This is a genomic window from Pseudomonas sp. V98_8, from assembly GCF_029967975.1.
GTDB lineage: Bacteria > Pseudomonadota > Gammaproteobacteria > Pseudomonadales > Pseudomonadaceae > Aquipseudomonas > Aquipseudomonas umsongensis.
The window spans coordinates 55912-171254 of record NZ_JASCAE010000006.1 but is presented as its reverse complement, the minus strand read 5'-3'; the positions used below and the strand labels follow the sequence as shown (position 1 = coordinate 171254).

Sequence of the window (115343 nt, the reverse complement as noted above, 5' to 3'; positions counted from 1 at the left end):
GCCACGCCCGCGTCTTCAAACCGCAATCGGGGTTGACCCACAACCGTTCGGCCGGGATCCGCTTGACGGCCTTGCTGATCAATTTGACCATTTCGGCGGTGTCCGGCACCCGTGGCGAATGGATGTCGTAGACACCCGGACCGATATCGTTCGGGTAGTCGAACGCTTCAAAGGCTTGCAGCAACTCCATGTCCGAACGCGATGTTTCAATGGTGATCACATCGGCATCCATCGCCGCTATGGCTTCAATCACATCGTTGAATTCGCTGTAGCACATGTGGGTGTGGATCTGGGTTTCGTCGCGCACACCGCTGGCGCTCAAGCGGAATGCCTGCACCGCCCAGTCCAGATATTCCTGCCATTGCGCCCGGCGCAGCGGCAGGCCCTCGCGAAACGCCGCTTCGTCGATCTGCACGATCTTGATGCCGGCGGCCTCCAGATCCAGCACTTCGTCGCGCAGGGCCAGGGCCAGTTGCTGCGCCTGCACTTTGCGGGACACGTCTTCGCGGGGGAACGACCACATCAGCATGGTCACGGGGCCGGTGAGCATGCCTTTCATGACCTTGTCGGTCTGGCTTTGCGCGTAGCTGATCCAGTCAACCGTCATGGCTTTGGGACGGCTCAGGTCGCCATAGATGATTGCCGGTTTCACACAGCGCGAACCGTAGCTCTGCACCCAGCCGAAGCGGGTGAAGGCATACCCGTCAAGCTGCTCGGCAAAGTACTCGACCATGTCATTGCGCTCGGCTTCGCCATGCACCAGCACATCCAGCCCCAAGCGTTCCTGAATCTGCACGGCATGGCGGATTTCGTGGTGCATGGCATCGGTGTAATCGTTGGCCGACAGCTTGCCTTGCTTGAAGGCCTGACGCGCCAGGCGAATCGAGCCGGTTTGTGGAAACGAGCCGATGGTGGTGGTCGGGAACGCTGGCAACTTCAAGCGTGCGCGCTGTTGCTCGATGCGTTTGGCAAACGGTGAATGACGCTGGCTGTCCGTGGCAACGATGGCGTTGATCCGCGCCTGTACCTGGGCCTTGTGAATACGTGGCGACTCGGCGCGGCTGGTCGCAATGGCACGGCTTTGAGCCAGCGCCGCTTGCACTTTGGGTGCTTGCGGATCATTCAAGGCATCGCGCAGTACCGCGATTTCGCCACATTTCTGCACCGCAAACGCCAGCCAGCTTTTCAGTTCCGGATCAAGCTTGTCTTCACGCTCCAGGTCCACCGGGCTGTGCAGCAGCGAACAGGAGGTGCTGACCCACAGGTTGTCGCCAAAACGCTCCTGGGCAAATTGCAGTTGCGCCAGCACCGGTTCCAGCTCGCAGCGCCAGACGTTGCGGCCATTGACCAAGCCCACCGAGAGAATCTTGTAGGTTGGCAGCCGATCGAGCACGTGCAGCAGTTGATCCGGCGCACGCACCGCATCGATGTGCAAGCCTTGCACCGGCAGGCCGACAGCCAGGCCGAGGTTGTCCTGCAGGCCGCTGAAGTAAGTGGCCAGCAGCTTTTTCAGCGGCGAGTACTGCAGGATGTGGTAGGCCCGTTCAAAGGCGTTTTTCCATTCCTGCGGCAAGTCGAGGGTCAGGATCGGTTCATCGATCTGTACCCACTCCACGCCTTGGGCAGCGAGACGCACGAGGATCTCGTTGTAGACCGGCAGCAGGCGTTCCAACAGGTCGAGTTTATCGAAGTCCTGGCCTTTGACTTTGCCCAGCCACAGGTAAGTCAACGGGCCGATGATCACCGGCTTGACGGTGTGCCCCAGGGCCTTGGCTTCATCGACTTCATCGAACAGCTGTTCCCAGCTCAGCGTGAACTGCTGGTCAGCGCTGAATTCCGGGACCAGGTAGTGGTAATTGGTGTCGAACCACTTGGTCAGTTCCTGGGCGTATTGCTCTGAGCCCTGCTCCGAGCCGCAGCAGCTCGCCGTGGCGCCACGGGCCATGGCGAACAGCGTGTCGAGGGTCGGCAGGCCACGCTTATCCCGGGTGTTGTCGAAACGCTCGGGGATCACGCCGAAGGCCAGGGAATGAGTCAGTACCTGGTCGTACCAGGCAAAGTCGCCGACCGGCAGCAGGTCGATACCGGCGTCTTTCTGCAATTGCCAGTGGCGGGCGCGCAATTGGCGACCGACGTTTTTCAGCGCCTTTTGGTCGATGTCGCCCTTCCAGTAGGATTCGAGGGCTTTTTTCAGTTCGCGGTCGGCACCGATGCGGGGAAAACCAAGGGTGTGGGCTACGGCCATGTCGAATTGCTCCTGGGTAAAAGATGGCGCTATTGTCGACAGCGAAGCCATCATGAGACAAACTCAACCTTTTCGTGTTGATCACAAGTTTTCCTCATGGAGCCCCACGGTGCTTGAAATCCGTCACCTGAAGACCCTGCACGCCTTGCGCGAAGCCGATAGCCTGGTGGATGCAGCCGACCGCCTGCACCTGACGCAGTCGGCGCTGTCCCATCAGTTCAAGGAACTTGAAGAACGCATGGGCATGCCGTTGTTCGTGCGCAAGACCAAGCCGGTGCGTTTCACCAGTGCCGGCTTGCGGCTGCTGCAACTGGCCGATGCCACCTTGCCGCTGCTGCGCGCCGCTGAGCGCGACATCGCGCGGCTGGCCGGCGGCACCGCGGGACGCTTGCACATGGCCATCGAGTGCCACAGTTGTTTCCAGTGGCTGATGCCGACCATCGACCAGTTCCGCGACGCCTGGCCGGAAGTCGAGTTGGACCTGGCCTCGGGCTTCTCCTTCGCCCCACTGCCCGCCCTGGCCCGTGGCGACCTGGACCTGGTGGTGACGTCCGACCCGGTGGAACTGGTAGGGATCACCTATGTGCCACTGTTTACCTATGAAGCGATGCTCGCGGTGGCGAATCAGCACCGCTTGGCCAGCAAGGCCTACATCGTCCCGCAAGACTTGCTCAGCGAAACCCTGATCACCTACCCGGTGGAACGTGACCGGCTGGATATCTTCACGCGTTTCCTGGAACCGGCCGACGTCGAACCGGCCCAGGTCCGCACCTCGGAACTGACGGTGATGATGATGCAACTGGTGGCCAGCGGGCGCGGCGTGTGCGGCATGCCCCATTGGGCGCTGCATGAATACAGCTCACGGGGCTATGTGAAGGCAAAGCGCCTGGGCGAGAAAGGCCTGTTTGCGACGCTGTATGCGGCGATCCGGGCCGACATGCTCGATGCGCCGTACATGCGGGACTTCTTGCTGACAGCCAAGGACACGTCGTTTTCGACGCTGGATGGGGTTAGCGCGGTGCGCTAGAACACCTCTGTGGCGAGGGGACTTGTCCCCTCGCCACAAAAGCTGTTCAGGCCATCCGTTTTTGCTCGAGCATCAAGCGCAACGCCAGTGCCGACAACACAAAGCCCATGAAATAACGTTGCAATGCCAGCCAGGTCGGATTGCTGACAAACCATGACGCGATGCCCGACGCGAACAGGGCAATCATCAGGTTCACGCAGAAACTGACGCTGATCTGGGTCAGGCCCAGAACGATACTTTGAGTGAACACCGAACCGTGCTCAGGGGTGATGAATTGCGGAAACACCGACAGGTAGAACACCGCAATCTTCGGATTCAGGGCGCTGGTGAGAAAACCCATGGTGATCAACTTGCGCGACGAATCCGGTGGTAGTTGTTGCGCTTCGAACGGCGAACGCGCTCCCGGCTTGACCGCCTGCCAGGCCAGCCACAACAGGTACAGCGCGCCGGCCCACTTCAACACTTCGTAGGCCATCGGCACCGCCAGGAACACGGCGGTCAACCCGGCCGCGGCGGCGAACAGATGCACAAAGAAACCCGCGACCACGCCGAGCAACGAAGTGACCCCGGCCTTGCGGCCCTGGCAAATCGAACGGGAGATCAGGTAGATCATGTTCGGCCCCGGTGTCAGCACCATCAACAACGCAGCGGCGGCGAAAATCAGCAGGTCTTGAAGCGGGATCATGGGCGAAGTCCTTTGCGTAAATGATCAGGCGGTCGCGGTCAGCGTAGCTCGATAAAACGGCAGGATCAGGTCCCGTGTCAATGGCGCCAGAACGACACCACCGTCGGTACCCGGATCAATCCAGAGCACCTCTTCGATCTCGGCGGCCGGGGACACATCGGTGTCAATGGTCAGCAGAAACAGTTCGGCCTGTACGACAAACCCTGGCTCATTGGCGGCAGGGGCCGAGAACTGTCCGAGGAAAGTGGCTTGCGTCGGATCGATGACCAGCCCCAACTCTTCTTCCAGCTCCCGGGCCAGCGCGCTGGCCGGCTGCTCATGGGCCTCGATCTTGCCGCCCGGTTGCATGAATGCCTGGGTGCCGCGCTTGCGCACCAGCAGCGTACGGCCGTCGGGGCCGATCAACAGGGCGGCGGCAATGTGGATAAGTTGGGCGGGAAACGTCGACATGAAAAGAGGCCTTTGACTCAAAGCGGCAAGGATCACATGTCCGCCATCGATGATCAAAGGCTCCGGGTTTGATCGTTCCCACGCTCCGCGTGGGAATGCAGACCGGGACGCTCCGCGTCCCAAATCAAAAGCCGAACGCAGAGCGTCCGTTGATGCATTCCCACGCAGAACGTGGGAACGATCAGTTAACGCGCAGGAATCATCAGCTCCCGCAGTCCACAAGCATGTTCGACCAATTCCCCCGGCAACTTCAGCCGCTGATCATCCAGGTAGCGATAATCCTGACGTGCCGCCGTCAACCGTTTCAGGTCCAGCTCCAGCGCAAACTGCCCCTCGTCACGCCCGGCCTCGAACAACAGCGTGCCCAAGGGATCGACCAACGCACTGCCGCCTGCAAACAACACACCGCCATCGCCCTCTTCCACCCGGTTGACCATCAGTGCAAACGCCTGGTTTTCCTGGGCTCGGGCCATGATCGCGGTGCGGTGAGTCGGACCGTAGGGGTCCATGTTGCCATTGGTCACCAATAACAATTCGGCACCCAGTTGCGCCAGGGCGCGTGCGGTTTCCGGGAACTCGATGTCGTAGCAGATCAGCAAACCAACACGCACCCCGTTCCACAGGCAGGTGGCGAAGCGATCACCGGCTTCATACACGCCTCGCTCCGACGGCCACAGGTGCGTCTTGCGATACTTGAGTGCGATACCCTCTGGGGTAATCAGCAACGTAGTGTTGTAGAACCGGCCGTTGTCGCGCTCGCTGGTGCCGATGACCACGGCAATGTTGCGTTCACGGGCGGCGGCGACGATCGCGCTGACGGTCGGACCCTCCAGCGATTCGGCAACCTCGGCCACGGACTCCGCGCACGGGAAGCCCATCAGGTGGCTTTCCGGGAACATGATCAGTTGCGTATCGGCAGCGCAGGCGTTGATCGCCGCCAGGGCTCGTTCGAGGTTGTAAGCCGTGTCATTGTCACGGCCTGCCAATTGGGCGAGTTCGACTTTCATGGGGAGTCCTTGTTCTGAACGCCGGAAAGATTGCCCGGTCGTTGTGTGTGCGCCAGTATGCGCAGCAAGCACGCGGTCGAAAATCACGCCGCCGGGGTAACACGATAGGGGTAGAGGCATGACACTCGCGTTGGACGACATCGCCTGGCACCGCTCGGTCGGGCAATTGATCGATGCCTTGGACAAGCCCAATTTCTGGACGCAGTTGGTGCGCTTGCTGGATCAATACGTGCCCTGCGACAGCTGGGTGGCCCTGCTGTTCAGCGCCGATCAGCACCCACAGGTGTTCGCCGAATGCCCAGGCATTGACGCCAGCCCCGACCCGCTGTTCCAGGATTACCTGCGCGGCCTGTACCTGCTCGATCCGTTCTACATCGCGTGCCGCGAGCAGTCGCGCAGCGCTTTGTATCGCCTGTCGGAAGTCGCGCCGGAGCATTTCGAACTCACCGAGTACTATCAACGATACTTTCGTGTGAATGTCGTGGCCGACGAAATACAGTTTAATTGCCAATTGGAGGGCGATCGTACCTTGTGCCTGTCACTGGGCAGCCAGCAACGCTTCAGTGCGCAGCAGATTGCCCTGCTTTCGCTGATCCAGCCATGGGTACTCGGGTTGATGCGCCAGCGTCTGCCCCACGAGACCAACGAAGTGCTGGCGGCCTCGGCCCCCGCGCCGGTACAAGGCGACTGGCGCGTGCAGCTGGAAGCTTCGGTGCAACAACTCATGGGCGCACAATTGACCGCCAGGGAGCTGGATGTCGGACGCTTGATGCTCAGCGGCTGCTCCAGCAAGGAAATCGCCCGCAAACTGGAAATCTCCATCGAGACTGTGAAAGTCCATAGGAAACACATGTACAGCAAGCTGGGGATCAAGTCCCAGTCCGAGCTGTTTTCGATTTTTCTCCAGGCCCAAAACGCCTGACATAGCACTGAAATGCGTTCCTATGGAATAGATTCCCAGTGGCGAGGGGATTTATCCCCGATCAGCTACGAAGCAATCACAAAGCTAATGCAGGCGGTATTTCAGTTAAAACCGCAATGAATGGTTTTGGGGCGGCTTCGCCACCCAACGGGGATAAATCCCCTCGCCACCAAAGCCCATGCCACAGGTTTGCAAACCATTAAGTCCGAACCCAAGGAAACCGTATGAGCCTGTCACTCCTGAGCCGCTACGCCTTCTTTGCCGTCTGCGTAATTTTCACCCTCGCCAGCCTGCCCTTCCTGGAGCACGACTGGCTCTGGCCAATCACTGTCGTCACCGGCATCCTCAGCCTGATCGGCATTTTCGACCTACTGCAAAGCCCCCACGCGGTGCGCCGCAATTACCCGATCCTGGGCAACATCCGTTACCTGGTCGAAGCGATTCGCCCGGAAATCCGACAATACCTGCTCGAATCCGACAGCGACGCCCTGCCCTTTTCCCGCGCCCAGCGCTCGCTGGTCTATTCCCGGGCCAAGAATGAGAGCGCCGACAAACCGTTCGGTACATTGATCGACGTGTACCAGTCCGGCTTTGAATTCATCGGCCACTCGATGCGTCCCGCCCCCTTGAGCGACCCCAGCGGTTTCCGCGTCACCGTCGGCGGCCCGCAGTGCACCCAGCCGTATTCGGCGTCGGTGTTCAACATCTCGGCCATGAGCTTCGGCTCGCTCAGCGCCAACGCCATTCGCGCGCTGAACCAGGGCGCCAAGCTCGGCAACTTCGCCCATGACACCGGCGAAGGCAGCATCAGCCCCTATCACCGCGAACACGGCGGCGATCTGACGTGGGAGCTGGGCAGCGGATATTTCGGTTGCCGCACCGCCGACGGGCGCTTCGACCCGGAACGCTTCGCCGCTCAAGCACGAACACCTCAAGTGCGGATGATCGAAATCAAGATGAGCCAAGGCGCCAAGCCGGGCCATGGCGGGATCCTGCCCAAGCACAAGGTCACCCGGGAGATCGCCGACACCCGCGGCATTCTGATGGGCGAAGACTGCATCTCGCCGTCGCGCCACAGCGCGTTTTCCACGCCGATAGAGCTGATGCATTTCATCCAGCAATTGCGCGAGTTGTCCGGCGGTAAACCGGTGGGCTTCAAATTTTGCCTGGGGCATCCGTGGGAGTTCATGGGCATCGCCAAGGCCATGCTCGAGACCGGCATTCTTCCGGACTTCATCGTCGTCGACGGCAAGGAAGGTGGCACCGGAGCCGCGCCCGTGGAATTCACCGACCACATCGGCGTGCCGATGCGCGAAGGTTTGTTGTTCGTGCACAACACCTTGGTGGGCTTGAACCTGCGGGACAAAATCAAGCTCGGCGCCAGCGGCAAGATCGTCAGCGCGTTCGATATCGCCAGCGTGCTGGCCATCGGCGCCGACTGGGCCAACTCGGCGCGCGGGTTCATGTTCGCCATCGGCTGCATCCAGTCGCAAAGCTGCCACACCAACAAATGCCCGACCGGCGTCGCCACCCAGGATACGTTGCGCCAGCGCGCGCTGGTGGTGCCGGACAAAGCCCAACGTGTCTACAACTTCCATCGCAACACCCTCAAGGGCCTGGCTGAGATGCTTGCCGCCGCGGGCCTTGAACACCCATCGCAGCTGTCAGCCAAGCACTTGGTACGGCGCATGTCGGCAACCGAGATCAAGTTGTTTTCACAGCTGCACGTGTTCCTTAAACCAGGAGAGTTGCTGACCGGTGAAATCAATGGCGAGTTCTACTCGCGGATGTGGCAGATGGCACGGGCGGACAGTTTCGAGCCCAATGAGGTGGCGGCGGCCTGACCTTCTCGGCCTCGACATTGCGCGTCACCAACGCAGCGATTTGATCGGGGCCGGCTCCTTCATGACGATGAAGCCGTAATCGCCAATCAGGTAAATCCGGTAGAACTGGCTTTCCACCACGGGTGTGTAGTCTAGATAACCCACCCGTGTCGCGTTGCGTCGCTCCTTCTCCGCGACCACGTTGGTGATGCCCACTTTCGGCAGGTTTTCAGCCAGCATGTAGAAGTCGACGTTCAGCAGATAATGCAGCACCGGCAGTTGCTTGAACGAACCCGCGGCTCCCAGCAGCCAGTGATCGGAATAGGTCACCGACATGTAGATGCGCTTGGCGTCACGCAAGGGTTGATGGCTGGCGATGTCGCGTTCAAGGCTGTTCAGCGCACTGCTGGCGAAGGCCTTTTGCACCGTCAGGACCCGGCCATAGGCAAACGACAACGACAGCATGGCCAGCAGCGGCACCAGCAACAACAGAGGCAGGCGTTCATGAAGCATTGCCAGCGCCAGATGACTCAAATAGAACAGCAGCACCAGCAACACCGCAAACCCCATCAAGGTCCTCGCGCCTTCGTTGAAGTCGCGAAAGAACAGCGCGACACCGGACACCAGCAACACCACGACCGGTACGGTCAGCAGACACAGCAGGCCGATCAGGAGCTTCTTCGATCCGCTGTCCTTGCGCCTCATAATCTCCAATGCCAGGCAAACAGCACCGGCAACGGCGCACAGCAACAATCCGGCAGACACCCAGGCAAATCCGCCATGGAACAGCAGCACGACTTTCTCCAGCACTCGCGCGATGTTCATGTGGATTTGCAGCAAAGGCTGCGCTGCCCCGTTGAGCAACAACGTGCGGCCCTGTCCCATGAAGGGAAATGCACTGACGCCGTAAATCAGCCAGCCGAGAAGCAGTTGGGCAATCCTCCAGCCGATCAAGCCGCCCCACCGCTCCCAGCCCACTTGGTCGTTGACCGCCCTGAGTACTTCCAGACAGCACAGGCCAAGAAACACATTGATGCTGACTTGATACAGGCCCAGCGCCAGTGCGATCAGGAAGGAAGGCACCAGCCATTGCAAAATGCGTGAAGGGTGATGAAACGTGATGGCGTAGATCACCGCCACCACGCTCAAGGTCATGATCGGACCGTCGTATTGATAGGTCAGGTTTTGCAGGAAGAACGGATTATAAAAAAGCGGTAACAACACCAGGCAGCAACTGATGGTTGGCTGGCGGAAGTGATGAAAGGTCAGGCTGGTCAGTGCCCAGGACATGGCCAGGGTGGCGATCAACAGCGGCAGGGGAAAGATGTTCGGCGCGCCGTTGCTGAAGGTCAGCGCTTTGTAGAACAACTCGGCGAACAATCGCCCTTCCTTTGCCCAGGCCATACCGGCCGAGAGCGAACGCCAGTTGTCATCAATGTAGGGAAAATCCGCGAGGATCAGCGGCAGGACATACACGAAGGTCGCGAACAGAAAAAACAGCCAGGCCTGGCGTCGAGTGAGTTCCTTGATGAAGAAATCGCTGAACCTGCCCATTTAGGGTTTGCGCCTGTCTTTGCCGCCGACGATGTCCTTCACCACATAACGCGGCCGGTGCTTGGCCTCTATGTAGATCCGGCCAACGTATTCGCCGAGGATGCCGATGCCGATCAGTTGCACACCGCCGAGAAACAGGATGGCAGTCATCAACGAGGGGTAACCGGGCACGCTGTTCCCAAAGAAAATCTTGTCCAGCACCATGTACACCGCGTAAAGCACCGCAAAAATCGAAATCCCGCCGCCGACGTAAGTCCACAGGCGCAGCGGCACAGTGCTGAACGACGTCACACCCTCCAGTGCCAGGTTCCACAATTTCCAGACGTTGAACTTGCTGCTGCCTGCCACGCGCTCGGCCCGCTCGTATTCCACCACCACCGTGTTGAACCCGGCCCAGGACAGGACGCCTTTCATGAACAATTGATGCTCGGGCAAGGTGCGGATCACGTCCACCACCTTGCGGTCCATGAGCCGGAAGTCACCGACGTTCTCTTCGATCCGGGTGTAGGAAATTCGATTCAACAGGTGATAGAACAGCGCCGCGCTGTGGCGCTTCAAGTAACTGTCGGAGGTGCGGTCGCGGCGCTTGGCCAGAACCACGTCCGCGCCTTGTTGCCATTGCTCGATCAACAGCGGGATGACGCTGATAGGGTCCTGCAGATCGACGTCCATCGGGATGACCGCATCGCCGCTGGCATATTCCAGCCCGGCAAACAGCGCCGGCTCTTTACCGAAATTGCGCGAGAAATTGATCAGCATCACCTGTTCGTCCCTCTGCGCCAGGGCCGCGGCCTGTGCGGCAGTGCCATCGGTGCTGCCGTCATTGATAAACACGATCTCGACCTCGGCACCGTCGAGTTTCAATTCGCGTCGTACCGCCTCGTAAAACAGATTGATTGCCTGTTCTTCGTTGAACACCGGGACGATAAGCGAAACCTTCATGAATCACGCTCACGAAACACCACGTATTTGGAAAACAGGAAACCCAGCACCAGGCTCAGGCCGGAAAACAACGCCACGGTCAGCAGGCCATGCAAGCGCCAGACATCGCCGGCATGACCGACGCCGAAGCTGAGTGCCCCCATCGCCAGCATGAACGACAGGTAGCCGCCAACCGACGCCTTGGCGTCAAAGGTATAGAGCGCGTTCATATAAAAGGAAAACGAGGCCGCCACGCAAAAGGCTGCCAGGTTACTGGCCGCTTGCGTGAAGCCGGCAGCCACGCTCAAGAGAAAAAAGATCTGCCAGTGAATCAGCGTATTCGCAACGCCAATCACCGTATAGCTGGACAAGCCTTTGCATGAAAGCCTCATGTAACGCTCCTGCGACAGAACGCTGAACACACAGGTATTTGAGCTTGTCTACTGTCAGAAATCGCAGGTCGACCAACCTTTCAGACCAGCGGTCGGGACTAGCAACCAGGGCAGGAGACATTCCGAAATACCCCGCCTTTGCAATTGCCGGCGAATCAGTCCACCCTGCGCGCCGCCAATATGCGGCGCGCAACTTTTTTGCGCCTTCGGCTAATCCTTTGTTCAATACCTGTCTACGAGCCTGACGTCATGACGCTAGCGCGCGATCATCGGATCGATTTTTTTCGCGGCCTGGCACTGATCTTCATTTTCTGGGATCACGTGCCCCACAACCCATTGGGTCAAATCACGCTGCGCAACTTCGGCTTCAGCGATGCCGCCGAAGTCTTCGTGTTCCTCGCCGGTTACGCGGCCGTACTGGCCTACGGCAAAGTCCTGGCGCGCGAGGGCTTTTTGATCGCTTGTGTGAAAATCCTGCGCCGCGCCTGGGTGCTCTATGTGGTGCACATCTTCCTGCTGGCGATGCTGATGGGCATTGTGTTCTTCGCCAACAGCCACGTGGAAACCCGCGACCTTGTGGAAGAAATGGGCATGCATCATTTCATCAGCGACCCTCAGCAGGCCCTGATCGATGAATTGTTGCTGCGTTTCAAGCCGAACCTGATGGACCCGCTGCCGCTGTATATCGTGCTGCTGGCGGGCTTGCCGCTGGTGCTGCCGATATTGGTACGCAAGGTCTGGCCGGTGGTGGCGGTGTCCTTTGCGCTGTACATGACTGTGCCGTTGTTCGGCTGGAACCTGGCGGCGATCAAGGATGGCGTCTGGTACTTCAACCCCGTGGCCTGGCAACTGCTGTTTGTCCTAGGCGGTGCGGCAGCGATGCATGCTCAACGCCCTCGCGTGCCCGACATCCGGCCGCTGGTGCGCCAGCCGTTGTTCATGATGGCGGCGGTGTATTGCGTAATCGCCGCGGTGCTGACCATCGCCTGGCGCTGGCCGCAGATCCACGACGCCCTGATGCCCGCCAGCCTGGGCAATCTGCTGTATCCGATCAGCAAGACCAACCTGTCGCCGGTGCGTCTGCTGCACTTCCTGGCGCTGGCCTACGTCACCGCGAAGCTGTTGCCCAACACCGGCTGGACGCAAAACTGGCTGGCGCAGCAGAGCTGTCGCATGGGGCGTTTTTCATTGGAGATTTTCTGCCTGGGCGTGTTGCTGGCGCCTCTGGCGGACATGCTCAACGCGCTGACCGACGATGCCTTCGCCATGCAAATCTTCACCGCGTTGGTAGGGGCCGGGTTGATGGCGTTGCTGGGGGCGTGGCTTGAGTTCAACAAGCGCTTGAATCGACCGGCTTCAGCGGTCGCCGCCTAGTAGGAGCTGGCTTGCCAGAGAAGGCACCCGAAAGTGCGGCGCAATGCCCAAGGACGCCTTCGCCGGCAAGCCGGCTCCTACAGGATAAAAAAAGCCCCGATCATTCGATCGGGGCTTTTGCATTTCAGGCGTTACGATTTACGAAACCGGACGCACCGCACCCTGCGCGATATTGGTCGGTTGCAGCTTGAACATGTAGAACAACACTGTCAGCAGCACCAGGAACGCAGGCCCCACATACAGCGCCACGCGCGTGTCCGGGAAATACGCCATCAGGCCGACCACCAGCACCAGGAACGCCAGCGCCAGGTACGAGCTGATCGGGAACAACCACATGCGGTATTTGAGGCCGGCACGCTCGCTGGCGCTCAGGCCTTTGCGGAACTTGAGCTGGGCCAGCAGGATCATCACCCAGGTCCAGATTGCGCCGAAGGTGGCAATCGCCGTCACCCAGACAAACACCTTCTCAGGCACCAGGTAGTTGAGCAACACGCCCAGCAGCAGGGCGCCAATCGACAGCAGCAAGGCCCGACGCGGCACGCCATTGCTGGAAGTCTTGGCAAAGCCGGCCGGGGCCTGGCCATTCTGCGCCAGGCTGTAGAGCATGCGCCCGGTGCTGAAGATACCGCCGTTGCAGGACGACAGCGCGGCAGTGATCACCACGAAGTTGATGATGCCCGCGGCAGTCTTGATGCCCAGACGCTCGAAAGTCATCACGAACGGGCTGCCCTGGGTGCCGATTTCGTTCCACGGGTAGATCGACAGGATGACGAACAGCGCGCCGACGTAGAACAGCAGGATCCGCCAGAACACCGAGCCGATGGCGCTGGGGATGGTCTTCTGCGGATTCTTCGCTTCACCGGCGGTCAGGCCGATCATTTCCACGCCGAGGTAGGCGAACATGACCATTTGCAGGGACATCAATACGCCCTGCACACCGTTTGGCATGAAGCCGCCGTGGGTCCAGAGATTGGAAATCCCCAGGGCCACACCCTCGTTGCCGAAACCGAATGCGATGATGCCGATACCACCGAACACCATCGCAATGATGGTGACGATCTTGATCAGGGCGAACCAGAACTCGAATTCACCGAAGGCTTTCACCGCGATCAGGTTGATCGAACCCATGCTGACCAATGCCGCCAGCGCCCATATCCAGCGCGGCACATCAGGGAACCAGACGCCCATGTACACCGCCACGGCAGTGATTTCCGCGACACAGGTCACCAGCCACAGGAACCAGTAGTTCCAACCGGTCAGGAAGCCCGCCAATGGGCCGAGGTAGTCTTGGGCGTAACGGCTGAACGAGCCGGCGACCGGGTTGTGCACGGCCATCTCGCCGAGCGCACGCATGATCACCAGGATGGCCAGGCCGCCGATGATGTAGGACAGCATGATGGCCGGGCCAGCCATTTCAATGGCCTTGGCCGAACCCAGAAACAGACCGACGCCGATACAGGCACCGAGTGCCATCAAGCGAATATGCCGTTCGCCGAGTTCACGTTTGAGCGGGCCGCCCTGAGCGGTCTCGCCGTGGGGCAGGTGATTGCCTACGGGCATGGGGTACAACCTCGTCTTGTTATTGGATATATCCACCGAGTGGCGAAGCGTTGACCGATAAGCCATCGCCTGCCTTGACCGACTCTGCTTCGTGGGCAGGGCCGTCTTGCAGGAAAACCTGCGAGATCAGCGGGGGCAGTAGTATAAAAAGCTGATGGTAGAGATTTTCACTCTATACACAACAAAAATCAGGAATAAATCTCGGCAAAACCCCCATTCACGGAGATGAATTATCTGATCCTTGTAGGATTTTTCGCTTTTGAAACGATGCCGAATATTGCGCGGTATTTGGCACAGCCGTGGCGAGGGGATTTATCCCCGCTGGGTCGCAAAGCGGCCCCTGCGCCCATTCAGATAGATTGAGTTGTCAGAATTTACGACTGCTGCGCAGCCGAGCGGGGTGGTGCGGCATTCCGATGAATCCCCTCGCCACAGGGGCAACCTCACCAATCCTTCATGACAATCAGAATATTCACTCGGAGCCAGTGAGCTCAATTGCCTGGGTTGTCATGCCCGATCACTTTCATTGGCTGATGCAGTTGCACGACGGCAATCTAGGGAGCGTTATCGGCGCCACCAAGGCCAGCAGCACCCAAGCCGTGAACAACATGACTGGTCGGTGTGGCCCACTCTGGCAAACCGGCTATCACGATCGGGCTATCCGCGATGGTGAAGATCTCTTGCCGTTCGCACGCTATATCGTTGCCAACCCATTGCGTGCAGGACTTGTAGAAAAATTCGGCGACTACCCGCTTTGGGATGCCAGTTGGCTGTGATGTATCACTTACGTGACAAACAAATTTTTTATGGTGGAGATGAAAGTGGATCCACGATGATTGGGGCTTCACTATTTTTTCACCAACGCCAACCACCGACTAAGCTTCAGACAAGTCCGATCAATCTGCGTGAATGGATCAATCGACTATGGGCGCTTTACAGCAAACCGATTCGAGTACAACCGTGGTCCAGACTGAACCCGTGGATGAAGCGCCATTACCTGAAAAACCCCCTCGCAGCCGCGTCAAGCACGGCTGGAAAGCGTTTTGGCTTTTGTTGGTCATCATTGCGATTGTCGTGGGTCTGGCAGCGTCCAAGGAGATGCGCACCTCGAGGTTTCAAGCCAGGGAAGTCAGCAAGTTTGCCAAAACCCTGAGCTATGAACTCAAACCCGGCCCCAGCGACGCCATTCACTACCCTGGCGCGGGTCCATTCGACGTGCGCCTGGGTTATAGCTCGCTGGACGAATTTCTCCCGCGGCTGCTCAAGCGTGACTACGTCATTTCTGCCCAGACCCGGTTTTCCAAGGCTTTGATGGACTACACGGACAAGGGCCTGTTCGTGCCCTATGCGGAGAAAATCCAGGCAGGGCTGTCAATCACCGATTGCCGCGCCAACCCCTTGTACCAATACAAGTATCCGCAACAGCTCTATTCCAGCTTCGAGGCGATCCCGCCGGTGGTGGTCAACAGCCTGCTGTTCATCGAAAACCGGTTTTTGCTCGACCCTCGCCAGCCTCTTGCCAACCCGGCCGTGGACTGGCCGCGGTTCGGCATGGCGGCCTATACCCAGGTCGCCAAGATGCTGCACCTGCCCGGTCAATCGGCAGGTGGCAGCACCCTGGCCACGCAACTGGAAAAGTATCGGCATTCACCCGATGGGTTGACCGTCTCGGGTGGGGAAAAAATTCGCCAGATGATTTCCGCCACCGTGCGCGCCTATCAAGATGGTCCGCAAACGCTCAAGGCCCGGCAGAACATAGTGCGCGACTACCTCAATAGTGTGCCGCTGTCGGCGGTACCGGGCCACGGTGAAGTCCATGGCATGGCCGAGGGTTTGCGCGTGTGGTATGGCGCCGATTTCAACAAGGCCAACGAAACCCTGGCGAGCGACGCCACGGATCCGAAAAGCCTGGCGGAAAAAGGCCTGGCCCTGCGCGAGATGCTGTCGTTGATGATTGCCCAGCGCCGCCCGTCCCATTACTTGACCAAAGGCCACGATGAACTGGCCGAGCTCACCGACAGCCACATTCGCCTGCTGGCACAAAACGGCGTGATCGATGCGCCCTTTGCCGCCGCGGCCCTGGCCAGCAAAGTCACGTATCGCGACTGGGCGACCCAACCGACCATTCAACCGATCGAAACCAACAAAGGCATCAGCGTGGCCCGCAGCCGCCTGGCCGGGTTGCTCAATCGTCCGTTGTACGATCTCGATCGGCTCGACCTCTCTGCCACCAGCACCCTGCAAGGCGAGCTGCAAACCCAGGCCACCGCCTACCTCAAACGCCTGGCCGACCCGGCCTATGCCGCTGAAGTCGGCTTGATGGGCGAGCGCTTGCTGACCCCCACCAGCACCGCCCAGGTGCGCTACAGCTTCACGCTGTTCGAGCTGACACCGGATGGCTCACGGGTGCGAGTCCAAACCGACAGCACCGATCAACCGTTCGACATCAATGAAGGCAGCAAGCTGGAACTGGGCTCCACGGCGAAAATGCGCGTGCTGACCACTTACCTGCAGATCATTGCCGAGTTGCATGACAAATACGGCGAGATGTCCGTTCCGGACCTGAAGAAAGTCGAGATACCGGAACAGGATCGCCTGAGCCGCTGGGTGGTCGATTACTTGATCCAGAACAAAGACCACAGCCTGCAACCCATGCTCGGCGCCGCGCTGGATCGTAAGTATTCCGCCAGCCCCGGCGAAGCGTTTTTCACCGGTGGCGGCTTGCACACGTTCAATAACTTCCGCAAGGAAGACAATGGTCGCAACCCGACCCTGCGCGACGCCCTGCGCGAGTCGATCAACCTGCCGTTCATTCGGCTGATGCGCGACCTGGTGCGCTACACCACGTATTCCGGCCCCAACAACCGGGCCGAATTGCTCAAGGACGACCGCGACCCTCGGCGTCAGGAATACCTGGCCTCGTTTGCCGACCGCGAGGGCACGTCGTTCCTGCTCAAGTTCTGGAAGAAATACAAGAACAAGGACACCCAGGCGCGACTCGAGACCTTCCTCGACAGCATGCGCCCGACCCCGATCCGCCTGGCCGCCGTGCACCGCTACCTGCTGCCGCAGGCCAGCCAGCAGAGCTTCAACACCTTTGTGCGCTCGCACCTCACCGGCGAAAAATCCAGCATCGACAAGGAAAAACTCACCGACGAGCGCCTCGAACGCCTGTACCTGGCTTATGGACCCGGCACCTACGACTTGCCCGACCAGGGGTTCATTGCCAAGGTCCACCCGCTGGACCTGTGGCTGATGGGCTACCTGCTGACCCACCCGGACGCCACCTTCAAGGACATCGTCAAAGCCAGCCAGTTCGAGCGCCAGGAAGTCTACAGCTGGTTGTTCAAGAGCCGGCACAAGGGCGCACGCGACAACCGCATCCGCACCATCCTGGAGATCGAAGCCTTCCTCGACATCCACCAGCGCTGGCAGCAAGTCGGCTATCCATTCGATCACCTGGTGCCTTCGCTGGCCACCGCCATCGGCAGCTCCGGTGACCGACCGGCCGCACTGGCCGAGCTGATCGGCACCATCCTCAACGACGGGGTGCGCATGCCGACGTTGCGCATCGACAGCCTGCACTTCGCGGCGAACACGCCCTATGAGACCAAACTGATCAATGACCCGGACGTTGGCAAACGGGTAATGCCGTCCGAGGTTGCCAAGGCCATGCGCGAAGCCTTGTCCCAGGTGGTGGACGCTGGTACGGCCAAGCGCGTCGCCGGCAGTTTCATCACCCCCGATGGCAAGCCGTTGGCCATGGGCGGCAAGACCGGCACCGGCGACAACCGCATTGAAGCGATCGGCTCGGGCGGTCGGATCCTGAGTTCGAAGTCGATCAACCGTACGGCCACCTTTGTGTTCTACATCGGCGACACCCACTTCGGCACCTTGACCGCCTTCGTGCCGGGGCGCACGGCCGAGGCCTTCAAGTTCACCTCGGCGTTGCCAGTGCAAGTGCTCAAGGGCATGGCACCGATCCTGACGCCATACCTGCAACCGGGAAGTCACACCGAGTGCCTTCCTGTTGAAGTCGCCCGACGCTAATCCCGGGTGATAATTCATTGTTGTCGGCAGAACTCGCCCTGAAGGCTTTACGCCTTCAGGGCAGGCGTTTTTCCATCACACTTCGGAATCCCAAATCACGATGATGTTGCCACTGTATTGTTTGGAGGGTTCGCCGGGCTTGATCATGTAGTCCACGTAGTAAGGTGAAATTTCGAAGTGCAGGGTGCCGGGTGCGCGATCCACATAAAAACCGGGGTTGAATGTCTGGGCATTCGCCTGCCCGACATGCAATGGACGCCGCGTGACCGGTTGCCCGAAGGTATCCGTCAAACCGTTGGGCAAGGTGACGCTCAGTTTCACCACGGCAGCTCGCTGTGAAACGGGGTCGCGAATCATGCAATCGGTTAATCCGGTGATTTGACACTGAAGCTGCATCTTGAAACGGCTGGACGAAGAAATGTTGAAGGTTTGATCACGAAACAACCGGGTCGGTTTTCGCCCCTGGGTCAGCCAGGCCTGCCATCCCCCTGGCGGAACAAGCTCCACTTTGTCGCCGCCTGGGGGAATATCCACCTTCAAGGTGTGCTCGACATCCAACGTGAAGTTGAGGGTGATCAGATCGTCGTCAGGCAACATGACATCGCCCATGTCGAAATCCTGATGTGGCCCGACGGTGTAATTCAGTACGCCACGATAGGTGCCTGCCGACATCTTGAGCGGGTTGGGCGTGGCCAGCTCGTAGCTGAACCCGGTGTTTTCATAAGCGAACTGGTAGTCCTGGGTGATGTCTTTTTGTGCCTGCTTGGCGCACACCCCCGCATTGGCCGGCACTCGCCAGAAGAACGCATAGTACAAGGCAGTGCCATACCCCACCCCGCCATATCCACAGGGGGGCGGCGCATTGACCCAGGTACTTTGCCAGATCCCCGTGGGCAGAGGCTTCTTGATCGTGTACGCGGCCCCGATCCCGTTCACGCGTATCCTGAGCGTCTCGGACTCTCCGGTCACGTCGTGCACCACCGTGACGTCTCGCCAGGATGAAGGAACCCGGAACATCGGGCCCCGACGCTGCTCATGCATCGCCGGTATGTCTGCCGCCACCCGGAAGCGAACGGGCAACAAAATGCTGAAAACGCCCGCCTCGCAGTACTCGGGGTGATCTCCGCAATACCCGCCCTGAGGGGTCGTATTGATAAAGGTGTTTTGCATCGGCTTCGCCGGATCGGGACGAAATACCGCGGTCATTTCAACGGTGCTGGCGAGCGCGCTCTGCATGAGCGCACCCGCCAGACCCACCCCGGTCAGCTGGATGATTTTCCTGAGTATTTCCATGATTGCTGCACTCCTTTTCACTGCATTGGCGCAAGACACTAAACTTCTGAATCCCATATAACCGTCACGCGTCCCGAATACCGTCGTTGTTGTCCGGGGCTAATCATTTCTGCCACTTCACTGGCGGGTATTTCGAAATGCATCGTTCCCGGTTTGCGATCCACATAAATCCCTGGCATGAACAACTGCGTGCCACTGCCGTCCAGGCGCAATGGCCGACGATTGACAGGTTGGCCGCCCGCGTCCGTCAAGCCATGGGGCAGACTGACGCCAACGTTCAATGGCACAAAGTCGCCGGACAACGGTTCATTTAGCGAGCAGGTATTGCCCAGGACGTACTGGCACTGCAACTGCATCTTGAAACGTGAACTGGCGGAAATATTGAAGGTCTGGTCGCGGAACAGGCGCGTCGGTTTGCGCCCTTGCGTCAACCAGGATTGCCAGCCACCCTGCGGGACCAGTTCAACACGGCTTCCACCAGGAGGCACCTCGACCTTGAGGGTGTGCTGTACGTCCAGGGCGAAGTTCAACGTCAATGAAGGACTGCTGGGCAGCATGATGTCGCCCAAGTCGAAATCGCCGTGGGGGCCGATCGTGTAGGTCAAGTTACCTAGATATTTTCCCGAGGACATGCCCAAAGGGTTAGGGGTCACCAATTCATACGCAAAATCGACATATTCGTAACGCATCCACGGCACGTCGAATTTCGCCTGTTTCTGGCATGAAACTTCAGAAGGTGTTTTCCAGAAAAAACGATACCTTTGTGGCGCAAAAAAACCCACGCCACTGTATAGGCAGGGTGATGGCGCATTCACCCAACTGCTGCCCCACAATTTATTATGGGCCTCTCGATAATCGTTACCTGCGCCCACCAGCTGAATCACATCGTCAGTGACATAAGCAGAGCCGAACCCGGCGATTCGAACCTTCACTGTTTCCGGTTCGCCAGTCGTTTCATGAATGACCGTCAGCTCTCGCCATTGTGCCGGGACCTTGATCATCGCGCCTTGCCGGGCATCACCATGATTGGCCACGATTGGCCCACTGGAGTCGAACTCGATGGGCACCCGCAGGCTGAACATCCCGTTGTCCCGGCATTCGCTGGGATAGCTGGCGCAGTAACCACTGGGAGGGGTGTCATTCTGGAATTGGTTACGCTGCGGATTCGCCGAGTCCGGCTTGAACGAGGCTTGAATTTGTACCTCTTGCGCCCATACCGATGACAGCGATCCCAGGAGCACGGCCATTGCGCCCGCCCATGGTTGTAACGCTTGAAAACGAATCATCCCTTGCGCCCCACACAATCGGTATCAGGCATCCGGCATCACCGCGTTGAAGATCATGTTGACGCTGCCAAAGTAATTGCCGGGCTTGTAAACCCCATCGGCAGGTGGCGTCGGGAGGATTTCCAGCAACACGCGCTTGCCAGGCGCCGCCTCGGCCAGGGACACCACCTCGCTGCTCTCGAGCTCGTTCAACTGTTTGCCGTTGAACAGCACCCGCAAGGCAATGTCATGAGCGTCGGTGCCGTTGGACAGATACGGTCGTCCTTCCAGCCGCGCCTCGATCGAGCCCGCTTCGTTCTTCACATCGAAGTACTTGCGCAAGCCACCCAGTGTCGACGACGACAAGTTCCAAGGCAGTTGCTGTTCGCGATGGATCCAGCCCGGGTCCGATGGAATGACATAAAACGCCTGGGTCGGAATCGTCACGAACACCTCGAAGGTGTGCTCTTCCCGGGCGGCGAAGAGATTGGCGCTCGTGCACATGGCAACAACCGACAACAAGACCTGGGTCAGCTTTGTGCTCATGGGTTATCCCTTCACGTCCAGTTTTTTACTGCGCTCACCTTCCACCAGGGTGAATTGATACTCACGACCGGCCTGTTTTTCGAACTCAAAGGTACGGCCCGCGAGGATGTGATGCTTGGTCGTGGGCTGGCAGTCCTGTTCGTTTTTAACCGAACAATCCTTGAACTCATCGACCACCACCACGCTGTTGCCGTTGTTGCGGATCCGATAGGTGCCTGCGTTGTTTTCAATCGCACTGTCGAAGCGTGTTTCCTTTGGCCGTACGAAAAACACCGCGCCGTAACCTGCCAGTACGGTGACCCCGGCCGACAGGGACTTTTTGTAGTCTTCCCGTTCTTCGCTGGACACCGCGAACTCATCCTCCTTCTCCGGCACCACGGGTACGAATCGCACCCGGAAATAACGCTCCCTGTCCCGTTCGCCCATGAACAGCAGACGGGTGCCCTGCATGCCATTGGCCGGCACGATCAGTCGCGCGGGGCTTGCCATCAAACCATCGCGACCGCTGCCATCGGCAGTGGTTTTAAGCGGCACTTCCTGTGACTTGCCATCGGCATCGTAGAGAATTTCGAGAATGTTGACCTTGACGAACGCCGTACTGTCGCCGCCATTGAATACTCGCTTCAGATAGGTGCTCTTATCACCGTCCAGATAATCGTAAACGGTGCCGATATTGATACTCGGTCCGGCATGAACCGTTTGGGTGAACAAACAAAAACCCATTAAGGCTAACAAACGCTTCATGTTTCAGTACCTCACTTAATAAAAATGAATATCGAAAACAATCAAACTTCCGAATCCCAGATAACCGTTACATTGCCGGAATAATATCGTGATCGGCCAGGGCGAATCATTTCAGCCACTTCGCTGGATGGGATTTCGAAGTGCAGAGTCCCCGGCCTGCGCTCCACATAAAAACCGGGTTGAAACAGCTTGGTACCGCTACCATTAAGAAGTAGTTGTCGGCGGGTCACGGGCTGCCCACTTGCATCGGTCAAGCCATGAGGAAGACTGACGCTGATATTCAATGGAACAACGTGGCCCGAAATCGGCTCTTGCAAAGAGCAGGTATTGCCATCCTGGGTGTACTGACACTCCAGCTCCATTTTGAAACGCGAACTGGCCGAGATATTGAACGTTTGGTCCTTGAATAAACGCGTCGGCTTTCGGCCTTGTTGCAGCCAGGATTGCCAGCCACCCTGCGGGACCAATTCCACACGATGACCACCGGGTGGAACTTCAACCTTGAGCATATGCTCAACGGTAAGTGTGAAGTTCAGCGTTAGGGAATCCTCACTGGGTAACATGACATCACCCATATCAAAATCCTTACCGGGGCCGACGGAGTACTGAATACTTCCGGTGTAAGTGCCCTGCGACAACTTCAAGGGCTCAGGGGTTTGAAGCTCGTAAGCAAAGTCAAAAGACTTATAATCAAACTCTGGAATAATGTAGTTAGGTGCTTTATGACAAGCGCTACCCGCCGGAGTAAGCCAGAACGTTTCATGCTCCCTCGTATTTGTACTAGCCTTTATCGCCCACTGACAGGGTGACGGAGGACTCAACCATAGCCCTCCTTGCCATAGAAGTCCGTGAGCGGCGTTAGAACCCAAATCTGGACGCCCAACCAAATCGCGTGCATCGTGGCTGAGGCGATAGTTAACCGCGAAACCAGGCATACGTACTTTCACTTCCGCCGTTTCAGTGCTTGCACCCCCCATTTTGGTAACTGTCAATGTTCGCCATTCCGCCGGGATGCTGAACATTGCGGCTTCACGGGGATTGGTCTCATGGACCCGGATGGGTCTGGTTGCAGTGAATGTAATGGGTGTCCTGAAACTGGACAGTCCTCGTCGCTCACACGCCGGTTCGTTACCCTGGCAGAACCCGGTGAACTTCGTTGTATTGATAAATTTATTGACCAGCGGGTTGGATGGATCCGGACTGAATTTCGCTTCTATCTCCATGACAGCCGCTTCGCTCACTGCCCCCAGCAATCCAGACAACATCAAAACGTTGGCCGTCTGTTTGAGTAGGCGTATCACGCTGATTTTATCCTCCACGCCCACTAACCCCGACCTTCAGATAGATAAGTCGCATCCGCCAACGTATCCGGCGTACAGCGCAAATCGCCGATCATCAGTACGTTGTTTTCGGTGTGCCCACTGTTCGTATCCAGGCGGAACTGGCACAGCAACTGGCTGCCGTGGCGCACTTCCAGGGTTGGCGAACCGGCGTTCATTTCCATGGAGAAGAAGCCGTCCACTTCACTCACCCCGCGACTGGCGTGGTTGATGATGTGGTGGCCCTTGAGCGGGTTGCCCTGGGGATCGATCAGGCGCCCGAGGACGGTCAGGGTTCTCATCACCTTGACCTGGCGATATTCCACGCCCCCCTTGTTCAGGTGATAGCTGGAACGAGCCGGCTGGATGGTGGCTGCGGGAACGTGGTTGCCCTCGAAATCGAAACTGACCGAGCTGCTTTTGTAGGCGGTGATCGGCACGAAATTGCGCCCGGGCTTGAGCACCGCGCTGCCGCCGCTCAAATCATCGGCGCGCAAGGCGATGTCCTCGATGTCCGACTCCACGTCGATGATCATCCCGGCACCGTTGCGGTGGTATTGGCTGGTCATGACCATCTTTTGCCCGCCGACGGCCACGGTGCTATCGAGGTTCAGGCCCCCGGTGAGGTCGTTGTTGAAGGATGAACGCTGGATGAAGCCGTCGCCGTTGACCAGGTCGGAGCCCATGGTCGCCATGGCATTCAAGCCGATGCCGTAGGTGTCGGTGATGGCCGTGGCGGAGACGCTTTGCAGCACATGGTCCTGCAGGGTTTTGCGATAGGTGATCGAGGCATTGTTGTCGCGCCCACCTTCCCTCGCCGTGCGGGTGCCAATGCTGCCGGAAAGCTGTTCACCCGGGCCGCCCAACGCGATATTCACACTCAAGTCGATGCCGCGATTGCGGTCGTCTCCCGAGCTCACGCTGCCCGGTCGATCGAACAGCGACAGGCGCCAATTGGCATCGCTGCCAAACAGTTGGGTACGCTGGGTCCAGCCCAGGTCCACGCCCGTGCCGTTGGTGTTGCCTTCGCTGTGGGACACCCGGGCATTGACCGAGCTCTTGCTGTTGAGTCGATGGTTTATCGACAGCGACGAGTTGCTGGTCTGGCCAACGAACACGTTGCGCTGACGCACCCGCGTGCCATCGGGCAAGGTGTCGTACAGCCGGGTGGTGTCCAGCCAGCTACGGTTATGGCTGGCGACGATGCTGCCGCTGCCATAGGAATACAGCCCTTGCACGTCGAGGCCGGTACCGTAATCCTCGGTCTTGTAGACGTTGGCATAAAGGCTGGCGTTGTTGACGATGGCCCAATCGACCGACGTCCCGTATTGCAGGGAGTCGCGCACCTGTCGAGCCGAAAGGCCCAGGATGACTCGCGGGTGCCACAGGAAGTTGAGCGCGGTCCCCGCCGTCATGTCGCCGTCGGCCTGCTCTTCCCAGTTGCTGAGCAGTTTCGATTCACGGCCGGCGAACAGGTTGTAGCGCCAGCGCTCGTCGTGGTTACGCCAGTTGTTGGGTTTGTAGACCAGCTCTTGAGTGCTGGAGGTGATCTGGCCGTCTTCGATCAGACGCACTTCCACTTCATAAATACCGCCGGGCAGCGGACGCGTATCGAGGGTCTGCAACCCGGCAGGCACTGCCTGGGTGTTGATCAGCAAACCATCGCGGTAGATCTCCACCGAGCCCTGTCGATTGGCGGTGACGTAGATCGGATAGACCGCCGGTTTCGGGTTGTTGATGGCCAGGCTGTCGGAGCTGCCGTACATGACCCCCAGCGCGGTGTCAGGGGTGGCGCCAAAAGCCCGTGGCTGGCGGGTCAGGCCTTCGGACGTCGGCGTGAAATAGCCCAGGCGCAGAAAGCTGCCCTGCAGCTCGCGCTGGGTAAAGAGTTCGTATACGGCGTGATAAAGCTTGTTATCCAGACCACCGAGTCGAGACAACTGCGTGTTGACCGTTTGGGTCCAGTTGCCCAGGCTGCTGCTGGCTTCCAGGCCGTAGCGTCCGCCCAGGTCCTGATTCTGCCCGCCGTTGAGGTTCAACTGGTTACGCACGATCAACCCGGTGCTGCCGCCTTCGGGCAAGTTGTAGTAATGCTGTACCTGATCGTCGCGCTCAGCGTTTTCAGTGAGGATCGACACCAGTGAGTTTTCAAGGCTGTAGTGCACGGCCAACAGCTGCTCGGGACATTTACCCTGGCAGCCGCCCAAGGCTACGCCTTGTTTCAGATAATTAGCCCAGATCTCGCGTTCACTGGGCTTGATCGTACTGTCGCTGACATCCGCGAAGTCAATCAGGGTGATTCGATCATCGCGAGACAACACGACCATCGCCTCACCAAGATACCGTTGATCAAGTTCCACGCGCACCGCCAGTGGCACATCAAAGAAATGTTCTTCGAACTCGCTCGGCAAGCCTTTGGCCTGCGCCAGCAAACTTCGAGGTGTGTGGCTGTTATCCATGGGCGCGGCCACGGCAGTTGCGCAAAAACACAGGACAAGCGCCGTCGCGATGGGAGTCATCGGGAACATGAACGAAATACTCTGAGAATAAGTGCGTTAAAACCCGATCGACAGGCAGTCATTGCCCATCGACCGGTAAGTGTTAACGAATAAGGTCGAGCCTTAAGTCAGCGCTTGTCTCAAATGCGCGGGATAGCATCGAAGATCACGACTGGAGTGGCCGTGAACACGCCAGTTTGTGTAGCGGTGGGTTTGGCCGCAGCAATCACCAGATCTGCCCGCATGCCGCCGTTGGATTCGGTATCGCCAACCACTTCCTGAGAAACACCGGTCAAGGTGACACCATTGAAGCTATAGGTCAGAGCGATGTCGCTGCTGCCGTTGAAAAGGGGTTGCGGCCCGCCTTCCACATAAGCACCGACCGAACCGTTGGTGTGTCGAATATCGTAAGTCGCTCGCAGTGGTTCCAAGGTGCCATCTGCCAGGCGGTAGGCCATTTTTTCATCTTTACCGAAGTCAGGATTCACCGGTTGGGCATGAAAAACCTGGGTAGGAACGGTAGCGCTGATGTTGATGGAGGTGCGCGCTTCTTCCGCCGCGAACGCCATCGAAGAGCTGAGGGCCAGGAGGGTCATCGGGACGGCGATTGCAAACTTCTTGAACATTGTTGAGTACCTGTTTTTTTCAAAGGATTGGTCTGTGGAAAGTTTTAGTGATCCGTGCCAGCCACCAAAGTGATGGCGTTTCGGTTCAACTTTCGACACCAACAATGATCGACCAAATTCCTAGGAAAGTAAGTACGAAAACGCCATGAAACATGTAGTTAAAGTGCCCCACGCACCTGTAGAAAAATCAGCGAAAACAACAAAGTAAGATATTTAACTATCAGCCATATCCTACACACAGTTTTAGTTAAAAAAGCACACAGACAAGAACTAAAACAACTTCTGTAAGACCTGTACTACTTATTCATCAACTCACTACCAACAACAGCGGGAGAATGATGATTAGTTTAATTACTCTAAAATTACCAGCACTCCCTTCTCCCGCCAGACCAGCGGGGGGGTTCTGGCTTACCGACCGTCGGTCAGTAATGCTTGCGCACCTCATAAGATATATCTTACGTTGTATCTAGAAATCACAGGAGAAGGAAAAATGAGAGACCCTCATTCCCCGCACCGCGAACACGGCGACGGCCGTGACGGCTTCGAAAAACGTCCCGGGCGCGAACGGGGCGGCCGCGGCCCTCGGGTGTTCGCCCCCGGCGACCTGAAATTGCTGCTGCTGGCGCTGATTGCCGAGCAGCCTTGCCACGGCTATGACTTGATCCGCCAGATCGAAGGCATGTTCGACGGCGCCTATAGCCCCAGCCCAGGGGTGATCTACCCGACCCTGACCTTTCTGGAAGAGAGCGAAATGATTCAGGGCGATGCCGAGGGCGGGAAAAAACGCTACAGCGTGACCGACGCCGGACGCCTGTCTTTAACCGAACAAGCGATTGCCCTGGACGGCGTGCGCACACGCATCGATGTGAGCAAGCGCTCGTTGCGCGGCCACGATCGCCCGCCGCAGATCCACGAGGCGGTGCATAACCTGCGTCATGCCTTGCAACTGCACCATGGACGCTGGAGTGCCGAAGAGATCCAGCGTGTCGCCAACCTGCTCAACAACACCGCCAAAGCCATTGTCGACGGCCCCGCCGTTCAATTTGCCCAGGAGCCAGCCGAATGACCGACGTTATCGTGCCTTCCCAAACCATTCACCGCGTCATGCATGAAATAAAACGGCGGCGCCTGGAGGTGCTGCGGGTGGTCGACCTGACGCCTCGCATGCGTCGCATTACCCTGGGCGGGCCTGAGCTGGCCGGCTTCGTAAGCCTCGGCACCGACGACCACGTCAAGCTGCTGTTCCCGCAGAACGCGGAGCAACAGGCGGCGTTGGAAACCCTGGTGCTCGGCGCTGGCAAGGACAACGGCCCGATGCCTGCCATGCGCGACTACACCCCGCGGCGCTACGACCTGGACACTCTGGAGCTGGATATCGATTTCGTGCTGCACGGCGACGGCCCTGCCTCGACCTGGGCCGAACAGGCCCAACCCGGGCAGTTCCTGCACATCGGCGGGCCCCGGGGCTCGATGATCGTGCCGGATATCTTCGACAGCTACCTGCTGATCGGCGACGAAACCGCCCTGCCCGCCATCGCCCGACGCCTTGAAGGCCTGGCGGCCAATCGCAAGGCGCTGGTGGTCATCGAAGTGGAAAATGGCAAGGAACAGCAAGTGCTGCAGAGCGCTGCCGAGGTCAATGTGATCTGGGTGCTGCGCGAAGGGGGCAAAGACCATTTGTTGAGCACCGTGCGCCAGATCCAGGTGCCAGCCGGCAGCCTGTACGCGTGGGTGGCAACCGAGAGCAAGGTGTCGCGGCAGATACGTCGGGTGTTGCTCGACGAGCACGGTTTGAACGAACAGTTCGTCAAGGCCGTCGGCTACTGGCGGCGGGACGACAGCGACGAGGAATAATGAGGCATGAACTGTAGGAGCGAGCATGCTCCGGGCGGCGTTCCGACGATGGTCGTCAACGATGACGCTGGGCACCAGACACCCCACGGTGCTCTTATCGCGAGCAAGCTCGCTCCCACAGTAGATCGGGTACGGTGGTCACCGCCACCGACGATCCAGCGCCATCAACAACAAAGCCATCACTACAAACCCCATCAGTAATCCGCCGGCATTCAAAAACACCTGTGGATAACCCAGCTTGTCCACATCTATGAACGGATAGGGATAAGCCGCCAACAGGTGCCCGCGAAGCAGTGTGTAAGCGAAGTACAGCAACGGGTAAATCAGCCACAGCGCAATGTGCCGCAGACGCAAGGTGCCTTTCGGCACACAGAACCACCAATACAGCAGAAACAGCAGCGGCATCACGTCGTGCAACAGCTCATCGGCCAGCCATTGCCAGCCTTGCGGATGCCACAAATGCCGCAACAGCAGGTTGTAGGCCAGGCTAACCACCGCGATGCTCACGGCAATGCCGCTACTGACCCCCGGCTGCAGGAACCAGCGACGCGCCGCCGACTCGCGGGACGTGGCCGCACAGGTCAGCACGGTCGCCACCAGGGTGTTGCTCAGCACAGTGAAAAAACTGAAAAAACTGATCAGCCCGCCCAGCAGACTGGCGCCGATACTCCAGCGCGCAAAAAAAATCAGGTACAGCTGAATACTCAGCCCGGCCCAGCCCAGCGCGGCCGCCAACGTCATCAAGCGTCGCTGCACGCCTTCCTTGGGTGGCATGTCAAACCGGGCGCTTGGTGCGCATCAGTTTCACGTACAAGCGCTCCACTTTCTCCCGTGCCCATGGGGTCTTGCGCAAGAACGTCAGGCTCGACTTGATGCTCGGATCGCTCTTGAAGCAACGGATATCGATGCGCTCGGCCAATCCCGACCATTCGTAATGGGTCACCAGCGCATTGAGGATCTGTTCCAGGGTGACGCCGTGCAGCGGATCGGGGGTGTGTTCGTTCATGCCAGGCCTTCGAGCAGGAGTGGGAATTGGAAGCCGCGCACCTTACGTTAAATGTAGGTGAAACGGAAAAGACTGTTACCGAATCCGAAAGGCTGCATGACAGGAAAAGACCTTTCTCTATTTGTAACAGAACATTATCCTTACACCTGCTTTAGCTGAAACGTTTCCTCCTCTGCATTGCGTCTGCCGTTTTACGTTCATTCCCCAGAAAAAAATCAAGAATTTCTTCCTTATGCCTGATTTACAACTCTCCAAAGACAGCGCTGTCTTCAAGACGACTGTTTGCCTGCTCACAAGCCTTGGCGCTTTGAGTCTCGCCACGTGCACCCAGGCGGCGCACGCCTTCGACAGCGACTCCCCGTGGATGCTCGGCGACTGGAACGGCACCCGCAGTGAACTGTCGGCGAAGGGCTACGACTTCAAGATCGACTACACCGGCGAAATGGGCAGCAACCTGCATGGCGGCTACGACCACGATCGCACCGCTCGCTACAGCGATCAGTTCGCGCTTGGCACGCACCTGGACCTGCAGAAAATCCTCGGCTGGGACGATGCCGAGTTCCAGCTGACCATCACCAAGCGCAGCGGCAACAACATCAGCAACGACCGGATCAATGACCCGCGCGTCGGTGGATTCACCTCGGCTCAGGAAGTCTGGGGTCGTGGCCAGACCACGCGCCTGACGCAGATGTGGTACCAGCAGAAGTTCCTCGACCAGACACTCGACATCAAGGTCGGCCGTTTCGGCGAAGGCGAAGATTTCAACAGCTTTCCCTGCGACTTCCAGAACCTGGCGTTCTGCGGCTCCCAGGTCGGCAACTGGGTGGGCGACATCTGGTACAACTGGCCGGTCAGCCAGTGGGCGATGCGGGTCAAGTATCACCTGACGCCCGAGCTGTACGCACAGGTTGGCGCCTATGAGCAAAACCCGTCGAACCTCGATCGCGACAACGGTTTCAAGCTCAGCGGCAGCGGCACCCAAGGGGCCATCCTGCCGGTGGAACTGGTGTGGACGCCCAAGCTCAACGGTCTGCCGGGTGAATACCGTGCCGGCTATTACTACAGCAACGCCGACGCCACCGATGTCTACAAAGACAGCCACGGCCAGCCCGCCGCCCTGAGTGGCGAGGCTTACCGCAGCGCATCGAGCAAGCACGGCGTGTGGCTCGGCCTCCAGCAGCAAGTCACCAGCATCGCCAGCGACCATTCCCGCGGCCTGAGCCTGTTCGCCAACGGCACGATGCACGACAAGAAGACCAACGCCATCGACAACTACGTACAGGCCGGCCTCGTCTACAAAGGCCTGTTCGATGCCCGCGCCAGGGATGACATCGGTTTCGCCATGGCCCGCGTTCACGTCAACCCGGCGTACCGCAAGAATGCCGAGGCGCGTAATCAGGCCAATGCTGTCTTTGACTACGACAACCCGGCCTACCTGCCGCCGCAGGACACCGAATACAGCGCCGAACTCTATTACGGCGTGCACGTCACGAACTGGCTGACAGTGCGCCCGAACCTGCAGTACATCCGCCACCCCGGTGGCGTGAACGAGGTCGATGACGCGCTGATTGGCGGGATCAAGATCCAGTCGTCCTTCTAACCAACACCCCCCACCTCTGTAGGAGCCGGCTTGCTGGCGATGGCGTCCGAGAGATCACTATCGCCAGCAAGCCGGCTCCTACAGGGGGGCTATCAACCAACCGGTTTTATATGAACAACGCCCCCGCGGGATCGTCATCTACAGTGAACCTGCGCGGGACCACTTGAAACGTCACGGAGAACCACACTATGAGCACTGAGGGTGCTTTGAGTCGAAGCCGTCTGTTGCCGACCCTGCTCGGCATACTGCTTCTGCTAATGGGCCTGGCCATGCTGGCCGGCGGGATCAAGCTGAGCATGCTCGGCGGCTCGCTCTACTACCTGCTGGCCGGTATCGGTCTTGCGCTGACCGGCATCCTGCTGATCGCCGCGCGCCGTGCCGCGCTGGGCCTGTACGCGCTGGTACTGTTCGCCAGCACCGTTTGGGCACTGTGGGAAGTCGGCCTCGACTGGTGGCAGCTGGTGCCGCGCCTGGCGATGCTGTTCGCGCTGGGCCTGGTCATGTTGCTGCCGTGGTTTCGCCGTCCGCTACTGCGTGATGGCGCCGCCCCCATGGGCACCGGCGCACTGAGCGTGGCTGTGGTGATCGCAGGCGCGACCGCCCTTGCCAGCCAGTTCACCAACCCGGGTGAAATCAAGGGCCAACTGGACCGCGACAGCGTGCCGGGCATGACCAACACCGCACCGGCCATGCCCGACGGTGACTGGAACTCCTACGGCCGCAGCGCCCATGGCGACCGTTACTCGCCGCTGGCGCAGATCACCCCGCAGAACGTCAACAAACTGGTACCGGCCTGGACCTATCGCACCGGTGACCTGCCAGGGCCGAACGACCCGGGCGAAACCACCGCCGAAAACACCCCGCTGAAAGTCAACGGCATGCTCTATGTGTGCACGCCGCACAGCCAGGTGATCGCCCTGGACCCGGACACCGGCAAGGAAATCTGGCGTTTCGATCCGAAGCTGTCGACGCAGAATGCGGCGAACTTCAAGGGTTGGGCGCACATGACCTGCCGTGGCGTGACCTATCACGATGACGCGGTGTATGCCTCCGAACAGAGCCCGACCGGTTCGGCCAGCCCGGCCCCGGCCAGCGCTTGCCCGCGCAAGATTTTCCTGCCGACCGCCGACACCCGCCTGATCGCGCTGAACGCCGACACCGGCAAAATGTGCGAAGACTTCGGCGACAAGGGCCAGGTCGACCTGCGCGCCAATATCGGCGGTTTCACGGCCGGTGGTTACTACTCCACCTCGCCACCCGCGGTCACCAAAGACCTGGTGGTGATTGGCGGCCACGTCACCGACAACGTCTCCACCGACGAGCCAAGCGGCGTGATCCGCGCGTTCGACGTGCACACCGGTAAACTGGTGTGGAACTGGGACAGCGGCAACCCGGACGACACGACGCCGATTGCCGAGGGCAAGACCTACACCCGCAACTCGCCAAACATGTGGTCCGTGTTCGCGGTCGATGAAAAACTCGGCATGCTGTACCTGCCGATGGGCAACCAGACCCCGGACCAGTTCGGCGGCGCGCGTACCCCTGAATCGGAACTGCACGCGGCCGGCCTGACCGCCCTGGACATCGCCACCGGCAAAGTGCGCTGGCACTTCCAGTTCACTCACCATGACCTGTGGGACATGGACGTCGGCGGCCAGCCGACCCTGATGGACCTGAAGACCGCCGACGGCGTGAAGCAGGCCGTCCTGGCGTCGACCAAGCAAGGCAGCATCTACGTGCTGGACCGCAGCACCGGCCAGGCCATCGTGCCGATCAACGAAGTGCCGGTACCGCAAGGCGCGGTGGAAGGCGACCACACCTCGCCGACGCAACCCAAATCCGACCTGAACCTGATGCCACCGCCGCTGCAAGAGCGCGACATGTGGGGCGTTACGCCGTTCGACCAACTGATCTGCCGTATCGACTTCAAGTCCTTGCGCTACGACGGCCCGTTCACCCCGCCATCGCTGCAGGGCTCGATCGTCTATCCGGGCAATTTCGGTGTGTTCGACTGGGGCGGCATCTCGGTTGACCCGGTGCGTCAGATCGCGTTCGTGAACCCGAGCTACATGGCGTTCAAGTCGAAAATGATCCCGGCCGCCGACATCGCCGCCCAAGGCCCGCGCAAAAGCGAAACCGAAGGCGTGCAACCCAACAAGGGCGCGCCGTACGGCGTGGTGCTCGAAGCCTTGCTGTCGCCAATGGGCCTGCCGTGCCAGGCGCCAGCGTGGGGCTACGTGGCCGCGATCGACCTGACCACCCATGAAAAAATCTGGATGCACAAGAACGGCACCGTGCGCGACAGCTCGCCGGTTCCGATCCCGCTGAGCATGGGCGTACCGAGCCTGGGCGGCACCTTCACCACCGCCGGTGGCGTCGGTTTCCTCAGCGGCACCCTGGACCAGTACCTGCGGGCCTACGATGTGAAAAACGGCAAGCAACTGTGGGAAGGTCGCCTGCCCGCAGGCGCGCAAACCACGCCGATGACCTACACCGGCAAGGACGGCAAGCAATACGTGCTGGTCGTGGCTGGCGGCCACGGTTCGCTGGGCACCAAACAGGGCGACTATGTGATTGCCTACAAGCTGTCGGAATAAGTAACAACCGTAGCTAGCGCCAAGGCGACTCCCGCAAGGGGGTCGCCTTTTTTGTGGGCGAGCTACCAGTCCAAAAGCAGCGCCCGGGGCCTTGCCTCAACGCCACAGCCGTCTAACATCAAACGAAAGGAAATTTTGTCCCAATCCCCTCAAGTTGAAGGACTCGACTACCGACACAGTACTGACCGGGCAATTGCCCCAGACAACAGCAAATCGGCCAAGCTGCTGGCATTATCCCGCAGGATGGATTGTCCCTTTGACTGCCATCACGGGATTGCCAATACTCATGGCAACTTGATGCTACCCGCACGGAACAAGGAATTACCCTTTGAAGCTGGAACTCAAGAACAGCTTGTCGGTGAAGTTGCTCCGGGTCGTGCTCCTGTCGGCATTGATCGTCGGCGTGGTCTTGAGCTGCGCGCAGATTGTTTTCGATGCCTATAAAACACGCCAGGCCGTTGCCAGCGATGCCGAACGCATTCTCGACATGTTCCGCGACCCCTCGACCCAGGCCGTCTACAGCCTGGACCGGGAAATGGGTATGCAGGTGATCGAAGGCCTGTTTCAGGATGACGCGGTGCGTCAGGCTTCCATAGGCCATCCCAACGAAGCCATGCTGGCGCAAAAATCCCGTGAGTTGCAGCAGTCCAGCAGTCGCTGGCTGACCGACCTGATCCTCGGCAAGGAACGCACCTTCACCACCCAATTGGTGGGGCGCGGCCCTTACAGCGAGTATTACGGCGACCTGAGCATTACCCTCGACACCGCCACCTACGGCAAGGGCTTCATTGTCAGTTCGGTGATCATCTTCATTTCCGGAGTATTGCGAGCCCTGGCGATGGGAATGGTGCTGTACCTGGTCTATCACTGGCTGTTGACCAAACCCCTGTCGCGGATCATCGAGCACCTGACCGAAATCAATCCCGACCGCCCCAGCGAGCACAAGATTCCATTGCTCAAGGGCCACGAGAAGAACGAACTGGGGCTGTGGATCAACACCGCCAACCAGTTGCTCGAATCCATCGAGCGCAACACGCACCTGCGCCACGAAGCGGAAAACAGCCTGTTGCGCATGGCCCAGTACGACTTCCTTACCGGCCTGCCGAACCGCCAGCAATTGCAAACGCAGCTGGACAAGATTCTCGTCGATGCCGGCAAGTTGCAGCGCCGGGTGGCGGTACTGTGCGTCGGGCTCGATGACTTCAAGGGCATCAACGAACAGTTCAGCTACCAGACCGGTGACCAACTGCTACTGGCCCTGGCCGATCGCCTGCGCGCGCACAGTGGACGCCTGGGCGCCCTCGCCCGCCTGGGTGGCGACCAGTTCGCCCTGGTGCAGGCCGATATCGAACAACCCTACGAAGCCGCCGAACTGGCCCAAAGCATCCTCGATGACCTGGAAGCGGCGTTTGCCCTCGATCATCAGCAGATCCGCCTGCGCGCCACCATTGGCATCACCCTGTTCCCCGAAGATGGCGACAGTACCGAGAAGCTGCTGCAAAAAGCCGAGCAGACCATGACCCTGGCCAAGACGCGCTCGCGCAACCGCTATCAGTTCTACATCGCCAGCGTCGACACCGAGATGCGCCGCCGTCGCGAGCTGGAAAAAGACCTGCGCGACGCACTGGTCCGCGACCAGTTCCACCTGGTCTACCAACCGCAGATCAGCTACCGCGACCACCGGGTCGTTGGCGTCGAAGCGTTGATTCGCTGGCAGCATCCCGAGCACGGGCTGGTACCACCGGACCTGTTCATTCCGCTGGCCGAGCAGAACGGCACCATCATCGCCATTGGTGAATGGGTGCTGGACCAGGCCTGCAAGCAATTGCGCGACTGGCACGACCAGGGCTTCAGCGACATGCGCATGGCCGTGAACCTTTCCACCGTGCAGTTGCATCACGCCGAGTTGCCTCGGGTGATCAACAACCTGATGCAGATGTATCGCCTGCCGCCACGCAGCCTGGAGCTGGAAGTTACCGAAACCGGCCTGATGGAAGACATCAGCACCGCCGCCCAGCATTTGCTCAGCCTGCGCCGCTCCGGTGCGCTGATCGCGATCGACGATTTCGGCACCGGTTATTCGTCACTGAGTTATCTGAAAAGCCTGCCGCTGGACAAGATCAAGATCGACAAGAGCTTCGTCCAGGACCTGCTCGATGACGATGACGACGCAACCATCGTTCGCGCCATCATTCAGTTGGGCAAGAGCCTGGGCATGCAGGTGATCGCCGAGGGCGTGGAAACCCTGGAGCAGGAGGCCTACATCATCTCCGAAGGCTGCCACGAGGGTCAGGGCTACTTCTACAGCAAGCCCCTGCCGGCCCGGGAGCTGGTGGCTTATCTGAAGCAGGCCCAGCGCAGTAACGCGGCTATCTTGTAAAAGATCAAAAGATCGCAGCCTGCGGCAGCTCCTACAGGAATCAATGCGTCCTTAGGAGCTGTGTAGGAGCTGTCGAGTGAAACGAGGCTGCGATCTTTCCCCCCCAGCCCCCGTTAATAAGAAATATTTCCAACCACAACCCTTTACACAGAATGCGAAAGATTTGCATTATGTGTCACTTTTGCGCGCCGGACGCGTTATTCCACCCCCTCTCGAAGCAGGATGTTCGCCATGATTCGTATGCCTCTGGCTACCGCCAGTCTGTTGGCCATCGCAATTTCCCTCGCCGGTTGCGGTGAAGGCAAAGACAAAGAAAAAGCGGCCGCTCCTGCGCCAGCGGCCAGCACTGCCGCCGCCCCAGTCGCACCCGCTGCTGCACCTGCCGCTGCCAGCAAAGTCGACGAAGCGGCTGCCAAAGCCGTTGTCGCGCACTATGCCGACATGGTTTTCGCCGTTTACAGCGATGCCGAATCTACTGCGAAAACCCTGCAAACCGCTGTCGACGCCTTCCTCGCGAAGCCGAACGCCGACACCTTGAAAGCCGCCAAGGCCGCCTGGATCGCTGCTCGCGTTCCTTACCTGCAGAGCGAAGTGTTCCGCTTTGGCAACACCATCATCGACGACTGGGAAGGCCAAGTGAACGCCTGGCCACTGGACGAAGGCCTGATCGACTACGTCGACAAATCCTACGAGCACGCACTGGGTAACCCTGGCGCCACGGCCAACATCATCGCCAATACGCAAATCCAGGTTGGCGAAGACAAGGTCGACGTGAAGGACATCACCCCGGAAAAACTCGCCAGCCTGAACGAGCTGGGCGGTTCCGAGGCCAACGTCGCCACCGGCTACCACGCCATCGAATTCCTGCTCTGGGGCCAGGACCTGAACGGTACCGGCCCTGGCGCCGGCAACCGTCCAGCTTCCGACTATCTGGAAGGCAAAGGCGCCACTGGCGGCCACAATGATCGACGCCGCGCCTACCTGAAATCCGTGACTCAATTGCTGGTCAGCGACCTGGAAGAAATGGTCGGTAACTGGAAGCCGAACGTGGCCGACAACTACCGCGCCACCCTGGAAGCGGAACCGGCTGAAAGTGGCCTGCGCAAAATGCTGTTCGGCATGGGCAGCCTGTCCCTGGGCGAACTGGCGGGCGAGCGCATGAAGGTTTCCCTGGAAGCCAACTCCCCGGAAGACGAACACGACTGTTTCAGCGACAACACCCACAACTCGCAGTTCTACGATGCCAAAGGCATTCGTAACGTGTACCTGGGCGAATACACCCGCGTCGACGGCAGCAAAATGACCGGCGCCAGCCTGTCGTCCCTGGTGGCCAAGGTCGATCCAGCGGCAGACACCGCATTGAAAGCCGACCTGGCTGCCACCGAAGCCAAGATGCAGGTCATCGTCGACCACGCCAACAAGGGTGAGCACTACGACCAGCTGATCGCTGCCGGCAACACCGCCGGCAACCAGATCGTCCGTGACGCCATCGCATCCCTGGTCAAGCAGACCGGTTCGATCGAAGCCGCCGCTGGCAAACTGGGCATCAGCGACCTGAACCCGGACAACGCTGATCACGAGTTCTGATCAACGCTGGCGCTTCGATTGCCGATCGTTCCCACGCTGATCATTCCCACGCTCTGCGTGGGAATGCAGCCCGGGACACTCCGCGTCCCAAATCAAAAGCCGAACGCGGAGCGTCCGTTGAGGCATTCCCACGCCGAGCGTGGGAACGATCAGTTGCTCAAGCGAACGATAATTCCTCTTATTCAAATTCCCATCCCCTGTTAGACTTTGCGCCCTTGTTTGGCTCGTCTTGCAGGATGTCTGATGCCCTCGCTGCCTCTTCGCTTGTCTGCACTGTTGCTGGCCCTGGGCCTGAGTGCATGCGATGACGCCCCGAAATTCACCCAGGCCGAACCCGGTGAAGCCCGCTCCGGCGGAGGCACGACCGTGCGCAAGACCGATCAGAACGCCTTTTCGCTGCCCTCCGCCAACCTGCCACCATCGCGGCGTGTGGATTTCAGTGTCGGCAATAGCTTTTTTCGTAATCCCTGGGTGATCGCTCCGTCGACCACCACCGCTCGCGACGGCCTCGGTCCGCTGTTCAACACCAATGCCTGCCAGGGCTGCCATATCAAGGACGGCCGCGGTCACCCGCCTGCGCCAGATGCGCGCAATGCCGTGTCGATGCTGATACGCCTGTCGATTCCCGACACCCCGGCCTACGCCAAGGTCATCGAGCAACAGGGTGTCGTACCGGAGCCCGTGTATGGCGGGCAGTTCCAGGACATGGCCGTGCCCGGCGTGACGCCGGAAGGCAAGGTGCGGGTCGACTACTCGCCGGTGAGGGTTCGCTTCAAGGACGGCACCGAAGTGGAACTGCGCAAGCCGAGCCTGAACATCACCCAGCTGAACTACGGCCCGATGCACCCCGACACGCGTTTCTCGGCACGGGTGGCGCCGCCGATGATCGGCCTGGGCTTGCTGGAAGCCATTCCTGAAGAGGCTATCCTGGCGAATGCGCACGCGCAGGCCAAAGCCAAAAACGGCATCGCCGGGCGCCCGAACCGGGTCTGGGATGATGTGCAGCAGAAAACCGTGCTCGGGCGATTTGGCTGGAAAGCCGGGCAGCCGAACCTCAATCAACAAAATGTCCATGCGTTTTCCGGTGACATGGGCCTCACGACCCACCTGAGGCCCTTTGACGACTGCACCGACGCGCAAACGGCCTGTAAGCAGGCACCCAATGGCAATGGCCCCGATGGCGAGCCGGAAGTCAGCGACAACATCCTGCGCCTGGTGCTGTTCTACACCCGGAACCTCGCCGTACCGGCGCGCCGCGATGTCGGCACGCCGCAAGTGCTGGCCGGCAAGACCCTGTTCTACCAGGCCGGTTGCCAGTCCTGTCACACACCCAAGTACACCACCGCCGCCGACGCTGCCGAACCTGAATTGGCCAATCAAGTGATTCGCCCCTACAGCGATCTGCTGCTGCATGACATGGGCGATGGCCTGGCCGACAACCGCACTGAATTCCAGGCCGGAGGGCGCGACTGGCGTACCCCGCCGTTGTGGGGCATTGGTTTGACTCAAGCCGTCAGTGGCCACACCCAGCTCCTGCACGACGGCCGCGCCCGCAACCTGCTCGAAGCCGTGCTCTGGCATGGCGGCGAGGCAAAAGCGGCGCAACAACAGGTTTTGTCTTTCAATGCCGAGCAGCGCGCTGCGTTGCTGGCGTTCTTGAATTCCCTTTAATACCCATCTTCCCGCGGGAGCCCGACATGTTCCGTCCCAAATTGTTGTTCACCAGCCTTGCCGCGCTAGCCTTGGGCGCCTGCTCGCCACAGGACCCGCAGGCCGTCACTTCGGCTGCGATCGCCAAGTCGGTGATTCTGCCGACCTATACCCGCTGGGTTGAAGCCGACCGCCAACTGGCCGTCAGCGCCCTCGCCTACTGCGAAGGCAAGGCAAATCTCGAAACCGCCCGCGCCGACTTCCTGCACGCGCAAAAAGCCTGGGCCGAACTGCAACCGCTGCTGATTGGTCCACTGGCCGAGGGCAACCGTGCCTGGCAGGTGCAGTTCTGGCCGGACAAGAAGAACCTGGTCGGCCGTCAGGTCGAGCAACTGGTCACCGCGCAACCGCAGATCGATGCCGCCGCGCTGGCCAAATCCAGCGTGGTGGTCCAAGGCCTGTCGGCCTACGAATACATCCTGTTCGACAGCAAGCCTGATGTGGCCAACGCCGAACAGAAGGCCAAGTACTGCCCGCTGTTGATCGCCATTGGCGAGCGTCAGAAACAGCTGGCCGAAGAGATCCTCAAAAGCTGGAACAACACCGATGGCATGCTCGCGCAAATGAGCAAATTTCCGAACCAGCGGTACGCCGACTCCCATGAAGCGATCGCCGATCTGTTGCGCGTGCAGGTGACCGCCCTCGATACCTTGAAGAAGAAGCTCGGCACACCGATGGGCCGCCAGAGCAAAGGCGTGCCGCAGCCGTTCCAGGCCGATGCCTGGCGCAGCCAGTCGTCCCTGACCGCCCTGGAGGCCAGCCTCGCTGCGGCCCGAACGGTATGGGAAGGTGTCGACAACAAAGGCCTGCGCGGCCTGTTGCCAAGCGAGCAGAAGCCATTGGCCGACAAGATCGACGCGGCCTACGCCGCCTCGTTGAAACTGTTCGCCAGCAGCCAGCGCTCGTTGACCGAAATGCTCAACGACGACGCCGGTCGCCAGCAACTCAATGATCTCTACGACAGCCTCAACGTGGTCCACCGCCTGCACGAAGGCGAGCTGGCGAAGGCGCTGGGCATCCAACTGGGCTTCAACGCCAACGACGGTGACTGATGAGGGCGAGTTCCATGCTGCGACGCCAGGCTCTGAAATTAGGGAGTTTGCTGCTGGGTGCGGTGTCACTGGGCGGCTGGACGCTGTTCAGGCACAAGGATAAAAGCCCGCTGCTGCTCTCGGCGCGGGACGATACCGACGGCAAGCACTACGCCGTCGGTTACCGGCTGGACGGCACCCGGGTGTTTGCCACCCGGGTCGGCCAGCGCTGCCATGACATCATCAATCACCCGACGCTGCCGATCGCGCTGTTCGTTGCCCGGCGTCCGGGCACCGAGAGCTACCTGATCGACCTGCGTGACGGCACGCTCCTGCAAACCGTGACGTCGCAGCCAAACCGGCACTTCTACGGTCATGCGGTGATTCACCACAGCGGTGACTGGTTGTACGCCACCGAAAACGACACCACCGATCCGGGTCGCGGCCTGCTCGGCGTGTACAAGTTCGAAGGCGAACGCCTGGTGCACAGCGGTGAGATTTCCACCCACGGCATCGGCCCGCATCAAGTGTCGTGGATGCCCGATGGCGAGACCCTGGTGGTGGCCAACGGCGGCATCCGCACCGAAGCCGAAAGCCGGGTCGAGATGAACCTCAATGCCATGGAACCGAGCCTGGTCCTGATGCAGCGCGACGGTACCCTGCTGAGCAAGGAAACCCTCGGCCAGCAGATGAACAGCGTGCGTCACCTGGGCATTGCCAGCGACGGCACCATCGTCGCCGGCCAGCAATTCATGGGGGCAGCCCACGAGCATTCGGAGCTGCTGGCGATCAAGCGTCCGGGCCAGCCATTCGTGGCGTTCCCGGTGCCGGAGCATCAGTTGCAAGCCATGGGGCACTACACCGCCAGCGTTGCGGTACACAGCGACTTGCGCCTGGTCGCGTTGACCGCGCCCCGGGGCAACCGCTTTTTCATCTGGGACCTGGACAGCGGCGAAGTGCGCCTGGACGCGCCACTGCCCGATTGCGCCGGGGTGGGCGCGGTGGCCGACGGATTCGTCGTGACCTCGGGCCAGGGCCGCTGCCGGTACTACGATTGCCGCCAGGCAAATTTGCTCGCCAAACCGCTGGAGCTGCCGGCGGGGCTCTGGGACAACCATCTGCATTTGATGGCTTGAGTCAGGCCCAAAAAGATCGCAGCCTGCGGCAGCTCCTACAGGGTCATGTGTACACCTGTAGGAGCTGCCGCAGGCTGCGATCTTTTCCGGAACCGACAAAAATCAGCCATTGGATTCCCCTTCCCACTCGCGGTAATGTGCCCAACTGTCTCACCTGATTTCTCCAAGGAACTGGAAATATGCTGCGTCGCCGCATGCTGATCATGTTGGGTGTTGTACTGTTGATCGTGCTGGTCCTGGCCGGTTACAAAGCCTTCTCCATCTATACGATGATTCAGGGCTTCTCCGCGCCAAAACCGCCGATCAGCGTCGCCGTGGCCACGGCCATCGAACGGCCCTGGCAAGCCAGGCTACCGACCGTCGGCACCCTCAAGGCGCTGCAAGGCGTAGACCTGAGCCTGGAGACCGATGGCACGGTGGTCGATCTGCAGTTCGAGTCGGGGCAGAAAGTCAAAGCCGGTCAACCGCTCCTGCGCCTGGACAGCGCCGTGGAAAGCGCTCTCCTCGAAACCGCCCTGGCCGACCTCGGGCTGGCCCAACTCGATTACGGTCGCGGAAGCCAGCTGGTGGGCAGCCAGGCCATTTCCAAAGGCGAGTTCGATCGACTATCGGCGGTACTGAAAAAGAGCAAGGCCACGGTCAACCAACTCAAGGCTGCGCTGGGCAAAAAAAGCATCGTCGCCCCCTTCAGCGGGACCATCGGCATTCGTCAGGTGGACGTTGGCGACTACCTGGCGAGTGGCACCATGATTGCCACCCTGCAAGACCTCAGCAGCCTCTACGTCGACTTTTTCGTGCCCGAGCAGTCGGTGCCGAAGATCGCCCTCGGCCAGCCGGTTGAAATCATCGTCGCCGCCTACCCGTCCCAGACCTTCCCCGGCACCATCAGTGCGATCAACCCGAAACTGGAAAACAGCACGCGCAACATGCAGGTCCGCGCGACCCTGGCCAACCCCGATGGCAAGCTGTTGCCAGGCATGTTCGCCAGCCTGCAGGTGATGTTGCCCAACCCGCGGCCGAGCATCGTGGTGCCGGAAAGCGCGATCACCTACACGCTCTACGGCAACTCCCTTTATGTCGTTGCAGAGAAGAAGACCGAAGACGGCAGCCTCGAAAAAGACGACAAGGGCCAGCCGATCCTGATCGCTGAACGGCGGTTCATTGAAACGGGCGAACGCCGCGACGGGCAGGTGGTGATTATCAAAGGTGTGCAGAACGGCGAAAAGGTGGTCACGGCCGGCCAGATCAAACTGGACAACGGTGCGCACATCGCCATCAGCGACGACAAGACCCTGGCCGAAAAGAACAGTCAGCCACGCGCTGACTGATCAAGGAACCCCCAATGGCTTTTACCGACCCGTTCATCCGTCGCCCGGTGCTCGCCACCGTGGTCAGCCTGTTGATTGTGCTGCTGGGCTTCCAGGCCTGGAGCAAGTTGCCGTTGCGCCAATACCCGCAAATGGAAAACGCCCTGATCACGGTCACCACCGCCTACCCCGGGGCCAACGCCGAAACCATCCAGGGCTACATCACCCAACCGTTGCAACAGAGCCTGGCCAGCGCCGAAGGTATCGACTACATGACCTCGGTCAGTCGGCAGAACTTCTCGGTGATATCGATCTACGCGCGCATCGGCTCCAACAGCGACCGATTGTTCACCGAACTGCTGGCCAAGGCTAACGAGGTCAAGAACCAGCTGCCCCAGGATGCCGAAGACCCGGTGCTGAGCAAGGAAGCCGCCGACGCCTCGGCGCTGATGTACATCAGCTTCTTCAGCAAGGAGCTGAGCAACCCGCAGATTACCGACTACCTGTCGCGCGTCATCCAGCCGAAACTGGCGACCCTGCCGGGCATGGCCGAAGCCGAGATTCTCGGCAACCAGGTCTTCGCCATGCGACTGTGGCTGGACCCGGTGAAGCTGGCCGGTTTCGGCCTGAGCGCCAGCGACGTGACCAATGCGGTGCGCCAGTACAACTTCCTTTCCGCCGCAGGCGAAGTGAAAGGCGAGTACGTGGTCACCAGCATTAACGCCAATACCGAGCTTAAATCAGCCGAAGCCTTCGCCGCGATCCCGCTCAAGGTCGAGGGTGACAGCCGTGTGCTGCTACGCGATGTGGCGCGGGTCGAGATGGGGGCGGAAAACTACGACACCATCAGCTCGTTCGGCGGTACGCCCTCGGTGTACATCGGCATCAAGGCCACGCCTGCGGCCAACCCCCTCGACGTGATCAAGGAAGTGCGCAAGATCATGCCGGAGCTTACGGCCCAGCTGCCACCGAACCTGAAGGCGGAAATCGCCTACGACGCGACGCTGTTCATCCAGGCCTCGATCAACGAAGTGATCAAGACCTTGTTTGAAGCAGTACTGATCGTGATCGTGGTGGTGTTCCTGTTCCTCGGTGCGTTGCGCTCGGTGGTGATCCCGGTGGTCACCATCCCGCTATCCATGATCGGCGTGATGTTCTTCATGCAGATGATGGGGTACTCCCTGAACCTGTTGACCCTCCTGGCGATGGTGCTGGCCATCGGCCTGGTGGTGGACGACGCCATCGTGGTGGTGGAAAACATCCACCGCCACATCGAGGAAGGCAAGACACCGCTGGACGCCGCGATCGAGGGCGCCCGGGAGATCGCCATGCCGGTGGTCTCGATGACCATCACCCTGGCGGCAGTGTATGCGCCGATCGGCTTCCTCACGGGCCTTACGGGGGCGTTGTTCAAGGAGTTCGCCCTGACCCTGGCCGGCGCGGTGGTGATTTCCGGCATCGTCGCGCTGACCCTGTCGCCGATGATGTGCGCCCTGCTGCTGCGTCACGATGAAAACCCCACGGGCCTGGCCCACCGCCTGGACATGATTTTCGAAAGCCTCAAGCGACGTTATCAACGCATGTTGCACGGCACTCTCAATACCCGGCCGGTGGTGCTGGTATTTGCTGTCATCGTGCTGTGCCTGATTCCGGTGCTGCTCAAGTTCACCAAGTCAGAGCTCGCGCCGGATGAGGACCAGGGCATCATCTTCATGCTGGCCAGCGCACCGCAACCGACCAACCTCGACTACTTGAACACTTACACCGACGAGTTCATCACGATCTTCAAGGCGTTTCCCGAGTACTACTCGTCGTTCCAGATCAACGGCTTCAACGGAGTGCAATCGGGCATCGGCGGTTTCCTGCTCAAGCCCTGGAACGAGCGCAGCCGCAGCCAAATGGAGATCCTGCCAGAGGTTCAAGCCAAACTGGCGAGCATCTCCGGATTGCAGGTTTTCGGTTTCAACCTGCCCTCCTTGCCGGGCACGGGCGAGGGTCTGCCGTTCCAGTTCGTCGTCAACACGGCCAACGATTACGAGTTGCTGCTGCAAGTGGTCGACCGGGTGAAAAAACGCGCGATGGAGTCTGGCAAATTCGCCTTCGTCGACGTCGACCTGGCCTTCGACAAGCCTGAAGTGGTGGTGGATATCGATCGCGCCAAGGCCGCCCAGATGGGCGTGTCGATGCAGGATCTGGGCGGCACGCTGGCGACGTTGCTGGGTGAGGCGGAAATCAACCGTTTCACCGTGGATGGCCGAAGTTACAAAGTCATTGCCCAGGTCGAGCGCCCCTTCCGGGATAACCCTGACTGGCTGAACAACTACTACGTCAAGAACACCCAGGGCGAACTGCTCGCCCTCTCGACCCTGATCACCGTGTCCGACCGGGCGCGCCCTCGGCAACTGAACCAGTTCCAGCAACTCAACTCGGCGATCCTTTCCGGGGTGCCGCTGGTCAGCATGGGTGAGGCCATCGACGCCGTGCGTCAGATCGCCCGGGAAGAAGCGCCGGCGGGCTTTGCCTTCGACTATGCCGGCGCATCACGGCAATACGTCCAGGAAGGCAGTGCGCTATGGGTGACCTTTGGCCTGGCACTGGCGATCATTTTCCTGGTACTGGCGGCCCAGTTCGAAAGCTTCCGCGATCCGCTGGTGATCCTGGTGACCGTCCCGCTGTCGATCTGCGGCGCCTTGCTGCCGCTGTTCCTCGGCTGGTCGAGCATGAACATCTATACCCAGGTCGGGTTGGTGACGTTGATCGGCCTGATCAGCAAGCACGGCATCCTGATCGTCGAATTCGCCAACCAGCTGCGCAAGGACAAGGGCCTGACGCCGCGAGAGGCGGTGGAGGAAGCCGCGGCCATTCGCCTGCGTCCGGTATTGATGACCACGGCGGCAATGGTATTCGGCATGGTGCCATTGATCATCGCCACGGGGGCCGGCGCGGTGAGCCGGTTTGATATCGGTACGGTCATTGCCACCGGGATGTCGATTGGGACGTTGTTTACGTTGTTTGTGTTGCCGTGCGTGTATACGCTGCTGGCCAAATCCTCTCGCTAAGATCGTTCCCACGCTCTGCGTTCGGCTCTTGATTTGGGACGCGGAGCGTCCCGGGCTGCATTCCCACGCAGAGCGTGGGAACGATCTGCACTGCGCAAAAAAAAGGCCTCGCATCAGCGAGGCCTTTTATTTGGGCTTCATTCTGTTCAACTTTGCGGCCTCAATCCTTGAGAGAGTCCGAACATGAACAGCAACAAATCATGATCGGGTTGAGTGGCCACGGATGCCTTGGCAACCCGTGGCAACGGACAATGCTCGCCACTGTGTACTGAACTTAAGACTTGCGTGCGGGGCTGCTCCCATGCAGCCACCGCGAGTGAAGCAACTGCCAAGGCTCCTACCAGAAACAAACCTCGCGCAACTTCAAGTTTCATGGCTATAAACCTTTGATAGCGCTGCCAAACGCCGTCTCATAAAAGTAGACGAGTTTCTTCCAGTCCGTCGTGCTGAATGACGAGTGGCGGCGCAGCTGCTTCATATCATGGGCAGCCGCCTGGCGAGCGCTCAATCGCTGCCGGCACTTCTCCAGATCGATCAAGGCAACCTCGACTTTGGCGGCTTCGCCCTCACCGGTGACGCGAACGAATACGTGCTTGATATAGATGCAGCTGTGTTGCCAACGCCCCTTGTGCATCCGCGCCAGATTCTCGGCCAGGTCCTTGAGCACGCGATCGTGCACAGCCTCACCATGACGCTCGCGTCCGCCGCCCTCGTACCAACGCTCGATTTCCTCGAAGCCGTCCAAAGACTTGGTCACCAGCAAGGCGCGCCATTTGTGCACGGGATCGCGTTGAGCTTCGCAGAACACGATTTCCGGGACTCGCACATCGAGCAGGCGCAAGCCAGTGAGTGCATCACGCTCGCGCAGTACCGTCGGCCGTCCGAAAGGGTGTAAAAGACCCCGATGGATATGGCCGGTCTGGCGTTTTACGTAGAGCAGTTGTCCATCACTGCCCATGAGACGCTGCACGCCACTCTCGCCACCGCGCCGGACATTGGGCTCTTCCACCCATTCTCCGCGCTGATTCCAGAAGTAATCGAATCGGTCCTGGGAGGCGACGCCTGTTCCTGCTGCACACTGCTCTACCATCTGTTACCTCTTGCGTAATACATAAACTCGCCACATGGCATAGAGCGGCAAAAAGTCGATACGTTCCTGAATACGGAAACCAGCCTGCTCAAATTCCTTTTCTACGGTAGCCGCCGGTAACACAAATCTATTTTGGTAACCTTCCTGCCCACGGGTTCTCTCCGCGCGCTTGCGTTTCCAGGCTTTGAAGTTACCGTCGACCCACAGCGAAAGGATGACACTGTCTCGGCTGACTCGCTCGAATTCGCGCAAGATCGCCAGTCGATGCTGGGCTTCACCGATGTGGTGGAGCAAACGCATGCAGAAAATACTGTCGACAGCGTTATCCGGCAACGCAATGTCGAACGCAGACGTCTGCAAGGGTTGTACCCGTTTCACCACTTCAGCCGGTTGCGACTGTGTAGCGATCTTGATCATGGACTCGGAGTTGTCGGCACCGATGATCACGCGGTTGGGTTTTTCCGCCAGCATTGGCCAGAAACGCCCCGCACCGCAGGGCAGATCGAGGACCAGGCCCGGCTCACCGACCAGCGCCAGCGCCTTGCGCGCCATTTGTACGTCACGCCAGTGGGACAGGCGGCGACCGACGCCATCCTTGTGTTTTTGCAGGTAACGTTTGGCGTGTTGATCGTCGTACTTGTTGGAAAAATCCAGTTTGATCGGGCCATCCACCATCATCAATCTCCTGAGTTTCTGATTCCAACCACCTTAGGCAGTGATGTGTGAGGGTCAGGTCATGCGTTTGTGAAAATTTCGTGATGAAAATGTCGAATCGTTTCGAGGTATTACAAGAGAGCAATCTCAATCAACCGCAGCGGCCATCAACTCACAGTCGGCACATTGAACTGGACGTGAAAACGACAGCCATTGGGTTCCATGGTCGTCAGGGTGACGCTCCAGCCCTGGTTTTCACAGATCCGTTGTACTAACGATAGTCCAAGCCCGAGACCCTCTCCGCGTTTCTCGTTGCCTCGCACAAAAGGTTCGAACATCGCTTCGCGTTTTTCCTCGGGAATGCCCACGCCACTGTCCTCGACCGTGAAACCCATGGGCATCAGGCTCAGGCGGATAAATCCACGGTCGGTGTAATGCAGTGCGTTACGCAGCAGGTTGCCCATGACCGCGTGCAATAGCGTCGCGTTATACCGATTAGTGTGGGGACCGCCCCAGTCGACAATCAGCTTGAGCCCCTTGGCCTCGATCGGTTCGCGCCACAGGTTGATCAAGCCGTCGGCCACTTCGCCCAGCGTCTGCTGCGCAGACATGCTGGCGTCTTCGCGCTGAGCACGGGCCAGCATCAGGAAGGTTTGTACCAACTCGCTCATTTCTTCACTGGCACGGGCAATGCGCTCGACCTGGGCAAGGCCGCGCTGGTCGATCCCGGGGTTTTCCAACAGCAATTCGCAGGAACTGGCCAACACCATCAAGGGCGTACGCAGTTCATGGCTGACGTCACTGGTGAACATGCGCTCACGGGTCAGCGCCTGGCGCAACCGGCCGAGGGTAGCGTCAAAGGCCACGGCCAGTTCACCCACTTCATCGGCCGCATAGTCCGGCGCCAGTGGGGGTGCCAGGCCCAGTAGCTGATCGCGATGACGTACCTGGCGCGCCAGCCTCACTACCGGTGCCATTACCTTGCGCGCCAGCACCCAGCCGAGAAACACCGCCAGCGCCAGGCTCAGCACGAAGCCCACCAGCACCACGGCAAACAGCACTCGCTCGCGCTCTTCGAAGTCACTCTGGTCCTGCAACAGCACATAGCGCCGACCATCGACCACCTCGACCATCGCGTGGTACGACAGCTGTTCGCGAAAAACCTCGTGAAACCCTGGATCCAGGTGCCGCAAATCCTTGGGCAACTCGAAATCGCCCTGCCCGCCGCTGAAATAAAACAACTGGTCCGGTTCCGGGCGATGGCTCCAGTCCGAAACGCTGTCCATCAGCAACAGGCGCTGCAAATCGCCACCCAGGCCCGCCGAGATCAACTTTTCTTCCACCAGGTGCACGGTGGCAACGATGCCCATGGCAAAGGCGCCCGCCACCAGTGCGCTCATCAGCGCAAAGGCAATGATGATCCGTTGAGCGAGGCTCTGTTTAAACTCCATCACGCCCCTCGGCCAGGCGGTAACCCACACCGTGCACGGTTTGCAGCAGCGGTTTGGCGAACGGCTTGTCGATCACCTGGCGCAATTGATGGACATGGCTGCGCAGGCTGTCGCTGTCTGGACAGTCATCGCCCCACAGGGCCTCTTCGAGAATTTCGCGACGCAGTACATGCGGGCTTTTCTGCATCAGGACCGCCAGCAACTTCAGGCCCACCGGGTTGAGCTTGAGCAATCGGCCTTCGCGGGTAACCTCCAGCGTATCGAGGTCATAGCTCAGGTCACCCACTTGCAAGGTCCGGCGGCCTCCGCCTTGGGTGCGACGCATTACGGCTTCGATCCGCGCCGCCAGTTCAGACAAGGCGAAGGGCTTGATCAGGTAGTCATCGGCACCGGACTTGAAGCCCTGCAGCCGGTCGTCCAGTTGATCACGGGCAGTGAGCATGATCACCGGCGTGTCGCGCCGGGCATCTTCGCGCAGGCGTTTGCACAGCGTGTAGCCGTCGATGCCAGGCAACATGATATCGAGTACGATCAAGTCGTAATGCTCGGTAGCCGCCAGATGCAGGCCCGACAAACCGTCCTGTGCGCAATCCACGGTATAGCCCTTGAGTCCCAGGTAATCGGCCAGATTAGCCAGGATATCGCGGTTGTCTTCAACCAATAAAATTCGCATGGGCATCTTCTCCGTACACAATAACGGCCGTCTTGGCCCGCGCAGCTTAAGGCCAAGCGTGATTCAGGGCCAGGGTTGTGTGCAGTCGTCGGTTGGGTGAAATCGTCAGATCAAGGCCAACGTTTTTTTCACTATCGGTTCACGGGTTGACGACAGGGTCGAGCCCAGACTCCGCGCGGCTGCGTATTAAAGAACATTTCACTGACCAAGGATTGACCATGGTTTCGATCTCTGCACGCCCCGCTTCTCGCCCGCTCAACTTCTGGGTGTGCCTGGGTGTTCCCGCCGTTGTGGCAATCATTCTGGTGTTGCTTGAACTGACGACCCTGGACATGGACCTGGCCAGGCTGTTTTACGATCCGGTCGCCGGGGACTTCATCGGCCGGCACAGTTATTTCCTGGAAACCGTCCTGCATGATCGGGCCAAGCAAGTGGTTATCGCCTTCTCGGTGCTGGCTATCCTCGGTTTTGCCGGTTCGTTCTTTCTGCCCCGGCTCAAGCCGTTCAAGCGGGAACTGGGCTGCCTGGTGCTGTCCCTGGGGCTGGCGACGTCCTTTGTCACACCGATGAAAGCAGTGACGGCGGTGCAGTGCCCGTGGAGCCTGGAGCAATTCGGCGGTCACGAGACCTACAGCGAATTGTTGAGCCCGCGTCCAGCTACAGAAAAACCGGGGCGTTGCTGGCCTGGCGGTCACGCCGCGACCGGTTTCACCCTGTTTGCACTGTTCTTCGTGTTGCGTGATCGCCGTCCGCGAATGGCACGTGCGGCCTTTGTTTTCGCCTTCGCCCTGGGCTCGGTTTTTTCCATCGGCCGGATGCTGCAGGGAGCACACTTCTTCTCGCACAACGTGTGGACGGCGGTATTCTGCTGGCTGATTTGCCTGGGGTCGTATTACTACATCCTTTATCGACCCACTTCCAAGGCCGAGAGAGAGCTCGAAGCACAACCGGTCAGCGCCTGAAATACAGATCAAATGTGGGAGCGGGCTTGCTCGCGAAGGCGGTAGATCAGTCAACCTCTCCGGTGATTGACACACCGTCTTCGCGAGCAAGCCCGCTCCCACACTGAATCGCTTGCACTTCAAAATCCGGGCAATAAAAAACCCCGCCTACTTACGCAGGCGGGGTTTTTTTATACAGGGGTAAGGCTGGCTTACATCATGCCGCCCATGCCGCCCATACCGCCCATGTCTGGCATGCCGCCGCCAGCACCGCTGTCTTTCTTCGGTGCGTCAGCTACCGCAGCTTCGGTGGTCAGGATCAGACCGCCGATGGAAGCTGCAGCTTGCAGAGCCGAACGGGTAACCTTGGTTGGGTCCAGGATACCCATTTCGATCATGTCGCCGTATTCGCCAGTCGCAGCGTTGTAGCCGAAGCTGCCTTCGCCGTTCTTGACCTTGTCGACCACTACGCTTGGCTCGTCACCGGAGTTGGCAACGATCTGGCGCAGCGGCGCTTCAACAGCGCGACGCAGAACAGCGATACCCACGTCCTGATCGGCGTTGTCGCCTTTCAGTTGAGTCAGTGCTTCCAGAGCACGAATCAGGGCCACGCCACCGCCAGGCACCACGCCTTCTTCAACGGCTGCACGGGTAGCGTGCAGGGCGTCTTCAACGCGGGCTTTCTTCTCTTTCATTTCAACTTCGGAACCAGCGCCAACCTTGATCACTGCAACGCCGCCGGACAGCTTGGCCAGACGCTCTTGCAGTTTTTCACGGTCGTAGTCCGAGGAAGTCTCGGCAACCTGGGCACGGATCTGGTTGATGCGTGCTTCGATGTCGCCTTGAACGCCAGCACCGTCAACGATGATGGTGTTTTCCTTGGACAGGGTTACGCGCTTGGCGTTACCCAGGTGCTCCAGGGTAGTGCTTTCCAGGCTCAGGCCGATCTCTTCGGAGATCACGGTACCACCGGTCAGAACGGCGATGTCCTGCAGCATGGCCTTGCGACGGTCGCCGAAGCCTGGCGCCTTGACGGCTGCGACTTTGACGATACCGCGCATGTTGTTCACAACCAGAGTCGCCAGGGCTTCGCCTTCAACGTCTTCGGCCACGATCAGCAGTGGACGGCCGGCTTTGGCAACGGCTTCCAGTACTGGCAGCATCTCGCGGATGTTCGAGATCTTCTTGTCGACCAGCAGGATCAGCGGGCCGTCCAGCTCAGCGACCATGGTCTCTGGCTTGTTGACGAAGTACGGGGACAGGTAGCCACGGTCGAACTGCATGCCTTCAACAACCGACAGTTCGTTTTCCAGGCCCGAGCCTTCTTCAACGGTGATCACGCCTTCTTTACCGACTTTTTCCATGGCTTCGGCAATGATGTCGCCGATGGAGTTGTCGGAGTTGGCGGAGATGGTACCTACCTGAGCGATAGCCTTGGTGTCAGCGCATGGCTTGGACAGGGCCTTCAGCTCTTTGACGATAGCGATGGTCGCTTTGTCGATACCGCGCTTCAGATCCATCGGGTTCATGCCGGCAGCGACGGCTTTCAGGCCTTCGTTGACGATCGATTGAGCCAGAACGGTAGCGGTGGTGGTGCCATCGCCTGCGTCATCGTTGGCACGGGAGGCAACGTCTTTGACCAGCTGCGCGCCCATGTTTTCGAAACGGTCTTCCAGTTCGATTTCTTTGGCGACGGAAACGCCGTCCTTGGTGATGGTCGGAGCGCCGAAGCTCTTCTCGATGATCACGTTACGGCCTTTCGGGCCCAGGGTCGCTTTTACTGCGTCAGCCAGGACGTTGACACCGGTGAGCATTTTCTTGCGGGCGGAATCGCCGAATTTAACTTCTTTAGCAGCCATGATCGATATTCCTTAAATACTTTGTAGTAACGGGAAAATGAGCGGGTAATCAGCCTTCGATAACAGCGAGGATTTCGTTCTCGCTCATTACCAGCAGGTCTTCGCCGTCGACTTTCACAGTGTTGCTGCCGGAGTAAGGACCGAACACAACCTTGTCGCCCACTTTCACGGACAGTGCACGCACTTCACCGTTTTCCAGTACGCGGCCGGTGCCGACAGCGAGGATTTCGCCGCTGTTGGCTTTTTCAGCAGCCGAACCTGGCAGGACGATACCGCCAGCGGTTTTCTTTTCTTCTTCGCTGCGACGGATGACGACGCGGTCATGCAGAGGACGAAGCTTCATTGTCGATCTCTCCTAATTGTGGTTTTCATCGGCCGGTGTAGTCCCGGCGGGTTTAACAAAGTCCGGCGGTGCCGGGTGCGGTTCGTCGAGCGAACCGCGGAAGTCTGTCTGGCGTGATCACCAGAAACCTTGCGGTGACCGTTACATAAGGGCGCACAAGCTTATTACAAGGGCGCAGATCGAAAAATTTTTATGGTGATCGCCCGAAAACGAACACGGCACCCGAAGGTGCCGTGTCGATATTGCTGTTACTTGGTATCGCGGTGTTCGAATTCGCCTTCGATCACGTTCGGCTCGCGGCCCAGAGGTTCGCGCGGCGCAGGGCCACCACGGGGCTGGAGGTCGTCGGCGAACGCACGCTGGCGGATCGCTTGCTCTTCGGCACGCTGGCGCATTTTATTGGCCAGAAGGCGACGGCTGACCGGCATCAGCATGACCAGGCCGATCACGTCGCTGATGAAACCCGGAAGAATCAACAAGCCCCCGGCCAACGCCAACATCAGGCCTTCAAGCATGGTCTGGGCCGGCAACTCGCCACGGTTCAGGCTTTCACGGGCACGCAGTGCGGTGGCCAACCCGGCAACGCGCAACACGAACACACCGAACATCGAGCCGAGAATGATCAGCAGCAGGGCCGGGAAAAACCCGATCGCCCCTGCCACCTTGACGAATACGAACAGCTCCAACACCGGAAACAGCAGAAAGAGCAACAAAAAAGGGCGCATCAAATGGTTCCTCAACGCAAGAATGCCTTGCCAGTCTTCCCTAGATGACGTCGCCATTGCGTGAATTCAAGCGTCGGCCACTGCCTTTTTCGGCCAATGTTCGGCGTGAGCCAGGAAAACCAAGGCTTCGCGTACTTGTGTCGGCGTATTACAAGGCGCTGGAAACGGCAACCAGTGCAGCCCCTGACCGATGAGCAGGTGCATGCCTTCGCTGTCGATGCCCACCAGGGTCGCCGGCGAAGTTTTCGGCAAGCCCGCGAGTTCGACGTAATGCGCGATGGCTTTGGCGTGATCGGCGTTCATGTGTTCGATCATGCTCGCCTCGGCCTTGCCGGCAAACGGGTTGGCCAGGGTCAGCTCGTTGACCCAGTGGATCGCGCCAAACCCGCCAATATAGCGATGGCGCACTGGCTTGAGCACCCAGAAGTCGAAATCGTGGGCCTGATGATAATTCTGCGAATCCGGGAAATAGCGATAGTACCGTTCGGCGGCGCCTTCGATGGCGGCAACGTCTTCGATCTGTTGCGCCTCGGCCAGGTAGGTCAGACGACCAACGGCCTGGACGTCTTCGGCCCCACGCTCGCCCACGAAGAGTGAGCATTTCGGATCTTTTTGCAGATTGTGGGTGTGCTGGGCGATGCGGCTGATCAGGATCAGCGGCCGGCCGAGCTCGTCCAGACAGTACGGAACCACGGAACCGAACGGGAAACCAGGCATTGACTTGGAGTGTGTGGAGAGCACTCCACGGTATTCCTTGAGGAGCAATTCTCGTGCATGCTTAGCCGCTTCAACGCTCAATTTATGACTCCTTATTAAGAATCCGTCGTAAAAACGGACAGGCTGCTGATGAAAGTTCCAGCATGCCGTCGGGGTAGTTCTCATGTGCAGCCGTGGCCAGTTCGGGCGCAGATCGAGAGGCACTCAAGAAGCAAACCAACCAGACCTGCCACCGGGGGCATGCGAATGAAACTCACTGACAAAGTAATCATTATCACGGGCGGTTGCCAGGGTTTAGGCCGCTCCATGGCCGAGTATTTGGCGGCCAGAGGCGCAAAACTGGCGCTCGTCGACCTGAACCAGGAAAAGCTCGACGACACCGTCGCTGCCTGCACGGCCTTGGGCGTCGAAGCCCGCGCCTATCTGTGCAACGTCGCCAATGAAGAGCAAGTGAGCCATATGGTCGCCCAGGTCGCCAACGACTTTGGCGCTATCCACGGCCTGATCAACAACGCCGGAATCCTGCGTGACGGTCTGCTGCTCAAGGTCAAGGATGGCGAAATGACCAAGATGACCCTGGCCCAATGGCAGGCGGTCATCGACGTCAACCTGACCGGCGTATTCCTGTGCACCCGTGAAGTCGCGGCGAAAATGGTCGAGCTCAACAACAGCGGCGCGATCATCAATATCTCGTCGATTTCCCGCGCCGGCAATGTTGGCCAGACCAACTACTCCGCCGCCAAGGCCGGTGTCGCGGCGGCTACCGTGACCTGGGCCAAGGAACTGGCGCGCTATGGCATCCGCGTGGCCGGCATTGCACCGGGCTTCATCGAAACCGAAATGACCCTGGGCATGAAACCTGAAGCACTGGAGAAGATGACGTCGGGGATTCCGCTCAAGCGCATGGGCAAGCCTGAGGAAATCGCCCATTCGGCGGCCTACATCTTCGAGAACGACTATTACACCGGTCGGATTCTGGAGTTGGATGGCGGGTTGCGCATCTAGAGCCCCCCTAAACCAATGTGGGAGCGGCTGTGGCGAGGGGATTTATCCCCGTTGGGCTGCGAAGCAGACCCGGTTTTTTGGGGGCGGCTGCGCGACCCAACGGGGATAAATCCCCTCGCCACAGCTCGCTCCCACATTTGGACCGCGTTTCTTCTGCTGATCAATCGTCGCTGATGGTGATATTCGGCATCGCCGGCGTGGCGGCTTCCTGCAACACGATCCGCGCACCGACATGGCGGGCCAGTTCCTGGTAAACCAGTGCAATCGGGCTGTCCGGTTCGGCGATGACCGTTGGCTTGCCGCCATCGGCCTGTTCGCGGATAGCCATCGCCAGCGGCAGCGACGCCAGCAGCTCGACGCCATACTGATTGGCCAGCTTCACACCGCCCCCCTCGCCGAACAAATGTTCGGCATGCCCGCAGTTCGAGCAGATGTGCACGGCCATGTTTTCCACCACGCCCAGCACGGGGATGTTGACCTTGCGGAACATCTCCACACCCTTGCGTGCGTCCAGCAATGCCAGGTCCTGTGGCGTGGTCACGATCACCGCGCCGGCCACCGGGACCTTCTGTGCCAGGGTCAGCTGGATGTCACCAGTGCCTGGCGGCATGTCGATGACCAGGTAATCCAGGTCGCCCCACGCGGTTTGTGTCACCAGTTGCAGCAAGGCGCCGGAGACCATCGGCCCGCGCCAGACCATCGGCGTGTTGTCGTCGGTGAGGAATGCCATGGACATCACTTCGACACCATGGGACTGGATCGGCACGAACCACTTCTGATCCTTGATCTGCGGCCGGGTGCCTTCGGCGATGCCGAACATGATGCCCTGGCTCGGACCGTAGATGTCCGCGTCTAGAATCCCGACCTTGGCGCCTTCGCGGGCCAGGGCCAGCGCGAGGTTGGCGGCGGTGGTGGACTTGCCCACCCCGCCCTTGCCGGATGCCACGGCCACGACGTTCTTGACGTTGGCCAGGCCCGGGATCTGTGCCTGGGCCTTGTGCGCGGCGATCACGCTGGTGATATCGACGCGGGCGGCGCTGACCCCGTCAAGGCCTTCAATGGCCATTTGCAGCATCTGCGCCCAACCGCTCTTGAACAAGCCGGCGGCATAACCCAGTTCCAGCTGCACGCTGACGTGCTCACCCTGGATCTCGATGTTGCGCACGCAGCCGGCGCTGACCGGATCCTGGTTCAGATAGGGGTCGGTGTATTGGCGAAGGACGGCTTCCACCGCTGCGCGATTGACGGCGCTCATGGGCAACTCCGAAAACAAGACTGGGAATAGATGGCGGGTATCCTACCCCTTCTGTCTTCCGGACGGCATGCCTGGCAACGATTTGCAGGGGTGAAATATCTTTGCCGGCGCTTTATAGTGCCCGACCTCCGTTTCATCAAGTAGCCGAGCCCCATGTCCGAGCCACGCAAGATCCTCGTCACCAGTGCCCTGCCCTATGCCAATGGTTCGATCCATCTTGGCCACATGCTGGAATACATCCAGACCGATATGTGGGTGCGCTTCCAGAAGCACCGCGGCAACCAATGCATCTATGTCTGCGCCGACGACGCCCACGGTTCGGCGATCATGCTGCGCGCGGAAAAGGAAGGCATCACCCCGGAACAACTGATCGCCAACGTCCAGGCTGAACACAGCGCCGACTTTGCCGAGTTCCTGGTGGACTTCGACAACTTCCACTCCACTCACGCCGAAGAAAACCGTGAGCTGTCGAGCCAGATCTATCTGAAGCTGCGCGACGCCGGGCACATCGCCACGCGTTCGATCACGCAGTATTTCGACCCGGAAAAGAAAATGTTCCTGGCCGACCGCTTCATCAAGGGCACCTGCCCGAAATGCGGCACCGAAGACCAGTACGGCGACAACTGCGAAAAGTGCGGCGCGACCTACGCACCGACCGACCTGAAAGATCCGAAGTCGGCAATTTCCGGGGCCACTCCGGTGCTCAAGGATTCCCAGCACTTCTTCTTCAAGCTGCCGGACTTCCAGGAAATGCTGCAGACCTGGACCCGCAGCGGCACCCTGCAAGACGCCGTGGCCAACAAGATCGCCGAATGGCTGGATGCGGGCCTGCAACAGTGGGACATCTCCCGCGATGCGCCGTACTTCGGTTTTGAAATCCCTGATGAGCCGGGCAAGTACTTCTACGTGTGGCTGGACGCACCCATCGGCTACATGGCGAGCTTCAAGAACCTGTGCGACCGCACGCCGGAACTGGACTTCGACGCGTTCTGGGGCAAGGACTCCACCGCCGAGCTGTACCACTTCATCGGCAAGGACATCGTCAACTTCCACGCCCTGTTCTGGCCAGCGATGCTCGACGGCGCGGGTTACCGCAAGCCGACCGGCATCAACGTGCACGGCTACCTGACTGTCAACGGCCAGAAAATGTCCAAGTCCCGCGGCACCTTCATCAAGGCCCGGACCTACCTGGATCACCTGTCGCCGGAATACCTGCGTTACTACTACGCAGCCAAGCTGAGCCGTGGCGTCGACGACCTGGACCTGAACCTCGAAGACTTCGTGCAGAAGGTCAACTCCGACCTGGTCGGCAAAGTTGTCAACATCGCCAGCCGTTGCGCCGGGTTCATCAACAAGGGCAATGCCGGGGTGATGGTCGAAACCAACGCCGCGCCAGAGCTGACCGAAGCGTTCCTGGCTGCCGCGCCAAGCATTGCCGACGCCTATGAAGCCCGCGACTTTGCCCGCGCCATGCGCGAGATCATGGGCCTGGCCGACCGCGCCAACGCCTGGATCGCCGACAAGGCGCCATGGTCGCTGAACAAACAGGAAGGCAAGCAGGAAGAAGTCCAGGCCATCTGCGCCACCGGCGTCAACCTGTTCCGTCAACTGGTGATCTTCCTCAAGCCGGTGCTGCCGTTGCTGGCCGCCGATGCCGAGGCGTTCCTCAACGTCGCGCCGCTGACCTGGAACGATCACGCGACCTTGCTCGCCAACCATCAGTTGAACGAGTTCAAGCCGCTGATGACCCGTATCGACCCGGTAAAAGTGCAGGCCATGACCGACGCTTCGAAAGAAGACCTGACCGCCAGCCAGACCGACACAGGCGAGGCTACACCGACGGGCAATGGCGAACTGGCGAAGGATCCGTTGTCGCCGCAGATCGAGTTCGACACCTTTGCCGCGGTTGACCTGCGCGTCGCCCTGATCGTCAAGGCCGAGCACGTGGAAGGCGCGGACAAGCTGTTGCGCCTGACCCTGGACATCGGTGACGAGCAGCGCAACGTATTCTCCGGGATCAAGAGCGCTTATCCGGACCCGTCCAAGCTCGATGGTCGCCTGACGATGATGATTGCCAACCTCAAGCCGCGCAAAATGAAGTTCGGAATTTCCGAAGGCATGGTGATGGCGGCAGGTCCCGGCGGTGAAGAAATCTACCTGCTGAGCCCTGATAGCGGCGCCAAGCCTGGTCAGCGGATCAAGTAAGGCACTGCGGCAAACCGATCCCACAGTCGTGCCTGGCGCGACTGTGGGATTTTCATGTCTGGCCCACCCTCCGACCTTGCCGGATAATGCCTAGACTTTTTAGACCGCTGCGTTGAAAAGCCGCCGTAACGCTGTTCGGCGAGCAAGAAATCCGTGGCGAGGGGATTTATCCCCGTGGGCCGCAAAGCTGCCCTCAGCGTCCGTTCAAGCAGACCGAGTTGTTCGGATTTTCGACTGCTTCGCAGCCGAACGGGGATAAATCCCCTCACCACAAAGCACTATCATGACCGAAACCCTGCTTACGCTCATCAGCACCGCCCTGCTCAACAACCTCGTCTTGCATTGGCCGCTGGCTGTTGATCCACTGTTGGGCAGCGAACGTCGCCAGGTGCATGCCCTGGGCATCGCGACGACTTGCCTGATGCTGGTCACCGGGGTGCTCGGCCATGTGATCTATCAATGGCTGCTGGTACCGTTGGCGTTGACCGCGCTGCACTTGTTCGTGTTCCTGCCATTGAGTGCGCTGCTGATCGGCCCGTTGTTGAAGTTGCTTGCACGGGTGTTTTCGACACTGTCCTTCGAAGGTCTTTGGCCGTTGCTGCTGTGCAATGCCGGGGTGCTCGGCGTGGCATTGCTCAACGCCCGGGAGAACAATGGATTTTTTCATGCCACAGCCTTGAGCATCGGTGCCGGGCTGGGCTTCTGGCTGGTACTGAGTCTGTTCCAGGACCTGCGCCAGCGTACTCTCGACAACGATGTGCCCCTGCCCTTTCGCGGCCTGCCGATCGACCTGATCGGCGCCGGCCTGATTGCAGTGGCCTTTCTCGGATTCAGCGGGCTAATCAAAACATGAGTCTGATTCAACGCATCGACGCCCTCTTGCCGCAGACCCAATGCGGCAAGTGTGGCCACCCCGGATGCAAGCCGTACGCCGCAGGCATCGCCAGCGGTGAGCCGATCAACAAATGCCCGCCTGGCGGCAGTGAAACCATTGTTGCCCTGGCCAAGCTGTTGAACGTGCCGGTGCTGGAACTGGACGCCACTCGCGGCACGGCTGCGGCGCAGATCGCCTATATTCGTGAAGCGGAGTGCATTGGTTGTACGAAATGCATTCAGGCCTGTCCGGTTGACGCCATCGTCGGCGCGGCCAAGTTGATGCACACAGTCATCATCGATGAATGTACCGGTTGCGACCTGTGCGTGGCGCCATGCCCGGTGGACTGCATCGAAATGCATCCGCTGCCCTTGAGCGGCGTGCTGCCGATTGTCGGTGGCCTGGCCTTCAGCCTGGAAGAACAACGGGCGCGAACCGCCAAGCGCAATCATGCACGGCGCCGTTTCGAGCAGCGCAACGCCCGTTTGCAACGTGAAGAGCATCAAAAAATTGCCGAGCGAGAAGCCCGTGCGCAACGGGCCGTCCAACCCAGTGAAGTGCCGCTCGACCCGGTGCAGGCAGCCCTTGAACGCGTGCGCGCGCAGAAGGCCGCGAACGCCGATGCGGCCTTGAAAAAAGCCAAGGTCGACCTGGCGATGAGCCGGGCGCAGCTGAACAAGTCGCTCAAGGCCTTCGGTCATCCGCCGACCTTCGAACAGCAATCGCAGCTGATTGTGTTGCAACAGCAGTTCGAAGCCGCCGAGCACGCCTTGGCCCAACTGGAACGCGTTGCGCCGCCGGCCGTGGCGCCTGTCGCCGCTGCGGCGAAGGACGCCGACCTGAAACGCGCGAAAATCCAGCTGGCCATGCGTCGTGCCGAACTGAAGAAAGCCCAGGCGAGTGCTGCTCCCGTCGAGCAGATCGAAGCCCTGGAGCGAGCCCTGAGCGAAGCCGAACGCCAGGTGGATGCACATGCCGCCCCTTGAATCGGTGGACGAACGCCTGCAGCAGGCGATGAAACTGGTTCTGCTGGCGACGCTGCCAGGGGTGTTGGCGTTGTTCTGGTTCTATGGCTGGGGGGTGTTGATCAACTTGATGCTCGCTGGTGTCAGTGCCTTAGCCTTTGAAGCGGCGGTGCTGCGAGTGCGCAAGCGCGCGCTCAAGCCGACCTTGAGCGATGGCAGCGCCCTGGTCAGTGCCACGCTACTGGCCTTGGCCTTGCCGCCCTATTGTCCCTGGTGGCTGACGGTCAGTGCGGCGGCGTTTGCGATGTTGCTGGGCAAGCACCTGTATGGCGGGGTCGGCAGCAACCCGTTCAACCCGGCAATGTTGGGTTTCGCCCTGGTAATGGTGACCTTTCCACAGCAGATGACCCATTGGCCAGCCTCCCACGGCATGGACTTGTGGGGTGGCGTGCAGCAAGTGTTCGGCGCAGGCCAAAGCCCGGACGCCTGGGTCCGGGCCACGGCACTGGACAGCCTGCGGATCAACAAAAGCCTGACCATGGATGAACTGTTCGCGGCGAATCCGGCCTTTGGTCAGTTCGGTGGCCACGGCGTGGAGTGGGTCAATCTGGCCTTTCTCGCCGGTGGCGCGTTCTTGTTGCAACGCCGCGTGTTCAGCTGGCATGCACCGGTTGGCATGCTCGCCAGCCTGTTTGTCATCAGCCTGTTGTGCTGGAACGGTTCGGGCTCAGACTCCCACGGATCACCGCTGTTTCATCTGCTCACCGGTGCCAGCATGCTCGGCGCTTTCTTCATCGTCACTGAACCGGTGTCCGGCGCAAAAAGCCCGGGTGCGCGACTGCTGTTCGGTGCAGGCGTGGGCTTGCTGACCTACCTTATTCGCACCTGGGGCGGCTACCCGGACGGCGTGGCCTTTGCCGTGCTGTTGATGAACCTCTGTGTACCGGCGCTGGAGCGGCTTGTCGCGGCCAGGCAAGAGCTGCACGCACCATGAGCCGAGCGTCGAGCGCCGCCATCCTTGCATTACTGGCCTCCCTCGGGGCAGGCCTGACGTATCTCGTGCAGCACGCCAGCGCACCGCGGATCGCGACTGAACAGCGCCTGATCGACAGTCGCAACCTGCTGGACCTGCTGCCGCCCGACGGCTATGACAATCAACCGCTGGAACAACCGCTCAGCCTCGAAAACGCTACGTTGGCCAATAGCACACTGCTGGCGGGTTACCGTGCGACCAAGGCCGGCCGAGCCTATGCCGTGCTGCTGCGCAGCCAGACCCTGGGCTACGCGGGCGCCATCGATTTGCTGATCGCCATCGATCGCAACGGTAGATTGCTGGGGGTTAAAACTCTTCGGCAGATGGAAACCCCGGGGCTCGGCGCACGGATCGCCGACTGGCCGAACGCCTGGCTCGAGGGCTTTTCCGGCAGGTCGCGAACCGATCCGGGCGACAACGGATGGGCCTTGAAAAAAGACCAGGGGCAATTCGACCAGATCGCGGGAGCCACGATCACCTCAAGAGCGGTGATCCACGCCATCCATGACGCATTACGCTATTTCGATGAGCACCGAGCCTCACTGCTTGGGAGCCCCTCAGATGAATGAATCGTTGCGGTTGCAGAACACCTTGATGCTCGTGCCACTGATTGGCGCCACCGGCTCACTGGTGAATGCCCTGGGCCTGTGGTTGATGTTCATGGGGGTGAGCAGTGCCTTTGGCCTCTGCATGAACACCTTACGCTCGCGCCTGCTCCCGGCGACCCATTTGCCGGCCAGCGTACTGCTTGCCGCAACGTTGACCAGTTGCGCAGAACTCGGCGCGCAGGCCTGGTCGCTGCCATGGCATCAGCATGCCGGGATTTATGCCGGGTTGATCGCCTTGCAATGCGTCGCGCTGGAGCGCAGTGACTTCTTCCAGTGTCCCTGGCGCGAACGCTGGCGCCTCTGCGGCCTGTTCGGCGCCTTGATGGTGTCCCTGGGCCTGCTGCGCGAACTCATTGGCTACGGGACCCTCGGCAATCATCTGCCGTGGCTGGCGGGTACTACGCACGCGGATTGGCAGGGCTGGTTGCTGACCGCTGACGGTGGCTTGCGACTGGCCACGCTTGCCCCTGGCGGTTTCATCCTGCTCGGGTTGCTCATCGCCGCCTGGCAAGCCTGGCATCGCCCCCCACCCTCACACTGATCGCCTTCGAGGAAACGCACCGCACATGAACGCCGCAAAACGCCTGGAAATATTCCGCCGGCTGCATGAAGACAATCCGGAACCGAAGACCGAACTGGCCTATTCCTCACCCTTTGAGTTGCTGATTGCGGTGATTCTTTCGGCGCAATCAACCGATGTCGGCGTCAACAAGGCCACGGCAAAACTGTTTCCGGTTGCCAATACCCCGGCGGCGATTTATGCCCTGGGCGTGGAAGGATTGTCGGAATACATCAAGACCATCGGCCTGTACAACAGCAAGGCTAAAAACGTGATCGAGACCTGCCGGCTGCTGATTGAGCGTCATGGAGGGGAAGTGCCGCAGACCCGTGAGGAACTCGAAGCCTTGCCTGGCGTCGGCCGCAAGACCGCCAACGTGGTGCTCAATACTGCATTTCGCCAATTGACGATGGCCGTGGACACCCACATTTTTCGGGTCAGCAACCGCACCGGCATCGCACCTGGCAAGAATGTGGTCGAGGTCGAGAAAAAATTGATGAAGTTTGTGCCCAAGGAATACCTGCTCGACTCCCATCACTGGCTGATCCTTCACGGACGTTACGTCTGCCTTGCCCGCAAGCCTCGCTGCGGCAGTTGCCGGATCGAAGACTTGTGCGAATACAAGCACAAGACGTCGGACGATTGAGCTGCTATTGGGTTTTTCGATTTATCGATTGAAAAAATCTTTTTTACCCGTCGCAAGATTGTCGATATAAGGGGCCCCAAAGGCCTTCTTCGCCTGGAGTAACTAAATGAGCACTGGCAAAGAACAATTGGACGTGGATGAGGACTTTACCGCCGCAGAGGCTGATGATGCCGAGCCGGTGGTTGAAGTAGCGAAAACCAATCTGAGCAAGCGTCGGACCATCGACAACCTGCTGGAGGAGCGCCGACTGCAAAAGCAATTGGCCGATTACGATTTTGACTTGTAAAACCTAAAAGCCTCCCGAAACGGAGGCTTTTTACTAAGTGTCGAGTCGCGATCAAAGCTCGCCTGTCGCGCTTCGTCAACGCCGGGCACATCATGCCAGGCCGTTACGCTGGGCGAGCTCGATCAGATCGACCAGCGAGCGCGCATTGAGTTTCAACAACAGTCGGGTCTTGTAGGTACTGACGGTCTTGTTGCTGAGAAACATCCCATCAGCAATCTCTTTATTGGTCTTGCCCCGGGCCAACTGCTGCAACACCATCATTTCCCGCCCTGAAAGACGATCCACCATATCGGCTTCACTGGCGTTGCCAAGACTGGCACGCACAGTATGCAACGCTTGATTAGGGAAGTAACTGTAGCCTGACAAGACCGCCTTTATTGCACTGAGCAACTCCGTGAGATCCTGCTGTTTGCACACATACCCGGCGGCGCCGGACTGCATGCAGCGCATGGAAAAATGTCCAGGTGACTGAGAGGTCAGTATCAGCACTTTCATCGGCATCGCAGCCGATGTCAGTCTCGCAATAACTTCCAGTCCATCCAGTTTCGGTATTCCAATATCCAGTATGACAATGTCCGGCATGTATTCTCGGGCTAGTTGCAATGCATCCACACCATTATCTGTTTCTGCAATGACTTCGTAGCCATGACGCTCCATCAGCATTCGTACCGCAAGACGAATGACGGGGTGATCATCCACAATCAGCACTTTATTCATGGGCAAGTCCAATTTCACTATTCGATTTTTTAGAGCCCGCACAATAGCCTAGTCGTTTCCTCCCTGGCATGTCGCTCCCCCCGGCCACTCGCACCCAGAGACATTCCCTACAGAAATTAGAGATTTTTCCTACAAAAAAACCCAAGAACCCCAAGATCGAAAACTTTAATTGAGGACTTGACTTTCCTATTGAGATTATTTTTTTGTATCGACCTGCAACAAAATAACCTGGGCAGTTTAAATTCCAGACAGCGAATAGACATGTATCGACCGACACCACACACTCAAAGGTAACTAAGGTTATCCGATACCCTCTCCCTCAAAAAAATATCACACATAACTTATACACTCGCACTTACAGCAAAAACAAACACATCGTCGCCCTGACGGAAACAATAAACCGCTAGCGTGCCGGCCTGAAATTAAATTACTTGAAAAATAGAAAACCCGAGATGCCCAAGATCAGTTGAATGCATTAAATTAAAAACAAACACCACGCCAAACAACAGAACGAGGATAAAAATGGATAAGCTCAAAAAAAGTATAAGCAACCCCATGACAGTGATTGCAATATTTGCAACTCTGTCGGAAACATCAGCGGCCGTTACCTTGCCGTTCCTTGATGACGAGGATAGAGACGTCTACATCTGGTTCCTGATCAGTTTTCCCTTTTATCTGCTGTTGCTATTCTTCGCAACGCTCAACTTCAACTATCGATCGCTGTATGCCCCCTCCGACTTTGAGAAGGGAAAACATTTCATAAAATTCATGGACGGTGCCGAGCAACTCGAAAACGGGAAGAGTAGAAAGTCTGCAGGCAGGACATCAGGCAGTGGCGGCCAATCCACTAGCCGTCCTTCCAGGGCAAAAGACCCACCCTCGAAATCGGTCCCTGGCTTTGCCCTGTCGGCGCTACACCGCCTACGCCTACCTGAACGGTTGAGGGACCTGTATGTCGTTGATGCACGCGCGATGACAAGCAACGCCGAGTTCAGCCACTTGCTAGAGAGCATTCACAACGAACCGGGAAAAACTGCACGTGCAGTCGTATTCCTCACCTGTAACGCATCAGATTCAATACTGAAGGAAAGCGCGGAAAGCCCTGCAAAACACGCAAAGAGATCCTGCCGCACAACATTCTGTGCTGCCTACAATTTGAATTCACAGGGTTTGACGGTCATTGATCGACAGTTGCCAAGCGACGCACGACAGCCCGTGGCGTTTGACGATCAATCCGAAGGGAAGGATGAGCGAGGGAAAAGCAAAAAGCCGCAAGTATGTTGATGCCGGCAGGCACCCACTTTTCAAATGTGCGGCCCCGTCGATGACCGGGCCACACATTCCATTACATCAAAGGTCTTAGAACAGCTTGCGACCTTTGTTCGCCGCGATGCGCATGCGCAAGGCGTTGAGCTTGATGAAGCCCGCTGCGTCGGCCTGGTTGTAAGCGCCGCCATCTTCTTCGAAAGTGGCAATGTTGGCGTCGAACAGCGACTCATCGGACTTGCGACCGGTGACAATCACGTTGCCTTTGTACAGCTTCAGGCGAACCACACCATTCACGTGGGCCTGGGAGGCATCGATCATCTGTTGCAGCATCAGACGCTCAGGGCTCCACCAGTAACCGGTGTAGATCAGGCTGGCGTACTTGGGCATCAGCTCGTCTTTGAGGTGAGCCACTTCGCGGTCCAGAGTGATCGATTCGATCGCACGGTGGGCACGCAGCATAATGGTGCCGCCAGGGGTTTCGTAGCAGCCACGGGACTTCATGCCCACGTAACGGTTCTCGACGATGTCCAGGCGGCCGATACCGTGCTCGCCACCGATACGGTTCAGGGTCGCCAACACGGTGGCCGGAGTCATTTCGACGCCGTCCAGTGCCACGATATCGCCGTTGCGGTAGGTCAGTTCCAGGTACTGCGGTTTGTCGGGCGCTTTCTCCGGGGAGACGGTCCAACGCCACATGTCTTCTTCGTGCTCGGTCCAGGTGTCTTCCAGCACGCCGCCTTCATAAGAGATGTGCAGCAGGTTGGCATCCATCGAGTACGGGGATTTTTTCTTGCCGTGACGCTCGATCGGGATAGCGTGCTTTTCGGCGTAGTCCATCAGCTTCTCGCGGGACAGCAGGTCCCACTCGCGCCATGGAGCGATCACTTTCACACCTGGTTTCAGGGCATAGGCGCCCAGTTCGAAACGAACCTGGTCGTTGCCTTTGCCGGTGGCGCCGTGGGAAATGGCGTCAGCACCGGTTTCGTTGGCGATTTCGATCAGGCGTTTGGCGATCAACGGACGAGCGATGGAAGTACCCAGCAGGTACTCGCCTTCGTAAACGGTGTTGGCGCGGAACATCGGGAAAACGAAATCGCGCACGAACTCTTCGCGCAAGTCGTCGATGTAGATCTCTTTCACGCCCATGGCTTGAGCCTTGGCACGTGCAGGTTCGACCTCTTCGCCCTGACCCAGGTCAGCGGTGAAGGTCACCACTTCACAGTTATAAGTATCCTGCAGCCACTTGAGGATCACCGAAGTGTCCAGGCCGCCGGAATACGCCAGAACGACCTTGTTTACGTCCGCCATGCCATCACTCCACGGGGTTCTACGGAAAGCCGTCAAGTCTACCGCCCATACAGAATAATTTACAGTGGCGCGACAGCTTATGACGACGAAGCGACAGATTATGTCGAGAGCGCGACGATGACCGAAGAGTCAGGAAGTTGCCGAAGCAGCGGGCTTTGTCGCTTGGGGAGCCACTTGCTCCACGGGGGCTCCACGCTCCAGGCGTATCGCGACCCGACGGTTTTTCGCGCGGTTAACGTTGCTGGTATTGGGAGCCAGGGGGTAGCGCTCGCCATGGAAACGCAGAGTTATTTGCGATTCCTGAATGCCGTTGGCCTTGAAGAACTCCATGACCGCCAGCGCCCGGCGACGTGACAGGTCACGGTTGGTCAGGCGATTGCCGCTGTTATCGGAGTGGCCATCGAGTTCGATGCGATTAACCGTTGGATCGGCTTTCATGTATTCGAGCATCACTTGCAGCCTGGCCTTGGCGGGCCCGTCCAGATCGATGCCGCCACCGGGGAAACCGATCTGGGATTGCTTCACCTGATCGAAGTTCTGCGGCAGCAACTTGGCCACGCAACCCTGATAATCGACAAATGCCTTGTTGAACCTGACCGGCAACAAACGCACCTCCGATACCCGGCCATCGCCTGAAGAGTGCCGGACCACGGGACTGCGTCCGTCCATCAGGCCGCTGATCAAGCGTCCGGCCTGGGCCTGCGAGCTGTTGAACAGGACATTGCCGCTGCCGATCCGTACCGTGCCCAGATTGATATCACCACGTCCTGGCTGCCAAGGCGCAGCAGCGGCCAACAAAGTGGCAGAACCACCGCCTATCATTGCGTTGTACGCATTCAAACGAAATATCGCCTGCTCGCCAGCGCGGCGCACGAACTGGCCCGAGCCGAAATCAGTGATCGGCTGCGTCAGCCGGCACTCGAACTTGTCGCCTTCGACCGTCCACTCAATGCTCTCCAGGCGAGTCTGGAAAGTGAGTGCCATTGCGGGAAGGCTGGCAAACACACTGAGCAAGGCTAAATAACGCTGGCGCACGGGAGGCTCCACTGGCTTCTACGACAAAAAGACCGACACACAGATGTTTACGGCATACCTGTTGGATATCGGAAGCTTCCCGTAAAACTTGATAGCGGGTGCCTGCAAGAGTCTTTTCCGGTAGCATTCCCTTGAGTTTGACCCGCCTGGAATCCCCTCATGTCCGACCGCCTGACCCTGCTGCGTCCCGACGACTGGCATATTCATCTTCGCGATGGTGCCGTGTTGACCAATACCGTCGCGGATGTCGCGCGCACCTTTGGCCGCGCCATCATCATGCCCAACCTGGTACCACCGGTGCGCAATGCGGCTGAAGCCGACGGCTATCGCCAGCGGATTCTCGCTGCCCGTCCGGCCGGCAGCCCGTTTGAACCGCTGATGGTCCTGTACCTCACCGACCGCACCCAGCCTGAAGAAATTCGCGAGGCCAAGGCCACCGGTTTCGTTCACGCCGCCAAGCTGTACCCGGCCGGCGCGACCACCAACTCGGACTCGGGCGTCACCAGCATCGACAAGATCTTCCCTGCACTCGAGGCCATGGCCGAAGTCGGGATGCCTTTGTTGATCCACGGTGAAGTCACCCGTGGCGATGTCGACGTGTTCGACCGCGAAAAAATCTTCATCGATGAGCACATGCGTCGTGTGGTCGAGCGTTTCCCGACGCTCAAGGTGGTGTTCGAACACATCACCACCGCCGACGCCGTGCAGTTCGTCAACTCGGCGTCAGCCAACGTGGGCGCGACCATCACTGCGCATCATTTGCTGTACAACCGTAACCACATGCTGGTGGGCGGGATTCGGCCGCACTTCTATTGCTTGCCGATCCTCAAGCGCAATACGCATCAGGAAGCCCTGCTCGACGCCGCCACCAGCGGCAGCGAAAAGTTCTTCCTCGGCACCGATTCGGCACCCCACGCCCAGCACGCCAAAGAGGCCGCTTGCGGCTGCGCCGGCTGCTACACCGCCTATGCGGCGATCGAGATGTACGCCGAGGCCTTCGAACAGCGCAACGCGCTGGACAAGCTCGAAGCCTTCGCCAGCCTCAACGGCCCGCGTTTCTATGGTCTGCCGGCCAACACCGATCGCATTACCCTGGTCCGCGAAGAATGGACCGCCCCAACCAGCCTGCCGTTTGGCGAGCTGACCGTTATCCCGCTGCGCGCCGGTGAAAAACTGCGCTGGCGCCTGCTGGAGGAACACGCGTGAGTGAAGACCATTTCGACGACGAACAGGAAGGTCAAGGCGGTGGTGGCGGTTCCCGTCATCCAATGGCCGCCAGGTTCCGTGGCTACCTGCCGGTTGTCGTCGACGTAGAAACCGGTGGCTTCAACTCGGCCACCGACGCCCTGCTGGAAATTGCTGCAACCACGATCGCCATGGATGAAAAGGGTTTTGTGTACCCCGATCACACCTACTTCTTCAGGGTCGAGCCTTTTGAAGGTGCGAACATCGAAGCGGCAGCCCTGGAGTTTACCGGGATCAAGCTCGATCACCCGCTGCGCATGGCCGTGAGTGAAGAAGCGGCGCTGAACGATATCTTCCGCGGCGTGCGCAAGGCACTCAAGGCCAACGGCTGCAAACGGGCGATCCTGGTTGGGCACAACAGCAGCTTCGACCTGGGCTTCCTCAATGCCGCGGTTGCGCGCCTGGACATGAAGCGTAACCCGTTTCATCCATTCTCCAGTTTCGATACCGCGACGCTCGCGGGCCTGGCTTACGGTCAAACCGTGCTGGCCAAGGCCTGTCAGGCCGCCGATATCGACTTCGACGGCCGCGAGGCGCATTCGGCCCGCTATGACACCGAGAAGACTGCCGAGCTGTTCTGCGGCATCGTCAACCGCTGGAAACAAATGGGTGGCTGGGAAGATTTCGACGATTGATTGAAGATTTTCTGCCCTTTGCTCTTTGTAGGAGCCGAGCTTGCTCGCGATGGTCGTGAACGATAACGCGGGCAGTCTGGATTCCTGCGGTGTTCTTGAGTCCATCGTCGGAGCGCCGCCCGGAGCATGCTCGCTCCTACAGGGGGCTTGCGTTTACTCCACCCATAAAAAAACCGGCCTCAAGGGCCGGTTTTTTTGTACCTGGAGCCTGTGCCTTACAGCGCAGCAGCGTGCTCGGTCAGGTAAGCCGCAACGCCTTCTGGCGAAGCGTTCATGCCTTTGTCGCCTTTTTTCCAGTTGGCAGGGCAAACTTCACCGTGCTCTTCGTGGAATTGCAAGGCGTCGACCAGACGCAGCAGCTCTTCCATGTTACGGCCCAGCGGCAGGTCGTTGATGATCTGCGAGCGGACAACGCCTTTATCGTCGATCAGGAATGCGCCACGGAATGCCACGCCGTCAGCGGACTGAACGTCGTAGGCCTTCATGACTTCCTGCTTGATGTCGGCAGCCATGGTGTAACGAACCGCGCCGATACCGCCGTCGTTAACCGGGGTGTTGCGCCATGCGTTGTGGGTGAAGTGCGAGTCGATCGACACAGCGACCACTTCAACGTTGCGCGCCTTGAACTCGGACATGCGGTTGTCCAGAGCGATCAGCTCCGACGGGCAAACGAAGGTGAAGTCCAGCGGGTAGAAGAACACCAGGCCGTATTTGCCTTTGATGGCCGACGACAGGGTGAAGCTGTCTACGATTTCGCCATTGCCGAGTACGGCCGGTACGGTGAAGTCAGGGGCTTGTTTGCCTACGAGTACGCTCATTGGATATCTCCTGGTGTAGAAGCGTTAAGAACAAGGTTTGCATCAGCCTGCCACCCTCAGGCGACAGCCCTGTGACACAAACCCGTTTCGAAAAGACCGGCCATCATACACCGCGTTTTTGGCCTGTCCGTAACGGTTTCTCCCCTGAGCGTAAAAAAGGACGAAGGGTCATCCGGTTGGCAGCCTCCTACGGATCAACCGTTCGTCAGACCTGGCAAAAAGTGTTCTCAAAGCACTTTGACAATCATTCTCGTTAACATTAAGATCCATCGCATTCGAGACATCAACAAGCGACGGTCTTCACTTATGTATGTTTGCCTCTGCACTGGCGTCACCGACGGCCAAATCCGCGACGCGATCTATGAAGGATGCTGCAGCTACAAGGAAGTGCGCCAAGCCACCGGCGTTGCCAGTCAATGCGGCAAATGTGCCTGCCTTGCCAAGGAAGTGGTCCGCGAGACCCTGACCAAGTTGCAAACGGCCCAGGCTGCGATCCCGTTTCCAGTTGAATTTACTGCAGCATAAATCCCGCATTTCAAAGAACCGGACTCATGTCCGGTTTTTTTATGTCTGCAAATCAACTGCTTAGGCTCTAGACGCAGAACACAAACATTCTTATTCCGATTAATTTTTATATATGATTCAATAACTTAGGTTTGACACTCTTAGTTGTGCGGCTCAAACTCTGCCTTATAGACAGCTAATACAGGGCAGGACCCCATTATGAAAGGCGACGTTACAGTCATCCAGCATCTCAACAAGATCCTTGCCAATGAACTGGTCGCGATCAATCAATACTTCCTGCATGCACGCATGTACGAAGATTGGGGCCTGAACAAGCTCGGCAAGCACGAGTACCACGAATCCATTGACGAGATGAAGCACGCGGACAAGCTGATCAAGCGCATCCTGTTCCTTGAAGGCCTGCCGAACGTCCAGGACCTGGGCAAGCTGCAAATCGGCGAGCACACCCAGGAGATGCTCGAGTGTGACCTGCGTATCGAGAAGACTGGCCATGCCGATCTGAAAGCGGCCATCGCCCATTGCGAAACAGCGGGCGATTTCGGCAGCCGTGAATTGCTTGAAGATATCCTTGAATCCGAAGAAGAACATATCGACTGGCTGGAAACCCAACTGGGCCTGATCGACAAGATCGGAATCGAGAACTACCTGCAATCGCAGATGGGCGACGACGAGTAGGTTCTACTCTGCCCGCCTCGATGTAACAGAAGGCCCCGCGCTCTTTTAAAGAGGTGGGGCTTTTTTGTTTCAGTTTGCAAGTGTCTCAACCGGCCCAGGGGATTTTTCCTAAAGCCTGCTCCCCACAAGTCGATAACCTGGCATCGATAGCCGTGGGTGATCCACTGATCGCCTCACCACCTTTTTCCACAGAAGGTTTTTATGTCCTCCACCAAAGCCCGCGCAGATTCACTTTCGCTTCTGCTGTTTACCTTGCGCAGCGGCAAGCTGATGGCGATCAACCTGCTCAAAGTCAGTGAAATCATCCCTTGCCCCCCACTGACCAAACTCCCCGAATCGCATCCCCACGTCAAAGGCATCGCCACCCTGCGCGGCACCTCGTTGTCGGTAATCGACCTCAGCCGCGCCATCGGTGAGCGTCCGCTGGAAGACCCTGACGGTGGGTGCCTGATCGTCACTGACGTCAGCCGCTCCAAGCAAGGCTTGCATGTACAGGCGGTGAGCAAGATCGTTCATTGCCTGACCACCGACATCCGTCCCCCCCCTTTTGGTTCTGGTGGTTCGCGCTCGTACATCACCGGCGTCACTTCGGTCGATGGCACCCTTGTGCAAGTGCTGGACATCGAGAAGGTCATCCATGGCATCGCCCCGGTCCCCATCGACATGGCGCCCACCGAGCTAAGCATGGAAGACGCAGAAATACTGGGCAGCGCTCGTATCCTGGTGGTCGATGACAGCCAGGTGGCGCTGCAGCAATCGGTGCACACCTTGCGCAACCTGGGCCTGCAATGCCATACGGCCCGCAGCGCCAGGGAAGCCATCGACTGCCTGCTGGACCTGCAAGGCACCGCCCAGCAGATCAACCTGATCGTCTCGGACATCGAAATGTCCGAAATGGATGGCTACGCCCTCACCCGTACCCTGCGTGAAACCCCGGACTTTGCGCACCTTTACGTGCTGCTGCATACCTCCCTGGACAGTGCGATGAACAGCGAAAAGGCGCGGCTTGCGGGGGCCAATGCGGTGCTGACCAAATTCTCTTCGCCGGAGCTGACCAAATGCCTGATCGACGCGGCCAAAGCTGTGGCCGAACAAGGTTGTTGAGTCTTGAACGAGCATTTCTGCTATCTCATGCGGCGCAGCCTCACGCGAGCCGTGCCCGCCCCCGCCTGGCCTGAGGGGATCGTCCTGACCGGCTACCGACCTGAACAGGCAGAAGAGGTTCACGACTTGCTGGAATTGGGTTACTCCCAGGGAGGCGGCCGCGTCCCGGCCCTGGACGAATGGCAACAACGATTTGAATCCGATCCTGAATATGATCCGGCCTTGTGCTTCATCGCCCTGGATGCCCAGGGTATCGCGGGTGTATGTCAGTGCTGGACCAGCGCCTACATCAAGGATCTGGTGGTGCATCCGCGGGCGCAAGGCCGCGGCTTGGGGCGAGCGTTGCTGCTCAATGCCTTCAAGGTGTTTCAACGGCGGCGCGAAGGGTATGTCGATTTGAAAGTGCTGGAAGACAACGTTCGCGCACAGCAGTTGTATGAAAGGGCTGGGATGCATGTAGTCCGCCGGGAACCAGTGCCGGTTTGACCGAGACCTTCAGGCATACTCAGGCCTTGGCCCACACCCGCCCAAGGATTCCCGAACCATGAAAGCCGTCACCCTCACCTTCGTTTGCCTCGCGGCCCTCGCCGCCCAGGCCCAGGCCTCCAGCCCCGACGCCTGGGCCGCCTTCGACAAAGCCGTACTCGCCAGCTGCACCAAGGCCAGCGGTCTCGCCAATGCCAAACCCGTCGGCAACGCCGCGCAGTTCGATGATCGGGTCGGCTATACCGCCCTGCTGCTGCAAGGCCAGTACCCGCAAAAGCACATGAAAGGCCGACAAGGCACTGAACTGTGCCTCTACAACAAGAAAAGCAAAACAGCCTACGTGACCGAGTGGGACTCCATACGGCCAAACTGACGCCGCTGTCAGTCAGCAGTCACTTTCCTGACCGGGTCACAGGGATATAACGTAGATAGACAAAGCTGCGCACACTTCCACTTTCCGACCCGGCGCCCCTCTCGCATGCGAACTCAGAAAAAAACCGTTGTTATTGCAGCCTTTCTGATCGTGCTGGCAGCGCTGGGTGCGTGGTACCTGGGCAAACCCTCCGCAGCCCGGGTGGCGGCACCGACCGCCATCCCGGTGCGCGTGGTCAACGTGGTCGAAAAAGACGTCCCCCGCTACGTCAGCGGCATCGGTTCAGTGTTATCGCTGCACAGCGTGGTAGTTCGTCCGCAAATCGATGGCATCCTCACCAGGATCCTGGTCAAGGAAGGCCAATTGGTGAGCAAGGGCGACCTGCTGGCCACGATCGACGACCGATCGATCCGCGCCGGCCTGGACCAGGCCAGGGCGCAACTGGGCGAAAGCCAGGCGCAACTGCAAGTGGCCCAGGTCAACCTCAAGCGCTACAAACTGTTGAGCGTCGACGACGGGGTGTCCAAACAGACCTACGACCAGCAACAAGCGCTGGTCAACCAGCTAAAGGCCACGGCCCAAGGCAACCAGGCTTCGATTGACGCAGCTCAGGTGCAATTGTCGTACACACAGATTCGCTCCCCGGTCAGCGGTCGCGTCGGTATTCGTACGGTGGATGAAGGCAACTTCCTGCGCATGACGGACACCCAGGGACTGTTCACGGTGACCCAGATCGACCCTATCGCCGTGGAATTCTCCCTGCCGCAGCAAATGCTGCCGACCCTGCAAGGCCTGATCAACGATCCACAACATGCCAAGGTCAAGGCCTACATCGGTGCCGACACCGACGGTGAAACCGGCAACCTGCTGGGCGAAGGCCACTTGACCCTGATCGACAACCAGATCAACGCCAACACCGGCACCATCCGCGCCAAGGCCGAATTCGATAATCCCGGGCAAAAACTCTGGCCCGGCCTGCTGGTGACGGTAAAGATCCAGACAGCGCTGGATAAAGATGCGCTGGTCGTACCGCCCACCGTCGTGCAGCGTGGCCTCGATCAGCACTTCGTCTATCGGGTGAATGGCAACAAGGTCGAAACCGTACCGGTGCAGATGGTTCATCAAAGTAGCGGTCAGAGCATCATCAAAGGGGTGAAACCCGGTGACGTGCTGGTCAGTGACGGCCAGTCGCGGCTCAAGCCCGGTGCTACCGTGCAAGTACTCACCGACCCGCCGCAGGTCGTAAAATCGGAGTCGGCGCCATGAAAGGCCACGGTTCGGTATCCGCCTGGTGCATCGATCACCCTGTGGCGACGATTCTGCTGACGTTTTCCCTGGTGCTGCTGGGGGCGATTGCCTTCCCGCGCCTGTCCATCGCGCCGCTTCCGCAAGCAGAATTTCCGACGATACAGGTGGCCGCGCAACTGCCGGGGGCCAGCCCGGAAACCATGGCCTCATCGGTGGCCACCCCCCTTGAAGTGCAGTTCAGCGCCATTCCCGGCGTGACGCAAATGACCTCGAGCAGCGCCCTGGGCTCAACCAACCTGACCCTGCAATTCACCCTCGACAAGAGCATCGATACCGCCGCCCAGGAGGTCCAGGCAGCGATCAACACCGCGGCAGGCAAACTGCCCAAGGACATGCCGAACCTGCCGACCTGGCGCAAGGTCAATCCGGCCGACAGCCCGGTACTGATCCTCAGCGTCAACTCGTCCCTGATGCCCGGCCCGGAGCTCAGCGACCTGGTGGAAACCCTGTTGTCCCGTCAGATCAGTCAGATCGACGGTGTCGGCCAGGTCGTGATTACCGGCCAGCAACGTCCGGCGATTCGTGTCCAGGTCTCGGCAGACAAACTCGCCGCCATTGGCCTGACCCTCGCCGATATTCGCCTGGCGATCCAGCAGACCAGCCTCAACCTGGCCAAAGGTGCGCTGTATGGGGAGTCGAGCATCTCGACCCTGTCCACCAACGACCAGTTGTTCCATCCTGAGGAATACAACCAACTGATCGTTTCCTACAAGGATGGCGCACCGGTCCATCTCAGGGATGTCGCCAAAGTCGTCAACGGCTCGGAAGATGCCTACGTCCAGGCTTGGGCGGGCACCCAACCGGGCGTCAACCTGGTGATATTCCGCCAACCGGGGGCCAACATTGTCGAGACCGTGGACCGCATTCAAGCGGCGCTTCCGGGCCTGGAAGCGATGCTCCCGGCTTCGGTGCAGGTCAAGACACTGATTGACCGCACGCAAACTATCCGCGCTTCGCTGCATGAAGTGGAAATCACCCTGCTGATCGCGATCATGCTGGTGGTGGCGGTGATGGCGCTGTTCCTGCGCCAACTGTCGGCAACCCTGATCGTGTCGGCAGTACTGGGGGTTTCACTGATCGCCAGTTTCGCCTTGATGTACGTGATGGGCTTCAGCCTGAACAACCTGACGCTGGTGGCAATCGTGGTGGCCGTGGGGTTTGTGGTCGACGATGCGATCGTGGTGGTGGAAAACATCCACCGCCACCTGGAGGCTGGCGACGGCATGCGCGAGGCCGCGATCAAGGGCGCCGGAGAAATCGGCTTCACGGTGGTATCGATCAGTTTCTCGCTGGTCGCGGCGTTCATTCCGCTGCTGTTCATGGGGGGCGTGGTCGGACGCCTGTTCAAGGAGTTCGCCCTGACCGCCACCTCCACCATCATGATTTCGGTGGTCGTGTCGCTGACGTTGGCGCCCACCCTGGCAGCGCTGTTCATGCGCGCGCCGGTGCATCACGCCCACGACAAGCCCGGCTTCGGCGAACGCCTGCTGGCGCTGTACGAAAAAGGCCTGCGCCGCGCGCTCGCTCACCAGAAGTTGATGATCGGCGTATTCGGTCTGTCGCTGGCCCTGGCCGTCGCCGGTTACATTTTTATTCCCAAGGGCTTCTTCCCGATCCAGGACACCGGGTTCGTCCTCGGCACAACCGAAGCCGCCGCCGATATTTCCTACGGCGACATGGTGAAAAAACACTTGGCGATGGCTGAAATCGTCGCTGCCGACCCCGCCGTCGAGACCTTCTCGCACTCGGTCGGGGTGTCGGGCAGCAACCAGACCATCGCCAACGGCCGCTTCTGGATCGCCTTGAAAAAACGCGGCGACCGCGATGTTTCAGCCAGCGAGTTCATCGACCGTATTCGCCCGCAATTGATGAAAGTTCCGGGCATCGTCCTGTATCTGCGCGCCGGGCAAGACATCAACCTCAGCTCCGGCCCGAGCCGGGCCCAGTACCAGTACGTGCTCAAGAGCAACGACGGTGCAATCCTGAGCACCTGGACCCAGCGCCTGACGGAAAAACTGCGCGGCAACCCGGCCTTTCGCGACATTTCCAATGACCTGCAACTGGGCGGCAGCATCACTCATATCACTATCGACCGCAGCGCCGCAGCACGCTTTGGCCTGACGGCCAGCGATGTCGACGAAGCGCTGTACGACGCCTTCGGCCAGCGCCAGATCAACGAATTCCAGACCCAGATCAATCAGTACAACGTGATCCTGGAACTGGACACGCGCCAGCGCGGCAAGGCCGAAAGCCTCAACTACTTCTATCTGCGCTCGCCCCTGAGCGGGGAAATGGTGCCGCTGTCGGCCCTGGCGAAATTCGATGCGCCCACGGTGGGGCCGCTGTCCATCGCCCACGACGGCATGTTCCCGGCCGCCAACCTGTCATTCAACCTGGCGCCCGGTGTGGCGCTGGGCGATGCGGTGATCATGCTCAACAAGGCCAAGGTCGACATCGGCATGCCAACGGCCATTAGCGGTAACTTCCAGGGCGCGGCCCAGGCGTTCCAGAGTTCGCTGGCCAGTCAGCCATGGTTGATCCTCGCGGCGCTGGTGGCGGTGTACATCATTCTCGGCGTGCTCTACGAGAGCTTCGTCCACCCGCTGACGATCATCTCGACACTGCCCTCGGCCGGGTTGGGCGCGGTGATCATGCTGTGGATCTGCGGCCAGGACTTTTCGATCATGGCGCTGATCGGGCTGGTGCTACTGATCGGCATCGTCAAGAAAAACGGCATCCTGATGATCGACTTCGCGCTCGACGCGCAGCGCAAGGGTGGCCTGGCGCCGGAGGAAGCGATCTTCCAGGCGTGCCTCACGCGGTTCCGCCCGATCATCATGACCACCCTCGCCGCCCTGCTCGGCGCCCTGCCACTGATGCTCGGCTATGGCACCGGCGCCGAACTGCGCCAACCCCTGGGGATCGCGGTGGTCGGCGGCCTGCTGGTGAGCCAGGCACTGACGCTGTTCACCACGCCGGTCATATACTTGTGGCTGGAGCGGCTATTTCATCGACCTAAACCTACAGCGCTGTCGGCGCTGGCGACCACAGACTGAGGCGGGGTCATGCGCGTCCTGATTATCGAAGACGAAGAAAAAACCGCGGATTATCTGCACCGCGGCCTGACGGAACAGGGTTACACCGTGGACCTGGCCCGCGATGGCGTGGAAGGCCTGCACCTGGCGCTGGAAAGCGACTACGCGGTGATCGTCCTCGACGTGATGCTGCCGGGCCTGGACGGCTTCGGCGTATTGCGCGCCTTGCGTGCGCGCAAACAAACGCCAGTGATCATGCTCACCGCCCGCGAACGGGTCGAAGACCGCATCAAGGGCTTGCGCGATGGTGCCGACGATTACCTGGGCAAGCCATTTTCCTTCCTCGAGTTGGTGGCACGCCTGCAAGCGCTGACCCGGCGCAGCGGTGGCCACGAGCCGGTGCAAGTGAGCATCGCCGACCTGTGGATAGATTTGATCAGTCGCAAGGCCACTCGCGCCGGCACACGCCTGGACCTGACGGCCAAGGAGTTTTCGCTGCTCAGTGTGCTGGCCCGTCGCCAGGGTGAAATCCTGTCGAAGACGGCCATCGCCGAAATGGTCTGGGACATCAATTTCGACAGCGACGCCAACGTCGTCGAAGTCGCGATCAAGCGCTTGCGAGCCAAGCTCGATGGGCCATTCGAAGAGAAATTGCTGCACACGATTCGTGGCATGGGTTATGTGCTGGAGAGCCGTGGTGTCCAGTAATAGCATTGCGCTGCGCCTGAGCGGGATGTTCACCCTGGTGGCGTTGCTGGTGTTCCTGTTGATCGGCTGGGCGCTGTACCAACAGGTCGACAAAGGTTTGGGGTTGTTGCCCGAAGCCGAACTGGACGCGCGCTACAGCGTGCTCGAATCGACCGTCGGCCGTTACGGCACGCCCGAGCACTGGGTGAAGATCAATAACAAGCTCAAGCTGCTCGGCGAAGAAGACAAGCGCATCAGTTTCTGGATCGTCAGCGGCGATCCCCAGTACGAATACGGCAATCCGACCCCGAGCATCCGTGCCTTCGCCGAAGGACCGTTGGGCATGCGCGACATGCAACTGGCGGATCACCCCTACCCGTTGAAAGTGCTGGTCAGCCAGTTCCCGGCCAAGGACCAGCGCCCGCCCCTGCGCTTCATGATCGGTATCGACACCGAAACTTTTTATCATACCCAGCACCAGTTGCTGATCGCCCTGATCAGCTTGGCGGTTATCGGCGTGCTGATGGCCTCGGCGCTGGGCTACTGGGTGGCGCGGATCGGGCTCAAGCCATTGATCAAGCTATCCCAGGAAGCCCAGCGCCTGGCCCCGCCATTGCGTTCAGGTCGCTTGCGTTTGTCGTCGCTACCCCCTGAGTTGAATCAGTTCGTCGACTCGTTCAACTCGACACTGGAACGGGTCGAACAGGCCTACTCGCGCCTGGAATCGTTCAACGCCGATGTCGCCCATGAACTGCGCTCGCCGCTGACCAACCTGATCGGCCAGACCCAGGTCGCGCTTACACGCGGGCGTTCGGCGGAACACTATTTCGAGGTGCTGCAATCGAACCTTGAAGAACTTGAACGGCTGCGCTCGATCATCAATGACATGCTGTTCCTGGCCAGCGCCGACCAAGGCAGCAAGGCCACCAAACTGACCTCCACTTCTCTGGCCGAGGAAGTGGCGACGACTCTGGATTACCTGGATTTCATTCTCGAGGATGCCCAGGTTCAGGTTCAGGTCAGCGGCGATGCCCAGGTGCGAATCGAGATCGCCCACCTGCGCCGGGCCTTGATCAACCTGCTCAACAACGCCGTGCAGCACACCGGCCCCGGACAAGTCATCGAGGTGCGAATCGAAGCAGGCGAGCACCAGGTCAGCATCGGCGTCGCCAACCCCGGTTCACCGATTTCCAGCGAGCACCTGCCACGCCTGTTCGAACGCTTTTACCGGGTCGATGCCTCGCGCAGCAACAGTGGCAACAACCACGGGTTGGGCCTGGCCATCGTCAAGGCGATTGCCCTGATGCATGGCGGCGATGTGTTCGTGCGCAGCGACCATGGCATGAATACCTTTGGCATGCATTTGCCCGTCTGATTCACGCGGCCCCTCGCCACAGGGTTGCTCACTTATCCACTTTTGCTCTTTGCGTAACAGTCCTTTCATGAATCCGCTCTTTTTCCTTTCCTCCAAGCCCCTTATCTTTGCCCGCACCAAACAGCACTTGCCAAGCAAGAAGGTTTAAAAGATGTCCAACAGTATGGGTATTGCCAGCGCTTTCGTTCTGTCTTCTCTGTTCCTGTCTCCGTTCGCCATGGCCGAAGAGTCGCAGGCCTTCGTCGCGCAAAATGCCGCCCGGGCCGCAGCCTACGAAGAGCACCAGATCGAGATGACCGCCAAAGCCCAGGAGGCCACCCAAGCCCCACAAGCGTCGAGCGTCCAGGCCAAGCAAGCTGAGAAAGACAGCTGATCGCCGCGCACCGCTCCAGTTTCCCTCGACACTTTTCAACGGCTCTTCCCATTGAAAAGTTGTCTTCAAAGCCGCTGCTATCAGCGGCTTTTTTTCGTTGTGGTTTTAACACCCGCTGCGTCCTTTTTTCGCCAACAGGACACCTCTGCGACTGCAAGAAAAGTGCTGTTCCCCGCTGACCCAGGAGCTTTACCCCCCGTGCGTTTCCCACTCAGTTCACCTGCGCTGTTCGTTGCAATCGCTGCAACGATGACGGCCAATGCTCACGCCACCGACAATTCAGCTGCCCATGGTTTCGCCGAAGACGCCAGCCTCACCCTCAACGCGCGCAACTACTACATGAACCGCAACCGCCAGCAGCAGGCTGATGACAATATTGAATGGGGCCAGGGTTTCCTGGGTATCTTCGAGTCGGGCTTCACTGAAGGTCGCGTCGGGTTCGGCTTCGACGCCCATGCGATGCTCGGGCTCAAGCTAGACGGTGGTGGCGGCACGGACAATTCGAGCATCCTGCCGGTCAGCGATGGCAACGGCAAAGCACCGGGCTCGTTCTCCACCGCAGGCGGCACCCTGAAAATGCGTGCCTTCGATACCGAATTGAAGGCCGGTGACCTGTTTCTCGCCAATCCGGTGATTGCCGGCGGTGAGACCCGCATGTTGCCGCAGACGTTTCGCGGCGTCAGCCTGACCAACCACAGCTTCGACGGCTGGCTGATAGAGGGTGGGCAAGCGAGCTTCACCAAGCCGTATAACCAAAGCGGCCATACCCGCATCGGTACGTCCTACGGCACCTTGGCCGAAGGTGACGAGAGTCGCCATCTCAACTGGGCAGGCGTGGCCTGGAGCAGTCTGCCCGGCTTGAGCAGCAGCCTGTATGCCGCCGAGCTCAAGGACATTTGGAACCAGTACTACTACGACCTCGATTACACCTATGCGCTCAACGAGGTGGTCAGCCTCAACCCAGGCCTGCACTTCTATCACACGCAAGACACCGGTGACGCGCTGCTCGGCCACATCGATAACAACACCTACAGCCTGCATTTCACCCTCGGCATCGGCAATCACAGCGTCACCACTGCTTACCAGCGAGTCAATGGCAACACCCCATTCGACTACATCAGCCAGGGTGATAGCGTATTCCTCGACAACTCCCAGCAATACTCGGACTTCAACGGCCCCAACGAACGCTCATGGAAACTCAAGTACGCCTATGACTTTGTCGGACTCGGCCTGCCGGGACTGACCTGCGCGCTGTCCTACTCCCGAGGCAAGCTGGACCTGACCAAAGTCGATCCAGACAGCCCAGGGTACAGCGCTTGGTATAGCGCCGATGGCAAAAACGCCAGGCACTGGGAGCGCGACATCGAACTCAAGTACGTGGTCCAGGCTGGCCAGGCGAAAAACCTTGCCCTACGCCTGCAATGGGCAACCAACCGGGGTGGCAAAGGTTATGGCGCACTGGATCAGGACACTGACGAATACCGGGTGATTTTCGACTACCCGCTCAATGTCTTCTAAGCTTCAGTAAACAAAAGGCCGGCACGTTTTGCTGGCCTTTTTTTATCCGGAGTGCGCAGGGAGGCGGTGGATATGACGGGTGTCCGGGACACTGCCCGATTCTTGTAAAAGAATGTTCCCGACGCCTAGACAGCAGAAGCCAGAACCATGAGCGAGCGCAGCGCGACATTTCACCCCACAACCCCATCCACGCGTTCCGAGCGATTGGTGATTGTCGGCAGCGTCTTGATGGTGATTGCCATCCTCGGCATCGTGGCGTTCCTGCTGGTGCGTGAACGCGCCAATGCCGAACTGTCAGCCAGTCGCTCCGCGGCCAACATCGTGCAATTGATCGAAGCCGACGTCCTGCGCAACGTCGAGCTCTATGACGTCTCCTTGCTCGGCTTGATCGCGGCCTCGCGTCGTGAAGACCTCATGCACGTTTCCCCGCAGATCCGTCACCTGGCCTTGTTCGATCGCGCCACCGCGGCGCCGTACAAGGGTGACATCCTGTTGCTCGACCAGCAGGGCAACGTAGTCGCCGACTCGGCTTCGCGAGAACCCAGGGCAGGCAACTTTGCCGACCGCGAGTATTTCCTGTCCCACGTGAACAACAGCGACCCGGGCATGTTCATCAGCCGTCCTTTTCAGTCCCAGTTGCTCAACAACGAATGGCGCATCAGCTTCAGCCGCCGAATCAGTGGCGCCCAGGGCGAGTTCCTTGGGGTCGCCGAAGCGGCCATGCGCCTGAGCTACTTCGAACAGCTGTTCAACAGCTTGAATATCGGTCCTGACAGCTCGATCAGCCTGATCAACAAGGATGGAATTCTCCTCGCCCAAGTCCCACGCATGGGCGAAGACCTGACCGGCTCGGACTTCAGCAGCCGCCCCAACTTCCAGCGCATCGTCAAGGAAGGCAACGGCAGCTTCAGCAGTGTCTCGAGTCGCTACCAGGATCAACGGCTCTACACATTTTCCCAGGTTGGCAATCTGCCGCTGATTGTTATCGTGGCGCTGTCGGGCGCAGAAGTGTTTGCTTCATGGCAACGCACGGCGCTGGTGGTCAGCCTGGCCACAATTGCGCTGTGTGCGTGCCTGCTGTGGCTGACCTGGTTGCTCTGCCGCGAACTGCGCCTGCGCCACCACGCCGAACTGGAACTGGCGCAACTGGCCGCCACCGACGCCTTGACCGGGCTGGCGAACCGCCGCACGCTGGACCAGACGTTGCGTCATGAGTGGTTTCGCGCCCAGCGTTCCGGCAAGCCATTGTCGCTGCTGATGATCGACGCCGATCACTTCAAGGCCTTCAACGATCGTCATGGCCATCAAGCCGGCGATGAGGCCTTGCGCGCAGTATCCAATGTGTTGCGCACCCACGTAAGACGGCCTGCCGACCTGGTCGCGCGCTACGGTGGCGAGGAGTTTTCGGTGGTCCTGCCGGAAACCGATATGGCGGGCGCACAACAGATCGCCGAGCGCATTCGTGAGGCCGTCGAGCAGCTACCGCCGATCGACGGAACCGACTCGCCGATTACCGTGAGCATTGGCATCAGCACCTGGAATGCCTGCTCCGACATCAACCTGGAGGTGCTGATGTTCGCCGCCGACAAAGCGCTGTATCAAGCCAAGGAGACCGGGCGCAATAGGGTGGTAGCCTTGTAGTGGATAGCGATGAACATCCGCACACATAAAAAAAGGCCACCCGAAGGCAGCCTTTAAAAAACTAGAGAGGTTTTTTACTTACACGGCCGCTACAGGGCGCATGTAAGAGATCGGTGCGGTGCTGGCGTCTTCGAACGTCACGACTTCCCAGGCATCTGTCTGCTCAATCAACTTGCGCAGCAGCTGGTTGTTCAGTGCGTGGCCGGACTTGAAGCCCTTGAACTCACCAATCAGGCTATTGCCCAGCAGGTAGAGGTCACCAATTGCATCGAGGATCTTGTGTTTCACGAATTCGTCTTCGTAGCGAAGGCCGTCTTCGTTCAATACACCATCAGCGTCGACCACAATAGCGTTTTCAACGCTGCCGCCGAGTGCGAGGTTGTGCTTGCGCAGGTACTCGATGTCACTCATGAAACCAAAGGTACGGGCGCGGCTGACTTCTTTTACGAACGAAGTGCTGGAAAAATCCACGCTTGCACTTTGTGTGCGGTCACGGAAAACCGGGTGATCGAAATCGATCTCGAAGCTCACCTTGAAACCTTCGAAAGGGACGAAAGTGGCGCGCTTGTCGCCGTCTTCCACAGTCACTTCACGCAGGATGCGGATGAACTTCTTGGCGGCGTCCTGCTCTTCCAGGCCAGCCGACTGAATCAGGAATACGAAAGGTCCAGCGCTGCCATCCATGATCGGGACTTCGGACGCGGAGAGCTCGACGTAGGCGTTATCGATGCCCAGGCCAGCCATGGCCGAGAGCAAGTGCTCCACCGTATCCACTTTGACGTCACCGTTGACCAGCGTGGTCGACATGGTGGTTTCGCCAACGTTTTCTGCGCGTGCAGGGATCTGCACCACGGGATCGAGGTCGGCACGACAAAACACAATGCCGGTGTCGATCGGCGCAGGCTTGAGGGTCAGGTATACCTTCTCCCCGGAGTGCAGACCTACACCTGTGGCACGGATAATATTTTTCAGTGTGCGTTGTTTAATCATGGCTTGGGCCGCTTCAGCGCAAATTGCGAACTGGTATCAACAAAGGCTGGCGATGATAGCAGACCACGCCTTTGCTGAACACCAATCACCTTCATAGCCCTGATACATTTCATCAATCGGCCTGACGACGCAGGAATGCCGGGATGTCCAGGTAGTCCAGATCATCTTGCGGATTCATCTTCGCGGCAGCCGCAGCACCGGCCTGGGCCTGGTTGCGCATGACGGTCGGACGGTCCAGGTCACGGTAGTTCACCGCTGGAGCTTCTTGACGAACAGGGGCCTGTTGTTGCGGCTGGGAAGCCATCGACGTGTGGACGGTATTGTCGATGATCTTCACCGGCTTCTCGATTTTAGCGCCCAAACCGGTAGCAACGACAGTCACGTGCAGCTCGTCGCGCATGTCTGGATCGATAACGGTACCGACCTTGACCATGGCGTGCTCGGAAGCGAAGGCTTCGATGATGCTACCCACGTCGGAGTACTCACCCAGGGACAGGTCAGGACCGGCGGTGATGTTCACCAGGATGCCGCGTGCACCTTGCAGGTTCACGTCTTCGAGCAACGGGTTGCGAATGGCCGCTTCGGTGGCCTCGCGTGCACGGTTCGGACCGCTGGCGCAGCCAGTGCCCATCATCGCCATGCCCATTTCGCTCATCACGGTACGGACGTCGGCAAAGTCGACGTTGATCATGCCCGGGCGCTTGATGATGTCGGAAATACCGCGAACGGCACCGGCCAGTACATCGTCAGCCTTGGCGAAAGCCGACAAGAGGCTGGCGTCCTTACCGAGGATGGTCAGCAGCTTCTCGTTCGGAATGGTGATCAACGAGTCGACGCTTTCCGACAGCAGGCGGATGCCTTCATCGGCGATCTGCATGCGCTTGCGACCTTCGAACGGGAACGGACGGGTCACCACCGCAACGGTGAGAATCCCCATTTCCTTGGCCACTTCGGCAATGATCGGCGCAGCACCGGTACCGGTACCACCGCCCATGCCAGTGGTGATGAACACCATGTTGGTGCCCTGCAGGACTTCGGCAATGCGCTCACGATCTTCGAGAGCGGCCTGACGACCTACTTCAGGGTTGGCACCCGCGCCCAGGCCTTTGGTCACGCCGGTACCCAGTTGCAGGATGGTCCGCGCGCCAATGCTCTTGAGCGCCTGGGCATCAGTGTTGGCGCAGATGAACTCGACGCCTTCAATGTTGCTCTTGACCATGTGATTCACGGCATTGCCGCCGCCACCGCCGACACCGATAACTTTAATAACCGGGCTTGCGGGGATGTTGTCTACGAGTTCGAACATTTTCCCTCTCCTTTACGTTCTCTAGTTTTTTCGCCTACTGCCTGTATCTACAACGGTGTTGCGGTGCTGCGGTAAATCTTAGAAATTGCCCTGGACCCAGCTCTTGATGCGATCGAGCAAGGCACCTTTGGGTTCTTCGTTGCTGAAGCTGTCGCGGCTACCGATACCCGAGAACGAGATGCCGTCGGATTGCTTCTGCAGGCCGTACATCAACAGGCCAACGCCCGTGGAATAGATCGGGTTGCGCACCACGTCATCCAGGCCCTTGACGCCGTGGGGCACACCCAGGCGCACCGGCATGTGGAAGATTTCCTCGGCCAGTTCAGTGGCGCCTTCCATCTTCGCGGTACCGCCAGTCAGCACGATGCCGGCCGGGATCAGGTCTTCGTAGCCACTGCGACGCAGCTCCGCCTGGATCAGCGTGAACAGTTCGTCGTAACGCGGCTCGACCACTTCGGCCAAGGCCTGGCGGGACAGCTCGCGCGGCGGACGGTCGCCGACGCTCGGGACCTTGATGGTTTCACCGGCGCCCGCCAGTTTGGCCAGGGCACAGGCGTAGCGGATCTTGATTTCTTCGGCGTACTGGGTCGGAGTGCGCAACGCCATCGCGATGTCGTTGGTCACCTGGTCGCCCGCAATCGGGATCACCGCGGTGTGACGGATCGCGCCTTCGGTGAAGATCGCGATGTCGGTGGTGCCGCCACCGATGTCCACCAGGCACACGCCCAGCTCTTTCTCGTCGTCGGTCAGCACGGAATAAGCCGAAGCGAGTTGCTCGAGGATGATGTCGTCGATTTCCAGGCCGCAGCGACGCACACATTTTTCAATGTTCTGTGCGGCGTTGACGGCGCAGGTGACCACGTGGACCTTGGCTTCCAGGCGCACACCGGACATGCCCAGTGGCTCGCGGACGCCTTCCTGGTTATCGATCACGTAATCCTGCGGCAAGGTGTGCAGCACCCGCTGGTCCGCCGGGATCGCCACGGCCTGGGCGGCGTCGAGTACGCGCTCAAGGTCGGCGGAGCTGACTTCGCGATCACGAATTGCCACGATGCCGTGGGAGTTCAGGCTGCGGATATGGTTGCCGGCCACGCCGACAAACGCCGAGTGGATACGGCAGCCAGCCATCAGCTGCGCTTCTTCGATGGCGCGCTGGATCGACTGCACGGTGGACTCGATGTTCACCACCACGCCTTTCTTCAGGCCTCGGGACGGATGGGTGCCGATCCCGACGATTTCCAGCGTGCCGTCGTCCGAGACCTCGCCGACCAGCGCCACCACCTTGGAGGTGCCGATATCGAGACCGACGATCATTTTGCCGCTTTGCACGTTTGCCATGGGGTCCTGCCTCTCTTAATTCTTCGCGACAGCGGGTTGGGCTGTCGTCGGCGCTACTGGTTCCCGCCAGCCAACAGCGAGGCCGTTGGCGTAGCGCAGATCGATGCGCGCAATGTTCGTAATCTGCTCTTTGAGCGTCTTGTCATAGATGGCAATGAAACGGCGCATCTTTTCCACCAGGTTGCCGCGTCCCAGCAGCAGTTCGATCCCGGGCCCGGCACTGCCAGGGCCGGTCGTCAGGAACCAGCTGCCTCGTTCACGCAACTCCAGGCGCGCAATCGAGAAGCCCAATGGCCTGAGCAACTGGCTCAGTACCTGATATTGCTGCATCACCTGCTGTTGGGCCCGCTGCGGACCAAACAACTGCGGCAAGTGTTCGTAGTTGGCCAGCTCGCGCGGGGTAAACGCCTGCCCCTGGTTATTCAGCAGCGATTCGTCGCCCCAACGGGCCACCGGCAGTTGTTCTTCCAGGCGAATCACCACTTGATCCGGCCACACCCTGCGCACTTCGGCGTGGGCAATCCATGGCATCGTTTCAAGCTCGGTGCGCATGCTCTCAAGGTCGATGGTAAAGAAGCTCGCCGCCACAAACGGGGCGATTCGCTGCTGCACCGCTTGCTGGCTGATGTAGCTCAGGTCGCCCTGCACCGCGATCTTGGTGATCGGTCGATCGGCGTACGGCAATAAACGCTGCGCGCCCTCATAAGTACCGAACCCCAACGCGACCAGCAGCACTGGCCAGAACAGCGCTTTGACAAAGCCAAAGTTGGCTTTCGGCAGGCGCGCGGACATCGGCTCTTTGGCCACCATTCGGCTGGCACCCCGCGGCACCGGCTTGCGGCCGGGTGCGGGAGGCTGATGTCTCAACTGTGCGCCTTGCATGGTCTTAACCTCGCGGCTCTTGCTTGCCGAAGCTCTCGGCCAGAATGGCCAAAACCAATTGCTGGAAATCCAGGCCGGCAGCACGGGCCGCCATCGGCACCAGGCTGTGATCGGTCATGCCCGGTGCAGTGTTGACTTCCAGGAACCAGAATTGCCCCTCGGCGTCCTGCATTACGTCCGCCCTGCCCCAACCGGCGATACCCAAGGCTTCACAGGCTTTCGCCGTGAGGTCCATGAGTTCCTTTTCCTTGGCGCTGTCCAGGCCGCACGGAATGCGGTACTGGGTATCGTTGGCGATGTACTTGGCGTCGTAGTCGTAGAAACTGTGCGTCGTGCCCAGGGCAATTGGAGGCAACACCTGGTCACGCAGGGTGGCGATGGTGAACTCCGGACCGTGAATCCATTGCTCGACCAACACTTGCGAATCGTAGGTACTGGCCGCTTTCCAGGCGTCGATCAATTCAGACGCGGAACTCACTTTGGCCATCCCGATACTTGAACCTTCATGGGCCGGTTTGACGATCAAAGGGAAGCCCAGTTCCGTCGCCGCCGAAATACAATCGGCTTCGCTACTCAGTACCGCGTGACGTGGCGTCGGAATGCCCAGGCTGTGCCAGACCTGCTTGGTGCGCAGCTTGTCCATGGCCAGCGCCGAGGCGAGGATGCCGCTGCCGGTGTAGGGAATCCCCAGGCACTCGAGCAGGCCCTGCATGCTGCCGTCTTCACCGCCACGGCCGTGGAGGATGATGAAGGCGCGATCGATCTTTTCGTTCAGCAGACGCTGCAACAGGTCATCGCCGACGTCGAGGCCGAACGCATCCACGCCTGCACTGAGCAGCGCATCGAGAACGGCGTTACCCGACTTCAGTGACACTTCGCGTTCGGCACTCTTGCCGCCGAACAGCACGGCGACGCGACCAAAGTCTTTCGGCGCGACGGTGCTGGCGAGGTTGGCGTAGGCAGCAGTCATTTCAACTTCCCCTCCACCGATGCAACGACGGCACCGGCGAACAACTCACTTTTCAACAGTTTCGGTGCGAGACCGCCGATATCACCGGCGCCCTGGCACAGCAGGATGTCACCGGCACGCAACAGCGGCTTGACCAGCGGCGCGAGGTCGACACCGCGCTCGATGTAGATCGGGTCGAGCTGGCCACGCTGGCGGATGCTGTTGCACAGCTTGCGGCTGTCGGCACCAGGTATCGGTTCTTCACCGGCCGGATAGACTTCCATCAGCAGCAGGACGTTGGCGTCGGCCAGTACATTGACGAAGTCGTCGTACAGGTCGCGCGTACGGCTGTAACGGTGCGGCTGGTAGACCATCACCAGGCGACGCTCCGGCCAGCCGCCGCGCACGGCCTTGATCACCGCGGCGACTTCGGTCGGGTGGTGACCGTAATCGTCCACCAGCATCACCTGGCCACCGTCCACCGGCAGTTCGCCGTAGACCTGGAAGCGTCGGCCAACACCCTGGAACCCGGACAGGCCCTGGACGATGGCTTCATCGCTGACGCCTTCGTCGGTGGCGATGCAGATGGTTGCCAGGGCGTTCAATACGTTGTGGTTGCCCGGCATGTTCACCGAGACATCCAGTGGCTCGCGGTCAGGGCGCAGCACGGTGAAGAACGTCTGCATGCCTTGCTGGCGCACATTGATGGCGCGCACGTCGCAGTCTTCGCCGAAGCCGTAGGTGACGGTCGGACGCTTGACCTGCGGGAGGATTTCACGCACCACCGGATCGTCCAGGCACACCACCGCCAGGCCGTAGAAAGGCAGGTTATGCAGGAACTCGACGAAGGTTTTCTTCAATTTGTTGAAGTCACCGTCGTAGGTCGCCATGTGATCGGCGTCGATGTTGGTGACCACGGCCACCAGCGGCTGCAAGTGCAGGAAGCTGGCGTCGCTTTCGTCGGCTTCGGCGATCAGGTAGCGGCTGGTACCGAGCTGGGCATTGGTGCCAGCTGCATTCAGGCGGCCACCGATGACGAACGTCGGGTCCAGGCCGCCGGCGGCGAAGACGGAGGCGATCAGGCTGGTGGTGGTGGTCTTGCCGTGGGTACCGGCAACGGCGATGCCGTGGCGATAACGCATCAGCTCGGCGAGCATTTCCGCCCGAGGCACGACCGGGATACGACGTTCCAGCGCGGTGGCGACTTCCGGGTTGGAGGTGTTCACGGCGCTGGACACCACCAGCACATCGGCAGCGGCAGCGTTCTCGGCGCGGTGACCGATGAAAATCTGCGCGCCGAAAGATTCCAGGCGCTCGGTGACGGGCGAAGCCTTGAGGTCGGAACCGGACACTTCGTAGCCCAGGTTCAGCAACACCTCGGCAATACCGCACATGCCCACGCCGCCGATCCCGACGAAGTGGATGCGACGGATGCGGCGCATTTCCGGTTGCGGCATGGCTTTCTGATTCTCAACCATGGGCCACCTCCAGGCAGGTATCGACCACGTTACGGGTGGCATCGGGTTTGGCCAGGCGGCGGGCCGCAGTGGCCATATCGTTGAGTCGTTGTGGTTGCATCAGGACCTCTGTCAGGCGCGCGGCAAGATCCGCTGCACCGGTCGTTCTTTGCGGCATCAGGAAGGCAGCGCCTTCACGGGCCAAATAATCGGCGTTGCGGGTCTGGTGATCGTCGATCGCATGGGGCAAAGGCACCAGCATCGAGGGCAGACCGGCGGCGGCCAGTTCACTGATGGTCAGCGCACCTGCGCGACATACCACCAGGTCGGCCCAGCCATAGGCTTGGGCCATGTCTTTGATGAACGGCTGCACTTGCGCCTCGACGCCAGCCGCGAGGTAGCGCTGCGCAGTCACTTCATCGTGGTTTTTGCCGGCCTGATGGAATACGTCCGGGCGCAGGTCGACGGGGACTTGCGACAGGGCTTCAGGCAGCAGCTTGTTCAACGGTTCTGCGCCCAGGCTTCCGCCCAGGATCAGCAAACGCGCCTTGCGACCGGCCAGGGCTGGTCGCGGTGTTTCGAGGAACAGCTCGGTGCGCACCGGGTTACCGGTGGTCCGTCGGCTGCTCGACAGGGTAAAGGTGTCGGGGAACGCTTCACAGACCCGGGCGGCCAACGGCACGAGCAACCGATTGGCGGTACCGGCCACGGCGTTCTGTTCGTGAACGATCACCGGCACACCGGCCAGTTTGGCTGCGACACCGCCAGGACCGGTCACATAACCACCAAAGCCCACCACGCAAGCCGGCTGCAAACGACGAATGATCGCCCGCGCCTGCCAGACCGACTTGAGCAACATGAACGGCGCCTTGAGCAGGGACAACTTGCCCTTGCCGCGCAAACCGCTGGCGTTGATCCGATGCAGTTCGATGCCGGCCGCCGGAACCAGTTCGTTCTCGATGCCGCGCGGCGTGCCCAGCCAGTGCACGGTGTAGCCGCGGGACTGGAATTCGCGGGCACAGGCCAAGGCCGGGAACACGTGCCCCCCGGTGCCGCCGGCCATGATCAGTACGTTAGCGCCCATGGTTCGGCTCCTCGGCGAAGTCGCTCTCATGGAACTCCATCTCTTCGCTGCCCAGGTGGGTTCGACTCTCCCACTCGATGCGCAGCAACAAACCCAGGCAGGCACAGCAGATCACCAGCGAACTGCCGCCATAGCTGAGGAACGGCAGCGTCAGCCCCTTGGTCGGCAGAAGGCCGACGTTCACGCCGATGTTGATCAGGAACTGCCCGATCCACAGGAACGACAAACCGTAGGCGACGTAGGCGGCGAAGAACTGCTTGGCCTTTTCGGCCCACAAGCCGATGTACATGCCGCGAATACAAACGAAGACGAACAGCGCCACGGTGCACAGGGAACCCACGGCACCCAGCTCTTCGGCCAGGACCGAGAATACGAAGTCGGTGTGGGCTTCCGGCAGGTAGAACTGTTTCTGCACGCTGTTGCCCAGGCCGACACCCAGCCACTCGCCGCGACCGAAAGCGATCAACGCCTGGGACAGCTGATAGCCGGCACCGAACTGATCGGCCCATGGGTCGGCAAAGTTGGTCAGGCGCGCCATTCGATACGGCTGCATCTGGATCAGCAACACCACCGCCCCGACCGCTAGGACCACCATCAGGGAAAACCGGAACAGCCCGACCCCGCCGAGGAACAGCATCGCCGCAGCAGCGCCCATCATCACGACCGTGGCGCCGAAGTCCGGCTCCATCAGCAAAAGGCCCGCCATCGGCAGCAGCACGATGAATGGCTTGAAGAAACCCATCCAGCTTTCACGCACTTCTTTCTGGCGACGCACCAGATAACCGGCGAGGTAGATCACCACGAACACCTTGGCGATCTCGGAAGGCTGAACGTTGAAGAAGCTGAAGCCGATCCAGCGCATCGAACCGTTCACCTCACGGCCGATCCCCGGGATGATCACCATCACCAGCAAACCGAAGGCACCCAGCAGCATCAACCAACCCAGGCGTTGCCAGGTGGCGATCGGGATCATCATGGTGACGATGCAGGCACCCAGGCCCAGCACCACGTAGATGAGGTGGCGAATCATGTAATACAGGGCACTGCCCGACTGGACGGCCGCCACTTCGGTGGAGGCCGATGCAATCATGACCAGCCCCAGGCCGAGCAGCGTCAGGCAACCGGCAAGCATCGGGAAGTCGAGGTCGATACCGCGCCCGGTGATCAGTGGCGATGGGTACGGCTTGATGATGCCTCGAAGACTCATGCCAGTTCCTCCACGGCTTGGACGAATTGGTGACCACGATCTTCGTAGTTCTTGAACATGTCGAAACTGGCGCACGCCGGCGACAGCAGCACCACGTCGCCCGGTTGCGCAGTGGCGCGGCATTGCTCGACGGCTTCGACCAGGGAGCCCGCACGAATCAGCGGTACGGCATCGCCGAGGGCCTGGCCGATCTTGTCGCTGTCGCGGCCCATGAGGATCACGGCGCGGCAGTTGGCCGCCACGGGATCACGCAGGTCCTTGAATTCGGCACCCTTGCCGTCGCCACCGGCGATCAGCACGACTTTGCCGTCGATGTCCGCGCCCAAGCCTTCGATGGCCGCCAGCGCGGCACCGACATTGGTGGCTTTGGAATCGTTGTAATAGCCCACGCCATCCAGGTCACGGACCCATTGGCAACGATGCTCGAGCCCGGCGAAATTGCGCAGGGCCGACAGCATGGCGTCAAACGGCAAGCCGACGGCGTGACCGAGTGCCAAGGCCGCCAGGGCGTTGGACTGGTTATGGGCACCGCGAACTTTCAATTCGCGCACTGGCATCAGGTTCTGGAATTCAAAGGCCAGGTATTTCTCGCCACCTTCTTCGCGGATCCCGAAAGCCTTGAAGTCAGGCTTGTTCAGGCCGAAAGTCCAGCATGGTTGACCCTCGCCGATCAGTGGCCGGCTCAAGGCGTCCTGGCGGTTGACCACGAACTGCCTGGCACCGCGGAAGATCCGGTGCTTGGCCAGGTGATAGGCCGGCAGGCCGCTGTAGCGGTCCATGTGGTCTTCGCTGATGTTGAGCACGGTCGCCACTTCGGCGTTGAGTTGATCGGTGGTTTCCAGTTGGAAACTCGACAGCTCCATCACGTACAACTCGATGTCGTCGTTGAGCAGATCCAGCGCTGGCGTACCCAGGTTGCCACCGACGGCCACACGCTTGCCCGCCGCAGCGGCCATCTCGCCGACCAGGGTGGTCACGGTGCTCTTCGCGTTGGAACCGGTGATGGCCACGATCGGCGCCTTCGCGTTACGCGCGAACAGTTCGATGTCGCCGGACAATTTCACGCCACGGGCAGCGGCGGCCTGCAGCGCCGGGGTCGCCAGTGCCAGGCCGGGGCTCACGTAGAGCTCGTCGGCACGGCACAGGAACTCGACGTCCAACTCGCCACAACGCACTTCCACCTGCGGGTAGTCACGCTTGAGCGTGGCCAGTTCCGGTGGATTCTCCCGCGTATCGGCCACTGCAAACGCCACGCCCCGGTTCGCCAGGAAGCGAACCAGGGACATGCCGCTCTTGCCGAGGCCGACAACGATGCGGAAGTGGTCAGACGCGATCAGGGACACGAGTTTCTACCTCAGTTTCAGGGTGGCAAGGCCAATCAGCACGAGAATCACGGTGATGATCCAGAAACGGACAATCACGCGTGGCTCGGGCCAGCCCTTGAGTTCAAAGTGGTGGTGAATCGGTGCCATGCGGAACACACGGCGACCGGTCAGCTTAAAGGAAGCAACCTGAATGACGACTGACAGGGTTTCCATCACGAACACGCCGCCCATGATGAACAAGACGATTTCCTGGCGAACGATCACCGCGATGGTGCCCAGCGCCGCGCCCAACGCCAATGCGCCGACATCACCCATGAAGACTTGTGCCGGGTAGGTGTTGAACCACAGGAAGCCCAGGCCAGCGCCGATCAGCGCGCCGCAGAACACGATCAACTCACCCGCGCCCGGTACATAAGGGATCAGCAGGTATTCAGCGAATTTCACGTTACCCGACAGGTAGCAGAAGATCCCCAGGCCACCACCGACCATCACGGTCGGCATGATCGCCAGGCCGTCGAGGCCGTCGGTCAGGTTGACCGCGTTGCTCGAACCCACGATCACGAAATAGGTCAGCACGATGAAGCCTGCGCCCAGCGGGATGCTGTAGTCCTTGAGCATCGGCAGGATCAGTGTAGTTTCCACCGGGGTGGCGGCAGTCATATAAAGGAAGATCGCCGCGCCCAGGCCGAACACCGATTGCCAGAAATACTTCCAGCGGCTCGGCAAGCCACGGGAATTCTTTTCGATTACTTTGCGGTAGTCGTCGACCCAACCGATGGCACCAAACAGCAGGGTCACCAACAGCACAACCCAGACATAACGGTTGGTCAGGTCGGCCCACAACAGGGTGCTGACACCAATCGACGACAGGATCAGCGCGCCACCCATGGTTGGGGTGCCGGACTTGGACAAGTGCGATTGCGGGCCGTCGTTGCGAACGGACTGGCCGATCTGACGGTTCTGCAGGGTGCGGATCATCCACGGGCCATAGCACAGCGACAAGACCAGCGCGGTCAGCACACCGAGAATCCCGCGCAGGGTCAGGTACTGGAAGACCGCGAAGCCTTTGTAGAACTGTTGCAGATACTCCGCTAGCAGCAGCAGCATTAATGTTTCTCCGGACTGGACCCGCACAAAGCGGCAACGATGTTTTCCATCGCAGCGCTGCGCGAGCCCTTGATCAAAATAGTGGTGTTTGTGTCTTGCTCGGCGCCCAGCGCCTTGATCAGTTCAGCCTGTGTGCTGAAGTGAAAGGCTTGGGGGCCGAAGGCGTTGACGGCGTGAACCATCATCGGTCCGACGGCGTACAGCGCAGAAACCTTGCCACGGGCGTACTCGCCCACATCGCGGTGCCCCTGCTCTGCCCAATCGCCCAACTCGCCGATATCCCCGAGCACCAGGACGGTGCGACCGGAAAAGCCGGCCAGTATATCAACGGCAGCGCACATGGAGGTGGGGTTCGCGTTATAAGTGTCATCGATCACGCGCATGCCATTGCTGGCCAGTTGCGCGACGGTACGACCCTTGACCGGTTGCACCGCTCCGAGGCCGGTGGCGATGCCGAACAGCGACACGCCCAGGGCATGGGCGGCAGCCGCAGCAGCCATGGCATTGGCAACGTTATGGGTGCCGAGCAGGTTCAGTTGAACGCGCTCCTCACCTTCAGGACTGTGCAGGTTGAACGCCGGGCAACCACGCGCATCGGTCGCCAGGTCACTGGCGTAGAAATCGGCACTGACATTGCTCAGGGCGAAGGTCAGTACCTTGCGCTCGCCAGCGCGGGCCTTCCAGATGTCGAACGCCTTGTCGTCGAGATTGAGTACGGCGACGCCATTGGCATCGAGCCCATCAATGATCTCGCCCTTGGCTTCGACGATTTTTTCCGGCCCGCCGAACTCGCCGACATGGGCGGTTCCGGCATTGTTGAGGATGGCCACATGGGGCTTGGTCAGGCCCACGGTATAAGCAATTTCACCCAGGCGCGAAGCACCGAGCTCGATCACGGCGGCGCTGTGCTCCGGTGCCAGTTCGAGCAGGGTCAACGGAGCGCCGAGGTCGTTGTTCAGGTTGCCGCGGGTTGCCAACACGGGACCGCGGGTGCGCAGGATGCTCGCGAGCATTTCCTTGACCGTGGTCTTGCCACTGGAACCGGTGATGGCGGCGACTGGCTGGGTGAATGCCGCGCGATTGAGCGCGCCCAGTTGCCCCAATGCCTGGCGGGTATCGCTCACCAGCAATTGCGGCAGCGTGCTGTCGGCGACTTCACGCTCGACCAGGGCTGCCACGGCACCTTTGGCGGCGACTTCATTGAGATAGTCATGGCCATCGAAGCGCGGACCGGCCAAGGCGATGAACAGCTGGCCCGGTTTGATTGCACGACTGTCAATGCTGACCCCGTCGAAGCTCGCATCAGCGGCGATCAACCGCCCATTCAGCGCGCCGGTCAGTTCGCTCAGTTTCAAGGCTTTAAGCATGGGCCACCTCCCACGCGGTCAAGGCGTGATCGGCCTCGACCAGATCGGAAAAGGCATGGCGTTCGCCATTGATTTCCTGATAGTCCTCATGACCTTTACCGGCCAGGACAATCACGTCATCGGCCGATGCACCCGCGATCAACTGCGCAATCGCCTGGCCACGGCCGGCAACGAAGGTCACTTTATCCACAGCGGTGAAGCCTGCACGGATGTCGTCGAAAATCACCGATGGATCTTCAGTACGCGGGTTGTCGTCGGTGACCAACACACCATCGGCCAGACGCTCGACCACTTCAGCCATCAATGGACGCTTGCCACGATCGCGATCGCCGCCACAGCCGAACAGGCACAGCAGCCGACCTTTGACGTGAGGACGCAGGGCCGTCAGGACTTTTTCCAGTGCGTCCGGGGTGTGGGCGTAATCGACCACCACCAACGGCTGGGTACCACCGCCCAGGCGTTGCATGCGTCCGGCCGGGCCTTCAAGTTGCGGCAGCACCTTGAGGATTTCGTCCAGGGCGTAATCCAGACCGAGCAAGGCGCCAATCGCGGCCAACACGTTGCTCAAGTTGAAACGACCCAGCAATGTACTGCGCAGGAGGTGTTCGCCCTGGGGCGTGACCAGCGTGGCACGCACGCCTTCGTCGTCAAACTGCGCCTGACGGCAATAGAGATAAGCGCTGCTGTCGAGCAGACTGTAGGTGATCAGCCGCGATTCGCGTTTGTCGGCGGCCAGTTGCCGGCCGAAGTCATCGTCGAGGTTGATTACCCGGCATTTAAGATCGTTCCAGGCAAACAGCTTGGCCTTGGCTTCGCCATAGGCCTGCATGGTGCCGTGGTAATCCAGGTGGTCGCGGGACAGGTTGGTCATCACGGCCACATCGAATGCCAGTGCGGTGACACGGCCCTGGTCCAGACCGTGGGACGAGACCTCCATGGCAACCGCCTTGGCCCCGGCTTTTTTCAGGTCGCCCAGGGTCGCTTGCACTGCAATCGGGTTGGGCGTGGTGTGCAGGCCGCTTTCCAACGCGCCATGAAAACCACAGCCAAGGGTGCCGACAATGCCGCAGTGCTGGCCCAGCAGGTCCAGCGCCTGGGCCACCAGTTGGGTCACGCTGGTCTTGCCGTTGGTGCCGGTCACGCCCACCAGTTTCAGGTGATGGCTCGGCTCGCCGTAAAAGCGCCCGGCGATGTCCGACAACTGCGTCGCCAGCCCCTTGACCGGAATCAGCGGCACGTCAGTGATTGGCAGCACCGTGGCGCCTTCCACTTCATAAGCTACGGCCGACGCGCCGCGCGCAAGCGCATCGGCAATGTGCGCACGGCCATCGAACTTGCCGCCTGGCACCGCGAGGAACAAGTCACCGGCGCGTACGTTGCGGCTGTCGAGCGCCAACTCACGGATCAACAGATCGTGGCCGGCGTGGGGGAATATCTTGTTCAGGCTCAGAGACATCAGCCGCGCCCTCCATTGGCTTTCAGTGGAACGACCGGTGCTGCGTTCGCTTGTTGGGTAGGTGGCAGGTTGTCCGGGGTGATGTTCATCAGACGCAGGGTGCCGGACATCACGCGGCTGAACACTGGCGCAGAGACCAGGCCACCGAAGTAACCAGCCTTGGTCGGCTCGTCGATCACCACCACGATGGCGTAGCGTGGATCGCTCATCGGGCCGAAACCGGCGAACAGCGAGCGGTAGGAGTTCTCGGCGTAGCCTTTGGTACCGACCGACGTTTTACGCGCGGTACCCGACTTGCCGCCCACGTGATAGGCCGGCACCTGTGCACGGAATACACCGCGCGGCGCTTCGATCACTTGCTGCAGCATGCCTTGCATGGTCTTCGCGACGGCTTCCGGGAGCACCTGGGTGGTCTGCGGCGCCTTGTCGGTCTTGATCAATGTCAGTGGCGCGAGGCGACCGTTGTTGGCCAGCGCCGAGAACGCGTGGACCAGCTGGATCGCCGTCACGGAAACACCGTAGCCGTAGGACAGCGTGGCGGTTTCAGCCTTGCGCCAGTCGCGGTAGTTCGGCAGGTTGCCGACACGCTCGCCCGGGAAGCCGAGGCCGGTATCCTGGCCCAGACCGACCTTCTGAGCGAGGCGGAAAATCGTCTCGCCACCGATATCGAACGCGATCTTGCTCATGCCGACGTTACTGGAATTGATCAGGATGCCAGCCAGGTCGAGCACCGGCCCTTCGGACTTGGATACGTCCTTGATGGTGTACTTGCCGATCTGCAAGGAACCCGGATACACCTCGACGGTATCGCTCGGTTTCCAGCGCCCGGTTTCGATCGCGGCGCTCATGGAGATCGCCTTCATGGTCGAACCCGGTTCGAACACGTCGATCATCGCGCGGTTACGCATCATCGCCGGTTGCAGGTTGCGGCGGTTGTTCGGGTTGTAGGTCGGCTGGTTGACCATGGCGAGGATTTCGCCGGTCTTCACGTCCATGATCACCAGGCTGCCGGCCTTGGCGCCGTTCTCGATGATCGCGTTGCGCAACTCACGGTTGGCCAGGTATTGCAGGCGCAGGTCAATGGACAACGCCAAGGGCTTGCCGGCCTTGGCGTTTTTGGTGACCTGGACATCCTTGATCAACCGGCCGCGCCGGTCCTTGATCACTTGTCGTTTGCCGGGGACCCCGGCCAGCCATTCATCGTAGGCCAGCTCGACACCTTCGCGTCCGTGGTCATCGATGTCGGTAAAGCCGACCATATGGGCCGTGACCTCACCAGCCGGGTAGAAACGGCGGAACTCTTCGATCCCGTAGACACCCGGCACTTTCAGGTCGAGTACGGCCTGGCCTTGCTCAGGCGTCAGCCCGCGCACCAGATAAATGAACTCCTTGTTGGCCTGTGCCTCAAGGCGCTCGGCCAGGGCCTTGGGGTCTTGCCCCAGCGCGGCAGCCAGTGCTGGCCATTTTTCCTTGGCCAGCTGCATTTCCTTGGCATTGGCCCACAGGGTGGTGACCGGCGTACTCACGGCCAAAGGTTCGCCATTTCGGTCGGTGATCAGGCCACGGTGAGCCGGGATCGGAATATGCCGAACGCTGCGCGCATCGCCCTGGCCTTTGAGAAAGGCACGGTCGACCACTTGCAGGTCAATGATGCGCCAGGCGATCGCCGCCACCATGACGCCGAGCAGACCCAGCACCAGGCGGAAGCGCCATGGAAAAAGAGCACCTTCGAGTTTCATCATGGCGCCACCATCTGCACTTCGGCGGCACCGGGAATGCGCATTTTCAGTTGTTCGGTGGCCAGCACTTCGATACGGCTATGGGCGGTCCAGGTACTTTGTTCGAGAATCAAGCGCCCCCATTCGGCCTGCGCCTTATCGCGTACGCTCAACTCGTTGTACAACGCGTTCAGCAACTGACGGTTCCAGTGTGCGCTGTAGGACACGCCTATGGCCGACACGAGCACGCCAACGAACAACAGCAGCATGAAAAAGCTTCCGCCGGGCAGTGGCTTGGCGAAAAGCTTGCTCACCGCAGCTTCTCCGCCACACGCATGACAGCACTGCGCGAACGTGGGTTGGCCTTGAGCTCGGCGTCGGAGGCCGTCTGCGCTTTGCCATGGATCTTGATTTTCGGTTCGAAGGCGACGTGCCGAACCGGCAGGTTGCGCGGCAGGTTGTCGGCTTCGCCTTTGACCAGCTTGCGCATGAACAGCTTGACGATGCGATCTTCCAGCGAATGGAAGCTGATGACCACCAGACGACCGCCCACTTCCAGGCTCTCCAGCGCCGCTTCGAGGCCGGCTTCCAGATCGCCCAGTTCGTTGTTGACGTGAATGCGCAGGCCCTGGAATGCCCGGGTTGCCGGGTTCTTGCCCTTTTCCCAGGCAGGATTCGCCACTTTCAGGACCTCAGCCAGATCGGCAGTGCGCTCGAACGGCTTGATATCGCGACGTTCGGCGACGGCACGGGCCATGCGCCCGGAAAAACGCTCTTCTCCGTATTCCTTGAACACCCGGGCGATTTCTTCCACGGGCGCGGTGTTGACGAATTCCGCCGCGCTGATCCCGCGGGACGGGTCCATGCGCATGTCCAGCGGACCATCATTGAGGAAGCTGAAACCGCGCTCCGGGTCATCCAGCTGTGGCGAAGAGACGCCCAGATCGAGCAATACACCGCTGACCTTGCCGTTCATACCGCGCGCGGCGACTTCCGCACCCAGCTCGGCAAAGCTGCGCTGCACAACGACAAAGCGGCCGTCTTCGGCCGCTAGCGTCTGCCCGGTGGCAATCGCTTGAGGGTCTTTGTCGAACCCTAGCAACCGACCATCGGGACCGAGCCGGCTGAGGATCAACCGGCTGTGTCCGCCACGTCCGAACGTGCCGTCCAGATAGCAGCCATCAGGACGTACGGCGAGAGCCTCGACGGCTTCGTCAAGCAGTACGGTGATGTGGTTAAAGCCGCTATCTATAGTCACAGGATCAATTCACGCAGTTCGTCAGGCATCGCGCCCGGTTCTTGAATAGCAGCCAGGTCAGCGGCAGCAACCGCATCCCAGGCATCCTCGTCCCACAATTGGAACTTGTTCAGTTGGCCTACCAGCATCGCGCGCTTATCCAACTTGGCATATTCACGAAGACGCGGCGGAACCAGAAAACGACCACTGCCATCGAGCTCGAGGTCGACGGCATTACCAATCAGTAAACGTTGCAGACGACGGTTCGCTTCGTGAAGCGAAGGCAGTGCGCGCAGTTTGGTTTCAATAATTTCCCACTCATCGAGGGGGTAAACACACAAACACGGATCAACGGCATCAATTGTGACAATTAACTGCCCGGAACTTCGCGAAACCAGCTCGTCACGGTACCGGCTCGGCATGGCGAGACGGCCCTTTGCATCGAGACTGATAGCGTTGGCTCCGCGAAACACGTCAGCGTTTCTCCAAATTCTAGCGTTTCTAGCTCAAAAAACCCACTTCATGCCACTTTTCGCCACTTGCGCACACTATAGGAATGCGCCCACCGCACCGTCAAGGCGCGCTTTAAAGGAAAACCCTTACAGAACTGAGATTTAGGAGCATATAGAGGGGAGCAACCGGGATCAGGCGAATGAAAACGCCCAATAACTTGAATCAGCACAAGGGGCTGCGTTCAGAAGTTAAAGTGATTTATTAAGAGTAAGATTTTTTTGGTATTACGAAAGTGATAATGCGGACGTTTGAGAAAGGAGGAAAATTGCCATCATCAGGCCCCTGCTCAATGATTTAAGCAGAGGGGAGAAAAAAGGTGGAGAGTCGATCTGTAAGCCGGGTTCTGTCTTGAACAGTCATTCGTCTACGATGGCCATCACTGGACATCTTTAGCAACCTACCCGGTCCCAGCGCGGGCCACGCCTTGGGACCCTATTTGGTCTTGCTCCAAGTGGGGTTTACCTAGCCACGAACTGTTGCCAGACGTGCGGTGCGCTCTTACCGCACCTTTTCACCCTTACCGGCGCCGAAGCGCTTAGGCGGTTATTTTCTGTGGCACTTTCCGTAGGCTCACGCCTCCCAGGCATTACCTGGCACTTCGCCCTATGGAGCCCGGACTTTCCTCCCCCCCCTAATTTTCATAGAGGGCAGCGACTGTCCGATCGACTCTCCGCCGCGAAGGTTAACGGCAGAGCGACGGAAGAACAAGTGATAAACGCCTCCAGCCACGCCAGCGCGTCGGTTTTAATCGCCTTTCTGTTTATCCAGCGCGACCTGATAGAGAACATTCTTGCGCTCGCCCGTAATTTGCGCGGCCAACGCCGCGGCACGCTTGAGCGGCATCTCTTCGAGCAACAGATCGAGGATCCGCATCGCCTCACTGCTGACAGCGCCTTCCTCCTCGGGAGCCGTCCACCCCGCCACCAGCACCACACACTCGCCACGTTGCTGGTTACTGTCCGACTCGACGAACTCGCGCAATTGGGCGAGCGGCAAGCCCTTGAGTGTTTCGAACGTCTTGGTCAGCTCCCGTGCCAGCAAAGCCGGGCGTTCGGCACCGAACACCTGTTCCATGTCCTGCAGGCATTCGAGGATACGGTGCGGCGCCTCATAGAAAATCAGCGTGCGCGGTTCCTCCTTGATGAGCTCCAGGCGCGCACGCCGTCCCACCGCCTTGGCCGGCAGAAAGCCTTCGAAGATGAAACGGTCCGACGGCAAACCCGCCGCCGACAGCGCCGCAATCAACGCACAAGCCCCCGGCACCGGCACCACGTTGATACCCGCCGCACGCGCCTGACGGACCAGGTGATAGCCCGGATCGGAAATCAGCGGCGTGCCGGCATCGGAAATTAATGCGACATCGTCACCCGCGAGCAAGCGGGTAATAAAGCGGCTACCTTCATCACGCTCGTTATGCTCATGACAGGCAGCCAGGGGCGTGGGAATGCCGAAATGCTGCATCAGGCGCTGGGAGTGACGGGTGTCCTCGGCGGCAATCAAGGCGACCTCACGCAGAATCTTCAGCGCCCGGGCACTGATATCGTCCAGGTTGCCGATGGGCGTCGCCACCACATAGAGCGAGCCAGCAGCGGAATTCAAAGCACCTGGAGCAGTCAAAGCGCACACCTCATGATCGGTAAAACGGCCATTGTAACGCGTAGCGACGCTCGCGATACGGGCAAGCAACACCCGCTTTTGCGGCCTTTTGTGGCGCACAGCAACATTTACACCCGCTAAATTGGTCGATTCGCACGACCGACATCGCGCCCCGGCCAGTGCTTGGGTACAATTCCACGCTAATTTGATCGAGTATCAGGAACACTACATGATCGCTTGCCTGCGGCTGTTCTCTGCCCTATGCCTCGCTGCCTTGCTGGCGGCTTGCGCCAGCTCGCCCTCCTCCAGCCTTGGCGAACTTCCACGGACCCCGGATGCCAGCATCGAGCAACTGCTCGAAAAGGCCACCCAAAGCAAATCGCCGGAAGACGCGGCGCTGCTGCGCCTGAGCGCAGCCGACCTGGCCTATCGCCAGGGCAATGCCGGGCAATCCGCGCAGATCCTGCAACAAGTCCCCGTGGAAACACTCAAGCCGGGCCAGCAGATCTTCGCCAACACCCTGGCGGCCGAACTGGCCATGACGCGCAACCAACCGAAAGCCGCGCTGACCGCCTTGAGCCATCCAAGCCTGCAGCGCCTCGGTGAAATGCCGGAAGAGCAACAGGTGCGCACCGGCACCGTTCGCGCCCGCGCCCTTGAAGCCGATGGCCAAACCCTCGCCGCGGCACGGGAACGCATCCTCATCGCCCCACTGCTAAGCGGTGAAGCGGCCAGCAAGAACCACGAGGCGATCTGGGTCTTGATCGCTTCGCTGCCGACGGACCAATTGCAGCCAACCACCACCGACGATCTTGGCGGCTGGATGGCCCTGGCACTGGCAGTGAAATCTGCCGGCACCCTGGAACAGCAGCAGGCGGCGATCGACAACTGGCGCGCCCAGAATCCGAAACACCCGGCCGCCAAACAGCTCCCACTGCCGCTGACCAACCTCAAGGACCTGGCCAGCCAGCCCCTGAGCAAGATCGCCCTGCTCCTGCCGCAGGACGGCCCGCTGGCGTCGGTTGGCAAAGCATTGCGCGAAGGCTTCATGGCCGCCCATTACCAGGCGCAACAAGCCGGGCAGAAACCGCCAGCCATCGAGTTCTATGACAGCTCGCGCCTGACCTCGCTCGACGAGTTCTATCGCAAGGCCCAGGCCGATGGCGTGCAACTGGTGGTCGGCCCGCTGGAAAAACCCCTGGTCAAACAGCTCAGCGCCCGACCACAACTGCCTATCACCACGCTGGCGCTGAACTACAGCGAAGGCGCACAAGGACCCGCCCAGCTGTTCCAGTTTGGCCTGGCCGCCGAAGACGAAGCCCGCGAAGTATCGCGCCGTGCTCGCGCCGATGGCTTGCATCGCGCCGCCATCATGGTCCCCAAGGGCGAATGGGGCGACCGCGTACTCAAGGCGTTCAGCCAGGACTGGCAAGCCAATGGTGGCAGCATCGTCGCCACCGAGCGTGTCGACCAGCCGGTTCAACTCGCCCAGCAGATTGCCGACATGTTCCAGCTGCGCCAGAGTGAAGGTCGCGCCAAGAGCCTGCAATCCACTGTTGGCTCGCAGGTAGCCGCCCAGCCGTCGCGTCGCCAGGATATCGAGTTCATTTTCCTCGCCGCAACGCCACAACAGGCGCAGCAGATCAAGCCGACCTTGAACTTCCAGTACGCGGGTGACGTTCCGGTCTACGCCACGTCCCACGTCTTCAGCGCCAGCGGTGACGTCAACCAGTACAACGACATGAATGGCGTGCGTTTTTGCGAAACCCCATGGCTGCTGGACGCCAATGACCCACTGCGTCGCCAGGTCACCGCGCAATGGCCGCAAGCGGCCGGCAGCCTGGGTCGCCTGTACGCCATGGGCGTGGACGCCTATCGCCTGGCGCCACGCCTGGGCCAGCTCAAGGCCCTGCCTGACAGCCGCATCGAAGGTCAGTCGGGTAGCCTGAGCATGACCCAGAACCAGCGGGTGGTGCGTGAGTTGCCATGGGCGGAGTTCGTCAATGGTCAGGTTCAGCGCTTGCCGAACACCCCGCGCTGATGCCTGAAAGGTCTCGCCAGCAATGCGGTAAAGATGCCGAGCGCCATGCGCTCGAGCATCTTCAGCAACACGGCCTGCAGCTACTGGCGCAGAACTGGTTGTGTAAACGCGGCGAGCTTGATCTGGTCATGCTGGAGGGCGATACAGTAGTATTCGTTGAAGTTCGCTACAGAAAAAACACTCAATGGGGTGGCGCGCTCGATAGCATCGATGAGCGCAAACGGCAAAAACTGATTTTTGCCGCGCAGTATTTTCTCCAGCGAGAGTCGCGCTGGGCTAACTCCCCTTGCCGCTTCGACGTGGTTGCGATCGACAGCAACCTCGATCAGTTGAACTGGTTGCAAAATGCCTTCGACAGCTGATTGCCTACGCCCCGAACCGGACACAACCACTCAACACTTTTGCTCTTTGTTTTGCGGGCTGCACATTCACGTGCCGGACAGCCGCGCTCATTAAGGTCACACAGATGGACATGCAATCCCGAATTCGCCAGCTTTTTCAGGCCAGTATTGACACCAAGCAACAGGCGATGGAAGTACTTGCACCGCACATCGAGCAAGCCAGCCAGGTGATGGTCAACGCCTTGCTCAACGAGGGAAAGATGCTTTCCTGCGGCAATGGCGGTTCTGCTGGCGACGCCCAGCACTTTTCGTCCGAGCTGCTCAACCGCTTCGAGCGCGAACGCCCGAGCCTGCCAGCCATTGCGCTGACGACGGACAGCTCGACGATCACCTCGATCGCCAACGACTACAGCTACAACGAAATTTTCTCCAAACAGATCCGTGCTCTTGGCCAACCAGGCGATGTGCTGCTGGCAATTTCCACCAGCGGCAACTCGGCAAACATAATTCAAGCGATCCAGGCCGCACATGATCGCGAAATGATTGTCGTAGCATTGACCGGTCGTGATGGCGGCGGCATGGCGTCACTGCTTTTGCCTGAGGACGTCGAGATTCGCGTACCGGCCAACGTCACCGCACGTATCCAGGAAGTCCACCTGCTGGCGATCCACTGCCTTTGCGACTTGATCGACAGCCAACTGTTCGGGAGTGAAGAATGACCCCTAATCGCCTCGGCCTACTGGCCCTGACCCTATGCCTCGGCATCAGCGGCTGCACTTCGGTGGTTAATGCCAGCCGTGAAGCGCCGATTGAAGATGATCGCGGCACCCGCACTTTCGGCAGCAAGATCGACGACTCATTGATCGACACCAAGGTCGGCGTCAACATCGCCAAGGCCGATCCGGCCTTGGACAACGACTCGCACATTGTCGTCACCAGCTTCAACGGCGTCGTGCTGCTCGCCGGGCAAACCCCGCGTGCCGACCTCAAGGCCAAGGCCGAACAGGCCGCTGCCGCCGTTCAGCGGGTGAAGACGGTCCACAACGAACTGCAGGTCCTGCCACCCTCCGGCTTCCTTGCCCGCCAGAACGACACCTGGCTGACCTCCAAGATCAAGACCCAGATGCTCACCGACCCGAACATCCCCGGCTCGCGCATCAAGGTGGTCACCGAGAACGGCATCGTTTACCTGTTGGGCTTGCTGACCAAGCAGGAAGCCGCCCAGGCGACGAACCTGGTGCAAGGGGTTTCCGGGGTGCAGAAGATTGTGAAGCTGTTTGAGTACATCGACTGACCCCGCTCCTGTAGGAGCGGCCGCAGGCTGCGATCTTTTGATCTTAAAAGACAACATCAAAAGATCGCAGCCTCGTTTCACTCGACAGCTCCTACGCTTGAAGGTGGTGAAGTAATAAAAAAGGCGATCCTTTCGGATCGCCTTTTTTATTACTTCACCACCTTCAAGCTGGGTCTCCCGCTAGGTCGCGGTGGCTCGCTGTCCGGAGGCGGAATATCATCATCCGGCTCGATCTCTTCCTCGTCCTCCATGGGCGACTCCAGATCGAACACCATGCCCTGGCCATTCTCCCGGGCGTAGATACCCAGGATCGATGCGATAGGCACGTACAGGGTATGCGGCACCCCACCGAAGCGGCCTTCGAAGCTCACCGCCTCGTTGTCCATGTGCAAATGACGCACGGCCTGTGGCGATACGTTCAGGACGATCTGGCCATCACTGGCAAAGCCTTGCGGCACCTGCACCGAGGGATACTCGGAATTAACCAGCATGTGCGGGGTACAATCGTTATCAACAATCCACTCGTAGAGCGCGCGGACCAGATAAGGTCGACTGGAGTTCATATCGGCTCCTTAAGCCTTAGCGCATGTCGCGTTCGACACCAGACAGACTCGCCTGGAAAGCCTCACGCGCAAACTGGCGCTCCATATAATCAAGCAGCGGCTTGGCTGGCCGCGGCAGTTCTATACCCAGAATCGGCAATCGCCAGAGTATTGGCAATAGGCAGCAATCCACCAGGCTTTGTTCCTCACTGAGGAAAAATGGCTTGTCGGCAAACAGCGGCGAAACGCCTGTAAGGCTCTCGCGCAACTCTTTACGCGCCACTGCACGCGCCGCTTCCTTGGTCCGCGAATCCAGGATCAGATCCACCAGACCACACCAGTCACGCTGAATACGATGAATCAGCAAACGACTGTTGGCGCGCGCCACCGGATAGACCGGCAACAGCGGCGGATGTGGGTAACGCTCATCCAGATATTCCATCACCACCGTAGATTCCCACAGCGCCAGGTCACGATCGACCAGCGTCGGCAAGCTGCCGTAAGGGTTCACTTCGATCAGTTTAGGCGGCTGGCGACCAGCCTCCACATAAATGATCTCGGCGCTGACACCTTTCTCTGCCAGTACGATTCGCACTCGGTGGGAATAGTGGTCGGCGGGGTCGGAGTAACAGGCCAACCGATTGGTCACGCCCATGGCGATCCTCCTCGCTTGTTGAAATGATCGGAAGCGGAAAAACGAGCGCGCCCAGAGGGCGCCTCTCGTAACGTCTGACTCAGCAGGCTCGTTACCCTTTCAGAGGCGCCCTTGGGCGCGCGCGATTAACAGCAATTGCTTGAAGCTTTATCAGTGCACATCTTTCCAGTATTCGCGCTTGAGCAAGTAAGCGAATACGAAGAAGAACGCCAGGTACAGCAATACGTACGTACCGATGCGCTGATGTTGCAGCTTAACCGGGTTAGCCGAGTAAGCGAGGAAGGTTACCAGATTCTTGACCTTCTCATCGAACTGCTCTTCGGTCAGGGCACCACTCTTCGGCACAATGGTCAGCTGATCGCACGCTTCATGAGTCAGCGCCGTACCGGTCAGCGGATCATATTGCTTCTTGCCGTCCTCGACGATCTGAACCTGTTTGCAACCGACCACCTGGCGACCCTGCAGGCCGACCAGCACGTTAGGCATGCCCACGTTCGGGAAGACCTTGTTGTTCACACCCCACGGGCGCGACGGGTCTTCATAGAACGACTTGAGGTAACCGTAGAGCCAATCGGTGCCACGTACACGAGCGACCAGGGTCAGGTCGGGCGGAGCCGCACCGAACCAGGTCTTGGCGTCAGCCGGTTGCATGCCGATGCTCATGTGATCGCCGATCTTGGCACCGGTGAACACCAGCTTCTCGAGCATCAACTCATGCGGAATGCCGAGGTCGTCGGCAACACGCTCGTAACGCTGGAATTTGGCGCTGTGGCAGCCCATGCAATAGTTGGCGAACGTACGCGCGCCATCCTGCATCGCAGCCTTGTCGGAAACGTCGATGTCGACTTTTTCCAGTTCGGGACCACCGTGCTCAGCCGCAAAGGACAACACCGGCAGGGCAGCAAGAATCAGTACAGCAAATAGTTTTTTCATCAGCCAGTCACCCTTTCCGGAACCGGTTTGGTCTTCTCGAGCCTGGTGTAGAACGGCATCAGAATGAAGTAGGCGAAGTACAGGAAGGTACATACCTGCGACAGCAACGTACGACCCGGAGTCGGCGCCAGAACACCCAACACGCCCAGGATCACGAACGAGATGCAGAACACCCAGAGCCAGATTTTGCTCAGCCAGCCCTTGTAGCGCATCGACTTGACCGGGCTACGGTCCAGCCACGGCAGGACGAACAGCACGGCGATGGCCGCACCCATGGCGATCACACCCAGGAGCTTGTCCGGAACCGCACGCAAGATCGCGTAGAACGGCGTGAAGTACCAGACCGGAGCGATATGCTCTGGGGTCTTGAAGGCGTTCGCCACTTCAAAGTTCGGCTTCTCGAGGAAATAGCCGCCCATTTCCGGGAAGAAGAACACGATCGAACAGAAGATGAACAGGAACACCACCACGCCGACGATATCTTTCACGGTGTAGTACGGGTGGAAGGCAATGCCGTCCAGCGGTACGCCGTTTTCGTCTTTGTATTTCTTGATGTCCACGCCATCCGGGTTGTTCGAACCGACTTCGTGCAACGCCAGGACGTGCAGCACTACCAGGCCGAGAATAACGATGGGCAGCGCCACCACATGCAAGGCGAAGAAGCGGTTCAGGGTGATGCCGGAAATCAGGTAGTCACCACGAATCCACTGGGTCAGGTCGTTGCCGATGACCGGGATCGCACCGAACAGCGAGATGATCACCTGGGCGCCCCAGTAGGACATCTGCCCCCACGGCAGCAGGTAACCCATGAAGGCTTCAGCCATCAGCGCCAGGTAGATCAGCATGCCAAAGACCCACACCAGCTCACGCGGCTTCTGGTACGAACCGTAGAGCAAACCACGGAACATGTGCAGATAGACCACGATGAAGAACGCCGAGGCGCCGGTGGAGTGCAGCAGGCGCAGGATCGAGCCGTACTCGACGTCGCGCATGATGTACTCGACGGAAGCAAAGGCCTCTTCCGCCGACGGGGTGTAGCTCATGGTCAGCCAGACACCGGTGACGATCTGGTTGACCAGAACGAGCAGTGCCAGGGAGCCAAAGAAATAGAAGAAGTTGAAGTTCTTCGGGGCGTAGTACTTGCTGAGATGGTCTTCCCACATTTTGGTCGCGGGAAAGCGCGCATCAACCCAATCCATGAACTTGCTCATCACGCTTTCTCCGTATCGACGCCAACGACGATGATGTCATCGGTCTCATAGGAATGCGGGGGAACTGGCAGGTTCAAAGGCGCAGGTTGCGACTTGTAGACGCGGCCAGCCAGGTCGTAGTGGGAGCCGTGGCAGGGACAGAAATAGCCACCTACCCAGTCCTTGCCCAAGTCTGCGGGAGCGACTTCGGGACGGAAGGTCGGCGAGCAGCCCAGGTGCGTGCAGATGCCGATCAGCAGCAAAACCTCAGGCTTGATCGACCGCGTTTCGGGGTCGACATAGGTCGGTTGTGTCGAGTTCTTGGAGGTCGGGTCAGAAAGCTGGCCCTCGATCTTTTTCAGATTCCCCAGGATTTCCTCGGTACGGCGGACGATGAACACCGGCTGGCCGCGCCACTCAGCAATCATCTGCTGGCCTGGCTCGATCTTGCTGACATTCACCTTCACCGGTGCACCTGCGGCTTTCGCCTTGGCACTGGGAAACCATGACCCCACGAACGGGACCGCAGCCCCCACCGCTCCTGCAGCACCCACCACGGATGTGGCTGCTACCAAGAAGCGACGCCGGCCTGCATTCACGCCGTCATTGCTCATTCAGTCCTCTCCCATCAGCTTTGTGGCCTGTTAAATCAGGCATCTACTAAGTAAAACTCTGTACTTATAAAAATTTTGCCGAATGGTAATGAAAAGCCCCAATTCTGACAAGGTAATTACCCGGGGGCACCACTGCCAAGCCTTGTAGTATAGGGCCTCTGCTGATGTGGCAAGTTGTCACAGCGCAATTCTTCAAGAAAATTACACGCACAAAAAAACGCCCAGCTCCGTGAGGAAACTGGGCGTTCTTTTTTGAACGTGGAAGCGAATTAACGCTTCGAGTACTGCGGACGCTTACGCGCTTTACGCAGACCAACTTTCTTACGTTCAACTTCACGTGCATCGCGGGTTACGAAGCCGGCTTTACGCAGAGCGCTGCGCAGAGTCTCGTCGTAGTCCATCAGAGCGCGGGTGATGCCGTGGCGGATTGCGCCAGCTTGACCACTCACACCACCGCCGATCACGGTGACGTAGATGTCGAACTTCTCGACAGTCTCAGTCAATTCCAGCGGCTGACGAACTACCATGCGGGCAGTTTCGCGGCCGAAGAAATTATCCAGCGAACGATTGTTGATGGAGATGTTACCAGTACCCGGACGCAGGAAAACGCGTGCGGTTGCGGTCTTGCGACGGCCAGTGCCGTAATTTTGAGTCGCCGACATAATGAACTATTCCGTTAAATCTTCAGTTCTTGGGGCTGCTGAGCAGTATGAGGGTGTGCAGCGCCCGCATAGACTTTCAGCTTACGGTACATGTCGCGACCCAGCGGGTTCTTAGGCAGCATGCCTTTGACCGCGGTCTCGATCACGCGCTCAGGGGCCTTGGCGATCAGCTTTTCAAAGTTGATCGACTTGATGCCGCCCGGGAAACCGGAGTGGGAGTAGTACATTTTGTCAGTGGTTTTAGCGCCGGTCACACGGATCTGCTCGGCGTTGATTACGACGATGTAGTCGCCGGTGTCAACGTGAGGAGTGTACTCAGGCTTGTGCTTGCCACGCAGACGGCTCGCGATTTCGGTGGCCAGACGACCCAGGGTCTGACCAGCAGCGTCGACGACAAACCAGTCGCGCTTTACTGTTTCCGGTTTAGCAGTAAAAGTTTTCATTCTTTATAGCCTCAGGGGCCGCCCTGTAAATTAGACGGCGGATCTTACTGAATAGTGCGTACTTTGACAAGTCAAAGGCAGCCGGATACAGACGCTTTCGGGGGCTCGGGTCGGCGCGTCCGTTCAACGGCAAGATTCTTCGGCGGCGGCGCATCACTTCCACTGCAGAAAGAGGTGCGCAATTATGCAGATTGCGAAAAATAATTCAACCTGCTTTTATGATTGTTTTGCCCAAGGAGCTCCCCGATGGAGTATCGCCAGCTAGGCCGGACCAACCTGAACGTGAGCGCAATCTGCCTCGGAACCATGACCTGGGGCGAGCAAAACAGCGAGGCAGACGCCTTCGCCCAGATCGAGCGAGCCAAGGACGCCGGGATCAATTTCATCGATACCGCTGAAATGTACCCGGTGCCGCCCAAGGCCGAAACCTATGCCAGCACCGAACGCTTCATCGGTAATTACTTCAAGAGCCGCGGCGATCGCAGCGACTGGATCCTCGCCAGCAAGATCGCCGGCCCCGGCAACACCATCGACTATATCCGCGACAAGAACCTGCGCCACAATCGCCAGCACATCACCGAAGCCGTGGATGCCAGCCTCCAGCGCCTGCAAACCGACTATATCGACCTGTACCAACTGCACTGGCCGGAGCGCAGCACCAACTTCTTCGGCCAACTGGGCTACAAGCACAAGACCGAGGCCAACCTGACACCCCTGGAAGACACCCTCGAAGCGCTGGACGAACAGGTCAAGGCTGGCAAGATCCGCCATATCGGCCTGTCCAACGAAACGCCGTGGGGCACCATGCGTTTCCTGGCCCTGGCCGAAGCCCGTGGCTGGCCGCGCGCGGTGTCGATCCAGAACCCGTACAACCTGCTCAACCGCAGTTTCGAGGTCGGCCTGGCGGAAATCGCCATCCGCGAGCAGTGCGGCCTGCTCGCCTATTCGCCGCTGGCGTTCGGTTTCCTGTCAGGCAAGTACGAAGGTGGGGCCCGCCCGCCAAAAGGTCGGCTGAGCCTCTACAGCCGCTTCAGTCGGTATTTCAACCCGCAGTCGGAAGCAGCGTGCAGCCGCTACGTTGCACTGGCCCGCGAGCACGGCCTGGACCCGGCGCAAATGGCCCTGGCATTCGTCACGCAGCAGCCGTTCGTGACCAGCAACATCATTGGCGCCACGACACTGGAGCAACTGGACAGCAACATTGCCAGTTTTGATCTGAAGTTGTCGGATGAAGTGCTGGAAGGGATCGAGGCGATCCACAAGGATCATCCGAATCCCGCCCCTTGATTGATCAATAAATCGCCATCGCGGGCAAGCCCGCTCCCACAGTGAGCAGGGTGTTCACAAATGCTGTGTACAGCTCAAAACTTGTGGGAGCGGGCTTGCCCGCGATGGCGCCCTGGCTGTCGCCGCAAGATCAAAGCGACCGCGCAATAATCTCCTTCATGATTTCATTGGTCCCGGCATAGATCCGCTGCACCCGCGCATCCGCCCACGCCCGGGCTATCGGGTATTCCCACATGAACCCGTAACCGCCATGCAATTGCACGCACTCGTCGAGCACCTTGCACTGCAGATCCGTGCCCCAATACTTCGCCATCGCCGCCGTCGGTACGTCGAGCTTGCCTTGCAGGTGCAACTCCAGGCAGCGGTCGACAAAGACCCGGCCGATCTGGATCTCGGTCGCCATCTCGGCGAGTTTGAAACGAGTGTTCTGGAAGTCGGCAATCGCCTGGCCGAAGGCTTTGCGCTCGCGGGTGTACTCCAGGGTCCATTGCAACGCCGCGTCAGCCGAAGCCAGCCCGCCGATGGCCACGGTGAGGCGCTCCTGCGGCAGCTCCTGCATCAGATAGGCGAACCCCATCCCGGCCTGGCCCAACAGGTTTTCCCTGGGCACTCGCACGTCCTGGAAGAACAGCTCCGAAGTGTCCTGGGCCTTCATTCCGACCTTTTCCAGACGCTTGCCTTTGTCGAAACCCGGCGTATCGGCTTCCACCAGAAACAGACTGGTGCCCTTCGCGCCCGCCTTCGGATCGGTCTTGGCCACGACGATCACCAGGTCGGCGAGGAAACCGTTGGTGATGAACGTCTTCGAGCCGTTGATGACATACTCGTCGCCGTCCAGCACGGCAGTGGTCTTCACGCCTTGCAAGTCGGAGCCCGCACCCGGCTCGGTCATCGCAATGGCACTGACCATCTCCCCGGAAACCAGTTTGGGCAGGTACTTGTGTTTCAGCGTTTCACTGCCGTAATGCAGGATATAGGGCGCAACGATGTCCGAATGCAGGGAAAAACCGATACCGGTCAATCCGAGGCGCCCTATCTCTTCGATGACCACCGCGCTGTACAGAAAGTCTGCCCCCAACCCGCCGTACTGCTCCGGCAGATGCGAGCACAACATCCCCGCCTCCCCCGCCTTGTTCCAGAGTTGACGGTCGATATAGCCCTGTTTTTCCCATTGCCCATGGAACGGCACCGCTTCTTTCTCGAGGAACGTTCGCACGCTGTCGCGAAAAAGTTCGTGCTCGGAGCTGAACAAGGTTCTCGGAATCATGCGGCACCTTATTTTTGTTTTTAAAGGAATGGTCCTTCAGAGACTAAGCCTGGCGCCCGATACAGGACACTGGACACATCCGACAAAAAATAAGACGATCCAGCCGTCTGGTGACCACTTTCCCCTATAAGAATAAAGTTGAATTATGTCTAACCAAGCCTCCACGCCCTTGCGGCGCGTCAGCATCCTGGCCATTGACCGGGTTTTCGCTTCCACCCTCATGCAGGCCAAGGACTTCTTCCACCTCGCCAGCCTGCGTTACGGCAAACAACTGGGCCACGGCCTGACGCCAGCGTTCGAAACCCGACTGGTCAGCCCCGACGGCAAACCGGTCAACACCTTCAGCGACGTAGTGATCCCGGTGGACGGCGGCCTGGAAAATGCCGACATCATCGTCATTCCCGCGTTCTGGGACGATTTCGAAACCCTGAGCAAACGTCATCCCGAGGTCCTGTCCTGGCTGCGCCAGCAACATGCTCGCGGTGCCGTACTCTGTGGCGAGGCCACCGGCGTGTTCTGGCTCGCCGAAGCCGGCCTGCTCGATGGCAAGGAGGCGACCACCTACTGGCGCTTCTTCAATGCCTTTGCAGAACGCTTCCCGAAGGTGCAACTCAATCAGGACAAGCACCTCACCGACGCCGACAACCTGTATTGCGCAGGCGGCACTACCTCGGCATGCGACCTGTACGTCTACCTGATCGAGCGCTTCTGCGGCGCCAATGTCTCCCAGGCCGTGGCACGCGACATCCTCTATGAGGTGCAACGCAGCTACTCGCCGGGAAGAATCGGCTTCGGCGGGCAAAAGCTGCACCAGGACGTGATCATCCTGCAAATCCAGCACTGGCTCGAAGAACACTTCGCTGACAAATTCCGTTTCGAAGACGTCGCCCGCGAACATGGCATGAGCATCCGCAACTTCATGCGCCGCTTCCAGACAGCCACCGGCGACAAGCCCCTG

Annotated in this window: 103 protein-coding genes, 1 other RNA gene and 1 pseudogene (2 of these 105 only partly in view); 48 read left to right on the top strand and 57 right to left on the bottom strand. The window is 59.6% G+C overall.

Annotation, left to right across the window (positions count from 1 at the left end; translation table 11 throughout):
* Positions 1-2245: the 5' portion of a 5-methyltetrahydropteroyltriglutamate--homocysteine S-methyltransferase gene (metE, locus tag QLG10_RS06415; RefSeq protein WP_282486234.1), read on the bottom strand. Its footprint begins 68 nt before the window's first position; 2245 of the gene's 2313 nt are visible here — the first part of the coding sequence; the start codon lies at positions 2243-2245; the stop codon falls past the left edge of the window.
* Positions 2246-2354: 109 nt separating this feature from the next.
* On the opposite strand from metE, the gene metR reads away from it, so the two are divergent.
* Positions 2355-3272 carry a transcriptional regulator MetR gene (metR, locus tag QLG10_RS06410; protein ID WP_020800752.1) on the top strand — a complete coding sequence of 306 codons (918 nt, stop codon included), beginning with the start codon at positions 2355-2357 and terminating at the stop codon, positions 3270-3272.
* Between the two features lie 46 nt (positions 3273-3318).
* Here the strand turns inward: metR and QLG10_RS06405 are convergent, their stop codons facing one another.
* The 3 genes from QLG10_RS06405 to QLG10_RS06395 form a co-directional block, all read right to left on the bottom strand.
* On the bottom strand, positions 3319-3957 hold the full coding sequence (locus QLG10_RS06405) for a LysE family translocator (RefSeq protein ID WP_020800900.1): 639 nt from the start codon (positions 3955-3957) through the stop codon (positions 3319-3321).
* Between the two features lie 24 nt (positions 3958-3981).
* Complete coding sequence (locus QLG10_RS06400; protein ID WP_110752711.1) at positions 3982-4407, bottom strand: NUDIX domain-containing protein; 426 nt, start codon at positions 4405-4407, stop codon at positions 3982-3984.
* Between the two features lie 185 nt (positions 4408-4592).
* Positions 4593-5414, bottom strand: coding sequence for a carbon-nitrogen hydrolase family protein (locus tag QLG10_RS06395; protein ID WP_282486226.1), 822 nt, complete (start codon positions 5412-5414; stop codon positions 4593-4595).
* Between the two features lie 118 nt (positions 5415-5532).
* Between QLG10_RS06395 and QLG10_RS06390 the strand changes: the two genes are divergently transcribed.
* A complete protein-coding gene (locus QLG10_RS06390; RefSeq protein ID WP_110751721.1) occupies positions 5533-6336 on the top strand; it encodes a helix-turn-helix transcriptional regulator in 804 nt (267 codons plus the stop codon).
* 224 nt (positions 6337-6560) lie between these two features.
* Positions 6561-8180 (top strand): FMN-binding glutamate synthase family protein, encoded by a 1620-nt coding sequence (locus QLG10_RS06385; RefSeq protein ID WP_188264119.1) that lies wholly within the window; start codon positions 6561-6563, stop codon positions 8178-8180.
* 24 nt (positions 8181-8204) lie between these two features.
* Here QLG10_RS06385 and QLG10_RS06380 read toward each other — a convergent pair whose 3' ends face one another.
* Genes QLG10_RS06380 through QLG10_RS06370 form a run of 3 tightly spaced genes read right to left on the bottom strand, consistent with a single transcriptional unit; the run spans position 8205 to position 11026 of the window.
* The gene (locus QLG10_RS06380; protein ID WP_282486221.1) at positions 8205-9713 is read right to left on the bottom strand and encodes a glucosyltransferase domain-containing protein; all 1509 of its coding nucleotides are present in this window, start codon (positions 9711-9713) and stop codon (positions 8205-8207) included.
* Positions 9714-10655: a glycosyltransferase family 2 protein gene (locus QLG10_RS06375; RefSeq protein WP_110751715.1), complete on the bottom strand. Its 942-nt coding sequence runs from the start codon at positions 10653-10655 to the stop codon at positions 9714-9716.
* Positions 10652-11026: a GtrA family protein gene (locus QLG10_RS06370; protein ID WP_020800893.1), complete on the bottom strand. Its 375-nt coding sequence runs from the start codon at positions 11024-11026 to the stop codon at positions 10652-10654. Before QLG10_RS06370 ends, QLG10_RS06375 begins: the two co-directional genes overlap by 4 nt.
* Before the next feature lie 249 nt (positions 11027-11275).
* On the opposite strand from QLG10_RS06370, the gene QLG10_RS06365 reads away from it, so the two are divergent.
* Positions 11276-12400: an OpgC domain-containing protein gene (locus QLG10_RS06365; protein ID WP_110751713.1), complete on the top strand. Its 1125-nt coding sequence runs from the start codon at positions 11276-11278 to the stop codon at positions 12398-12400.
* 138 nt (positions 12401-12538) lie between these two features.
* On the opposite strand, the gene QLG10_RS06360 is transcribed toward QLG10_RS06365, so the two are convergent.
* Positions 12539-13960, bottom strand: coding sequence for an amino acid permease (locus QLG10_RS06360; RefSeq protein ID WP_110751711.1), 1422 nt, complete (start codon positions 13958-13960; stop codon positions 12539-12541).
* Between the two features lie 416 nt (positions 13961-14376).
* Here QLG10_RS06360 and QLG10_RS06355 point away from each other — a divergent pair, with 416 nt between their 5' ends.
* The gene (locus QLG10_RS06355; protein ID WP_282486213.1) at positions 14377-14736 is read left to right on the top strand and encodes a transposase; all 360 of its coding nucleotides are present in this window, start codon (positions 14377-14379) and stop codon (positions 14734-14736) included.
* 148 nt (positions 14737-14884) lie between these two features.
* Positions 14885-18010 carry a transglycosylase domain-containing protein gene (locus tag QLG10_RS06350; protein WP_248677861.1) on the top strand — a complete coding sequence of 1042 codons (3126 nt, stop codon included), beginning with the start codon at positions 14885-14887 and terminating at the stop codon, positions 18008-18010.
* Between the two features lie 75 nt (positions 18011-18085).
* Here the strand turns inward: QLG10_RS06350 and QLG10_RS06345 are convergent, their stop codons facing one another.
* The 7 genes from QLG10_RS06345 to QLG10_RS06315 form a co-directional block, all read right to left on the bottom strand.
* The gene (locus tag QLG10_RS06345; protein ID WP_188264124.1) at positions 18086-19303 is read right to left on the bottom strand and encodes a hypothetical protein; all 1218 of its coding nucleotides are present in this window, start codon (positions 19301-19303) and stop codon (positions 18086-18088) included.
* A 38-nt stretch (positions 19304-19341) separates the two neighbouring features.
* Positions 19342-20589, bottom strand: a complete 1248-nt coding sequence (locus QLG10_RS06340) for a hypothetical protein (RefSeq protein ID WP_282486208.1) — start codon at positions 20587-20589, stop codon at positions 19342-19344.
* Positions 20590-20613: 24 nt separating this feature from the next.
* Positions 20614-21114 (bottom strand): CS1 type fimbrial major subunit, encoded by a 501-nt coding sequence (locus QLG10_RS06335; RefSeq protein WP_188264126.1) that lies wholly within the window; start codon positions 21112-21114, stop codon positions 20614-20616.
* A gap of 3 nt (positions 21115-21117) precedes the next feature.
* Positions 21118-21858 (bottom strand): molecular chaperone, encoded by a 741-nt coding sequence (locus QLG10_RS06330; protein WP_110751702.1) that lies wholly within the window; start codon positions 21856-21858, stop codon positions 21118-21120.
* 41 nt (positions 21859-21899) lie between these two features.
* Positions 21900-23177 carry a hypothetical protein gene (locus QLG10_RS06325; RefSeq protein ID WP_282486205.1) on the bottom strand — a complete coding sequence of 426 codons (1278 nt, stop codon included), beginning with the start codon at positions 23175-23177 and terminating at the stop codon, positions 21900-21902.
* 5 nt (positions 23178-23182) lie between these two features.
* The gene (locus QLG10_RS06320; protein WP_248677865.1) at positions 23183-25705 is read right to left on the bottom strand and encodes a TcfC E-set like domain-containing protein; all 2523 of its coding nucleotides are present in this window, start codon (positions 25703-25705) and stop codon (positions 23183-23185) included.
* A 110-nt stretch (positions 25706-25815) separates the two neighbouring features.
* Positions 25816-26301 carry a CS1 type fimbrial major subunit gene (locus QLG10_RS06315; RefSeq protein ID WP_188264130.1) on the bottom strand — a complete coding sequence of 162 codons (486 nt, stop codon included), beginning with the start codon at positions 26299-26301 and terminating at the stop codon, positions 25816-25818.
* A gap of 490 nt (positions 26302-26791) precedes the next feature.
* Here QLG10_RS06315 and QLG10_RS06310 point away from each other — a divergent pair, with 490 nt between their 5' ends.
* Positions 26792-27367, top strand: coding sequence for a PadR family transcriptional regulator (locus QLG10_RS06310; RefSeq protein ID WP_110751694.1), 576 nt, complete (start codon positions 26792-26794; stop codon positions 27365-27367).
* A complete protein-coding gene (locus QLG10_RS06305; protein ID WP_188264131.1) occupies positions 27364-28155 on the top strand; it encodes a siderophore-interacting protein in 792 nt (263 codons plus the stop codon). Before QLG10_RS06310 ends, QLG10_RS06305 begins: the two co-directional genes overlap by 4 nt.
* Positions 28156-28293: 138 nt before the next feature.
* Here the strand turns inward: QLG10_RS06305 and QLG10_RS06300 are convergent, their stop codons facing one another.
* Entirely contained in the window at positions 28294-28929 is a 636-nt protein-coding gene (locus QLG10_RS06300) for a Pr6Pr family membrane protein (protein WP_223194090.1), read from the bottom strand.
* Between the two features lies 1 nt (position 28930).
* Positions 28931-29161 carry a VF530 family protein gene (locus QLG10_RS06295; protein WP_110751689.1) on the bottom strand — a complete coding sequence of 77 codons (231 nt, stop codon included), beginning with the start codon at positions 29159-29161 and terminating at the stop codon, positions 28931-28933.
* Between the two features lie 232 nt (positions 29162-29393).
* On the opposite strand from QLG10_RS06295, the gene QLG10_RS06290 reads away from it, so the two are divergent.
* From QLG10_RS06290 to QLG10_RS06250, 9 genes are all read left to right on the top strand, one after another.
* Positions 29394-30761 (top strand): carbohydrate porin, encoded by a 1368-nt coding sequence (locus QLG10_RS06290; protein ID WP_282486198.1) that lies wholly within the window; start codon positions 29394-29396, stop codon positions 30759-30761.
* A 188-nt stretch (positions 30762-30949) separates the two neighbouring features.
* Entirely contained in the window at positions 30950-33358 is a 2409-nt protein-coding gene (locus QLG10_RS06285) for a glucose/quinate/shikimate family membrane-bound PQQ-dependent dehydrogenase (RefSeq protein WP_188264133.1), read from the top strand.
* A 328-nt stretch (positions 33359-33686) separates the two neighbouring features.
* Entirely contained in the window at positions 33687-35738 is a 2052-nt protein-coding gene (locus QLG10_RS06280) for a bifunctional diguanylate cyclase/phosphodiesterase (RefSeq protein WP_110751683.1), read from the top strand.
* 231 nt (positions 35739-35969) lie between these two features.
* On the top strand, positions 35970-37325 hold the full coding sequence (locus tag QLG10_RS06275; RefSeq protein WP_110751681.1) for an imelysin family protein: 1356 nt from the start codon (positions 35970-35972) through the stop codon (positions 37323-37325).
* Between the two features lie 243 nt (positions 37326-37568).
* Complete coding sequence (locus tag QLG10_RS06270; protein ID WP_188264135.1) at positions 37569-38996, top strand: di-heme oxidoredictase family protein; 1428 nt, start codon at positions 37569-37571, stop codon at positions 38994-38996.
* Between the two features lie 26 nt (positions 38997-39022).
* A complete protein-coding gene (locus tag QLG10_RS06265) occupies positions 39023-40087 on the top strand; it encodes an imelysin family protein (protein ID WP_110751678.1) in 1065 nt (354 codons plus the stop codon).
* Positions 40088-40101: 14 nt separating this feature from the next.
* A complete protein-coding gene (locus QLG10_RS06260; protein ID WP_110751676.1) occupies positions 40102-41202 on the top strand; it encodes a DUF1513 domain-containing protein in 1101 nt (366 codons plus the stop codon).
* 179 nt (positions 41203-41381) lie between these two features.
* Positions 41382-42530 carry an efflux RND transporter periplasmic adaptor subunit gene (locus tag QLG10_RS06255; RefSeq protein ID WP_110751674.1) on the top strand — a complete coding sequence of 383 codons (1149 nt, stop codon included), beginning with the start codon at positions 41382-41384 and terminating at the stop codon, positions 42528-42530.
* 14 nt (positions 42531-42544) lie between these two features.
* Positions 42545-45568, top strand: coding sequence for a multidrug efflux RND transporter permease subunit (locus QLG10_RS06250; protein WP_110751672.1), 3024 nt, complete (start codon positions 42545-42547; stop codon positions 45566-45568).
* A gap of 146 nt (positions 45569-45714) precedes the next feature.
* Here the strand turns inward: QLG10_RS06250 and QLG10_RS06245 are convergent, their stop codons facing one another.
* The 5 genes from QLG10_RS06245 to colR all read right to left on the bottom strand — a co-directional run bounded on the left by QLG10_RS06245 (position 45715) and on the right by colR (position 49436).
* Positions 45715-45942: a hypothetical protein gene (locus QLG10_RS06245; RefSeq protein ID WP_020799915.1), complete on the bottom strand. Its 228-nt coding sequence runs from the start codon at positions 45940-45942 to the stop codon at positions 45715-45717.
* 2 nt (positions 45943-45944) lie between these two features.
* On the bottom strand, positions 45945-46658 hold the full coding sequence (locus QLG10_RS06240) for a lipopolysaccharide kinase InaA family protein (RefSeq protein ID WP_110751670.1): 714 nt from the start codon (positions 46656-46658) through the stop codon (positions 45945-45947).
* 3 nt (positions 46659-46661) lie between these two features.
* A complete protein-coding gene (locus tag QLG10_RS06235; protein WP_033044253.1) occupies positions 46662-47330 on the bottom strand; it encodes a class I SAM-dependent methyltransferase in 669 nt (222 codons plus the stop codon).
* A 149-nt stretch (positions 47331-47479) separates the two neighbouring features.
* Positions 47480-48763 carry a HAMP domain-containing sensor histidine kinase gene (locus QLG10_RS06230; protein WP_110751668.1) on the bottom strand — a complete coding sequence of 428 codons (1284 nt, stop codon included), beginning with the start codon at positions 48761-48763 and terminating at the stop codon, positions 47480-47482.
* The gene (gene colR / locus QLG10_RS06225) at positions 48753-49436 is read right to left on the bottom strand and encodes a two-component system response regulator ColR (RefSeq protein ID WP_020799911.1); all 684 of its coding nucleotides are present in this window, start codon (positions 49434-49436) and stop codon (positions 48753-48755) included. The genes QLG10_RS06230 and colR overlap by 11 nt, the downstream gene beginning before the upstream one ends.
* Before the next feature lie 218 nt (positions 49437-49654).
* Here colR and QLG10_RS06220 point away from each other — a divergent pair, with 218 nt between their 5' ends.
* Positions 49655-50398, top strand: coding sequence for a phosphatase PAP2 family protein (locus QLG10_RS06220; protein WP_248677874.1), 744 nt, complete (start codon positions 49655-49657; stop codon positions 50396-50398).
* 191 nt (positions 50399-50589) lie between these two features.
* Here the strand turns inward: QLG10_RS06220 and groL are convergent, their stop codons facing one another.
* From groL to QLG10_RS06200, 4 genes are all read right to left on the bottom strand, one after another.
* Positions 50590-52236: a chaperonin GroEL gene (gene groL, locus QLG10_RS06215; protein WP_020799909.1), complete on the bottom strand. Its 1647-nt coding sequence runs from the start codon at positions 52234-52236 to the stop codon at positions 50590-50592.
* A 49-nt stretch (positions 52237-52285) separates the two neighbouring features.
* Positions 52286-52579, bottom strand: coding sequence for a co-chaperone GroES (locus QLG10_RS06210; protein ID WP_007985847.1), 294 nt, complete (start codon positions 52577-52579; stop codon positions 52286-52288).
* A 248-nt stretch (positions 52580-52827) separates the two neighbouring features.
* Entirely contained in the window at positions 52828-53304 is a 477-nt protein-coding gene (locus QLG10_RS06205; protein ID WP_110751666.1) for an FxsA family protein, read from the bottom strand.
* Positions 53305-53370: 66 nt separating this feature from the next.
* Positions 53371-54102, bottom strand: coding sequence for a HugZ family protein (locus QLG10_RS06200; RefSeq protein WP_110751664.1), 732 nt, complete (start codon positions 54100-54102; stop codon positions 53371-53373).
* Between the two features lie 165 nt (positions 54103-54267).
* Here QLG10_RS06200 and QLG10_RS06195 point away from each other — a divergent pair, with 165 nt between their 5' ends.
* Positions 54268-55026: an SDR family oxidoreductase gene (locus QLG10_RS06195; protein WP_110751662.1), complete on the top strand. Its 759-nt coding sequence runs from the start codon at positions 54268-54270 to the stop codon at positions 55024-55026.
* A gap of 160 nt (positions 55027-55186) precedes the next feature.
* On the opposite strand, the gene apbC is transcribed toward QLG10_RS06195, so the two are convergent.
* Positions 55187-56281 (bottom strand): iron-sulfur cluster carrier protein ApbC, encoded by a 1095-nt coding sequence (gene apbC, locus QLG10_RS06190; protein ID WP_110751660.1) that lies wholly within the window; start codon positions 56279-56281, stop codon positions 55187-55189.
* 153 nt (positions 56282-56434) lie between these two features.
* Here apbC and metG point away from each other — a divergent pair, with 153 nt between their 5' ends.
* From metG to QLG10_RS06150, 8 genes are all read left to right on the top strand, one after another.
* On the top strand, positions 56435-58486 hold the full coding sequence (gene metG / locus QLG10_RS06185) for a methionine--tRNA ligase (RefSeq protein ID WP_282486179.1): 2052 nt from the start codon (positions 56435-56437) through the stop codon (positions 58484-58486).
* A 283-nt stretch (positions 58487-58769) separates the two neighbouring features.
* A complete protein-coding gene (locus QLG10_RS06180) occupies positions 58770-59339 on the top strand; it encodes an Rnf-Nqr domain containing protein (protein ID WP_282486177.1) in 570 nt (189 codons plus the stop codon).
* On the top strand, positions 59336-60346 hold the full coding sequence (gene rsxB / locus QLG10_RS06175) for an electron transport complex subunit RsxB (protein ID WP_282486175.1): 1011 nt from the start codon (positions 59336-59338) through the stop codon (positions 60344-60346). Before QLG10_RS06180 ends, rsxB begins: the two co-directional genes overlap by 4 nt.
* Entirely contained in the window at positions 60333-61319 is a 987-nt protein-coding gene (locus tag QLG10_RS06170) for an RnfABCDGE type electron transport complex subunit D (RefSeq protein ID WP_248677876.1), read from the top strand. Before rsxB ends, QLG10_RS06170 begins: the two co-directional genes overlap by 14 nt.
* On the top strand, positions 61316-61927 hold the full coding sequence (locus QLG10_RS06165) for an RnfABCDGE type electron transport complex subunit G (protein WP_248677877.1): 612 nt from the start codon (positions 61316-61318) through the stop codon (positions 61925-61927). Before QLG10_RS06170 ends, QLG10_RS06165 begins: the two co-directional genes overlap by 4 nt.
* Positions 61920-62507 (top strand): Rnf-Nqr domain containing protein, encoded by a 588-nt coding sequence (locus QLG10_RS06160; RefSeq protein ID WP_282486169.1) that lies wholly within the window; start codon positions 61920-61922, stop codon positions 62505-62507. Before QLG10_RS06165 ends, QLG10_RS06160 begins: the two co-directional genes overlap by 8 nt.
* A 25-nt stretch (positions 62508-62532) precedes the next feature.
* Complete coding sequence (gene nth, locus QLG10_RS06155; protein ID WP_110751645.1) at positions 62533-63171, top strand: endonuclease III; 639 nt, start codon at positions 62533-62535, stop codon at positions 63169-63171.
* A gap of 106 nt (positions 63172-63277) precedes the next feature.
* Positions 63278-63457 (top strand): hypothetical protein, encoded by a 180-nt coding sequence (locus QLG10_RS06150; protein WP_110751643.1) that lies wholly within the window; start codon positions 63278-63280, stop codon positions 63455-63457.
* A 90-nt stretch (positions 63458-63547) separates the two neighbouring features.
* Here QLG10_RS06150 and QLG10_RS06145 read toward each other — a convergent pair whose 3' ends face one another.
* Positions 63548-64174, bottom strand: coding sequence for a response regulator transcription factor (locus tag QLG10_RS06145; protein ID WP_008057539.1), 627 nt, complete (start codon positions 64172-64174; stop codon positions 63548-63550).
* 522 nt (positions 64175-64696) lie between these two features.
* Here QLG10_RS06145 and QLG10_RS06140 point away from each other — a divergent pair.
* Positions 64697-65458: a hypothetical protein gene (locus QLG10_RS06140; protein ID WP_282486167.1), complete on the top strand. Its 762-nt coding sequence runs from the start codon at positions 64697-64699 to the stop codon at positions 65456-65458.
* Positions 65459-65533: 75 nt separating this feature from the next.
* On the opposite strand, the gene QLG10_RS06135 is transcribed toward QLG10_RS06140, so the two are convergent.
* Positions 65534-66751 carry an argininosuccinate synthase gene (locus QLG10_RS06135; protein ID WP_020799894.1) on the bottom strand — a complete coding sequence of 406 codons (1218 nt, stop codon included), beginning with the start codon at positions 66749-66751 and terminating at the stop codon, positions 65534-65536.
* Positions 66752-66880: 129 nt separating this feature from the next.
* Entirely contained in the window at positions 66881-67786 is a 906-nt protein-coding gene (locus QLG10_RS06130; RefSeq protein ID WP_110751639.1) for an OmpA family protein, read from the bottom strand.
* Positions 67787-67945: 159 nt separating this feature from the next.
* Between QLG10_RS06130 and pyrC the strand changes: the two genes are divergently transcribed.
* Both pyrC and rnt read left to right on the top strand, forming a co-directional pair.
* Positions 67946-68992: a dihydroorotase gene (pyrC, locus tag QLG10_RS06125; protein WP_110751637.1), complete on the top strand. Its 1047-nt coding sequence runs from the start codon at positions 67946-67948 to the stop codon at positions 68990-68992.
* Positions 68989-69666 carry a ribonuclease T gene (gene rnt, locus QLG10_RS06120; protein ID WP_110751635.1) on the top strand — a complete coding sequence of 226 codons (678 nt, stop codon included), beginning with the start codon at positions 68989-68991 and terminating at the stop codon, positions 69664-69666. Before pyrC ends, rnt begins: the two co-directional genes overlap by 4 nt.
* Before the next feature lie 215 nt (positions 69667-69881).
* On the opposite strand, the gene QLG10_RS06115 is transcribed toward rnt, so the two are convergent.
* A complete protein-coding gene (locus tag QLG10_RS06115; protein ID WP_020799890.1) occupies positions 69882-70484 on the bottom strand; it encodes a peroxiredoxin C in 603 nt (200 codons plus the stop codon).
* Positions 70485-70790: 306 nt separating this feature from the next.
* On the opposite strand from QLG10_RS06115, the gene QLG10_RS06110 reads away from it, so the two are divergent.
* The 12 genes from QLG10_RS06110 (at position 70791) to QLG10_RS06055 (ending at position 83584) form a co-directional block, all read left to right on the top strand.
* Positions 70791-71009 carry a bacterioferritin-associated ferredoxin gene (locus QLG10_RS06110; protein ID WP_008057530.1) on the top strand — a complete coding sequence of 73 codons (219 nt, stop codon included), beginning with the start codon at positions 70791-70793 and terminating at the stop codon, positions 71007-71009.
* Between the two features lie 198 nt (positions 71010-71207).
* Positions 71208-71684: a bacterioferritin gene (gene bfr / locus QLG10_RS06105; protein ID WP_020799888.1), complete on the top strand. Its 477-nt coding sequence runs from the start codon at positions 71208-71210 to the stop codon at positions 71682-71684.
* 201 nt (positions 71685-71885) lie between these two features.
* Positions 71886-72788, top strand: a complete 903-nt coding sequence (locus QLG10_RS06100; protein WP_110751633.1) for a chemotaxis protein — start codon at positions 71886-71888, stop codon at positions 72786-72788.
* Positions 72789-72815: 27 nt separating this feature from the next.
* The gene (locus tag QLG10_RS06095; protein ID WP_110751631.1) at positions 72816-73274 is read left to right on the top strand and encodes an N-acetyltransferase; all 459 of its coding nucleotides are present in this window, start codon (positions 72816-72818) and stop codon (positions 73272-73274) included.
* Between the two features lie 58 nt (positions 73275-73332).
* Entirely contained in the window at positions 73333-73647 is a 315-nt protein-coding gene (locus QLG10_RS06090) for a hypothetical protein (protein ID WP_110751629.1), read from the top strand.
* A gap of 105 nt (positions 73648-73752) precedes the next feature.
* Entirely contained in the window at positions 73753-74913 is a 1161-nt protein-coding gene (locus QLG10_RS06085) for an efflux RND transporter periplasmic adaptor subunit (protein WP_110751627.1), read from the top strand.
* On the top strand, positions 74910-78011 hold the full coding sequence (locus tag QLG10_RS06080; protein WP_110751625.1) for a multidrug efflux RND transporter permease subunit: 3102 nt from the start codon (positions 74910-74912) through the stop codon (positions 78009-78011). Before QLG10_RS06085 ends, QLG10_RS06080 begins: the two co-directional genes overlap by 4 nt.
* A 9-nt stretch (positions 78012-78020) precedes the next feature.
* Positions 78021-78698 carry a heavy metal response regulator transcription factor gene (locus tag QLG10_RS06075; protein ID WP_033056445.1) on the top strand — a complete coding sequence of 226 codons (678 nt, stop codon included), beginning with the start codon at positions 78021-78023 and terminating at the stop codon, positions 78696-78698.
* Positions 78688-80052, top strand: a complete 1365-nt coding sequence (locus tag QLG10_RS06070) for a heavy metal sensor histidine kinase (RefSeq protein WP_110751623.1) — start codon at positions 78688-78690, stop codon at positions 80050-80052. Before QLG10_RS06075 ends, QLG10_RS06070 begins: the two co-directional genes overlap by 11 nt.
* A gap of 151 nt (positions 80053-80203) precedes the next feature.
* On the top strand, positions 80204-80425 hold the full coding sequence (locus tag QLG10_RS06065) for a hypothetical protein (RefSeq protein ID WP_179055788.1): 222 nt from the start codon (positions 80204-80206) through the stop codon (positions 80423-80425).
* Positions 80426-80623: 198 nt separating this feature from the next.
* A complete protein-coding gene (locus QLG10_RS06060; RefSeq protein WP_282486146.1) occupies positions 80624-81943 on the top strand; it encodes an OprD family porin in 1320 nt (439 codons plus the stop codon).
* 147 nt (positions 81944-82090) lie between these two features.
* Complete coding sequence (locus tag QLG10_RS06055) at positions 82091-83584, top strand: sensor domain-containing diguanylate cyclase (RefSeq protein WP_282486144.1); 1494 nt, start codon at positions 82091-82093, stop codon at positions 83582-83584.
* Between the two features lie 78 nt (positions 83585-83662).
* Here the strand turns inward: QLG10_RS06055 and lpxC are convergent, their stop codons facing one another.
* The 18 genes from lpxC to rsmI form a co-directional block, all read right to left on the bottom strand.
* Complete coding sequence (gene lpxC, locus QLG10_RS06050) at positions 83663-84574, bottom strand: UDP-3-O-acyl-N-acetylglucosamine deacetylase (RefSeq protein ID WP_008060300.1); 912 nt, start codon at positions 84572-84574, stop codon at positions 83663-83665.
* Between the two features lie 112 nt (positions 84575-84686).
* Positions 84687-85880: a cell division protein FtsZ gene (gene ftsZ, locus QLG10_RS06045; RefSeq protein WP_110751612.1), complete on the bottom strand. Its 1194-nt coding sequence runs from the start codon at positions 85878-85880 to the stop codon at positions 84687-84689.
* Positions 85881-85958: 78 nt separating this feature from the next.
* Positions 85959-87218, bottom strand: coding sequence for a cell division protein FtsA (ftsA, locus tag QLG10_RS06040; protein ID WP_033040311.1), 1260 nt, complete (start codon positions 87216-87218; stop codon positions 85959-85961).
* 15 nt (positions 87219-87233) lie between these two features.
* On the bottom strand, positions 87234-88100 hold the full coding sequence (locus QLG10_RS06035; protein WP_110751610.1) for a cell division protein FtsQ/DivIB: 867 nt from the start codon (positions 88098-88100) through the stop codon (positions 87234-87236).
* A gap of 4 nt (positions 88101-88104) precedes the next feature.
* Positions 88105-89070, bottom strand: coding sequence for a D-alanine--D-alanine ligase (locus QLG10_RS06030; RefSeq protein ID WP_020800851.1), 966 nt, complete (start codon positions 89068-89070; stop codon positions 88105-88107).
* Complete coding sequence (murC, locus tag QLG10_RS06025) at positions 89067-90527, bottom strand: UDP-N-acetylmuramate--L-alanine ligase (protein ID WP_020800850.1); 1461 nt, start codon at positions 90525-90527, stop codon at positions 89067-89069. The genes QLG10_RS06030 and murC overlap by 4 nt, the downstream gene beginning before the upstream one ends.
* The gene (gene murG / locus QLG10_RS06020) at positions 90520-91590 is read right to left on the bottom strand and encodes an undecaprenyldiphospho-muramoylpentapeptide beta-N-acetylglucosaminyltransferase (RefSeq protein WP_020800849.1); all 1071 of its coding nucleotides are present in this window, start codon (positions 91588-91590) and stop codon (positions 90520-90522) included. Before murG ends, murC begins: the two co-directional genes overlap by 8 nt.
* Positions 91580-92797, bottom strand: a complete 1218-nt coding sequence (ftsW, locus tag QLG10_RS06015) for a putative lipid II flippase FtsW (protein ID WP_008060279.1) — start codon at positions 92795-92797, stop codon at positions 91580-91582. The genes murG and ftsW overlap by 11 nt, the downstream gene beginning before the upstream one ends.
* Entirely contained in the window at positions 92794-94140 is a 1347-nt protein-coding gene (gene murD / locus QLG10_RS06010) for a UDP-N-acetylmuramoyl-L-alanine--D-glutamate ligase (protein WP_282486126.1), read from the bottom strand. The genes ftsW and murD overlap by 4 nt, the downstream gene beginning before the upstream one ends.
* Positions 94141-94146: 6 nt before the next feature.
* On the bottom strand, positions 94147-95229 hold the full coding sequence (gene mraY, locus QLG10_RS06005) for a phospho-N-acetylmuramoyl-pentapeptide-transferase (protein WP_008016698.1): 1083 nt from the start codon (positions 95227-95229) through the stop codon (positions 94147-94149).
* A complete protein-coding gene (gene murF, locus QLG10_RS06000; protein WP_110751604.1) occupies positions 95229-96596 on the bottom strand; it encodes a UDP-N-acetylmuramoyl-tripeptide--D-alanyl-D-alanine ligase in 1368 nt (455 codons plus the stop codon). Before murF ends, mraY begins: the two co-directional genes overlap by 1 nt.
* Complete coding sequence (locus tag QLG10_RS05995) at positions 96589-98052, bottom strand: UDP-N-acetylmuramoyl-L-alanyl-D-glutamate--2,6-diaminopimelate ligase (protein WP_282486116.1); 1464 nt, start codon at positions 98050-98052, stop codon at positions 96589-96591. The genes murF and QLG10_RS05995 overlap by 8 nt, the downstream gene beginning before the upstream one ends.
* Positions 98052-99791, bottom strand: coding sequence for a penicillin-binding protein 2 (locus tag QLG10_RS05990; RefSeq protein WP_177411645.1), 1740 nt, complete (start codon positions 99789-99791; stop codon positions 98052-98054). Before QLG10_RS05990 ends, QLG10_RS05995 begins: the two co-directional genes overlap by 1 nt.
* Positions 99791-100084: a cell division protein FtsL gene (gene ftsL, locus QLG10_RS05985; RefSeq protein ID WP_008060267.1), complete on the bottom strand. Its 294-nt coding sequence runs from the start codon at positions 100082-100084 to the stop codon at positions 99791-99793. Before ftsL ends, QLG10_RS05990 begins: the two co-directional genes overlap by 1 nt.
* The gene (gene rsmH / locus QLG10_RS05980) at positions 100081-101022 is read right to left on the bottom strand and encodes a 16S rRNA (cytosine(1402)-N(4))-methyltransferase RsmH (protein ID WP_086936009.1); all 942 of its coding nucleotides are present in this window, start codon (positions 101020-101022) and stop codon (positions 100081-100083) included. Before rsmH ends, ftsL begins: the two co-directional genes overlap by 4 nt.
* Before the next feature lie 2 nt (positions 101023-101024).
* The gene (mraZ, locus tag QLG10_RS05975; RefSeq protein WP_033040298.1) at positions 101025-101480 is read right to left on the bottom strand and encodes a division/cell wall cluster transcriptional repressor MraZ; all 456 of its coding nucleotides are present in this window, start codon (positions 101478-101480) and stop codon (positions 101025-101027) included.
* Between the two features lie 356 nt (positions 101481-101836).
* Positions 101837-102190: RNase P RNA component class A (rnpB, locus tag QLG10_RS05970), an RNA gene on the bottom strand.
* 74 nt (positions 102191-102264) lie between these two features.
* Positions 102265-103137, bottom strand: coding sequence for a 16S rRNA (cytidine(1402)-2'-O)-methyltransferase (gene rsmI, locus QLG10_RS05965; protein WP_110751598.1), 873 nt, complete (start codon positions 103135-103137; stop codon positions 102265-102267).
* 208 nt (positions 103138-103345) lie between these two features.
* Here rsmI and QLG10_RS05960 point away from each other — a divergent pair, with 208 nt between their 5' ends.
* From QLG10_RS05960 to QLG10_RS05945, 4 genes are all read left to right on the top strand, one after another.
* Positions 103346-105157, top strand: coding sequence for a penicillin-binding protein activator (locus QLG10_RS05960; RefSeq protein ID WP_282486110.1), 1812 nt, complete (start codon positions 103346-103348; stop codon positions 105155-105157).
* Complete coding sequence (locus tag QLG10_RS05955; protein ID WP_020800838.1) at positions 105157-105519, top strand: YraN family protein; 363 nt, start codon at positions 105157-105159, stop codon at positions 105517-105519. The genes QLG10_RS05960 and QLG10_RS05955 overlap by 1 nt, the downstream gene beginning before the upstream one ends.
* 104 nt (positions 105520-105623) lie before the next feature.
* Positions 105624-106217: a phosphoheptose isomerase gene (locus QLG10_RS05950; RefSeq protein ID WP_007972584.1), complete on the top strand. Its 594-nt coding sequence runs from the start codon at positions 105624-105626 to the stop codon at positions 106215-106217.
* Positions 106214-106792 carry a BON domain-containing protein gene (locus tag QLG10_RS05945; RefSeq protein ID WP_008147477.1) on the top strand — a complete coding sequence of 193 codons (579 nt, stop codon included), beginning with the start codon at positions 106214-106216 and terminating at the stop codon, positions 106790-106792. The genes QLG10_RS05950 and QLG10_RS05945 overlap by 4 nt, the downstream gene beginning before the upstream one ends.
* 149 nt (positions 106793-106941) lie before the next feature.
* Here the strand turns inward: QLG10_RS05945 and QLG10_RS05940 are convergent, their stop codons facing one another.
* From QLG10_RS05940 to rplM, 7 genes are all read right to left on the bottom strand, one after another.
* Positions 106942-107355, bottom strand: a complete 414-nt coding sequence (locus QLG10_RS05940) for a ClpXP protease specificity-enhancing factor (RefSeq protein ID WP_007943725.1) — start codon at positions 107353-107355, stop codon at positions 106942-106944.
* 16 nt (positions 107356-107371) lie between these two features.
* A complete protein-coding gene (locus QLG10_RS05935) occupies positions 107372-107989 on the bottom strand; it encodes a glutathione S-transferase N-terminal domain-containing protein (RefSeq protein WP_007972581.1) in 618 nt (205 codons plus the stop codon).
* 150 nt (positions 107990-108139) lie between these two features.
* Positions 108140-108922: a cytochrome c1 gene (locus tag QLG10_RS05930; protein WP_110751594.1), complete on the bottom strand. Its 783-nt coding sequence runs from the start codon at positions 108920-108922 to the stop codon at positions 108140-108142.
* The gene (locus tag QLG10_RS05925) at positions 108922-110133 is read right to left on the bottom strand and encodes a cytochrome bc complex cytochrome b subunit (RefSeq protein WP_007943720.1); all 1212 of its coding nucleotides are present in this window, start codon (positions 110131-110133) and stop codon (positions 108922-108924) included. Before QLG10_RS05925 ends, QLG10_RS05930 begins: the two co-directional genes overlap by 1 nt.
* Positions 110133-110726, bottom strand: a complete 594-nt coding sequence (petA, locus tag QLG10_RS05920; RefSeq protein ID WP_008060255.1) for a ubiquinol-cytochrome c reductase iron-sulfur subunit — start codon at positions 110724-110726, stop codon at positions 110133-110135. The genes QLG10_RS05925 and petA overlap by 1 nt, the downstream gene beginning before the upstream one ends.
* Positions 110727-110995: 269 nt before the next feature.
* Complete coding sequence (gene rpsI / locus QLG10_RS05915) at positions 110996-111388, bottom strand: 30S ribosomal protein S9 (protein WP_003228056.1); 393 nt, start codon at positions 111386-111388, stop codon at positions 110996-110998.
* A gap of 14 nt (positions 111389-111402) precedes the next feature.
* Positions 111403-111831, bottom strand: a complete 429-nt coding sequence (rplM, locus tag QLG10_RS05910) for a 50S ribosomal protein L13 (protein WP_003228062.1) — start codon at positions 111829-111831, stop codon at positions 111403-111405.
* A gap of 246 nt (positions 111832-112077) precedes the next feature.
* Between rplM and QLG10_RS05905 the strand changes: the two genes are divergently transcribed.
* Complete coding sequence (locus QLG10_RS05905) at positions 112078-113118, top strand: NADP(H)-dependent aldo-keto reductase (protein ID WP_282486102.1); 1041 nt, start codon at positions 112078-112080, stop codon at positions 113116-113118.
* Between the two features lie 130 nt (positions 113119-113248).
* Here the strand turns inward: QLG10_RS05905 and QLG10_RS05900 are convergent, their stop codons facing one another.
* Positions 113249-114385, bottom strand: a complete 1137-nt coding sequence (locus QLG10_RS05900) for an acyl-CoA dehydrogenase family protein (protein WP_282486100.1) — start codon at positions 114383-114385, stop codon at positions 113249-113251.
* A 220-nt stretch (positions 114386-114605) separates the two neighbouring features.
* Between QLG10_RS05900 and QLG10_RS05895 the strand changes: the two are divergent.
* Positions 114606-115343 (top strand): annotated as a pseudogene (locus QLG10_RS05895) (GlxA family transcriptional regulator); its annotated part runs 162 nt beyond the window's last position; the annotation flags it as partial.

What these genes read in the sequence shown, in the direction of transcription:
- QLG10_RS06405 (WP_020800900.1), bottom strand. Translation starts at nt 3,957, where the DNA reads ATGATCCCGCTTCAAGACCTGCTGATTTTCGCCGCCGCTGCGTTGTTG.
- QLG10_RS06400 (WP_110752711.1), bottom strand. Translation starts at nt 4,407, where the DNA reads ATGTCGACGTTTCCCGCCCAACTTATCCACATTGCCGCCGCCCTGTTG.
- QLG10_RS06395 (WP_282486226.1), bottom strand. Translation starts at nt 5,414, where the DNA reads ATGAAAGTCGAACTCGCCCAATTGGCAGGCCGTGACAATGACACGGCT.
- QLG10_RS06390 (WP_110751721.1), top strand. Translation starts at nt 5,533, where the DNA reads ATGACACTCGCGTTGGACGACATCGCCTGGCACCGCTCGGTCGGGCAA.
- QLG10_RS06385 (WP_188264119.1), top strand. Translation starts at nt 6,561, where the DNA reads ATGAGCCTGTCACTCCTGAGCCGCTACGCCTTCTTTGCCGTCTGCGTA.
- QLG10_RS06380 (WP_282486221.1), bottom strand. Translation starts at nt 9,713, where the DNA reads ATGGGCAGGTTCAGCGATTTCTTCATCAAGGAACTCACTCGACGCCAG.
- QLG10_RS06375 (WP_110751715.1), bottom strand. Translation starts at nt 10,655, where the DNA reads ATGAAGGTTTCGCTTATCGTCCCGGTGTTCAACGAAGAACAGGCAATC.
- QLG10_RS06370 (WP_020800893.1), bottom strand. Translation starts at nt 11,026, where the DNA reads ATGAGGCTTTCATGCAAAGGCTTGTCCAGCTATACGGTGATTGGCGTT.
- QLG10_RS06365 (WP_110751713.1), top strand. Translation starts at nt 11,276, where the DNA reads ATGACGCTAGCGCGCGATCATCGGATCGATTTTTTTCGCGGCCTGGCA.
- QLG10_RS06360 (WP_110751711.1), bottom strand. Translation starts at nt 13,960, where the DNA reads ATGCCCGTAGGCAATCACCTGCCCCACGGCGAGACCGCTCAGGGCGGC.
- QLG10_RS06355 (WP_282486213.1), top strand. Translation starts at nt 14,377, where the DNA reads ATGAATCCCCTCGCCACAGGGGCAACCTCACCAATCCTTCATGACAAT.
- QLG10_RS06350 (WP_248677861.1), top strand. Translation starts at nt 14,885, where the DNA reads ATGGGCGCTTTACAGCAAACCGATTCGAGTACAACCGTGGTCCAGACT.
- QLG10_RS06345 (WP_188264124.1), bottom strand. Translation starts at nt 19,303, where the DNA reads ATGGAAATACTCAGGAAAATCATCCAGCTGACCGGGGTGGGTCTGGCG.
- QLG10_RS06340 (WP_282486208.1), bottom strand. Translation starts at nt 20,589, where the DNA reads ATGATTCGTTTTCAAGCGTTACAACCATGGGCGGGCGCAATGGCCGTG.
- QLG10_RS06335 (WP_188264126.1), bottom strand. Translation starts at nt 21,114, where the DNA reads ATGAGCACAAAGCTGACCCAGGTCTTGTTGTCGGTTGTTGCCATGTGC.
- QLG10_RS06330 (WP_110751702.1), bottom strand. Translation starts at nt 21,858, where the DNA reads ATGAAGCGTTTGTTAGCCTTAATGGGTTTTTGTTTGTTCACCCAAACG.
- QLG10_RS06320 (WP_248677865.1), bottom strand. Translation starts at nt 25,705, where the DNA reads ATGTTCCCGATGACTCCCATCGCGACGGCGCTTGTCCTGTGTTTTTGC.
- QLG10_RS06315 (WP_188264130.1), bottom strand. Translation starts at nt 26,301, where the DNA reads ATGTTCAAGAAGTTTGCAATCGCCGTCCCGATGACCCTCCTGGCCCTC.
- QLG10_RS06310 (WP_110751694.1), top strand. Translation starts at nt 26,792, where the DNA reads ATGAGAGACCCTCATTCCCCGCACCGCGAACACGGCGACGGCCGTGAC.
- QLG10_RS06305 (WP_188264131.1), top strand. Translation starts at nt 27,364, where the DNA reads ATGACCGACGTTATCGTGCCTTCCCAAACCATTCACCGCGTCATGCAT.
- QLG10_RS06300 (WP_223194090.1), bottom strand. Translation starts at nt 28,929, where the DNA reads ATGCCACCCAAGGAAGGCGTGCAGCGACGCTTGATGACGTTGGCGGCC.
- QLG10_RS06295 (WP_110751689.1), bottom strand. Translation starts at nt 29,161, where the DNA reads ATGAACGAACACACCCCCGATCCGCTGCACGGCGTCACCCTGGAACAG.
- QLG10_RS06290 (WP_282486198.1), top strand. Translation starts at nt 29,394, where the DNA reads ATGCCTGATTTACAACTCTCCAAAGACAGCGCTGTCTTCAAGACGACT.
- QLG10_RS06285 (WP_188264133.1), top strand. Translation starts at nt 30,950, where the DNA reads ATGAGCACTGAGGGTGCTTTGAGTCGAAGCCGTCTGTTGCCGACCCTG.
- QLG10_RS06275 (WP_110751681.1), top strand. Translation starts at nt 35,970, where the DNA reads ATGATTCGTATGCCTCTGGCTACCGCCAGTCTGTTGGCCATCGCAATT.
- QLG10_RS06270 (WP_188264135.1), top strand. Translation starts at nt 37,569, where the DNA reads ATGCCCTCGCTGCCTCTTCGCTTGTCTGCACTGTTGCTGGCCCTGGGC.
- QLG10_RS06265 (WP_110751678.1), top strand. Translation starts at nt 39,023, where the DNA reads ATGTTCCGTCCCAAATTGTTGTTCACCAGCCTTGCCGCGCTAGCCTTG.
- QLG10_RS06260 (WP_110751676.1), top strand. Translation starts at nt 40,102, where the DNA reads ATGCTGCGACGCCAGGCTCTGAAATTAGGGAGTTTGCTGCTGGGTGCG.
- QLG10_RS06255 (WP_110751674.1), top strand. Translation starts at nt 41,382, where the DNA reads ATGCTGCGTCGCCGCATGCTGATCATGTTGGGTGTTGTACTGTTGATC.
- QLG10_RS06250 (WP_110751672.1), top strand. Translation starts at nt 42,545, where the DNA reads ATGGCTTTTACCGACCCGTTCATCCGTCGCCCGGTGCTCGCCACCGTG.
- QLG10_RS06245 (WP_020799915.1), bottom strand. Translation starts at nt 45,942, where the DNA reads ATGAAACTTGAAGTTGCGCGAGGTTTGTTTCTGGTAGGAGCCTTGGCA.
- QLG10_RS06240 (WP_110751670.1), bottom strand. Translation starts at nt 46,658, where the DNA reads ATGGTAGAGCAGTGTGCAGCAGGAACAGGCGTCGCCTCCCAGGACCGA.
- QLG10_RS06230 (WP_110751668.1), bottom strand. Translation starts at nt 48,763, where the DNA reads ATGGAGTTTAAACAGAGCCTCGCTCAACGGATCATCATTGCCTTTGCG.
- colR (WP_020799911.1), bottom strand. Translation starts at nt 49,436, where the DNA reads ATGCGAATTTTATTGGTTGAAGACAACCGCGATATCCTGGCTAATCTG.
- QLG10_RS06220 (WP_248677874.1), top strand. Translation starts at nt 49,655, where the DNA reads ATGGTTTCGATCTCTGCACGCCCCGCTTCTCGCCCGCTCAACTTCTGG.
- groL (WP_020799909.1), bottom strand. Translation starts at nt 52,236, where the DNA reads ATGGCTGCTAAAGAAGTTAAATTCGGCGATTCCGCCCGCAAGAAAATG.
- QLG10_RS06210 (WP_007985847.1), bottom strand. Translation starts at nt 52,579, where the DNA reads ATGAAGCTTCGTCCTCTGCATGACCGCGTCGTCATCCGTCGCAGCGAA.
- QLG10_RS06205 (WP_110751666.1), bottom strand. Translation starts at nt 53,304, where the DNA reads ATGCGCCCTTTTTTGTTGCTCTTTCTGCTGTTTCCGGTGTTGGAGCTG.
- QLG10_RS06195 (WP_110751662.1), top strand. Translation starts at nt 54,268, where the DNA reads ATGAAACTCACTGACAAAGTAATCATTATCACGGGCGGTTGCCAGGGT.
- apbC (WP_110751660.1), bottom strand. Translation starts at nt 56,281, where the DNA reads ATGAGCGCCGTCAATCGCGCAGCGGTGGAAGCCGTCCTTCGCCAATAC.
- metG (WP_282486179.1), top strand. Translation starts at nt 56,435, where the DNA reads ATGTCCGAGCCACGCAAGATCCTCGTCACCAGTGCCCTGCCCTATGCC.
- QLG10_RS06180 (WP_282486177.1), top strand. Translation starts at nt 58,770, where the DNA reads ATGACCGAAACCCTGCTTACGCTCATCAGCACCGCCCTGCTCAACAAC.
- rsxB (WP_282486175.1), top strand. Translation starts at nt 59,336, where the DNA reads ATGAGTCTGATTCAACGCATCGACGCCCTCTTGCCGCAGACCCAATGC.
- QLG10_RS06170 (WP_248677876.1), top strand. Translation starts at nt 60,333, where the DNA reads ATGCCGCCCCTTGAATCGGTGGACGAACGCCTGCAGCAGGCGATGAAA.
- QLG10_RS06165 (WP_248677877.1), top strand. Translation starts at nt 61,316, where the DNA reads ATGAGCCGAGCGTCGAGCGCCGCCATCCTTGCATTACTGGCCTCCCTC.
- QLG10_RS06160 (WP_282486169.1), top strand. Translation starts at nt 61,920, where the DNA reads ATGAATGAATCGTTGCGGTTGCAGAACACCTTGATGCTCGTGCCACTG.
- nth (WP_110751645.1), top strand. Translation starts at nt 62,533, where the DNA reads ATGAACGCCGCAAAACGCCTGGAAATATTCCGCCGGCTGCATGAAGAC.
- QLG10_RS06150 (WP_110751643.1), top strand. Translation starts at nt 63,278, where the DNA reads ATGAGCACTGGCAAAGAACAATTGGACGTGGATGAGGACTTTACCGCC.
- QLG10_RS06145 (WP_008057539.1), bottom strand. Translation starts at nt 64,174, where the DNA reads ATGAATAAAGTGCTGATTGTGGATGATCACCCCGTCATTCGTCTTGCG.
- QLG10_RS06140 (WP_282486167.1), top strand. Translation starts at nt 64,697, where the DNA reads ATGGATAAGCTCAAAAAAAGTATAAGCAACCCCATGACAGTGATTGCA.
- QLG10_RS06135 (WP_020799894.1), bottom strand. Translation starts at nt 66,751, where the DNA reads ATGGCGGACGTAAACAAGGTCGTTCTGGCGTATTCCGGCGGCCTGGAC.
- pyrC (WP_110751637.1), top strand. Translation starts at nt 67,946, where the DNA reads ATGTCCGACCGCCTGACCCTGCTGCGTCCCGACGACTGGCATATTCAT.
- QLG10_RS06115 (WP_020799890.1), bottom strand. Translation starts at nt 70,484, where the DNA reads ATGAGCGTACTCGTAGGCAAACAAGCCCCTGACTTCACCGTACCGGCC.
- QLG10_RS06110 (WP_008057530.1), top strand. Translation starts at nt 70,791, where the DNA reads ATGTATGTTTGCCTCTGCACTGGCGTCACCGACGGCCAAATCCGCGAC.
- bfr (WP_020799888.1), top strand. Translation starts at nt 71,208, where the DNA reads ATGAAAGGCGACGTTACAGTCATCCAGCATCTCAACAAGATCCTTGCC.
- QLG10_RS06100 (WP_110751633.1), top strand. Translation starts at nt 71,886, where the DNA reads ATGTCCTCCACCAAAGCCCGCGCAGATTCACTTTCGCTTCTGCTGTTT.
- QLG10_RS06095 (WP_110751631.1), top strand. Translation starts at nt 72,816, where the DNA reads ATGCGGCGCAGCCTCACGCGAGCCGTGCCCGCCCCCGCCTGGCCTGAG.
- QLG10_RS06090 (WP_110751629.1), top strand. Translation starts at nt 73,333, where the DNA reads ATGAAAGCCGTCACCCTCACCTTCGTTTGCCTCGCGGCCCTCGCCGCC.
- QLG10_RS06085 (WP_110751627.1), top strand. Translation starts at nt 73,753, where the DNA reads ATGCGAACTCAGAAAAAAACCGTTGTTATTGCAGCCTTTCTGATCGTG.
- QLG10_RS06080 (WP_110751625.1), top strand. Translation starts at nt 74,910, where the DNA reads ATGAAAGGCCACGGTTCGGTATCCGCCTGGTGCATCGATCACCCTGTG.
- QLG10_RS06075 (WP_033056445.1), top strand. Translation starts at nt 78,021, where the DNA reads ATGCGCGTCCTGATTATCGAAGACGAAGAAAAAACCGCGGATTATCTG.
- QLG10_RS06065 (WP_179055788.1), top strand. Translation starts at nt 80,204, where the DNA reads ATGTCCAACAGTATGGGTATTGCCAGCGCTTTCGTTCTGTCTTCTCTG.
- QLG10_RS06055 (WP_282486144.1), top strand. Translation starts at nt 82,091, where the DNA reads ATGAGCGAGCGCAGCGCGACATTTCACCCCACAACCCCATCCACGCGT.
- lpxC (WP_008060300.1), bottom strand. Translation starts at nt 84,574, where the DNA reads ATGATTAAACAACGCACACTGAAAAATATTATCCGTGCCACAGGTGTA.
- ftsZ (WP_110751612.1), bottom strand. Translation starts at nt 85,880, where the DNA reads ATGTTCGAACTCGTAGACAACATCCCCGCAAGCCCGGTTATTAAAGTT.
- ftsA (WP_033040311.1), bottom strand. Translation starts at nt 87,218, where the DNA reads ATGGCAAACGTGCAAAGCGGCAAAATGATCGTCGGTCTCGATATCGGC.
- QLG10_RS06035 (WP_110751610.1), bottom strand. Translation starts at nt 88,100, where the DNA reads ATGCAAGGCGCACAGTTGAGACATCAGCCTCCCGCACCCGGCCGCAAG.
- QLG10_RS06030 (WP_020800851.1), bottom strand. Translation starts at nt 89,070, where the DNA reads ATGACTGCTGCCTACGCCAACCTCGCCAGCACCGTCGCGCCGAAAGAC.
- murC (WP_020800850.1), bottom strand. Translation starts at nt 90,527, where the DNA reads ATGGTTGAGAATCAGAAAGCCATGCCGCAACCGGAAATGCGCCGCATC.
- murG (WP_020800849.1), bottom strand. Translation starts at nt 91,590, where the DNA reads ATGGGCGCTAACGTACTGATCATGGCCGGCGGCACCGGGGGGCACGTG.
- ftsW (WP_008060279.1), bottom strand. Translation starts at nt 92,797, where the DNA reads ATGAGTCTTCGAGGCATCATCAAGCCGTACCCATCGCCACTGATCACC.
- mraY (WP_008016698.1), bottom strand. Translation starts at nt 95,229, where the DNA reads ATGCTGCTGCTGCTAGCGGAGTATCTGCAACAGTTCTACAAAGGCTTC.
- murF (WP_110751604.1), bottom strand. Translation starts at nt 96,596, where the DNA reads ATGCTTAAAGCCTTGAAACTGAGCGAACTGACCGGCGCGCTGAATGGG.
- QLG10_RS05995 (WP_282486116.1), bottom strand. Translation starts at nt 98,052, where the DNA reads ATGTCTCTGAGCCTGAACAAGATATTCCCCCACGCCGGCCACGATCTG.
- QLG10_RS05990 (WP_177411645.1), bottom strand. Translation starts at nt 99,791, where the DNA reads ATGAAACTCGAAGGTGCTCTTTTTCCATGGCGCTTCCGCCTGGTGCTG.
- QLG10_RS05960 (WP_282486110.1), top strand. Translation starts at nt 103,346, where the DNA reads ATGATCGCTTGCCTGCGGCTGTTCTCTGCCCTATGCCTCGCTGCCTTG.
- QLG10_RS05955 (WP_020800838.1), top strand. Translation starts at nt 105,157, where the DNA reads ATGCCTGAAAGGTCTCGCCAGCAATGCGGTAAAGATGCCGAGCGCCAT.
- QLG10_RS05950 (WP_007972584.1), top strand. Translation starts at nt 105,624, where the DNA reads ATGGACATGCAATCCCGAATTCGCCAGCTTTTTCAGGCCAGTATTGAC.
- QLG10_RS05945 (WP_008147477.1), top strand. Translation starts at nt 106,214, where the DNA reads ATGACCCCTAATCGCCTCGGCCTACTGGCCCTGACCCTATGCCTCGGC.
- QLG10_RS05940 (WP_007943725.1), bottom strand. Translation starts at nt 107,355, where the DNA reads ATGAACTCCAGTCGACCTTATCTGGTCCGCGCGCTCTACGAGTGGATT.
- QLG10_RS05935 (WP_007972581.1), bottom strand. Translation starts at nt 107,989, where the DNA reads ATGGGCGTGACCAATCGGTTGGCCTGTTACTCCGACCCCGCCGACCAC.
- QLG10_RS05930 (WP_110751594.1), bottom strand. Translation starts at nt 108,922, where the DNA reads ATGAAAAAACTATTTGCTGTACTGATTCTTGCTGCCCTGCCGGTGTTG.
- QLG10_RS05925 (WP_007943720.1), bottom strand. Translation starts at nt 110,133, where the DNA reads ATGAGCAAGTTCATGGATTGGGTTGATGCGCGCTTTCCCGCGACCAAA.
- petA (WP_008060255.1), bottom strand. Translation starts at nt 110,726, where the DNA reads ATGAGCAATGACGGCGTGAATGCAGGCCGGCGTCGCTTCTTGGTAGCA.
- rpsI (WP_003228056.1), bottom strand. Translation starts at nt 111,388, where the DNA reads ATGTCGGCGACTCAAAATTACGGCACTGGCCGTCGCAAGACCGCAACC.
- rplM (WP_003228062.1), bottom strand. Translation starts at nt 111,831, where the DNA reads ATGAAAACTTTTACTGCTAAACCGGAAACAGTAAAGCGCGACTGGTTT.
- QLG10_RS05905 (WP_282486102.1), top strand. Translation starts at nt 112,078, where the DNA reads ATGGAGTATCGCCAGCTAGGCCGGACCAACCTGAACGTGAGCGCAATC.
- QLG10_RS05900 (WP_282486100.1), bottom strand. Translation starts at nt 114,385, where the DNA reads ATGATTCCGAGAACCTTGTTCAGCTCCGAGCACGAACTTTTTCGCGAC.